Raw genomic sequence first — 94,933 nt, forward strand, 5'->3', positions numbered from 1 at the left:
TCGGCTCATGAGATTTTCAAGGTGCGTTTCCCGTAAAAGAAAAATACCGCCCATGCAGCATAGCGATGGATTTTGTCGGGTGAAACAGCGGCAAAATGAATCGGGTGTGTTGCGGGGCGGTGAATTTTTCAGGGATAATCCACGGCGAGGCAGTGTTCAAAATGAACACGACCACATCTTGTGGAAAGGTTCAAACCAATCCACAAGAGCAGTGGGATTTACAAGAAAAATACCACTGTGTGTGAAAATCGTCAAGAGGGTTTTGAAAAATTTGTTGAAGTGAAGCAAGAAAAGTATGACACATCTTGTGGCTTTAGGAAAAAATACGCTATGTGAATCAGAACAAATCCCATTTTCTGTCTGCGGTAAATCCTTCTACTGCCAGCTGCAACAGGATGTTGCTTGTGCATTCAAGACGCAGACGGCAATAAAAACGGCAAGATCGCCTGCTGCCAAGTGACCTTGCCGTTTTGTACTGTATTTTGCTAAATCAGGCAGTTGCCCGCGACTTTACAACGCTACGTTGACCGGCAGAACATACACACCGTCGGCGGTGTAGTAGGTGATTTGAGTAACAGTCTTGCCGATGATGGAGGCAAGATAGGTCTCGTCCGTATTGAAGCCCAGCTCGGTGCCGCGCCAGATATTGGTCACATGATGCAGGCCATACTCGCTGCCATCGGCGGTGGTCAGCACTACGCCGTAGACCTTGTTGGCGCTGGTGTCCAGACCAAAACCGGAGAGCTTCATCTCGTAATTCGCGTGGCGGCCATTGGTGGTCAGCTCCACAGTAACACCCTCCACGGTAGTCTCGGTGGCGTGGACTTTGCCAAACTCCCACTTGCCGCTCAACAGGTTGTACCATGCGGTAATGTAGTAGGCAGGAGTCTCGCCGAGCTTATAGTACCGCAAAGCCCTTGACCTTTTTGCCGGAGCCATGCTGTATGTGGTGGTGGAGGAACTGATCCCGGAAATGTCGCAGGGACAGCACTCCAACGTTGGCACGGTACTTTTCGTGGTGGGCTTCAGCGTGATGATGGTGCTGGATGTGGCACTGGGGTAACGGTTGGGGGCTCCCGAAAGCGAAATCTCTTTCGGAATCTCCGAAAATGCCTAAACTTCTTGACAGAGGAGACGGCAGGGCGTATTATTTTGGCAGAAGGACCGTTGAGAAGCGGCTTTTTATAGGGTTGGAAGTTAGCTAAATCTAACTTATCGGTGCACGTGGTGGTTAGATAAATCTAACTATAAAAGGAGAGACAGCAATGCGAGCACGCAAGAATTTCTGGGACAGAAATGCAGGTCTGTATGACTGCTTTATGCGAAAAGACAGGATAGTATACGAAAAAATGTATGAGCTGATCTGTCCGGTCGTGAAAGACAAAACGGTGCTGGAGTTGGCTACCGGAACAGGGCTGATCGCCAAGCACATCGTAAAAGCAACGGCACACATCGAGGCGACGGATGCCTCTCCGGAAATGATTACAGAGGCCAAGCGGGGGAATTACTCTGCGAAACTGCATTTTTCCGTGCAGGATATGTTTTCTCTGCCATACTCGAGCAAATCATTCGATGTGGTAATCGTATCTAACGCACTGCACATCGTGCCGCAGCCAGAAAAATCACTGCGAGAAATCAAACGGGTGTTGAAGGATGACGGTGTGCTGATCGCGCCCACCTTTACTCACGCAGAAAACTCATTTCCCGGCAAGGTCAAAGCCTTTTTCATGAAGCTGGCAGGCTTTCCGCTTCACAGCAAGTGGACGAATGAGGAATACCTGAGTTTCCTGCATCAGAACGGCTGGGCAGTACGAAATAGTGTCGTTCTAAAGGCCTCTTTTCCGCTGACCTATACGGAATGTGTGAAATCGGAGGTGTGATATGTCCTTTTTTGAAAACACCCGAAAGCCCGTAGGCTTTGGCGGGAAGATCATGGTTGCTATGATGAACTTTGGACACAGCGCAATGGCAGAATGGGGGCTGCGCTTTTTAAAGCCTGCCCCGGATGCCATGGTGCTAGACTGCGGCTGCGGCGGTGGAGCGAACATTAAGACACTGCTGAAACTGTGCCCCAACGGCAAGGTGCAGGGCATCGACTACTCAGCTGTCAGCGTGGAAAAAACGCGAAAGGTCAATGCCAGAGCCATTGCGGCAGGACGGTGTACCGTGCAACAGGCAAGTGTGGCAGAACTGCCGTTTGAAGCGGAGCAGTTTGATGTGGTGACCGCCTTTGAAACGGTCTATTTCTGGCCGGAACTTGCGCAGAATTTCAGAGAGGTTTATCGAGTGCTGAAGCCCGGCGGGGTCTTTTTCATCTGCAATGAAGCAAACGGCGAAACAACAAAAGACGACAAATGGACGCAGATCATCGATGGCATGACCATCTATACGGACACTGCACTGAAAGAGTATCTGGAGCAAGCAGGATTTTGTAAGATCCAGAACCACAAAAATAAAAAGGGCTGGCTGTGCATCACAGCACAGAAATGAGGTGCGATCATGTCGAAAAAAGCAACGGAATTTCAAAGAAAAGCAATGAGCTGGATGTACCGGGGCAAGGAAATCTTCAAGCCTTTGAACACCGGCTGGATCGACGAGAATGTTGCCTGCGTGCGCGAATGGGTGGCGAACATCTTCTTCTACCGCAAAGGCGATACGACCATTATGGTCGATGCGGGATATAACTACGACCGCCTTGCCGAAAAAATGGGCTGGCTTGGGATTGATCCGAAGTCGATGCACCATATCCTTATCACCCATCAGGACACCGACCATGTGGGTGCGGTGGAAGCAGACAGTCCGGGGCTGTTCCGGAATGCGAAGCTGTACATCGGCGAGATCGAGAACCGGTATCTCACCGGCGAGGTGCGGCGAAAAGTCATCTATCATCTCTATAAATTGCCGCAGGTCACGATCAACAACGAAAAGGTACTGCTGCACGATGGACAGGTACTTGACATTGACGGCGTCAGGATCGAGTGTTTTCTGGTTCCCGGTCATACATGGGGACATATGGTCTACCTCATTGACGATAAGTACATTTTTATCGGCGACACGCTGTGGTTTGGCGCGGACGGCGGCTACAGTTTTATTTCTGCGCTGGCAGAGGATAACAAGCTGGCAGTGAAGTCTCTGACACTGCTGGAGAAAAAGCTGAAAAAACGCGGACTGCATCCGCTGTTCATTACCGGTCACACCGGCTGGACGGACAACATGGAGTTTGCCTTTGCGCACAAAAATGAGCTGTGCTCGCCCTTCAAGAAAAAAGTCCACGACCCATCGGCACCCTATGATGCCTACGACGAATCGGACGACACCGAAGAAAATGCAAAGAGTGGTTTTCTGAAAGGCGTGGGAAGATGAAGGACAGTGAATTACAAATTGACCGTAGCTGCCATGTGCTATATTCCAAACCCTGCAAAAAGGAAATTCTGGCGAAAATCACTCTGCACTATCCGGAGGTGGAGCGCGAGGCGGTCTGGGAGCAGGTGCAGCTGAGATACGCAGAGCTTCTTTCCAAGTGGCGCACCGACCTCGGCGGTAAAAAGAATTTTCACAACGGCGTAGGCGGCACCTACGACTGCATCGCCATCATGTGCTTTTACGATGTGTGCCGGGATGTGGTCACATTCCGCGAAATGGAAGAGATAGAAGAAAATCTGATCCTGCCGTCCTTCTGGAAGCTGCGATTCGTTGACATCAACAAGCCATTCTGGAAAAAGCTGATGTATCGGGCATTCAGCACCGCCCAAAAGCACTGTGACACATGGCATGATTACGAGATGGATGTTGCGCCTTACGAAAACAGCAAGCCCATCTATTATGAATTTACGGCGTGTCCGGCGGCGGAATTTGCCAAGCGGTTCGGATTTGCGGACATTATGCCCGCCCTGTGCAATGTGGACTATGCGTCCATGGAACTGCTCCATGCCAAGCTCGTGCGGACGACCACCTGCGTGGACGGCTGCCGATGCGACTATACCATCTGCGGCGATAAGGATCCATACGTAAAGGAACATCCCGAATACCGGGATGAAAACGGATATAGGAGGAATAAGTAATGCTTTTACAGGTGATTCTGGAAGGTCTTGGGCTGGGGGCACTGCTGGTTCTGGTCTGCGCTGCGGGCATCCGCAAAGGGGCTGTTGGGATGGTGCATCTTTACCCCATGGGACAACCGTTTGCGAGTATCCAGTCGGGGCTATATGTTAGGTTACAGCGACCTGAAAGACCCTTCCGTCAGCGGTTTTTTCCGGTTTCTCGCCAAGGTCGGTGACAACGGAATGAAAATGCAGATCGTGAAGATCGGATTTGGAGGCAAGCTATGAAAATTCTGGTATATGGTGCAGGCGTTCTGGGGTGCAATCTGGCAAGAAATCTGCTGCGCGCCGGAAAGGATGTCACTCTGCTTGCGCGGGGAAACTGGGCTGCGGAGATCAAGCAGAACGGCCTGCGGATCAAGGACAAATTTTCGCTCCGCACCTCGGTCAGCCGCATTCCGGTGGTGACTGAACTTGCACCGGATGCAATGTACGATGTGATCTTTGTGGTCCTGCGCTATACACAGCTGGATTCCGTTCTGGACACGCTGCGGGCGAACCGGACGAAGAACATCGTTTTTGTGGGCAACAACGTACAGACAAAAGCATTGGCGGCGGCACTTCCGGAAAAGAACGTCCTGTTTGCCTTTGCGCTTTCTGCGGGGCATCGGGAGGTTGACCGGGTTGTCTCCATCGACCTGAAAAAGATCACCATCGGACAGCTGCCGGGTGCAATCTCCAATAAACAGCTGATCGGGCGCATCTTCCACGGCACAAAATATAAGGTCGTTTACGAGCCGAACATGGAGGACTATCTGCTCTGCCATGCCGCGTTTGTGACGCCTGCGGCCTTCGCCTGCTATAAGACAGACGGCGACCTGAAAAAGCTCAGGGGCGATACCGCGTACCTGAACCGTGTGCTGGATGCCAACATCGAGGGATACCGCGCCATCCGAGATGCCGGGCACACCATTCTGCCCAAGGAGGATGCAGACTTTGAAGGGGAGAAATACCGCAAGACCTGCCTGCGCTTTTTCAAGCTGATGTGCGCCACCTCGCTGGGAAAACTCTGCGCCTCCGACCATGCCATGAACGCCATCGACGAAATGAGTGCGCTGAACCGGGATCTTAAGAAATTTTTCGATGAACATGGCGCAGCCTACCCGGTATGGCAGGCACTGGAAACGGAAGCCGGGAGGTGTCTGCAATGAAATACGCCGGGATGCCTATGGGAATGTGGGTGCTGTTTTCAGGCTCCTTTCAAAAGCAGCTGACCGCTGTGCTGGGCTATGATGCAGCCACCGCAAGAGCCATCACGAAAAAGGCAAAGCCGCAATACCGGCAGATCATCCGCAGGCTACCGGAGTTTGAAAAAGCGGACCGCTTCAAGATGAACATCGTCAACTGCGCAATGCTCGGCGCGTTCATCCTCTCCATGCCGCAACGTCCGGAGGTGGACAGGCTGACGGATTACTACGCAAAGTCCATGATGACAAAGCCCATGCAGTGGTTCTGCCGCAAGAGCGGAAAAAGCAAGTTTACCCCAAAGGATATTGCCGCCATGAAGGCCACCGCTGCTCTGAAAGCCGCCGACCGCAACCCCTACTCGTGGAACATGGAATTTTACGAATACCCTGACGGCAGCGGCTATGAAGGACGCTTTACCAAGTGCGGCATCTGTGTGCTGATGAAGGAACTGGGTCTGTACGATCTGACCCCTGCCCTGTGCCATCTGGACTACACCATGAGCGAAGCGGGCGCTGCGACGAACTTTGTGCGGCAGTACACTCTCGCCTCCGGCGGCCCATACTGCGACTGCGGGTATAAAAAGAAGGGCTTCGTGAAAGCTGGAACGGAGGCAGGACGATGAAGGAAACCTATCTCTCCCGTGATTTCCGGGAGACTGTGGCACTGCGCTTTCCCGCGCGGGCAAAGGAACTGAACACCGCTTTCGATATACGCCTGAGTGCGTTGCTGGCTGAAAATGCGGGTGCAAGCAAGGAAAAGCAATATCACCTCAAGCGGCAGATATTGCCGGGCATTTCGGCCTACGAGACCTTGCAGCGGGTCATGCCGAAAGAGGAGGCACTGCAAACCGTTCACGGCTATGTGGAGCACTTGGCGAGAACGAGCCACAAACAGCTTGCCGCCCTGCTGCACATACCGGGGCTTTACCGCCTTGTTCCCGGCGTTTTCGTCAAATCCACCCGGAGCGTTTTCGGCCCGGCGGCGGGCTTTGCCCCAAAAGAACTGCAGACCGGTAACGGCGTCTGGCGTGTGGATATGATGAAGTGTCCCTATCACGACACCTGCGCAGAATACGGCTGCCCGGAGCTGTGCCGCTGCTTTTGTGACAGTGATGACATCAGCTATACCGGGCTGCATCCGAAGCTGATCTGGGAGAGAAGCATGACGCTAGGGCGCGGAAATGACCACTGCGATTTTTGCATGAAAACCATAAAATAGATGCACAGGAAGCGAAGAAAATGAAGAAAGAAGAAACAAAGCGTTTTATCTGCTGGTGCATCGCGGCTGCGGTGTATGAGAAAAAGCACTCTGCGCACCTCGCAGGCTGACAGCGATTGCTGAATTGTCTGTGTTTTTTGCAGAAAGTGCATCCATAGCTTCCGGTGTGTATATATGCTGAAGGATTACCCGCCTTTCCAAGCAAATGATTTTGAATATCTGCGGGGGAGGATACTGATCCTCCTCCCGGAAAATGACATTTTCAAAAAGGAAGATCAGAAACGGTTCGCAGATCTGTTCCGGAAACTGGATGCGGAGATCCGCACAGTTCCGGGCGGTCATGTGGGCTTTATCGTTCAGGCGGAACGGTATCTTGATTTGATGGAAACATTTTTGCAGAGAAATGGAATTTGACAGTTCACGTCTGCGAATCAGTAAGAAAAAGCGAATCTTCAGGAAAAGAGAATGGCTATGCATAAATCACTTTTTGATCTTTCCATAGAAGAAACGACCTCGACTGAAATGCCTCACACCGTGAAATTTTCCAATGAGACAGGAACTGGGAGTATGATTATCTGTCCACTGTTTTTGGGTGCAGAGCTGTATTATAACGATATGCACCTTGCATTCTTTGAGGAAGCCACGGCACCAATGCGGAATGTCATTGAGATCAACCACTGCCGCGTGGGGCGTTACGAGTGCAGTTTTGGGGCAAATAGCTGCTGCTATCTGGCAGCAGGGGATTTTGCGGTGTGTGCAGCGGCGCGCAAAAAGTCGTCCTCCTGCTTTCCGCTGCGGCACTACCACGGCATCACCATCCTACTGGATCTGGATGCGATTTCGCCGGAAATGCGGAAACAAATGGAATGGTACGGCGTAGACCTTGATGTCATACGGCGGTACATCTGCACGGAAAACCGCTGCTGTATCCTGCGGTCAGAACCGACCATTGCCCATATTTTTTCAGAGCTTTATACAGCGCATTCTGTGCCGGACACTGGCTATCTTCGGCTGAAAGTGCTGGAGTTGCTGCATATTCTGACCCGGCTGAAAAACAGGGAAGATGTGCAGCAGACAGAGTATTTCAATCAGCATCAGGTGGAGTGTGTGAAGCAGGCTGCGGCTCTTCTCACGCAGGAACTGACAGTTCGCCGTACAATCGAACAGCTTGCACAGGAGGTCGGCCTTTCGCCTACGGCATTAAAAAGCTGTTTCAAAGGCATTTACGGAAGCTCGGTCTATGCGTATCAGAAAGAGTACCGGCTGCAGCTGGCACAGAAGCTACTACTCGAAACCGATTGCACGGTTGCTGAAATCGCCCATCGGGTCGGGTACGAAAATCCGAATAAGTTTTCTTCTGCATTTCGGGAAGCAGCCGGCATGACGCCTACGGAGTATCGGAAGATGCGTCCGATTGGATAGATTCTGTCGATTTGGTTCTTGCGCAGAAAGTCCGGTTCCAGTAAAATCAGTATCGCGATTAGTTGAAACTAACGCCGATATTCTGATTTTGTGGAGGAAATTGATAATGCGTTTGATGAAAAGAATTCTGAGTGCAGCTGCTGTGCTAGCTCTGTCTGCTTCTCTTCTGGTTGGCTGCAGCAGCGGCACGGCGAGCTCTGTTCCCGTTTCTGCAAGTTCTGCCGCAGAAAGCACTGTTTCTTCCGTAGAAGAGACCGCCTCTTCTGCTGTGGATGAAAACGAAGCTGCCGCTGCACAGTTGCTGAACGACCTAACGGGCAGCTATCAGGAACTGTGGCCGGTGATTCTGGCGGACGAATATAAGCAGACATGGCTGGATGATTGTACCGCTCTCGTGGGCGAGGACAATGCCGAAGCTGCTTTTGAGAAGCTGTCCTCTATGGTGACAGGTGATGTTTACGGCGAAGATGCAGTCAAAGCGTATGCCAACGGCGGCGGAGCCTATTTCTGCGGCTTTACCAATAGCCTTGCGATCTTGACCTTCGATGGTGAAACTTCTACCATTTCCGGCACCGATAAGGACGGCAATGTGCTGTTCTCCCATACCTATCACTATATTGGCATGGAGCCTGTGCGTGGGCTGTATGAGTTTCAAAGCGATGATGCCGATTCCGGCGAGTTCACCTACTTCTTCCTTGCGCCGGACACCAGTGCGGAAACTTACCATATTGAGTTTCGCTATGGTTCGGATGCAGAAGCTCTGAGCCAGTACGATACAGGCGAATATGCTTACTGGCTGGCCTCCGGCATTTCCACCGACTGTGACCAGACGATGATCGACAACTGCATTGAGCTGTTCTGCACCGAAAATCTGGCGGGTTAAAACGCAGAATGTGCTGTGGAGTTGAAATACCACAGCACATTTTTGCCGCAATCTGATTTGAAGGAGGTCTTTCCGTGAAAAAACAGTCCGATCTTTCCCGGCTGATGGGCTACGCCGGGAACTACCGATATTTCACCTACGCTTCGTGGGTGCTGTCTGCGGTCAGTGCGCTGGTGGCGCTGGTGCCTTTTGTGTACATCTGGAAGATCCTGCGGGATGTGTTGAACGCCGCGCCGGACTATGCGCAGGCGGTGAACATCCCCCATTACGGCTGGATGGCAGTGCTGTTTGCGGTGCTGGCTTACCTCATTTACATTGCGGCACTGATGTGCTCCCATCTGTCGGCGTTCCGGGTGGCGACCAATCTGCGGCTGGAGGTTTCCGAACACCTTGCCACACTGCCGCTGGGCTTTACGGAGACGTTTGGCAGCGGTAAGCTGCGCAAGATCATCCACGAGAGTACTGGCGCAGCGGAGACATTTCTCGCCCATCAGCTGCCGGACAAATATAATGCAATGGCAACACCCATAGGTCTGTTGGTTCTTTTGCTTGTGTTCGACTGGCGGCTGGGTCTGCTGAGTCTCGTTCCGGTGGCACTGGGCTTCGTCATCATGTCCGCCATGACAGGAAGGCGGATGGCAGACAAAATGCGGCAATACGGTAATGCGTTGGAATCAATGTCTAACGAGGCCGTGGAGTATGTCCGCGGCATCCCGGTAGTCAAGACCTTCGGGCAATCCGTCTTTTCGTTCAAAAAATTCAAAGCGACCATTGATGAGTACGAAAAGTGGGTCATTGCCTACACCAAAGAGCTGCGGATGCCGATGATGCTCTATACTGCCGCAATCAACGGTGTGTTTGCTTTCTTGATTGTAGGTGGGCTTCTGTTCACCCGGAACGGTGTGACTTCGGAATTTCTGCTGAACCTGCTGTTCTACATCATCATTACCCCGGTAATCTCCCTGACCCTGACCCGCATCATGTACATGAGCGAAAATGAACTCGTTGTGGCAGATGCGTTGGCTCGTGTGGATTCGGTTCTGGATGCGGAACCTGTGCCAGAAAACGATCATCCGCGGCATCCGAAAGATGCCTCTGTGTCCCTGAAGGATGTGCATTTCAGCTATGATGGCAAAACGGATGTTATCAAGGGCGTTTCGCTGAAAATTCAGCCGGGTCAGATGGTGGCTTTCGTTGGCCCCTCCGGCGGCGGCAAATCCACACTGGCAAACCTGATTTGCCGGTTCTTTGATGTGCAGAGCGGCAGCGTCCGGGTGGGCGGAGCGGATGTGCGGGACATCCCCAAGGAAGAGTTGATGGACACCATCTCCTTTGTGTTCCAGAACAGCCGCCTGCTCAAGGGCAGCATTCTGGACAACGTCCGGCTGGGCAGAGCGCAGGCCACCGAAGCCGAGGTGCTGGCGGCGCTGAAAGCTGCACAGTGCATGGATATCGTGGAAAAGTTCCCGGAGGGCATCCATACCGTCATTGGCACAAAAGGCGTGTATCTGTCCGGCGGCGAGCAGCAGCGCATTGCCATTGCCCGCGCCATGCTGAAAAATGCGCCCATCCTGCTGCTTGACGAGGCCACCGCTTTTGCCGACCCGGACAATGAAGCAAAGGTGCAGGCAGCCTTTGCTCAGCTTGCCAAGGGCAAAACCGTGCTGATGATCGCACACCGTCTGTCCACCGTAGCCAACGCCGACTGCATCTATGTGGTGCAGGATGGGCAGATTGTGGAATCCGGCACAAAGGACGAACTGTGCGCGCAGAACGGCCTGTTTGCCCGGATGTGGCAGGACTATCAGGCCTCGGTGCAGTGGAAGGTCGCAAAGGAGGGGTAAGGAATGATCGAAAAAATTCAACACGCCACAGCCAGCTCCCCGGAGGGCGCAAAGGGGCTTGTAAAGGGCGTTCTGGCCTGTGCGTTCCAGAACATGGCGTTCATGCTGCCCACCGGGCTGCTGTATCTTCTGGTAAAAGACCTGCTGGCAGGCTCTACGAGTGAGAGAAGTACCTTTTATCTGCTGGGATGCGTTGCCTGCTTTGCACTGATTTTACTGACCACATGGTTCCAGTACAACGGCACCTATTTTACCACCTATAAAGAGAGCGGCACCCGCCGCCTGACCCTTGCAGAGCGGCTGCGGAAGCTGCCTCTGTCATTTTTCGGCAAGCGAGACCTTGCCGACCTGACAAGCACCATCATGGCGGACTGCGAGGTACTGGAAAAGGACTGCTCCCACTTCATCCCCGGTCTGTTCGGCTCCCTCATTTCCACGGTGCTCATTGCCCTGAGCCTGTTCGCCTTTGAGTGGCGGATGGCACTGGCGGCTCTGTGGGTCATTCCGGTATCCGCTGCCATCGTGGTGGGCAGCTATCGGGTACAGGATAAGGTGCAGGCCAGGACCATGGCGGCGAAAATGGCCTGTGCGGACGGTATTCAGGAGTACATCGAGACTCTCCGGGACCTGAAAGCCAGCAATGCGGAGCAGCAGTATCTGTCCGGCCTTTCCGGCAAAATTCGGGCAGTGGAAAAGCAGTCTATTGTGGCAGAGCTGGAAACAGCGCTGTTTGTGTCCTCCGCCGGCATGGTGCTCAAGCTGGGCATTGCATCGGTGGCGCTCACCGGTTCGGTGCTGCTGGTGCAGGGCAGCATCGACGTACTGACCCTGTTTCTGTTCCTGATGGCGGCATCCCGGATGTACGACCCCATGCAGGGGGCTTTGCAGAATCTGGCGGCGGTCATCGCCATGCGTACCAATGTGGGGCGGATGAATGAGATTCTGGACGCTCCCCTGCAGACCGGCAGCGAGCAGCTGACCAATCAGGGCTGCGATATCGTGTTCGACCATGTGGGCTTTGCCTATGACTCCGGTGAAGCGGTGCTGCGGGATGTCTCCTTTACCGCAAAGCAGGGGGAGGTTACGGCGCTGGTGGGCCCCTCCGGCAGCGGCAAGACCACTGTTTCCCGGCTGGCAGCACGGTTCTGGGATTACCAGAAGGGCAGTATCACCGTGGGCGGCATGGATGTCTCCCGAATCGACCCGGAAAAACTCATGAGCCTGTATTCCATCGTCTTTCAGGATGTGACCCTGTTTGACAACACAATCCTCGAAAACATCCGTCTGGGGCGCAAAGGTGCCACCGACGAGGAGGTCCTTACGGCGGCAAAGCTGGCAAACTGCGAGGAATTTGCCGAGAAGCTGCCGGACAAGTGGAACACCAATATCGGCGAGAATGGCTGCGCTCTTTCCGGCGGTGAGCGTCAGCGCATTTCCATCGCCCGTGCTTTTCTGAAGGATGCGCCCATCATTCTGCTGGACGAGGCCACCGCAAGTCTGGATGTTGAGAACGAAACGGCGATTCAGGAGGCTCTGTCCCGCCTCATCAAAAACAAGACCGTTCTCATCATCGCTCACCGGATGCGTACCGTGGCAGGTGCAGACAAGGTTGTTGTGCTGAAGGATGGCATCGTAGCGGAGCAAGGCAGACCGGATGAGCTTTATGCTCGGAACGGATTGTATGCGCACATGGTTGATTTGCAATCAGCAAGTCAGAATTGGACGATTTAAAGCTATAATAAGAGAAAGCTGTTTCAAAAGGATGCTCTGTCATGGGATAGAACATCCTTTTTGAATACCGTTCAGCCGAAATTTGTACAGGAGTCCATCATAAAAATGACATTCAGGAAAAATGACATTCTATAAACCTATTGCAATAGGATGAAAAGTATGGTATATACATTATACGAAACATTGCTTTGAAATGAACACTCTACCGTCCATTGATGCATAAAAGAGAGGTGCTTGCCATGACCGCCGTGATCTATGCCCGCTATTCATCGGATAACCAGCGCGAAGAATCCATTGAAGGCCAGATTCGTGAATGCACTGCCTATGCGGAAAAGAATGGCATCACCATCGTCAAGCACTACATTGACCGTGCCATCTCTGCCAAAACGGACAACCGCCCGGAGTTTCAGCAGATGATAAAAGACAGCGACAAAAAGCTGTTTGACATTGTGCTGGTCTGGAAGCTTGACCGTTTTGCCCGGAACCGCTACGACAGTGCCCGGTACAAGACCCAGCTGAAGAAGAATGGTGTCAAGCTCATGTCTGCCACCGAGATCATCTCCGAGGGGCCGGAGGGCATCATTCTGGAATCGGTGCTGGAAGGTTATGCCGAGTATTATTCCGCTGACCTTGCCGAGAAGGTCGTGCGTGGACAGACCGAGAACATCCTGAAAGGACGCTGCAACGGTGGTCGTGGAACCTTTGGTTACACGCTGGATTCGGAACGGAAGTTCCATATTGACCCTCTCACCTCGCCTTTTGTGCTGGAATCGTTCAAGAAGTACAATGAAGGCTCCACCATGAAGGAGATCCGGGACTGGCTGAACGAAAACGGCATCAAGAACCCGGTGGGCGGTGCGTTTACCTATAACAGCGTCGAACATATGCTCAAAAACCGGCGGTACATCGGAGAACTGAAATTCCGGGATGTGGTCGTACCGGATGCTATCCCGCCCATCATTCCGCTGGAACTGTTTGAGGATGTGCAGGAGAAAATCGCCAAAAACAAGAAAGCCCCTGCCCGTAGAAAGGCAGAGGATGACTACCTGCTCACCACCAAGCTGTTCTGCGGCTACTGTGGGGCGTTGATGTTTGGCGAAAGCGGCACGAGCCGGACGGGTGAAGTCCACCGCTACTATAAATGTGCCACTGCCAAAAAGCACAAGGGCTGCAAGAAAAAGACCGTCCGTAAACAGTGGCTGGAAGATCTGGTGGTCAACCAGACGATGCAGCTTGTCAAAGACGATGCCGCCATGGAATCTATCATCGCCAAGGTGATGGAACTGCAAAACAAGGAGAACACCAACATTCCCCTCTATGAGAAACAGCTTCGGGATGCTGAATCTGGTATCCAGAATATGCTCAATGCGATTCAGGCCGGTATCCTGACCAGCTCCACCAAGGAGCGGCTGGAGCAGCTGGAAGAAACCAAGCGTGAGCTTGAAGCCCGCATTGCAGAAGAGAAGCTGGCAAAGCCCAAGGTCACGGAGGAGTTCATCCGGTTCTGGCTGCTGCGGTTCCGTAAACTGGACATGAGCCTGAAAGACCAGCGGCAGGCGCTGGTGGATACCTTCATCAATGCGATTTATCTGTACGATGATAAGGTTTTGATAACCTTCAACTATAAAGAAGGAACACAGACCGTGACTTTTGGAGAAGCGGCAGAAGCCGCATCAAAGGGAAATGGTTCGGATTTGGATTGCTTTACTGCACCAAGAAAAACCAGTACACGTTGTGTACTGGTTTTTCTTTTTGTCTGCACGATGGAAGGGGCTCGAACAGGGCGGCGGCGTGCAGCGCCGCAAGCAATCAGCCCAGTGGGCTGTTGCTTAGCCCGCGGGTCCCATCCCATAGGAATGTCTAACGTGGAAGCTGTGCGTGAATGCCGTGAAATCGAAAGATTTCATGGCTTTTTTGCTTTTTCGGCATGGCACGCCGGATCGTTTGCGCCACGCCCCAAAACCGCGCCGTTTCCTGAAAAATTGCACAACCCCCGGGAGCATTTCCGCACCAAAACGGCGAAGAAACGCTCCCGGGGGTTGCTTTTATTCTGCGCTTTTACGCCTTCACATCCCGCTTTTGCAGCAGGAGGTACGCCAGCGCAAACATCGCAGCCAGCCAGAGCACACAGCTGAAAAAGAACAGCGCGTACTGGCCCGCCAGCATGTCGGTGCTACGGTTGGCGTTCATGCCGGCCTGCATCAGGGCGTAGGGCCACAGCAGGCCGAAGCCCTTGGCAGCGGCAAAAATGCCGGTGATGCCGCCAAGCAATCCCAGAAAGATGGGCACCGCAAAGCTGCGGATGACCATGGCCAGCACCAGCTGCGCCGCAATGACCGCCAGTGCGCCCAGCGCCCCGCGCAGCAGAAACAGCGCCAGCACCAGGGGCGGGGTGCCGGGCAGGCGGGCGAACACCTTGCCGCAGAAGGCGTACAGCACGAACACGAAGGCGTGGGTCAGCAATGCCAGCTTGCCCACCACCACGAACTTTGCCGCGAACAGCGCCAGCGGGTGCACGGGCGCGGCCATGATGAAGTTCCAGTTGTGGCCCAGATGCTCCAGCCGCCACAGGTAGGCGGCGTAGGCGGCCACCATGGCCGGGAAGAAGAACATGGAGTAAAACAGGGTGTGCTGAGTCCACAGGCTGTACCAGCCGTCCGTTAAAATCTCCAGATTCTGCAGGTAGTTGAAGGTGCCGTACCCCGCCGAGATGACCGGCAGCAGAAAGAACATGATCCAGATGGGCGAAGCGTGGAGCTTGCGGTTCTCCGCACGGATGCAGTTTTGCAGCATGGGTTATACCTCCTCCGTCTGCACCTTGCGCCAGGCGGCGGCAAACAGCCCGATGCCCAGCAGGATGGTAAAGGCCAGCAGTCCCCAGTTGTGGGCCCGGGTGCCGTAGGTGACCAGATGGCTGGCCTGGTCCCAGTTTGCCACTTCATAAGCGCTCAGCGGGATGTAGTAGCCGAAGGGCACAAAATAGCTGACCAGCGGCGGCAGAAAGGCCGAGAACAGGCCCACCAGCGCCCCCACGATGCCCACGCACAGCGCCGGGAGCGGATTGCCGCACCAGAGCATGAGCAGCAGCTCGCCGAAAAATAGCATCAGGTCCACCGCCAGCGTGCAGACGAACAGGTACACGAACTGCCCTTTCGGGAAGGCTTCGGTGTAGTCGTGCACCCGGCCCAGCACCGGCACGCAGGCAAGCTCCAGCACAGCGGTCAGCAGCACTTCCAGCGTGCCGAACACCGCCTTGCCCGCGAACAGGCTGCGGCGGGTCTGCAGGGTGTAGAGCAGCTTTGCGGTATTGCCCTTCACCTCCATATCCCACAGGCGGGAGGCCAGCACCGCCATCATCACCGGCAGCAGAATGGCCTCGATGACCGGGATGCTGTAGAGCAGGGCGCTGTAGCCGTTGGCCAGCTCCTCGGGGCTGGACGGGGAAAGTCCGCCCACCCACAGCACCACGATGCCCGGCAGCAGCAGGCACAAAAGCAGGTCGTGCCGACGGCGGGCTTTTTGCAGTTCTGCGCGGAAGGCTGCCATCTCACGCCACCTCCCCGTCGCCTTTGGTCAGGCTGAGGAAGATCTCCTCCAGATTCTTCGTCTGGCTGGTCAGGCCCACCACCCCGGCCCCGCTCCCGGCAAGGGCACCGACGAGGGCTGCCAGCGCTTCGTCCGGCATCGGCGGCAGTTCCAGCGTGTCCGGCTGGACGGGCCGGGTCACGGCCCGGATGCCCTGCGCCTGCAGCACGGCGGCGGCCCGCTGTGCGTCCAGCACCCGCAGCAGCACGCCGCCCCGGGCGTGGCGCTGCAGCGCGGCAAGCGGGCCTTCGAACAGCAATTTGCCGTGGTTCAGGATGCCCACCTGCGACACCATCTGCTCCATCTCGCCCAGCAGGTGGCTGGAGATGAGCACGGTGGCACCGGTGCTCTCCGGCATGGCGGCGATGAGACTGCGCATCTCCTGAATGCCCGCCGGGTCCAGCCCGTTGGTGGGCTCGTCCAGAATGAGCAGCTTCGGGCTGCCCAGCAATGCCGTGGCGATGCCCAGCCGCTGCTTCATGCCGAGGGAGTACTGCCCCACTTTCCGGTTCGCGGCGCTGGTCAGGTGCACCACGTCCAGCACCCGATCGATGTCCCTGCGCTCCACGCCTTTCAGGTCGGCGGCAATGGCAAGATTCTCCCGGGCGGTCAGGTGCAGGTAGCCCGAGGGCGACTCGATCAGGCTGCCGGTCTGCCGCAGCAGGCCGATGCGGTTTTCTTCGTTCAGGGTGTGGCCCAGCAGCTCCACGCTGCCGCCGGTGGGGTGCACAAGGCCCAGCAGCATCTTCATGGTGGTGGATTTGCCTGCGCCGTTGGGGCCGAGAAAGCCGTAGACGCAGCCCTGCGGCACGGTCAGGTCCAGATGGTCCACGACGGTGCGCCCGCCGTAGCTCTTGCACAGGCCATGGGTCTCGATGACAGGTTTCATAGCAGTTCGCTCCTTTTCGTTTGTGGTCTACGCTGTCATCTTACACCCGCCGCCTTAATTGGACCGGAAGCCCAGCTTAATCTGCGCTTAAATTTGCGGGCATTCGCCCTTGCGGGGGACAAAGTGTGTTATAGTAAGAGCGAAAGAAAGGGCGCGGCCCGGCAGGCTGCCTGCCAAAGGCTCTCCCCTCGGGAGAGCTGGCGCGAAGCGCCTGAGAGGGTTTACACTATGACCACCATCTATGACGCCAGACTTCTCCTCGTGGACGACAACGCCGACCTTTTGCGGCTGCTGTGCGAGCAATTGCAGGACGCCGGGTACCGCCATATCCGCACGGCGCAAAGCTGCTCGGCGGCAAGAGCCTGCTTTGCCGCCGAGCAGCCGGAGCTGATGATTTTGGACATCAACCTGCCGGACGGGGACGGCTTTTCGCTGTTCCGGGCCCTGCGGGCCAAAGCGGATGTGCCCGCGCTGTTCCTCTCGGCCCGGGACGCCGACGCCGACCGGCTGTTCGGGCTGGGCCTTGGCGCGGACGACTACCTGACAAAGCCCTTCCTGATGCAGGAGCTTTTGCTGCGGGTGCAGCACATTTTGCAGCGGGCCTACCGGGCCGAGCTGTCCCGCACAAAGCGCGATGCTTTGCGGCTGGGCGGGCGCAGCGTCGATCTGAACGACGCCCTCGTCACCCTGCCGGACGGCAGCACCCTTGCCCTCACGGCCACCGAGCTGGCTTTGCTGCGCAAGCTGGCCGAGAACCGGGGCCACATCGTCACCTACGACGCGCTGTGCACCGCCGTGTGGGGCGCGGATTACTACGGTTACGAAAACAGCCTGAACGTCCACATCCGCCACCTGCGGGAAAAGCTGGAAGAACAGCCCAGCCGCCCGCAGCACCTGCTCACGGTGCGCAGCATCGGCTACAAGCTGGCAAAGGAGGAAACGGCATGAAGACCTTCGGGCGGCTCATCCGGCGGTATGTGCTGGCAGCAGTGGGCATGGTGTTGGTGCTGGCGGTGCTGTGTGTCGGGTTCATCGTCTGGCTGGGCTGGCGGGAGAGCACCCACACTCCGCAAGCAGAATATTCCTCCGGCGTCATCGCGGACGCCATGGTGCAGACGGCGCAGGGCCTTGCCTTCGGGCCGGAGCACACCCCGGAAGAATGGATGGACGGCTACGCCTGGGCCATGGTGCTGGACGATGACGGCGATGTGGTGTGGAGCTATGCCCTGCCGGAGCATCTCGCCCGCCGCTACACCCCCGCCGACGTGGCCCGCTTTGCCCGGTGGTACCTCGATGACTACCCGGTGTTCTGCTGGACCGAGGACTACGGCCTGTTCGTCATCGCAATGCCGCAGGGCAGCATCTGGAAGTATAACCTCTACAATTCGCCCCAGCTGCTCACCGACGTGGTGAACAGCATCCTGCCGGCGGCGCTGTGCCTGCTGGCGCTGGGGCTGGCGGTCTGTCTGCTGGTGAGCGGGCGCGGCGCAAAGCAGCTGCGGACGGTGGCCGCCGGGCTGGATGCGCTGGCCGAGGGCCAGCCCGTGCAGCTGCCCACCGACGGCTTTGCCGGGGAGGTGGCCGAAAAGCTCAACCAGACCAGCGCCCACCTGCAAAAGCAGGGCGAGATGCTCGCCCGGCGGGACACCGCCCGCACCCAGTGGATCGCGGGGGTCAGCCACGATGTGCGCACCCCGTTGGCCCTCATTCTGGGCTGGGCCGAACAGCTGGAACGGGACCCTTCCCTGCCCGACAGTGCTCGGCAGAAGGCAGGCGGCATCCGCACTCAGAGCGAAAAGCTGCGGTCGCTCATTGATGACCTGAACCTCACCAGCAAGCTGCAGTACGGCGCACAGCCCTTGCGGCGGCAGACTCTTGCCGCCGGGCCGCTGGTGCGGCAGCTGGCGGCGCAGTTCTGCGAGAGCCCGCTGGCCGACCGGTGCGAGCTTTCCCTCACCCAGACCGAAGCCGCCGAGCGCGCCCTGCTGGACGCCGACCCGGCGCTGCTGGGCCGTTTGTTGGAAAACCTGCTGAACAATTCGGTGCGGCACAACGCCGGGCCGGTGAAAGTGAGCCTTTGCACCGAGGTGGTGAGCGGGCGGCTCTGCCTGACCGTCACCGATGACGGCACGGGTTACCCGTCGCAGGTGTTGGCGGCCCTGCACGAGCCGGAACCCGGCGAGAATGCCCCGCACATTTTGGGCCTGCATGTGGTGGAGCAGATCGCCGCCGCCCACGGTGGGCAGGCGGTGTTTGGGCAGGCCGTGCCCCACGGGGCCAAGACCACGGTGTGGCTGCCGCTGCACCCAGAAAAATAAGAATAAGAAAAAGATAAAACGAAAGCAGCCGCTTCCCCTTTTTGCGAGGAAGCGGCTGCTTGTGCTTTTATAATAAGGAATCTCTCAGAAGAAGCGGCAGAAGCCAAGGCACACGCCCATAATGAAGAACAGCACGGCCTTTGCCAGCATGGGCAGCCAGAAGTTCTTGCCAAGGGCAAGGTCCCAGCGGCTGATGTTGCCCTTGGGGCAGGTGCCCACACAGGCTTCGCAGGCGATGCACTCGCCGCTGCGCAGGCTCTGCTCGTCCAGCTTCAGGTCCACCGGGCAGCGGTGGGCGCAGGCCGAACAGCCCGGGATGCAGTTCTCGCCGTCCCGGTGCAGCTGTGCAAAGGGCAGCACCGGCAGCAGGGCGAACACCGCGCCCATCGGGCACAAAAACTGGCAGAAGAACCGGGGCTGCACCGCCATGCCGATCAAAATGAGCACGAACAGCGCGATGCCAAGGCCAAAACCGGCCGGAGGGGTGCGCAGGGCGGTCAGGCGGGAGAACACTTCCCACGGGCTCCAGCCGGTGAGACGGCTGTACACCCCGGCAGTGCACAGGCCCACGATGACGGCCAGCACCACGAACTTGACCTTCTGGCCCCGGCGCACAGCCTTTTCCGGCAGCTGGAACTGCTTTTTGCGGTGGAGCAGCTTCTTCTGCACAAGGCCCGACAGCCACCACACACCGTCGCCCAGGCTGCCGAAGGCGCACACATAGCCGCAGAAGAAGCGGCCAAACAGGATAGTGAACCCGCACAGGCCGAGAAGCGAGAGGGTGAAGCTGTCCAGCTGCAGCACCTCGCCATGGCCGATGCGCAGAAACAGCTGCTTCACCCCGTTAAAGCCCGCCACAAAGGCACCGGGCATCGCGATAAAGAACATCAGCTGCACCGCAGCCCGCAGCCAGGCCCGGTGCTTCAGGGTGCGCTGTTTTTTCTGGGCCGCCGTCAGCGGCTTTTTTTCTGTCGTCTGCATCATGCCGCCGCCTTTCCCAGTGCGTCCTGCACTGCATCCCGCAGGCCCTCACAGGTGAGGGTCGCGCCCGAAACGAGGTCCACATCGCCGGTCTGGGCGGTGAGCATCTTGTCCAGCATGGTCAGCGCCTGCGTGTAATAGGGCTTGTCTTCGCCGTCGTGCTTCAGCACCGTGATGTCGGTCATCTGCCCGCCGGAGATGGTGATCTGCACCGTGATGTCGTCGCCGAAGCCGAGGGCGGTGCCCTCATAGGTGCCGTCCTTCAGACCAGACTCGGCTTCGGCTTCCTCGGCCGCCTGCTGGGCCTGCAGCACCGAGGTGTTCCATGCGTTCGCCTCGTCGATCTCCTTCTGCCGCGCGGTGACGGCGTCGGCCCGCACCAGTGCCACCTGCTGGTATTGCCACAGTACGGCCAGGATCAGCAGCAGGTTCACCGCCCGGACGATAAAGTTCCAATGCTTTTTCATGCGTTCTCCTCCCCTGTCGGCTGGTCCTGTTCCGGCGGCTCTGCTGCCGGGCTGCTTTCTGCAGCGGGCTCAGCAGCCGGTTCGCTTTCAGCCGGTGCTTCCGGTTCCGGAGCCGCAGGCACTTCGGGCGTGGTCAGGGCCTTCTGCAGGGCATCCTGCACGGCGGCATCCAGCTCGTCGGCGGTGTACACCCGGCCGGAGGAAGCGCTCTGCTCTTTGCCGGAGAAGAAGGCCTCCAGCGCGGCCCGCACCTTCTCGGTAAAGGTGGGTTCTTCGGTCTCGGTGGGCAGCACCTGCACATCGGTGACGCTGCCGTCCTTCACGGTAATGACCACGTTCACCGGGCCGTCGGCGGTGGAACCGGTGCCGGAGTAGGTGCCGTCGGCGTACTGCGGTGCGGCGGGCTCGGCAGGCGTTTCGTCAGCCGGAGCGGTGTCCGGCGTCTCGGCGGGAACCGCGTCGTTGGCGGCCTTGGCCAGTGCCTGCTTCACGGCGTTCAGGATGCCGGTGGAGGAATAGGTCGCGCCGGAAACGGCGTCCACGCCCTCGGGTGTGCCGGTCTCCAGAATGGTGGCGATGACCTGACGGCCCTTGTAGAAGTAAGAGGTCGTCTCGCCGTCATGGCTCACCACCGTGATGTCGGCAAGGACACCGTCGGCAATGGTCACCTGCAGGGTGATGGGGCCGCCAAAGCCCTCGGCCGAGGCGGTGTACACGCCGTCGCGGTAGGCGGAAGGCGTGGTGAATTCTTCTTCCACCGGCGGTGCGGCGGGCGTCGTCTGCGGCGGCAGCGGGTTATTGACCACCTCGCCGGTCAGCGCGTTTTTGATGGCACCCAGAATGCCCCGGGAAGTATAAGTGGCTTCCGACACCGCGTCCACCTCCCAGGTCTGGGCGTCCAGCACGGTGTTCAGCAGCCGCTTTGCTCGGCGCAGGAAGGCGCTGGTCTCGTGGGCGGCGCTCAGCACCTGCACATCGGTGATGTGCCCGCCCTCCATGGTCACCTGCACCTGCACGGTGCCGCCGAAGCCCCGGGAGGAGCCGGTGTAGACGCCGTCGGCATAGGGCAGCACGGCGGTCAGGCCCTCGGCTTCTTCTTCCGAGGATGCGGCGGGCTCTGCGGCAGGCGCGGACGCGGCTTCGGCCAGACGTTCCGGCACGGCGGCCAGCACCGGCGCGGTGCGCGGCACGGTGACCAGCACAAGGCCTGCCACGGCCACGGCGGGGAGCAGCTGCACCAGCGGCAGCAGCCGTTTCCCGGATTTTGTTTCCCTCATGAAATACCCCTCTCAGACACGGAAACAAGGCCCCTCCCGTTTCCGGGAGCGACCTTGTTTCGATGATTTTTAGTTCAGGAAAGCCTTACTTTGCCTGCAGGCCCTGAATAGCCTGCGTCAGGTGCGGGACCTGCTCCTGCGCATCTGCCTTGTACAGGGTGCTCTTTGCCAGCAGCTCAACGCTCTCGTCCAGCTCGGTCTCGAGGTTTGCCCAGCTTGCGGCGGTGTAGTTGGTCTTGTTCAAAGCCTTGGCCTGGTCCACCACAGCCTGCAGCGCGGCGCGGTCAGCGTCGTCAGCCAGCTCGTGCTTTGCCAGGTTGTCAGCAGTGGTCTGGATCTTGATGACGGTGTCAGCATAGCCCAGAGCATGGAGAGTGAGGGTCCAGTAACCGGTGCCGTCGGTGCCTTCGGGCAGCTGGAAGCGTGCAGACTGGGTCAGGCCCAGCTGGATACCCATGACCTTGTGCATCCAGTTGTCGGCTGCGAACTTGGTGCCGTAAGTAGCCTTGGCTTTGGTGTAGGTGCTGTCATTGCCGTAGTAGGTCCAGGTGACGGACTGCAGACGGGAGCCCAGCTCGCCGTAGTTGCCGGTCAGGTCCACACGAATGAACTCGCCGTAGCTGCCCACATCGTCGCCGCTCTTGACGGTGACGATCAGGCCGTCAGCGGTCTTCTGACCTTCTTCAGCCACGCCGGAACCGGTGCCCTTGTGGGCAGCGGAGAAGGTGTAGCCGTCGCCGGACTTGGTGGCGTACTTCAGGCCGTTGGTCTTGTAATCCACAGCAGCGGTCAGAGCGTAGGTAGGCAGCTTGTTCTCAGCATAGCCGCCCACCAGCTGGCCGCCGTTGCGTACGGTAGCGTACTTGGAGCAGAAGTCGGCGAGGTCAGCGTTTGCCACGCGGACAGGCACATACTTGACGCCGGAGACTTCATAGTGGTCCATCTTGACGGTGGAGCCATCGGGCTTGGTGACGGTGCCGCGGTTCCAGCCGTAGGCGGTGCCGTCCGGAGTGTAGAAGGTCTTGCCGTCATCGGACCAGTGAGACACGGTGTAGGTGCTGCCGTCCTGTGCATAGATGGTAGCTACCTGCTGGAAGCTGCCGCGGTGCAGGCCGTGGTTAGCGGTAGCACGGGACACGGCATCAAAAGCGCCCAGATCGTGTTCGCCATGGCTGTCCTCCTGTGCGGAAGAAGCAGTGCTGCCAGCGGCATATACGTTCTCGTTTGCCCAGTACTCGTTCCAGTCCAGAGCGGCGTACAGATAGGTGTAGTTGGAGCTGGTCATCTTGTCGAAGAACTCCTGCACTGCAGCAATGCAGTTCTCGGAATCATCGGGGGCAGCTGCCAGTGCAGCGGGGGCCATGACGCTCAGAGCCATGGCTGCGGAAAGCGCCAGAGCGGCGATCTTTTTCAGTCTCATCGGAAAAGACACTCCTTTCAAATTTCAACCGTCCCTTTGCAAAAACAGCTTGTTAGCATATACTAACTTCCGGTGCAAAAGAAAATCGGTTGTATTAGTACGAACTAACCGACAGTGTTATTATAAAAACCCGCCCTTTGCTTGTCAAGAGGAAATGTGAATTTTTTGTGCACAGCGCGATTCACGCCGGTTTCGGGGTCGTTCGCGCCGGGTCGCTTCCCATTTGCGGCAAAGTGTGCGACAATAAGCTTGCAGATAAAATTTGCACAAACATCCTTCTTCTTTTTGTCCTATTCCGCAAGCGCAGCAGGGCCGCACCCTTCCGGTGCGGCCCTGCTGCATTTCCTCTTTCTTTAAAGTCTGCCGGTTTCCAGCATCTGCTTCACTTCGTGCAGGTCTTTGCACTCGGCGGTGTACAGGCGGCGCATCTCGTCGTCGGCGGGCGAAAGGTCCGGCACCATCACAGTGACAAAACCGCCCCGGGCCCCGGCCCGCACGCCGTTGTAGCTGTCCTCCAGTACAAGGGTGCGGCCGGGCTGGGTACCCAGTGCTTCCGCTGCCCGCTTAAAGATCTCCGGGTTGGGCTTGGAAGCCGAGAACTGCTCGCCGGAGACGATCACCTTGAAGTAGTGGGTCAAGCCCCAGCCGTCCAAATGATGCCGGATAGACGCCATCCGGCTGGAGGATGCCACTGCCATGGGAATGTGCTGCGCTTCCAGCCAGGCGATCAGTTCATCCAGGCCCGGCTTTTTGGGCGGCGGGGCCTGGAACGCGATCTCGGCCTGTGCGTGCAGCGCTTCCATGATGGCGTCGGTGTCGCACCCCGGCCCGTAGAACTGCCGCAGCACCGCCCGCATGGAGTCGCCCGCCGTGCCGCGGGCGGCAACGTCCAGCCCTTCCTTATAAGAAAGCCCAAGGGTGGCAAGTGCAGGCTCCCACAGGGTAGCCCACACCCGCTCGGTGTCAAACATCAGGCCGTCCATATCAAAAATAACGCTGTCGGTCATGGCAGTATGCTCCTTCCATAGAAAAGCGGGGCTGTGCCCCGCAAAGTGCTCTGTGCCCCCTATTGTACCATAGATTTGGCAGTTTGCACACCATTGTGCTCACAATCTGGTGCAACTTTACCGGTGGAAAGATGAAACATTTTGCGATTCCTTGCAAAACCGCTCCGGAATATTATAATAGAAACCAACATTTGTGTCATAAAGCGCCGGAAATCGTGCGCACGCGCATAAAAGGAAAGAGGGAAACTCACTATGTTGGATATCAAGATCACCCGCACGGCTACGCCCAAGGCAAAGCCCACCGATGAGACGAAGCTCGGCTTCGGCAAGAAGTTCACCGACCATATGTTCGTCATGGACTACACCGAGGGCGAAGGCTGGCACGACGCCCGCATCGTCCCCTACGGCCCCTTTGAGCTGGACCCGGCTACCGTCGTGTTCCACTACGCTCAGGAGATCTTTGAGGGCATGAAGGCTTACCGCACTGCTGACGACACCGTGCAGCTGTTCCGCCCGGACTGCAACGCAAAGCGCTTCCAGGATTCTGCCGACCGTCTGTGCATCCCCAAGATCCCCGTGGAGGACTACATCCAGGCTGTTGAGACCCTGGTGGACGTGGACCGTGACTGGGTGCCCCACACCGACGGCGCTTCCCTGTACATCCGTCCCTTCGTGTTTGCAAACGACGTGGGCCTGGGTGTCCACGCTTCCAAGCACTACATCTTCTGCATCATCTGCGCTCCCTCGGGTGCTTACTATGCTGAGGGCATCAACCCCGTCCGTATTTATGTTGAAGACGAGTACATCCGTGCCGCTCCCGGCCTGACCGGCTTCACCAAGTGCGGCGGCAACTACGCTGCTTCCATCAAGGCCGGTGAGCTGGCCGAGGAGCAGGGCTACGCACAGGTGCTGTGGCTGGACGGCGTTGAGAAGAAGTACGTCGAGGAAGTCGGCAGCATGAACATCATGTTCAAGATCGACGGCAAGGTCTACACCGCTGCAACCGTCGGCACCGTTCTGCCCGGCGTCACCCGCCGCAGCTGCATCGAGCTGCTGAAGGACTGGGGCTATGAGGTCATCGAGGGCAAGCTGGCCATCGCCGATATCATGGCCGCTGCCCGCGAAGGCAAGCTGGAAGAAGTCTTCGGCACCGGTACCGCCGCTGTCGTCTCCCCCGTCAAGGAGCTGGTTTGGAAGGGCGAGCATGCTTACATCGGCGACGGCAAGATCGGCCCTGTCACCCAGAAGCTGTACGATACCATGACCGGTATGCAGTGGGGCAAGATCCCCGATACCAAGGGCTGGATCGTCCCGGTGGAGAAGAAGAACTAACCACAAAGTTCCCGGAGAGAACTTTTTTATTCAGAATTCGGAGAAACGCCGCCGGAGCCCGACTGCTCGGCGGCGTTTGCCGTATCTGGGAAAAGCCTTCCCCCGAGGGGGAAGCCTATAAAACATTGCTTTCTTTCTCCTGCAGTGCTAAACTGGATTCAGAACTGCGGCCTGCATTGCGGCAGGCCCTGAGCAGGAAAGATTGAGAGGGATGAACCCATGGTCAAAAAATGGAGCGTGAGCTACCCTGCCGTCAATGGCACCGAGCAGCGCAGAGTGTATGTTTATCTGCCCACCATGTATGAATCGGAGCCGGACCGCCGGTATCCGGTGCTGTACATGTTCGACGGCCAGAACGTCTTTTTTGATGAGGACGCTACTTACGGCAAGAGCTGGGGCGTGGCCGATTATCTGGACTACACCGACACCCCGCTGATCGTGGCGGCGGTGGAATGCAACGCCGGAGCCAACAATGAGCGGCTGGTGGAGTATTCGCCCTACCGGTTCGATGACCCGCAGTTCGGCCACTTTGACGGCAAGGGGCAGGCCACCATGAGCTGGTACATCCACCGGTTCAAGCCCTTCATCGACCGCAACTTCCGCACCCTGCCGGACCGGGAGCACACCTTTATCGGCGGCAGCAGCATGGGCGGCCTGATGAGTCTGTATGCCCTGCTGCAGTACAACGACACCTTCAGCCGTGCAGCGGCCCTGTCGCCGTCCATCTGGGTGTCGCCGGAAAAGCTCTCCGGCCTTGTGGGCCGCGCCAAACTGGAGCCCGGCACCGTGCTCTACATGGACTACGGCTCCCGCGAGATGGGCAACCACGAGGGCATCCGCAAGGACTTTGCGCAGCTGACCGAAAAGCTCATGGTCCGGGGCATCCACCTGACCGCCCGCCTTGTGCCCGGCGGCACCCACAGCGAAGCCAGCTGGGAAAAGCAGCTGCCCTTCGTGTTCCATACGCTGATGTATGAGGTGGAAGAATAACGGGTAGCGGCCTCGCCCTCTCAGTCACCTTCGGTGACAGCTGTTCCCCTTCTGGCACTTCGTGCCACCTCCCCCGGCCGGGGGAGTCTTTCCCAAAGGGGGAGCCAAGAACTTGACCGTTACGCTCTTGCCTCTCCCTTTGGGAGAGGTGGCAAGACGCAAAGCGGCTTGACGGAGAGGGCGAGCACGCTAAAAATGATCAGTACAACCAAAGGAGGAATCACCATGGAAATGCAGTATTTCAAGGATTACAGCCCGGCGCTGGGCCGCGACATGGAGTGCAAAATTTACGGCCACGCAGGCCGCCCGATGCTCTACATCCCCTGCCAGGACGGCCGCTTCTTCGATTTTGAGGACTTCCATATGGCCGACACCCTCGCCCCGTGGATCGACGCGGGCAAGATCATGGTGATCTCCATCGACACCATGGACAAGGAGACTTGGTCGGATACCCAGGGCGACCCCTACTGGCGCATCCGCCGCTATGAGCAGTGGCTGCGCTACATCGTGGACGAGGCTGTGCCCAAAATTCAGTATATGGCCAAAGAGCGCAACGGCTGGGACGGCCTGCCCGGCGTCATCGCCTTCGGCTGCAGTCTGGGTGCCACCCACGCCGTCAACCTGTATCTGCGCCGCCCGGACGTGTTCTGCGGCTGCTTGGCCCTCAGCGGCATTTATACCGCCCACTACGGTTTCGGCGATTACATGGACGAGCTGGTGTACATGAACTCCCCGGTGGACTACATGAAGAACTTCCCGGAAGATCACCCCTACATGCAGCTGTTCCGCAGCCAGAAAGCGGTCATCTGCTGCGGCCAGGGCGACTGGGAGCAGCCGGACACCACCTGGTTCTTGAAGCGCATCTTCGAGGCCAAGAACATCCCCGTCTGGGTGGACCTGTGGGGCCACGACGTGAACCACGACTGGAACTGGTGGTATAAGCAGACTGCATATTACATGCCGTATATTCTGGGGTGAACAGGCTCGCCCTCTCAGCCGCCTTCGGCGTCAGCTCCCCCAAAGGGGGAGCCTTTGGCAAAACCGTGAACTTTGCGGGGACTGCCAAGGCCTCTCCCTTTGGGAGAGGTGGCAAGACGCGGAGCGGCTTGACGGAGAGGGCGAGGACGCTATAGAGGAAAGAGGAATCAAAAACCATGCAGAATTTCATTTTCATTTCGCCCAACTTCCCCACCAACTACTGGCAGTTCTGCCGTGAGCTGAAGAACAACGGCATGAACGTGCTGGGCATCGGCGACCAGCCCTACGACGAGCTGAAGCCGGAGCTGAAGGACAGCCTGAACGAGTACTACAAGGTGGGCAGTCTGGAAAACTACGACGAAGTCTACCGCGCCGTGGCCTTCTTTGCCTTCAAGTATGGCCGCATCGACTGGCTGGAGTCCAACAACGAATACTGGCTGGAACGCGACGCCGCCCTGCGCACCGACTTCCACATTACCAGCGGTTTCCAGACTTCCGATATGCCCCGCATCAAGTACAAGAGCAAGATGAAGGAGTATTACCAGAAGGCCGGCATCGCCACCGCCCGCTACCACATGGTGGACGACTACGCAGGCTGCAAGGCCTTTGTGGATGAGGTGGGCTACCCGGTGGTGGTCAAGCCCGACAACGGCGTGGGAGCCTCGGACACCCATCGCCTTTCCAGCGATGCCCAGCTGAAGGAGTTTCTGGTCTACAAGACCGCCCATCACCCGGATGTGGAGTACATCATGGAGGAGTTCGTCCGCGCCGAGGTGAACAGCTACGACGCCATCATCGACGCCAACGGCAACCCCATCTTTGAGGCCGGCAATGTCAGCCCCATGTCCATCATGGATATCGTCAATGACAACGATAACTCCATCTACTACATCATCAAGGACCTGCCCGAGGATACCCGCGCCGCAGGCCGCGCCGCCGTCAAGAGCTTTGGCGTCAAGAGCCGCTTCATCCACTTCGAGTTCTTCCGCATGACCGAAGATCAGGCCAGCATGGGCAAGAAGGGCCAGATCGTGGCGCTGGAAGTCAACATGCGCCCCTGCGGCGGCTTCACCCCGGATATGATCAACTTTGCCCGCTCCACCAATGTGTATAAAATCTGGGCCGACATGATCGCCTTCGGCGGCACCGATATGCCGGTGGGCGAGCACTTCTACTGCCCGTTCGCAGGCCGCCGCGACGGCAAGCACTTCGTCTACAGCCACGAGCAGATCATGCAGAAGTATCAGCAGAACATGCGCATGGTGGACCGCATCCCGGACGCCCTGAGCGGCGCCATGGGCAACCAGATGTACGTTGCCACCTTCTCCACCCGCGAGGAGATGGAGCAGTTCTATTCCGACGTGCTGGCGACCACCGATGCCGCCAACGCCGAGGCACAGAAGGAGCTGAGCAGCATTCTGGCCCTGGGTGAGCCGGAGACCGCCCCGGCTCCGGTGGAAAAAACCGCCGCCCCGGCGGCAAAGCCTGCGGCCCAGCCGAAGCCCCGCAAGACCACCCGCACCGCAAAGAAAAAGTAAAAACCTCGAAAACGGAGGAACGAACCATGAAATGTCTGAAACAGGCTGCAAAACGCATCGTGACGGCAGGGCTGACGCTGTGCCTGCTGCTGCCCTGCAGTGTCCCGGCGTCGGCTGCGCTGCAGACCCCGGCCTGGATGCAGGCGTGGGCCAACACCCGCACGGCCGGTGTCATCGCGCAGCTGGAAAAGGACCAGTTCACCGCAAAGATCAAGGTGGACGGCGTGGAAGGCATTCTGGACATGGTGCGCAGCAGCGGGAACATGTACCTGAAGGCCGAGGAGCAGGACGGCACCGAGAAGCTCACCCTTCTGGTGCTGGACGGCAAGGCGTATCAGCTGGACTCCGCCCGCAAGCTGGCCATCTGCCTGGGGGATGAAGCCGCCGCCTACAAGGCCATGGGCCTGAGCGAGACGGTGGTGGCAAAGTCTCTTTCCACCGGCAGCGCCACCGGCTTTGCCGAGGCGAAGAAGACCGTCCACGGCAAGACCTACGACGCGGAAGTGTTTAACATGACGCTGGACGGCAAGCCCGTGGAGATGACCTACTGCTACGACGGCGGCGCGCTGCGCTACCTCATCACCCGGGTGGGCGGCAAGCAGGCATCGCTGGAATACCTCTCGGTGTCGGATAAGGTGGACGAAAGCCTGCTGAAGCTGCCGGAGGGCTACACCGTCTGCACCAAGGGCACCGACGGCAAACTCTACGACGCTTCCGGCAAGGCCGTGGACTGAAAAACAGAAGATAAGGACCGTTGTGCAACAGCGGCGGTCAGGCCCTTGGCGCTCCCTCTGGGGGACTGAGAGGGCGGGGGCTGCCAGATGGCGGCCCCTTTTCGTTGTCCCCTTCTTCAAAATGTGGTATACTGGGGCCAGAGAATCTATTGAGAACGAGGTATCATCCATGAAAATTCCCGCAAACGGCTTCACCCACGCCGGCAAGTTCCACGCCGACGATGTGTTTGCCACGGCGCTGCTGCAGATCTTGCGCCCGGATATCGAGATCACCCGCGGCTTCACCGTGCCGGACGACTTTGACGGCATCGTGTATGACGTGGGCTTCGGCATGTTCGACCACCATCAGGAGCCCCGCGAGACCCGCCCCAACGGCGTGCCCTACGCGGCCTTCGGCCTGCTGTGGCGGGTGCTGGGGCCGGGCCTTGTGGGCGAGCGGCAGGCCCGGCTCATCGACGAAAACTTCATCCAGCCACTGGATTTGAACGACAACACCGGTGAGCAGAACAGCCTGTGCGACGCCATCGGCTTCTTTAATCCAGTGTGGGACTCGAAGGAAGATCAGGACGCCTGCTTTTTCAAGGCGGTGGCCGTGGCAAAGCAGATCTTGGAAAACCAGATCGCCAGCGCCAACGCCGTGAACCGCGCCGACGAGAAGGTGCAGCAGGCCTATAAGAACTCCCGGGACGGCATCGTGGTGCTGCCCTGCTACCTGCCGTGGAAAAACGGCCTGTACAAGACGGACGCGCTGTTCGTGGTCTACCCCAGCCAGCGCGGCGGCTGGAGTGCCCAGTGCGTCACCGACCACAAGACCAAGCGCCCGAAGCTGCCTTTCCCCCAGAGCTGGGCAGGCCAGCCGCAGGAGGTCATCGAGCAGAAAAGCGGCATCCCGGGCATCAGCTTCTGCCACGCCAGCCGCTTCCTCATCACGGCCAAGGACAAGGAGACGGCCCTTGCCGCCTGCCGTCAGGTGCTGAAGAACAATGGCCGCATCTGATGCCGCACGGCCGAAGGCGGCCTTCGTGTATATGGTGCGCTGCACCGACGGCACCCTCTACACCGGCTGGTCCACCGACCCCGCCGCCCGCCTGCGGGCCCACCAGAGCGGCAAAGGCGCCCGCTACACCCGGGCAAAGGGCGCGGCGGCCCTTGCCTATGTGGAGCGCTGCGCAGACAAGCCCGCCGCCATGCGCCGGGAGTATGCCCTCAAACAGCTGCCCAAGGCCCAGAAGGAACGCCTTTGCGCGGCGTGGGCGGCAGCGGGGAGACCCTTTGCCGGAGAAACGGAATAAGAACACCGGAAAGCGTCTGCCTGCAGGCAGGCGCTTTTGCTGCACAGAGCGGACGACAGCAGACCGACGCTTGTCCGAAAATGAGGGAAAATGAGGTTTTCGTGTGCAAAACAATTGATTTTTGACACGGAATATGATACTTATAGAATGGTAGATTATCCCTGCCCCGAAAGACGCGGGCAGATGTGATACAGCGAGGAAAAAGGAGGAAGGACTATGAAGCGTTTCAAAGCGGCGGCACAGCGCGCAACGGCCTTTGTGCTGGCGGCAAGCATGATGTCCTCGGCGGTGCTCCCTACCGTATTCGCGGCACAGCCGTTGAATGCGGAAAACAGCGTGGATGAACTGGGCAATGTGGATGTCGCGGACGAAGACGGCACGCTGGTGTACCCGGAGTGGGACGACGATACGGCGGCAGATTTCCAGGACGAGGGGGATACCATTGACCTGAGTGACGCAGAATTCGATTCGGATGGTGACATTGCAACGCTGGCAGCAAGAAAAGGCACACAGGATTATATAGACGAGCTCAAAAATGCATATAATGAACTGAAAAAAAAGTATGATGCAGCTGTTACGAAAGCAAAACAGGATGCACAAAATGCCATTGACAATAATAAGGATTTTAAAGATGATCACGATCCGAAAAAATCGACTGTTTTGCAGGAACTCGAAACCCATGCTGCAACCTGCCGGTATAATGGGTATGCAGTATATAAATGCACCCGAGTATGGAAAGATTATCCTGTAGAGGCAACTGTGAAAAACCCGATCGCAAGCGAATATAAAAAACTTAACAGGGGAGTACAGGCTGCAATAAAGTTTGGATTGAAAAAAATAGGACTTAGCTCGATAGTGAATCAGCTGGACAAAGACCAGTTTACGCTTTCGGGTAAAATTGATCTGAAGTGCCAGCATGACGAGAATGACCCCATCGTTGTAAAGACTGACGATGCACTGGGTCATAAATTCCCAGACGAAAGTGACTCGGCAAACTGGGTCGAGACAGACCCTGCCACCTGTGATAAGGACGGCGTAGAGACGCTCTACTGTATTCGCTGCCATGGTACAGAAGAAGGCGGCACTAAGACTCGTGCAATCCTGAGTGCAAATGTTCCGCACACACTGGGCGATTTGATTACTGAAGAACCGACCTGTGAAAAAACAGGTAGAACATATCGCGTTTGCAGTGTTTGCGGTGCAGAAGTGGAAGAAAGCACGATTCCGAAGCTTAATCATGACTTCCAGAACTATGTGAAAGACGACAACCCCGCCTGCCAGGATCAGACCGAGACCGGCACCTGTACCCGTATCGGCTGTGGAAAAACGGATACAAGAACCATCAGCGGCCCGCTGAGCCCCCACAAGTTTACAACGTGGACGGGCACCGGCATATCGGTCAGCGGCCAGTATCTGTATTACGAGTCTACCTGCGATACCTGCCATACAGAGACAAAGAAGATCAATATTGCGGATAAGAAGCTGGATGAACTGGACGAAGCCCTGAACGGAGACCCGCTGACGGCCACGGATAAAGAGCTGGAAAATATAGAGATTCTTTATAACGGCGCAAAAGCGGCAATTGAGGTGCTGGGGTATGCCAACAAATATTTGGGCACCAGCTTTGATACCGAAAAGTACACCGAACGCCTGAACGGCATGACCGATCGGTACAATAAGTTTGAGCATGAATCGCTTCAGCGCGGTTATGAGGCTGCGGCCAGCGAAGCGATCAAGACCGCTCACGAGACCATTGACAACAAAAGCCCGTCCGAGATGACCGATGACGAAATGAAAAAGGTCATCGGTGCTTATGTGGCTGCGGATACGGCGGTGGGCAAGCTGGACGACGGCCGCGCAAAGAAAACAGAGCTGCAGGCAAAACTTGCAGAGCTGAAAAAGACCGTTGAGGAGATCGAATCCAAGTATGCCCAGAAGGTCATTGAAAGCATTTGGGACGATCTGAAGAACGGCACACTGGATAAGACCAAGCTGGAAGCGCTGAAAAAGACGCTGGACGACCTGAAGGATTATATTCCCGACAGCCTGAAAGAAAGCTACGATCAGGTCGTGGATGCCGTGCAGGCCGCCATTGATGCCATTGACCTTGTGAATGAAGCCAGCGCCCTGATCAAGCGGCTGCAGGAGGAGATCAAAAACGGCAACGTCAGCGAGGACACCCTCAAGGAAGTGCAGGATGTGATCGACCGGGCCGGTAAGCTGGTGGATAAGATCAAGGAAAACCCCATCCTGAAGAACGCGGTGGATACCATTATCAAGAACGCAGAGGAAGCCATCAAGGAAGCCGCCGCCACCAAGGCACTGGAAGCGCTGAAGAAGGCCATTGAAAGCGGCGACCTGAGCAAGATCGAGGAAGCGTTTGAGAAAGCACAGGAAGCCATCGACCAGCTGGAGCCCTATGCCCCGGATGTGGCGAAAAAGCTGCGCGACGCGCTGGAGGAGATCAAGAAGACCTATGTCAACGGCCTGCGCGACGCGCTGGAAAAGGCGCTGGAAGACGGTACCTATCAGGAAAAGCTGGAGAAGCTGAAGGATGTCATCAAGAAGTACGAAGACCTTATCAAGGACATCGACGCTTCCGGTGCGCTGAAAGACCTGTGGGAGACCATCAAGAACGAACAGCTGACGAAGCTTGTGGCGGATGCGGTCAACGAGATCAACCGCATCGTCAACGATGACAGCCTGTCTGCGCTGCAAAAGATCGCCGCGCTGGACAAGCTCTACGACGACCTGCACACCAAGCTGGCCGAGATCGTGGGCCCGGATAAGGCGGCTGAGATGCTTGAGCCGTTCGATAAGCTGATCGAGCAGGCCAAGAACGATGTAGCCAAGGCGGCCGCAGCGGCGGCGGATACCCTCATCAAGGAAGCACTGAAGGCGGTCAAAGCGGCTGTGGACAGCGCCGAGAGCAAGGAAGACGCCATCAACAAGATGGAAGCCATCTACTCGCAGGCGCATGATCTGCTGACCCGCGCCGGTATGTCGGACGAGGACGCTACCGCAAAGCTTGCGCCGGTGCGCTCGGCTCTCGACAGCCTGAAAAAGGTGCTGGAGGATTCCTTCGTCTCCATGGACACCATCAAGGCGGCTGTGGACGTCATCGTGGACGCAGCAGTGGCCAGTGACAGCATTGAGGACGGCCTTTACAAGCTGGTGCGCACGCTGCTGGACGGCGACGATATGGACCCGGCGGTGAAAAAGGTCATCCTTGTGGTGGCGCGCGACATTCTGGCAACGGCAGACTGGACCCAACTGACCCCCAGTCTGCTGGACGATGTGGTGGACCTTGTGGTCAAAAAGCTGGACAAGAAGTACGGCAAGTACCCCTTCGTCAGCCAGCTGCTGAACGAGCTCAAGCCTTCGCTGAATGAGCTGGTGCACCGCGAGGTGGGCCAGGAGACCATCGACAAGGTGCGGGAAGTGTTCTTCACCACCATCGACAACGCCATTGAGGGCATTGACGCAGGCCAGGATAACCGCCAGCTGCTGGCAAAGGCCCGCGAAGACCTGATGGGGCTCAAGCCGGTGGTCTCGGCAGAGATGAAGCGCATCGGCACCAAAGCCGGTGAGATGCTCAACCGCGAGATGAAGGACCGCATTTCGAAGGCCCTGCCCGGCGTGGTGATCCCGGAGTTCATCGGCACCCTTGTGGGCAAAGCCACCGAAGACCTTGTGAACGAAAAGCTGGGCGAATACGATGAGAAAGTCGGCGCGATCATTGAGAAGTACGTCAAGTACCTCACCTGCCCCGGCCATGAGTACGAATATGTGACCATCCGCGAAGCCACCTGCACCCAAGACGGCGTGGAAGTGAAGCAGTGCAAGAACTGTGACTGGCAGCTGACCGATGACGATAACAAGATCGTCCACGAAAAGCTGGGCCATGTGGTGGTGGAAGACCCCGCTGTGGACCCCACCGAAACGGAAGAAGGCCTGACGGCAGGCAGCCACTGCAGCCGCTGCGGCGCGGTGCTGGAGCCCCAGCAGGTCGTCCCGGCCCTGCAGCCCCGCACCGACAAGTGGCTGGTCACCAGCGCTGTCACGACGGAGAACATCCGTGCGGCAGGCTATGAGAACCAGCAGAAGCTGGATGCGGCCATCAACGCAGTCCTGACCAAGGCGGGCTTCGATGCGGCCAGCAGCACCCGCTTCTTCGCACAGGTGAACAGCACCATCGGCATCCTGCCCAACGACCGCTACCCCGAGGAGGGCGTGGCCGGTATGGTGAAGCAGCCGGAAGCCACCCGCAACAAGAACTGCACCTTCTATGCGGTGCAGGTGCTGACGGCGGATTCCCACGGCCACAACGCCGGTGATGTGGTGGTCACCCCGCTCACCGTCACGAAGGAAGGCATCAGCCTGACCCTCTGCACCGAAGCAGTGGTGGCGATCGCCTGGAAAGTGAACGAGTAACTTCAAACCGCAAAAGGAGCGGCTCCCGTCCGGGGGCCGCTCCTTTTTGCGTGTGCGCCATTGTACGCCGTGTGCCGCTGCTTCCTCCGCTTTGCGCCGCCGCGCACCCCCTCTTGGCTCTCCCTTTGAAAGATTCTCCCCGTGCCGGGGAGAAATGTCACCGAAGGTGACAAAAAGGGGACAAGCTGTCACCGCAGGTGACTGAGAGGGCGAATCCCCCGCAAACGGCAAAGCCTGCTTTGACATCCGGGTGGACCAGACCGAACGGCTGCTGGCCGGATTGAAAGCCGGGCTCTATGATATGGTGTTCTGCAGCTACCAGCCCGGCGAGAACGGCCTGCGGTTCACCCCGGTGGTGGAGCTGCCCTTCGTGGTGGCCATGCTCAAAGACGACCCGCTGGCAAAGTGCCCGAGCATCACGCCGGACCAGCTGGCCGGGCGGCCCATGGTCTTCACGGATTCGCCCGCCTACTCCGACCTTCTGCGCCGGATGCTGGGGGAATACGGCATCCGGCCCGAGATCCGCGGCTACTCCAACGAGGACTCGGTGCTGCTGAGCATGGTGCAGGCGGGGCTGGGAGTGTTCATCAGCACCGACCACCCCCAGATGTACAGCCCGGACACGGTGCTGGTGCCCCTGCGACAGGACCGCTACCGCCGCTATGTCTACATGGTCACCCGGCCGGGCCTTGCGGCCAGCACGGCTGCCGCCCAGCTCATCCGCTACAACCAGCAGCGCGCCGTGCCGGAGCAGGGCCGCCAGCCCCGCGCCGATGGCGGGGATAAACAATAAATCAAAACGAAACGCCGCCCGGCCTGTGCAGACAGACCGGGCGGCGTTTTGCAGCAAAAAAGAGCGTGAGAGACCGCTGCAAAAATACATTCTAATTGCATAAAAACTGAATATATTTAAAATAAACTGCATAAAGATGCAAATTAAACCAAAAGAACGGTCAAATCCCTGTAAGGTTTGTCGGTTTTCAGCATTGACGCAAAAGCCGCACGGCGTATAATAAAAGCATCAACCGCAAACGAAAGACAGAGGATGCGAAGGGAAATGCGCATCAGAGAACAAAAGTGTATTTTTATTAAAGGAGCGCGTTTATCATGAAAAAGGAAAACATCAAAAAAGTTGTGCTGGCTTACTCCGGCGGTCTGGATACCTCCATCATCATTCCCTGGCTGAAGGAAAACTACAACAACTGCGAGGTCATCGCTGTTTCCGGTGACGTGGGTCAGGGCACCGAGTTGGACGGTCTGGAAGAAAAGGCCAAGGCTACCGGCGCATCCAAGCTGTACGTGCTGGACCTGAAGAAGGACTTCGTCGAGAACTACATCTTCCCCACCCTGAAGTTCGGCGCTAAGTACGAGGATTACCTGCTGGGCACCAGCTTTGCCCGTCCCTGCATCGCAAAGGCTCTGGCCGATATCGCCATCAAGGAAGGCGCCGACGCCATCTGCCACGGCTGCACCGGCAAGGGCAACGACCAGGTGCGTTTCGAGCTGACCCTGAAGGCTTTCTGCCCGGATATGGCCATCATTGCTCCGTGGCGTGAGTGGGACATCAAGAGCCGTGACGAGGAGATCGACTATGCCGAGGCTCACCACATCCCCCTGAAGATCAACCGTGAGACCAACTACTCCAAGGATAAGAACCTGTGGCACCTGAGCCACGAGGGCCTGGATCTGGAGAGCCCCGCCAACGAGCCCCAGTACAACAAGAAGGGCTTCCTGGAGCTGGGCGTCAGCCCCGAGCAGGCTCCCGACGAGCCCACCTACATCACCATCCACTTTGAAAAGGGCATCCCCACCGCCATCGACGGCAAGGAGATGGGCGCAGTCGAGCTGGTGGAGTACCTGAACAAGGTCGGCGGCGAGAATGGCATCGGCCTGCTGGATATCGTCGAGAACCGTCTGGTTGGCATGAAGAGCCGCGGCGTGTATGAGACCCCCGGCGGTGCCATCCTGTACAAGGCCATCAATGTGCTGGAGACCATCACCCTGGACAAGGAGAGCGCACACTTCAAGGCTCAGCTGGCCCAGAAGTACGCCGACATCGTCTACAACGGCCAGTGGTTCACCCCGCTGCGTGAGGCTCTGGACGCCTTTGCTGACAGTCTGGAAAAGACCGTGACCGGCGATGTGAAGCTGAAGCTTTACAAGGGCAATATGATCAACGCCGGCGTCACCTCTCCCTACACCCTGTACGATGAGCAGACCGCTTCCTTCGGTGAGGACGAGGACTACAATCAGGCCGATGCCGCAGGCTTCATCAACCTGTTCGGCCTGTCCATCAAGGAGCGCGCAAAGCTGAGCAAGAACTGGCCCGAGGTCAAGTGAGATCTAAGCTTTAACATCTTCCCTTTCGTGTGTTTTCACACTTTCACACGAAAGTTTCATCCAACCGGCATCGTTGCCGGCGGCACCGCCGCAGGAGCGTTTTCCCCTGCGGCGGCTTTGCCGTTTTTATAAGGAGTTTATATTATGGCAGAACAACTCTGGAAGGGTCGGTTTTCCAAGGCGGTGGACAGCCGCGTCAACGACTTCAACTCCTCCATCCGCTTCGACCAGCGCATGATCGCGCAGGATATGCGCGGCAGCGGCGTCCACGCCACCATGCTGGCCAAGCAGGGCATCATCTCCGAAAAGGACTGTGAGGATATCCTCAACGGTCTGGCGTCCATCGCCGACGATTTGGCCAGCGGCAAGCTGGAGATCGACCCCAACGCCGAGGACGTGCACACCTTCGTCGAGCAGACCCTCACCGCCCGCATCGGCGACGCGGGCAAGCGCCTGCACACCGGCCGCAGCCGCAACGATCAGGTGGCACTGGACATCCGCCTGACCCTGCGCGACTACAGCCACATGCTGCAGGGCTACATCGTGGAGCTCATCAAGGTGATCTGCAAAAAGGCCAGTGAGAACACCACCGCCGTCATGCCCGGCTACACTCACCTGCAGCGCGCCCAGCCCATCACCTTCGGCCATGCGCTGATGGCCTACGCCTCCATGCTGCTGCGCGATCTTGCCCGCTTTGAGGATGCTACCGCCCGCATGGACGCCCAGTGCCCGCTGGGCAGTGGTGCTCTGGCCGGTACCACCTACCCGCTGGACCGCGCCTTCACCGCCGAAAAGCTGGGCTTTGCCGCACCCTGCGCCAACAGCCTGGACGGCGTATCCGACCGCGATTTCTGCATCGAGCTGGCAAACGCCATCTCCATCTGCATGATGCACCTGTCCCGCCTGAGCGAGGAGATCATCCTGTGGTGCAGCTGGGAGTTCAAGTTCATTGAGCTGGACGACGCCTTCACCACCGGCTCGTCCATCATGCCGCAGAAGAAGAACCCCGATGTCACCGAGCTGATCCGCGGCAAGACCGGCCGCGTCTACGGCGATTTGAACACCCTGCTCGTGATGATGAAGGGCATTCCCCTCGCCTACAACAAGGACATGCAGGAAGATAAAGAGGCCATCTTCGACGCCGTGGATACCCTCGAGCTGTGCCTGAAGACGGTCACCCCGATGCTGGACACCATGAAGACCATCCCGGCCAACATGCGCCGCGCCGCTGCCAAGGGCTTTATCAACGCCACCGACTGCGCCGACTACCTGACCAAGAAGGGCATGCCCTTCCGCGATGCCTACAAGCTGACCGGCTGCATGGTGTCGGACTGCATCGCCAAGGACAAGACCCTCGAAGAACTGACCCTCGACGAGTTCAAGGGCTACAGCGCCCTGTTTGAAAACGACATTTACGAAGCCATTGATCTGGTCAAGTGCTGCGAGGGCCGCACCAGCTACGGCGGCCCCAGCGAAGCCAGCGTGCTGAACCAGATCGCTCTGGCCAACGAACAGCTGAAAGCCTGGGAGGCGAACAACGCATGAGCGTGAAAGTTTTTATTGATGGTTCCTCCGGCACCACCGGCCTGCGCATCGCCGACCGTCTGGCCCAGCGCCCGGAGATCGAACTGCTGTCCATCTCCGCCGAGGGCCGCAAGGATGTGAACGAGCGCGCCAAGGTCATCAACTCGGCGGACCTTGCCTTCCTCTGCCTGCCGGATGCCGCTTCCAAAGAGGTCATGCCCCTGCTGCGCCCGGACGTGAAGGTGCTGGACACTTCCACCGCCTTCCGCACCGACGCCGCGTGGGACTATGGCTTCCCGGAACTCGCAGGCCAGAAGGAAAAAATCAAAAACTCCTACCGTGTGGCGGTGCCCGGCTGCTATGCCAGCGGCTTTATCAGCATCGCCCGCCCGCTGGTGGAGCTGGGCCTTGCCCCGGCAAGCTACCCCTTCAGCTGCACCGGCATTTCCGGTTACTCCGGCGGCGGCAAAAAGATGATCGCTGATTACGAGAGCACTGACCGCCCGGCCCACAGCAAGCTGGACGCCCCCAAGAGCTACGGCCTTGGCCTTGCTCACAAGCATCTGCCCGAGATGCAGAAGATCAGCGGTCTGGCCCATACCCCCATGTTCGTGCCGGTGGTGTGTGATTACTACTGCGGGATGCAGGTGCTGGTGCCGCTGGATCTTACCCTTGCGGGCACTACCGCCGAGGCCGTGGCTGCCGCCCTTGCGGATTACTACAAGGACGCCGCCACCGTCAAGGTGCACGCCCTGAACGAGGCCCTGCCGGAAAACGGCCTGTACTCCAACACCATGGCCGGTACCGACCGCATGGAACTGTACATGACTGTGAACGCAGCAGGCGACCAGATGATGCTGGTGTCCCTGTTCGACAATCTGGGCAAGGGTTCCTCCGGCGCAGCCGTCCAGTGCATGAACCTGATGCTGGGGATGGACGAGACGGCAGGATTGGAATAAATAAAAACCCTCGCAGTCGCCTGACGGCGACAGCTGTTCCCCTTCTGGCACTTCGTGCCAGCTCCCCCGGCCGGGGGAGTCTTTCCCGAAGGGGGAGCCAAGAACGTGACCGTCAGGGACTTGCCTCACCCTTCGGGGGAGCTGGCAATGCCGCAAGGCATTGACTGAGAGGGTTCTTCCTGTGGGAAAGGAGAATCTTTATGCAGTATAAAGAAGTTGCGGGCGGCATCTGCGCGCCCAAGGGGTTTGCGGCGGCTGGCGTGCACTGCGGCATCCGCGCAAACCATAGCGAAAAATATGATCTGGCGCTCATCAAGGCGGACGTCCGCTGTGCCGCCGCCGGTGTGTACACCACCAATAAAGTGTGCGGCGCACCCATCAAGGTGGACCGCGCCCACCTGAAGGACGGCTATGCACAGGCTATCATCGTGAACAGCGGCAACGCCAACACCTGCGCCGCCAACGGCGTGGCGCTGGCCGAAGAATGCTGTGAACTGGTGGGCAAGGCCCTGAACATCGACGCAAAGGACGTTCTGCCCGCGTCCACCGGTGTCATTGGTCAGCCTATGGTCATCGACCCCTTTGCCCGTGGCATCCCGGCCGCCGCCGCCAAATTGGCCGCTACCGAGCAGGGCAGCACCGATGCCGCCACCGCCATTATGACCACCGACACCCACAAAAAGGAATACGCCATCCAGTTCGAGCTGGGCGGCAAGATGTGCACTGTGGGTGCCATTGGCAAGGGCAGCGGCATGATCGCCCCCAACATGGCCACCATGCTGGCCTTCTACACCACCGACGCCGCCGTCTCGCCCGTCCTGCTGGAAAAGGCCCTCAAGACGGTCGTGCCCGGCACCTACAATCAGATGAGCGTGGATCTGGACACCTCCACCAACGATACCCTCATCATCATGGCATCCGGCGCGGCCGGCAACCCGGAGATCACCGAGGAGAACGCCGATTACGATGCCTTTGTGGCAGCGCTGACCGCCATTGCAGAGCACATGTGCGCCGAGCACGCCGGAGACGGCGAGGGCGCTACCCACCTCATTACCTGCGAAGTGACCCATGCCCCCGACCTGAAAACCGCGCGTGCCGTCTCCCGCAGCGTGGTGTGCTCCAACCTGTTCAAGGCGGCGGTGTTCGGCCGCGACGCCAACTGGGGACGCATCCTGTGCGCCATCGGCTACACCCCCGGCGATTTCTCCATTGATAAGGTCTGCGTGTGGCTGTCCAGCAAAGCCGGTGAGGTGTATGTGTGCGAGAACGCTGCCTACCACCCCTACAGCGAGGACGAAGCCGCCAAGGTGCTGGCTGAGCACGACGTGCTGGTCAAGGTGGACATGGGCACTGGCGAGGCCAGCGCCAAGGCATGGGGCTGTGACCTGACCTACGACTATGTGAAGATCAACGGCGATTATAGAACATGATGTGCCCTGCGGGCATGATGCATTCCGCAGTAGCGGAACATGATGATGTGCGCTTTGCGCACAAATGATGAAATGCTGACGGTGAAACTCCATATGCGCCGCAGCGTGCATCATTCCGGCGCAGCCGGAACATCATTGCGAAGCGCATCATTTGCCGGGAAGCGGCAAACATCATTTTGGTATGGCAAGAGGGACGTATATGAAAAACGAAGAAATGGCGCGCCTGTTCTCTGAGGCGACACCCTACATCCAGAAGTATCACGGAAAGACCATGGTCGTGAAATACGGCGGCAACGCCATGATCAACGAAGAACTCAAAAATGCCGTCATGAACGATCTGGTCACCCTCACGCTGCTGGGCGTGCGCGTTGTGCTGGTGCACGGCGGCGGCCCGGCCATCAACGAGATGCTCAAGAAGGTGGGCGTGGAGAGCCGCTTTGCCAACGGTCTGCGGGTGACGGACGACGCCACCATGGAGATCGTGCAGCAGGTGCTGGCCGGTAAGGTGAACAAAGACCTCGTGGCCAAGCTGCGCGGCCGCGGCGTGGGCCTGTGCGGTATGGACGGCCAGATGCTGCGCTGCACCGAGCTGGACCCCCAGCTGGGCCATGTGGGCGAGATCGTCCACGTGGACGCCACCCTGATCTCCAGCCTGCTGGACGGCGGCTTCATCCCTGTTATCGCCACCGTGGGCATGGACGACCTGGGTCAGGCCTATAACGTCAATGCAGACACTGCCGCCGCCCAGATCGCCATTGCGCTCAAGGCCGAAAAGCTGGTGTCCATGACCGATATCGCGGGCCTGCTGCGGGATAAGGACGACGAGACCACCCTCATCCCCGAGGTGGAAGTCTCCGAGATCGAGGGCTACAAGTCCGCCGGTATCATCGCGGGCGGCATGATCCCGAAGATCGGCGGCATGGCCGATGCCATCTATCAGGGCGTGCACGAAGCCGTCATCATCGACGGCCGTGTGCCGCACTCCATCCTGCTGGAGCTGTTCTCCAACCGCGGCTCCGGCACCCGCTTCTACCGTAGAAGTCACCGGGAATAAGCATTGCGGAAATGGCGTCCGAACGGTATAATAAGAAGAAATAGACGGCAGACGGGCTCGCCCTCTCCGTCACGGCTTGCGCCGTGCCACCTCTCCCAAGGGGAGAGGCAAGAGCGGTTCGGATGCGTCCTTGGCTCTCCCTCTGGGAGAGCTGCCGCCGTCAGGCGGCTGAGAGGGCGAGGATGCTGCCGTGATGCAAGCAACTGCCTGTAATAGCATCAATAGGAGGTACCACCTATGGATTCTGAAAAAGTCATCAAGCGGGACAACGAATACGTCCTGCATACCTATGGCCGCAACCCCATCGTGCTGGAAAAGGGCCACGGCCTCCACGCTGAAGGCCCCGAGGGCCAGCAGTATCTGGACTTCACCAGCGGCATCGGCGTCAACAGTCTGGGCTACTGTGATCTGGACTGGGCCGAGGCTGTGTCCCAGCAGGCCCACAAGCTGCAGCACACCTCCAACCTCTACTACACTGCACCCTGCGGCAAGCTGGCCAAAAAGCTGTGCAAGCGCACCGGCATGAGCAAGGTCTTCTTCGGCAACTCCGGTGCCGAGGCCAACGAGGGCGCCATCAAGGCGGCCCGCAAGTACAGCGTGGACCACTACGGCAAGGACCGCACCACCGTCATCACGCTGGTGAACAGCTTCCACGGCCGCACCATCGCCACCCTGACCGCCACCGGTCAGGAGGTATTCCACAACTACTTCGGACCCTTCAACGAGGGCTTCCTCTATGCGCCCGCGGGCGACATCGAAGCGCTGAAGGACCTGATCGACCGCCACACCTGCGCCGTGATGCTGGAGCTCATTCAGGGCGAGGGCGGCGTCATGGCGCTGGACCCGGATTATGTGCAGGCTGTGCGCGCCCTGTGCGACGAAAAGGACCTTGTGCTCATCGTGGACGAGGTGCAGACCGGCGTGGGCCGCACCGGCACCTTCCTGTGCTGTGAGCACTATAACCTCAAGCCCGACGTGGTCACACTGGCCAAGGGTCTGGGAGGCGGCCTGCCCATCGGTGCCGTGCTGATGAACGAAAAGGTGGCCGAGGGCATGGGCCCCGGCACCCACGGCTCCACCTTCGGCGGCAACCCGGTGGTCTGCGCCGGCGCCAACGTGGTGGTGGACCGCATGGACCAGAGCTTCCTCGCCAACGTCAACGAGCGCGCCGTGCAGCTGCGTGCGGGCATTGCAAAGCTGCCCCACGTCAAGAGCATCTCCGGCATCGGCCTGATGGTGGGCATCGAGTTCTACGATGTCAAGGCCGCCGACGTGCTGGCTGCCTGCCGCGAAGCGGGCCTGCTGGTGCTGACGGCCAAGACCCGCCTGCGCCTGCTGCCGCCGCTGACCCTCAGCGAGCACGATGTGGACATGGCGCTGGATATCCTGCGCGATGTGCTGACCAAGATGGAGCCGACGGCTCCGAAGGAGCAGGCATGAAAAATCTGCTGAAAATGAGCGACCTCTCCCCTGCCGAGCTGACCCACATTCTGGATGTGGCCGATCAGCTCAAGGCACAGCAGAAGCTGGGCGGCACGGCCCCGCTGCTGGCGGGCAAAACGGTGGCTCTGATGTTCTCCAAGGCGTCCACCCGCACCCGCACCAGCTTTGAGGTGGGTGTGTACCAGCTGGGCGGTCTGGGCAACTACATGAACACCGCCGAGCTGCAGGCCGGGCGCGGCGAGCCGCTCAAGGACACCGCCCGGGTGCTGGGCCGCTATTACGACTGCGTGGTGTGGCGCACCTACCGCCAGAGCGATCTGGAAGAGTTTGCCGAGCTGGCCGGTGTGCCGGTGATCAACGGCCTCACCGACTACGCCCACCCCTGCCAGGTGCTGGCCGACCTGATGACCATCCGCGAGCGCCGGGGCACCCTTGCGGGCCGGAAGCTCTGCTTCATCGGCGACGGCAGCAGCATGGCCAACAGCCTGATCGTGGGCGGCCTGCTTGCCGGGATGCAGGTGACCTGCGTCTGCCCGGAGAGCTACCGTCCGGCGGCAGACGTGCTGATGTTTGCCCACAAGTACGGCAGCGCGTTCCACCTGCTCAGTGACCCCGCCGAGGGCATCAAAGATGCCGACGTGGTGGCCACTTCGGTCTGGAACACCGCCAAGCCCGGCACCGCCGAGAGCGAGCAGCGCCTGCGGGATTTTGTGGGCTTCCAGCTCACGGGCAAGCTGCTGGAGGCCGCCAAGCCTGACGCGCTGGTGCTGCACTGCCTGCCCGCCCACCGCGGCGAAGAAATTTCGTCTGCCGTGTTTGAGCAGCACGCGCCGGAGATCTTCGACGAAGCCGAGAACCGCCTGCATGTGCAGAAGGCTGTGCTGGCCATCCTGCTGGCAAACAAATAAAAGCAAACAACAAAGGCGTCTGCCGGACAAAACCGGCAGACGCCTTTCTTTGTGCAGAAGTTCACACCCGCGCCGCACCCTTTTCCAGAATCTTATCGAACCGGGCAAAGAAGGTGATGGTGGTGATGGTGGCGGCCAGAATGTCGCTGACCGGCTCGGCCAGGAACACGCCGAACACGGCGTCCGGCAGAAGGTGCGGCAGAATGAAGATGAGCGGGATGAGCAGGATGATTTTGCGCAGGCAGGCCAGCAGCAGGCTGACTTTTGCCTGCCCCAGCGCCATAAAGCTCTGCTGGCAGCCGATCTGGAAGCCCATGGCGAAAATGCCCGCCATGTAGATGCGCATGGCCCATGTGGTGTAGGCGATCAGCGCGGCGTCCGAGGTGAAGATGCCTGCCACCGCCCCCGGCAGCAGCATCATTGCCAGCCAGAACAGGCAGGTGTAGGCCCCGCACAACGTCAGCTGGAAGCGGAAGGCCTCTTTCACGCGCTCCTTTTTGCCCGCGCCGAAGTTGAAGCTCATCACCGGCTGGCCGCCCTGGCAGACGCCCTGAATGGGCAGGGTGCACAGCTGGGATGCACTGGTGATGACCGTCATGGCACCCACGGCAACGTCGCCGCCGTACCGCGCCAGACTGGAGCTGAAACTGATGGAAAGCAGGCTCTCGGTGGAGAGCATCACGAAGGACGAGATGCCCAGCGCCATCACCGGCAGGATGATCTGCCGTTCCGGCTTGAGAAAGTCCTTGCGCAGGTGCAGGATGGTCTTTTTGCCGGTGAGGAATTTCAGGATCCACACCGCGCCCACGGCCTGGCTGAGCACCGTGGCAATGGCCGCGCCCCGCACGCCCAGCCCGAACCCAAAGATCAGGATGGGGTCCAGAATGATGTTGATGACCGCACCAATGACCGTGGTGAGCATGCTGGTCCGGGCGAAGCCCTGGGTCGTGATGAAGGGGTTCATGCCCAGCACCACCAGCACGAACACCGAGCCCAGAATGTAGATGCGGCTGTAGGAAAGCGCATAAGGCAGGGTGGCGTCGCTGGCGCCGAACAGCCGCAGCAGCGCCGGGGCCCCCGCGTAAAAGCCGATGGTGAGCACCACCGCAAAGAACAACAGCACGGTGAAGCTGTTGGAGATGATCTTCTCCGCCTGCTCCTTCTCGCCCTGCCCCAGCGCAATGGCGGTGCGCGGCGCGCCGCCCGCGCCCACCAGCATGGCGAAAGCGTTCAGCAGCATCAGGATGGGAGTGAACAGCCCCACGCCGGTCAGCGCCGCTGCGCCGATGCCCGCGATGTGCCCGATGTAAATGCGGTCCACGATGTTGTACAGCAGGTTCACCACCTGCGCCACCACGGCCGGGATCATCAGCTGCAGCATCAGCTTTTTCACGTTCCCGGTGCCCATATCCTGTTTTGTCTGTGCCATGGAATGTGTCTCCTTCTGCGTCATAGAATAAAAGAAAGGGCATCTGCCCTGTTTTGCCCATATACTTTATTATAAACGGACCCGGCGCAAAATGGTAGCACAAAATTGCAGTGGAAAAGGTTTTTTGCCCGCAGGGGCCAAAATTTCACAAAAAAGCTGTTCTCTGGCCGAAGAATATGGTATAATCATGAAAAATAGCCAAGGAGGGCGAATCATATGAATCGTGCGGATTTGAAACAGCGTGCAAAGGCACAGCTGGGCGGAAGTATTTTTGGGTCGGTGTGGCTGTATGCCGTGCTGGTCTTCTTCATCAATGCTCTGATCCAGTTGGTCGGCGGCCAGATCCCGCTGCTGGGCCGAGTGGTGGGCCTGCTGCTCACCGGCCCGCTGAGCTACGGCATCGCCAAGATGCTGCTCAAGCAGAGCCGGGACGGCCAGGCCATGAACGTTGCGGAGATGTTCGATGGCTTCAAGGATGACTTCGGAGGCAACTTCCTGCTGCACCTGCTGATGTCCATCTTCATCGCGCTGTGGTCTCTGCTGCTGGTAGTGCCCGGCATCATCAAGGCTCTGGGCTGGTCCATGGCCTACTACATCAAGGTCGAGCACCCGGAGTACACCTGGAAGCAGTGCCTGGATGCCAGCACTGCCCTGACCAACGGCCACAAGGGCGATCTGTTCGTGCTGCACCTGAGCTTCATCGGCTGGTACTTTGTGGGCTCGCTGTGCCTGGGCGTCGGCACCCTGTGGGTGATGCCCTATCATCAGGCGACCCTGACCCAGTGCTACCACTGGCTGAAGTCCCAGCAGTACAGCACCTACCGTCCCGGCGGCGCTGTCTGAGCGAAGACCTGAGAACAAAAAAGCAAAGTGAAATGCCGCTGCAGCCCACACGCCGCAGCGGCATTTTTGCGCCCCGGCCCACCCGGCGCGCAGCAAAAAACGGTTGACGGGACCTGCCTTTTTTGCTATACTGTAAAAGCTACAATATGGAGATGTATCGAAGTGGTCGTAACGAGAACGACTCGAAATCGTTTTGTCCTTAATCGGGCACGTGGGTTCGAATCCCACCATCTCCGCCAGAGCCGTCAGCGTGAAGAAAAGCGCTGGCGGTTTTCTTTTTGCACAGTGTAGTGAAGTTGCTGGTGGGATGAGAACAGCCCGTGCCCGGCGCTTTGCGTCCCGCCGGGCAAAAACAGCCCAGTGGGCTGTTTTTAGGGCGCGGGAGAACCCACCATCTCCGCCAGAAGTCGCAGATTCAAACGAATCTGCGACTTTTTCTTTTGCGTCAAGCAGAGAAAGGCCGCTTTTGCCTCATCACAGTATGCTTTATACACGAACGATAAATCCATAATTATTTGGGGAACTTGGATTCTCCCAAAAGGTTCGCAATGACCCCAGCAGACCCCTGTTTGCTCTTGTAATCGAGATGTGCGTAGATGTCAGCGGTGGTAGAAAAGGTGCTGTGCCCCAGCCATTCCTGAACCTGCTTCATAGATACGCCGTTCATCACCATCAGGCTGGCGCAGCTGTGGCGCAGATCGTGGAAACGGATGTGCTTCAGCCCGTACTTGGTCAGCAACCAGTCGAAGTGCTCCGTCACGAAGTTCGGGCGGATCAGCTTGCCTTCCTGATCGGTGCAGACGAAATCCAGATACTCAGTGCTGTAGCTCTTCTTGAACAGCTTGCGGTAAAGCTGCTGCTTTTCCTTCTGCTTCAGAAGTTCTTCTTCCACAGCCGGGATCAGCGGCAGGGTGCGGCAGCTGGTCTTGTTCTTCATCACATCGCTGACCACAGGAACGTACTTGCCGTTCACCAACTGTTCCGTCACCTTGTGATTGATGGTGATGGACTTGCGCTCAAAGTCGATAGACGACCACTTCAACCCCAGCACCTCGCTGCGGCGCAGACCGTAGTAGGCCGTGATGAGGATGCACAGATGCAGGGGGTCATCCTGCGATACTTCAAGCAGCTGCTGGACTTCATCCTTGGAGTAGAAGTTGGGACGGAAGCTGTTCTTCTTCGGGCGGTCAACTTTCAGCATCGGGTTGGTTTCCAGATAATCCTTGCGGACGGCATCCTTGAACGCTTTGCCGAAGATGGCGTGGTAGTGAATGACCGTGTTGGTAGTGTAGCCCTCCAGCAAGATCTTCTCCTGAAACTCATCCAGCACCTGCGGTGTGACCTCGCACAGCTTCAAGCCCAGCGGTTCAAAATACTGCGTGATACGCCCGGTGATCATCCGATTGTAGCTGATAAAGGTTGCAGGCTGAATGGATGCCTTATGGACTTGCACCCACTCGTTGAGATAGTCCAGAAACAGCATCTCCGACTTGTTGACGGGTTGGAGGGGCAGCGGCAGGGGCTTGGCGGTTTTAGCATCTACTTTTTCGTAGGCTCCGCCCCGCCCTGTGGGCAGCTCCCCAGTCTCATCATAGTGGAGCAATACTTCCCGGAGCATGGATTCCGCCTTGCGCTTGTTGCCCTGGACGGTCAGACCTGTGGAGATCCACTTGATCTTCCGCTTACCGTTGGCATCATAAAGATTGACCACGAAATAGAAACGTCCATTTTTCTCTTGGACAGACCCTGTAGTTTTCATCATAAACCTCCTTTGGGTCAACAGGCGTGCTGTCCGTTGCTGCACCCACAGCATACCACATCCAGCGGCGGATTTCCAGCCGGGAAGGTGCTCTGTCCGGTGAGCAGGAACTCAATCACGCTCAGCTTCGGGATACGGTAGGTACGGCCGATTTTAAGCGCAAACAGGCGGCGGGAACGGATCAGTTCCCCGACCGTGTGGCGGTTCAGACCAAGCATCTCCGCAGCCTGCTGAAGGCTGACGGCATCGGGGTAGCCGGGAAACATCTGGGAATAGGCATTGTTAAACTTCATAGGCACTCCTTCAGCATAAGTAGTCTAAGGTCAAAAAGTGTGTTACCTGCGGTTATATCCTTTGCAGCAAAGCTGCGGTCAGGTGGCAATGTAAAGAGAGCTGGCAGTAGTTCCAACTCCCCCATCGCAGATAAGTTCAAACCCGTCTGCGTTAATAAGTTAAGGTCTCCCATATTGGTCCTCGACTTCCCTAGGAGTGGGGAATCGTCCGGCGGCGGGCTTGCACCGCACCATTGGCATTTCAGCCACCCCGTCTTCGTTATGACCGGGCTGCGAGTTACAGAAGTACCTTTTGTGAAGTACCGGACGATTGAACTATTCTGTTTTCAAAGGACGGAGTTTTATAGAAAATCTTCGGAATTTGAGGCTTCCGAAAAATTGTCCCTCTACTTACGAGCCATCGAAAACGGCCAAAAAGTAGCCCGAAAAAGAAATTTGTTGAAAAGTTTTTGGAAAATATAGTTGAAGTGGCTGCTTGATTAAAATAACATTGATCCATGGGCGACCGATGGAGGACGGAACTTTGCAACATTGGCAGTGTCTGAAGTTGAAAGTGGTCTTGAAAAAGATGCCCTACACTTGGTAGGCGTCGAGAACGCCTGTTTCATAGCATCGAAGGGGAAATTATAATTGAATTGTAATTCTTGAAGCCGAATCTCCACTTTTGAAAAAGTCCTCTCACTTGGTAGCCGACGAAAAAGGGCAAAAGACAACCATGTTTTTGAGAATTAACAAAAAGGTCACAAACGACTGACCTTCAAAGAAGCGTTTCTACTATTAACAGAAAAAGCGGCCTAAAATGGGGGGTGTTGACGTTGATTTTTTTGCCTTCATTGAAGGTTGAGAGCGTTCCCTCACTTGGTAGGCATCGAGAAAGGCTCGTTGACAACCTTTATTTTGAAAATTAACAGAAAGTTAACAAAACAAGATGCGCTGAACAAGAAACAACCGCCGCTCACTCCGGGAAAGAGTGAGTGGCGGTTGCAATATCAAATTTTTGATTCAGAAAATCAGACGCTCGCTAAAATATCTGTCAGTGTGGCGACAAATGCTTCATCCTGCTCCTTCGTCCGCTTTGGGCTCCCCTTGGGGTGCTTTCCGGCACGGAGGAGCTTTTTGTTTTCATAACGCCGCAACAGGAGAGCGTCTATATTATCAGCGGTGTATTCCAGACCATTCTGGTTCAGCACCCGGGCGCACTTGGCAAGGCACATACTCGCCAGCCCGTAGTCCTGCGTCACAACCACATCTCCCGGTTTTACCCGGTTGACGAGAGCAAAATCCACGCTGTCCGCTCCTTTGTCGAACACCAGCGTCTGCGCACCTTCCCGCTCAATCTGGTGAGCGGTGTCGCACAGGATGATGACCGGAACGACAAACCGCTTTGCAATCTGCAAAGTCAGATCGACGACCGGACAACCGTCTGCATCAATCAAAATGGTCATGTGTGTTCCTCCATCGTCCACCGAAAGGCTTTCGCGGTACGCAAATCAGCGTCCTTAAAGTGCCCGCCGCTGTTCCATTCAAGCGTGCAGTCTGTGCCACGCTCTGCAAGTCGGCTGTGCAGGGTGCGGATATTATCCCCCACCGCAGCCATGACGGCGTTTTTCGTGTGTTCCTCCTTGTCGCCAAGGCTCAGATAAATGTGCTGTGTTTGCATCGGGTGCTGCTGTTCAAACTCCATCCAGCCCGGAAACCATACAGAGGGCGAGGCGGCGGCGACACCGTAGAACAGATCAGTCTGGGTGGATGCCCACAAAGCAAACAGTCCAGCCAGTGAGTAGCCACCCAGAATGATTTTGACGTTTTCCGGGAGAGGATACTGCTGCTTCAGTGTGAGAATGACCTGTTCCGTCAGAAAGCGCAGGGTGTCCCCAGCTTTGCCGCCAAATCCTTACTTTCCCCATACGGCAGGGGCTTCCCACGGGGAAAGTGCATCGTTCCAGCTTTCCACGGGCACGGCCACAAACAAAAAATTCCAGCTGCTCTGCGCAATAGCAGCCACTTTATGGTCTATGCTTTGCAGTTCATGTTCGCCTGTCATTTTGAGCAGCAGGTATTCTGCATGGGGTTCGCCGTAAATGCGGCAAGATCGGTTCCCGATTAGCATTGTCTGTGCGGTCACTGCGGCATCCTCCCGAAAAAACTTTGATAAGCCCAGTATAGCAACTGAAAAATCATTTTGCAATTCAAAAGGCGTTCATAGCCGTAGCAAGCAGGGTCTTCGTATATACAAAGACCATTTTGCGTTGCAAAATGCTTGTTGGGAAATCCCAAACCCTTTCAGATCTGCACCGTACCGATGCAGGCTGCGCGTTTTTTGCAAAACGCTTTTTTGATGCGTCGTAGGAGTGCGCAGCTATCACGGAATCGTGATGGTCGCAGGGCTTGGGATTGCATCCCAACAAGCAAATGAACACGGCAGAATTTTAATTCTGCGTGTGAATTTGGCCTTTGTGCACACAGAGGCCCTGCTTGCTGAGGTTATGCTGATTCTGAAATTGAAGGCCAGTAAATTATACAAAAATCCAAATCCACGATACAAAGATAAAGATGAGATATGTTTTTAAACTTAGCAGCCATTTCGATGATATAGGTCGAATTACTGGAAACTTTTATTATTATACGTTTGTGCCACAAAACAAGTTGAGTTGGCAGTCGTTACCATAGATGCGCCCAATATTATATGTCTTAATAATCGTGTGCATCTATCATTTTCTTGCTTTTTCTAACCAAATATGCTATTATTATAAACAACGCTGTCGAGTGTTGGAATATGCCTTGGCAGTATGGCTATAACAGACCGAATGCTCTGCCGGAAGGCAGAGCATTTTTTGTATATCGATAAGGAGAAGGTATTTTATGGCAATCAGTTATAAAAGACTCTGGAAACTGCTCATCGACAAGGACATGAAAAAGAAGGACTTATGTGTAAGAGCTGGCATTAGCCCGGCTTCAGTTACTAAGATGGGAAGAAACGGTCACGTTACCACGGAGATTCTTCTAAAGATTTGCATAGCACTGAATTGCCAAATCGAGGACATCATGGAAATTGTGCCAGATGAAAAATAAACGCATTATTGTAAATAGATAAAATTCGAAAATAGAACAATCCTGTGTGGATTGAGGTAAGGCGAGTGGAAAATATGTTTCTGACAACAAAAGAGATTGCTCTAAAATGGGGTGTCTCTGCTACTTGGGTTACAGTGCTTTGTAAGAAAGGAAGAATTGAAGGGGTTATACGTAAAGGCAATAGATGGTATATTCCAGAAGATGCAAAGAAGCCCAATGATAGAAGATCTTGTAAAAGTACACAGATTAAAGCCCGATTTAGATTTATCGACCTGTTTGCTGGAATTGGTGGTTTTCATCAAGCTATGAGATACCTCGGCGGCGAGTGTGTAATGGCAGCTGAGATTAACGAAGAATGTAAAAAAACATATCGACTTAATTACCATACCGAGGAGAAAGAACTACGTGGCGATGTGACAAACATCCAACCCGAGACAATTGCGCCTTTTGATGTTTTGTGTGCGGGATTTCCTTGTCAACCTTTCAGCAAGGCTGGTGCACAAAAAGGTTTTAAAGATAAGACTAGAGGAAACCTGTTCTATACGATTATGGATATCCTTGATGGACATCCTGAAGCAAAGTTTATTATTCTTGAAAATGTTCGTAATTTAGCTGACAAAACTGAAAACTGGGATATCATCACCTCAGAATTAATGCGGCGCAATTTTTATATCACGGAAGAACCTATTATACTCTCTCCCTCTGATTTTGGGATTCCTCAGATTCGAGAACGAGTATATATTCTTGGAATCCGAAAAGACATTAGAAATGAGAAGATTCTAAGCAATGGCTTCATTCATAAAAATGATCTTCAATTAGAAAAGCATTTCAAAAAATGTAAAATGGGGGATGCGTGGACAATTCTTGAAGATAATGTGGAGGATACGTATGTGATTCCTGAGGAACAGGAGCATATGATTTTAGCTTGGGATGAGTTCCGAATTGAAACTGGAATAAAGGTGATTGGTTTTCCAATTTGGATTGATAGCTTTGGTGTTGGGATAGACGATGACAATGAAGTGTTTCGTGCACAAGGATATGATGATATGCCATCATGGAAGCAAAAATTTTTGAGGCATAACAGAAAGCTTTATCTTGATAATAGAGTTTTTATCGATAAATGGATACGCAAATATGATATGCTCAACAAAATTAAACTCTACAAGAAATTTGAATGGAATTGTGGGACAGATGTTACAGATATTCGTGATTGCTTAATCCAGATTCGGCAATCTGGTATTCGTGCAAAACGGCCAACATTTTATCCTTCGCTTGTCGCAATAGTCAACACTCCGATAATTTGGGATAAAAATAAAGGACATTTTAGAAGGATTACTCCAAGAGAAGCTGCGAATCTGCAAAGTTTTCATGGTGGCTTTAAATTCCAAGGAACAGATGCAATCCAATATAAGCAACTTGGAAACTCTGTAAATGTACGAGTTTTAAAAATTTTGGGTGAAAGTTTATTTGCATTGGCTAATAATGGATGGGATGGTGAATTGGATGGCGAAACGCATTAATATTCGACCAACAACCAGTGTGTATGCTACCTACAAAAATATAAGATATGATCCATGGACTGCCATAGCGGAATTTGTAGACAATTCAACGCAAAGCTATTATGACAATACTGAAAAACTTAATTCAACTAAATATTGGAACGGCCTTGCCGTTGACATTGAATACAAGAGAGACAAAGTAAGCGGCGATCACCTTATCATAAAAGATAATGCGTATGGTATGGATTTTCGAGATTTTCAGCGGGCAATTATGTTGGATAGTCCGCCGAGAAAAAAATCTCGCAGTGAGTTTGGAATGGGACTAAAAACCGCCGCATGTTGGTTTGGAAAATGTTGGAGTGTTGAGTCTGTTGCACTGGGCTCTGGCGTGAAATATAAAACTACTGTAGATGTCGAAGCCTTGAGCAAATACAAAAACGAAGAAATCACCGTGGAAGAAATTCCGTGCAGCACAAAAGATCATGGCACAACTATCACTATTTGGAATTTGAATCGCACACTTTCTGGAACACAAATCGGAAAAACTAAAGACCAGTTGAGGGGAATGTATCGAACAGATTTGCGTTCCGGAAAAATCAAAATTCTATATAATGGTGTTGGACTGGTTTATGAGATGCCTAAAATACTCACCGAGATTTTACCCGACGGAAAAGAGAAAGTATGGGAAAAAGATATAGATATTTCTTTTGATTTTAATGGTGAAACCAAGCGTGTTTATGGGTTCATTGGTCTTTTGGATGAAGGTAGTACATCAGGTGCAGGTTTTACACTTATTCGATATGGTCGTGTTATCGTAGGTGGTTACGAAAATGGATATCGGCCTGAAGAAATATTTGAAAAGTCCAACTCCTATGTCTATCAAAGACTCTTTGGAGAACTAAATCTTGATGGATGGAGAGTGACGCAAACAAAGGATGCGTTTGATTTATATGGTGGTTTGGAAGATGTATTAATTGAAAAATTAAAAGCCGAATGTGAAGATTATAGAAAAAAGGCTAAGGAATATCGTAAACGCCCTAAGGCTTCGATTAACACAGGAATTGAAACCTTAGTAAATACTTTCTCCAATGCTGGTATTATTGATGATGTGGTGGTTACACCGATCCCTGAGGATGTTAATGTAGAGAGTTCGAAGACGGCTATTAGTCAGTCAAACATAAAGCCGACTACTAAAGTTGAACTTGTACCAGATCCTACAGACATTGAAGTTGAGGGCGATAGAGGAAAACGTATTGTCTTTTCCTGTAACGGTAAACAGTATATCTTTAATTTTATTTTGAAAAAAGATGATCCTGATAGTCGATGGCTCAATATTGCAATGAGTGGAGATGAGTATATTGTTGAATGGAATATTCGCCATATGTTTTTCAAGCCATATATTAACGATGAACATTTTTTAACCATCATGGAGCAATTTACATTTGCGCTTGCTTTATCTGAAATTGAGGCTATGCGTCTAAGTGTGGATGGAAAAATTGATCCTAGTAGCATCAGAATGAGGATGAATGAAACACTTAAAGCTGTAATTAAGGAGGGACACTAATGAGCGATAGTATTGAAATGAATTACTATGAGCCGGAAACAACTACATGGACCGTTAATCTTGATGGACGATATATGTCTGCTGTACAGAACTATTTATTGGCGGACGGAATCCCTCTAGAAGGTGTTACGAGGATTGTTTCAAATGCAGCTCAAACCCTTTCGTATTGTCCTTATCCGGAAGGAAACGGCACATGTCAAAAAACTGGCATTGTAATTGGAAAAGTTCAGAGTGGTAAAACTTCGAACTTCATTTCAATCACAGCACTAGCTTTTGATAATAATTATGATATTGTTATCGTCTTTGGCGGAACAAAGAAACCTCTTGTTAAGCAAAATCGAGACCGGATAAAAGAGTATTTTGAAGCAACCAAAGATGTCCTCGTTTTGGACACAACAGATTTTAAAGACCAGTTGACCGCACAAAAAATGCACCAATTCAATAAGATGAATAAGAAAGTTGTAGTGGTTGCACTCAAAAGTCCAACTCAGATTAACTACATTGCGGACAATATTTTTTCTGATCCTACTCTGGCAGAAAAACCGGTTCTAATTATTGACGACGAAGGTGATGAAGCGTCTTTAAATACACTTGTGAAGAAAGGAAAAAAGAGTTCAACATATAAAGCAATCGAGAATTTAAAAGCTCGACTGAATCGGCATTGCTTTTTGTCTATTACGGCAACGCCGCAAGCAAATTTGCTGATTGATACATTGGATGTCCTCTCGCCAGATTTTGGTGTACTTGTTGATCCGGGTAATGGATATTGTGGCCTCGATGTGTACCATAGTGATAATAAGTATACAAAGAAAATACCGGATAATGAAACCTCCCTGCTGGATGACGGCATTCCACAATCGTTTATTGAAGCTATTTCGATGTTTTTTGTTGCCTGTGCAATATACAAAAATCGTGGTATGAAGCCAGGAGACAAATTATCTATGCTGGTTCATCCAAGCCAGTTGAAAGCAGATCACGAAAAAGTTTTTAATAAGGTTGAGGGTTTAATTAATGACTGGTGCCAAAAATCCGAAAATAAACGAGATATCGCTTATGGTTCTTTGAAAAGAATACTAGTTGCGGCATACTGTGAATACGAAAAAGCGGGAGTTCAAGGTCTACCTTCTTTTGATTCGTTGGAAGATGATATTATTCAAGCGATGAATGTGTGTGGTAGGCATAAAGTAAACGGTGACAGTGTTCCCAAAGGTGCAGATGAGATATATGACTATAATATTTATGTTGGTGGTACCATGTTGGGACGTGGCCTTACGCTCAAGGGACTCGCAATTACGTATATTATTCGAACTGCAAAAGGTGTATCCACAGTGGATACTGTTCAGCAGAGAGCCCGTTGGTTTGGATATAAGATGAAGTATCTGGACCTGTGTAGAATATTTGCTGTAGGAAAAATTATTAGAGAATTCCAAGAAATCCGAGACCATGAAGAAGATCTCTGGGAAACGGTACGAGCAGCCAAATGTCAAGGAACAAATTTTAAAAATATGGCTCGAATTTTTGCGCTCAGTGATGACTTGAAAATGACTCGTAGTTCGGTAGCCAAAACGGAAAATTATACCTTCAAGTTTTGGAATAAACAAAGAGAATTTCAAGACGTTCAAGAATATATTGATAGTAATAAGGCGATTTTGGCAACAGTACGCGCGGAACAGAAAGACCAAATTAAAGTCGAACGATTTGGTGATGGCGCACCGTTTGTGATTGTTCCTAATATGGACTTTGACTATGTGAAAGAACGCATTTTTGATAAATTCTGCTTTGCTGCAGGAGAAAAATTCAATCAGTCTGTTATTAGCAAACTTGACATACTACTCAAACGTAAAAATTTGCAACCGAAAGTTGATATTATTTGGATGAGAGATGGAACTTTCTCAGAGCATTCTATTGACTGTGGACATATTCCTAATTATAGTGTTGGCCGCCGCCCAAAGAGTCTTGAAAAACCTCCAGTATATCTTGGTGATGATTACCAGTTTGTATCAGAAGATACTATGCAACTTCAAATTCACGAAATTCGAGATACGATTACGAATATTGATAGTCCAACATTAGCATTTTATATTCCTAAAAGTGTAATTGAAAAATTGACAAATCTGGTAATTCAAGCATAACGAGGTGCTAATGTGGATATAGTTGAAACTTTCCAAAATCACTTTGGAAGCGGGAATGCAAGTACCCATGACTTTACACTTGTAGAGTACAGGCCGAACTTTTTTATTGGGATAGATAAGTTTGACCACGTTTGTGTTGTTGTTAAGTCTTCAGGTCTTCACAGATTTCCAATCAAATACAAAACTCAAAAAATAAGTATCGAGTGCAATATGAAAGTTTGTTATGAACTGAATGGAAAACCGTATGATGACACGGTTCACATTATTCGGTGCTTATCTGAAGTTAAACGAGAAAAATATATATTTCTGGAACTTTCGATGGTTTTAATACAGGAGGGCGATAAATCTGAAGAAGCTATAATAGAAACGTTTAATATTTTGCGTACATTTTTCAATGATAAAAAAGAACTTTCGGATAATGAATTGATTGGGCTATATGCCGAATTGTATACAATTTGCAGTTTTCATGAATCATTGGAAATTGAAAAATACTGGCAGTCGAGAGACCGTATGAAATTTGATTTCTCAATTTCAGAGAAAGTGAAACTTGAAGTTAAAGCAACAGTAAAGAACATACGGACACATCACTTCCGGCATGAGCAGTTAATGACAGAAGTATATGATATATTTGTTTTGTCATATCTGTTGCGTTATGACGATGAGGGACTTTCATTGTTTGAACTACTCATGTCTTGTAAAAAAATCATGGCGAACGATTCAAGAAAATTGCTGCGTATTAACTATGTGTTGAAAAACGTAGAAGAAAGCCGCCTTAAGCACCTGCGATTCAACCGTGCTTATACAGAGGCAAATCGGCATATCTATCGTGCAGCGGATATTCCCAAGTTCAGAGAGAACACGCCTCGTGGTGTGGCGAATGCCGAATATGATTGTGTCTTGGACAATGTGGAATTCATAGAGGACGATTTATTTATCGATATTGCCAAATCAAATTCTGTGGGGGCTCAAAATGTTTAAGACATATGATTTGTTTGACCATCGGAACATAAATGACCTTGTCCCAGAGATTATTTATTATTATTTGTTTCAAGGGCTTAGTCTTGCAGCTATTGAGTACAAACTATTTAGGACAAATGATTATCATGGCTGGCTAAGTAAAACCTTTCTGAATTATTACGGAATAGATACCGAAAAAGATAATAAAGGAATTTTTGCCGATAGAAGTGTCCCGGAAGTGGTAGAAGAACTTTATAAAAGTTCTAATATTGCGCATGTGCGAGTTGCAAAATTACTGAAAGAAAAGTATTTGTAATTACGACATTAAATTCACGGTTCTACGTCACATTTTAAGGTCCAAACGAAACGTCCAAGATATTGGAAAGTCCACAGGTCGGATATAAAATCCAACCTGTGGACTTTATTGTTTTGTTCTTAAATTTTAGAGTTCAAATGCTCTACAAGTTTCCAAACCGTTGTCAACGGATTGCTCTGCCGTGAAATCGGTTCGAGAACCTGCTTCTGAACTTGGTCTGCACGAGCTTTCGCTCTCTGAATCGCAGTTGCCTGCAAAGGCTTCAAAACGTCAAAGTAATCCTTGTTTTTCTCATACTCAGGAAGTCTGCCCGGCTGTTTCAGCAATCGAATTAATGCTTGGCAATCTTCAACCTCTGTCTGCTGATTTACAAAATGTAGTAGGAACCACAGCTCAAAGGATGGATTGGAGTAGGCCAAATGATAGCCTTCCTTTTGAGCGGACTGTTTGGCGCGCAGAAGTACCTCGTTAGAATTATCGTCACGGTCAAAGACGCACCAGATGGAATCGCCTTCATCGGGATAGTAGGGATTGTTGCCCATAGTGGCTTTGGCTTTCTGCACAAGCCTGTCGGCAGATTTATACTGAGAAGAAATCGGGATGATGTCGATGTTACAGCCCCGACTTCGGAAATGCTTGAAATACCGAATCTCGGTTTCACTGCCTTCGCAGATGAGGTATACGACAGGATTTCGCTTTCTGGTTCGGGCGGGTTTGCGGCTGAGTTCTTTTATTCTGCCCATACTGCATTCCCTCCAATGAATGGGATCGCCCCATACCGGCCTTGCAGATAGCCTTTGGCGATGTTCTCACCTTTCCGGGGAGAAAACTCGGTCAGGGCATAAATATCGGTCTGCATGGTCTTTTCGTTCTTCTCTGCAAACCAGATCTGATCGCGCCGCAGCAACGTCAGGTCGAGAAGTCCGGTATCGTGTGTTGTAAAGATGAGTTGTGCATGGTTTGTATTGATAGCGTCATCCTGCACCATCTCGATCAGATGCCTTGTCAGCAGCGGGTGCATACTGGATTCTATCTCGTCTACTACCAAAACAGAGCCGGATTCCAAAGCCGCAAGCCACATACCGATGCGAGAGAAGAAACGCTGTGTCCCAACAGATTCCTGACCCAACGGGAGCCAGAACCCCTCAGAAGCGCCATCTTCGGCATCGAGAATGTGCAGTGCGGAGATGATAGGCTCTTCCTTGGAGCCTGTAATGCGGATGTCCTTGATACCGAGGTCTGCATACAGCATTTCATGCAGGATACGGCTCTTTTCAGAGCCGCCCTGCCGGATGGCAGACAATGTAGCATCCAGCCGCATTTCGGTTCCCATAAAGCCTGTCAGTTTTTCAAAGAACCACAGATACGCCTTTTCAGTCTGGGGGCAGTTCCACTCGTTGGAGCTGGACAGGTAAAGCCGGTTTTCTGCGGTGCGTCCGGCAAGGGTAAGCTGTTCCTGAACATTCTCGCGGAACTGATAACCATTGCCTTCTCTGGAAAAAACCAGAGCCTCCCGGCCGTTGGGCCAGTGATAGAGATATTCGGTCAGGACTTTGGACTTGTCAAACGAGAACCCATAGGCATACTTGATGCCGCCATAAAAATAGATGGCTTCAAAGCTGGTCGGCTGTGTAGGCTGGTCGGTGAAAGCAAACGGTTCTTGCGGAAGGAACTCACCTTTCAGCAACTTGGCATACCGCCCGCAGACCATCTCGCGCATGAGCAGGAGGGCATGGAGAACATTGCTCTTTCCAGCTGCATTTGCGCCGTACAGTGCAAGCACTGGCACAAGCTGTTTCTTCTCGTCCGGCGAAATCAGGCAGTCGGACAGACTTTTATCTGTGGATGCCTTCATGCTAATGACGGCGGTATCCCTGATGGAACGGTGGTTCGTGACAGAAAATTGAAGCAGCATCGCAAAACCTCCCAAGTGTTTTCTGGGTTCAGTATACTCCATTCTTGGCAGAAAATCAAATTTTAATATTGATATTTGCGGAAAATATTCAAAATCAAGACATAAAATCGTGTCTAGGCGTTTTTGATGCTGAAACAGAAACATGAAAAACAGTTGAAATCACTCTGCATACACGATTTCCCTCACCACCACCTCCTCTGCCTGCGCTTTCAGCCCATTCATGTGCGCCACCCAGAGAAGCTGTGCGCGCTCTTTGTCCGGCGCGGGGTACTTGTCTAACAGAGTGGTCATTGTGCGTTCCAGCCACTTGCAGGCCGTTTTCTGGACATCCTGCAAATGCGGCCAGAGCGTACCGTTCAGCAACATCCGGTTGTACAGCACAGGACGCTGAGTTTTGAGATAGGCCAACCGCATCCGGCCATATTTGCCCAGCGGTTCGGAATCATCGGTCTGCGGCAGGGTGAGCAGGGGCAGCTGATACTCCCCAGCCTGTGCGTAATGGATCTCGGTGCGGACAGTGTTCGTGTTCTTCATGGAAATTCTCCTTTGCATTTTCAACGCGTTTTGCGGCCTTTGTGGAAAACGACGCTCACTTCTTCCGGCTCTGTGCGGTCAGCCAGTTGCCCTGCGCCTGATAGTAGTGCTCCATCGTGGTGGGGGCGTTCAAGATGGTGGTGCGCAGATAGGCCATGATGTTCTTGATGGGCTGGGTGGTGTTGGACATCACATCGAAGATGTACTCAACGTGCTGGCTGGTCAGCTTGTCCAGCCGCAGCCGGATGGCTTTAGTGGTCTGCGGCTGCTTGCCGACGTACTGGGTCTGCCGAGGACAGCAGTACATCTCCACAATGTTGTCCAACAACTCCTCCAACTTGTCGGGGTCGTACCGCTGGGCAAGAGTGTCGATCTCCAGCCGTTCCCGGAACTCCTCCCGTACCTGTGCTTCCATCTGGTCAAAATCCGCAGATTCGTCCGTCTGCCCTGATAGATTAGTACTTTGTCTTTTAGTATTTTGTTTATTAGTATTTTGTTGTGTTGGATTCTCCAACGTTGGAAAACCCGACATTGGATTTTCCGATGATGGTGAATTTGGCACTGGAGCAGGGCGTTTTTCAATCCGTTCTTTCTGCGGCAGTTCAAAGACTTCATAGTTGTAGTCAATAATGCGGCCACGGGCATCACGGACTTTGCTCCGACACAGATACCCGCCATCTTCCAGTTCGTGAACCGCACTTCTCACACTGTCGATGCCATCCCTGCACCCGGTTGTCAGCCCTTTCAGGCTGTAATCCCAATCGTCCGGCAGGGAGAGCATATAGGACAGCAGTCCCTTGGCTTTCAGGGACAGCCTCTTATCCTGCAGGTGGTGGTTGCTCATAACGGTGTAGTTGACGTTTTTATTGACGCGGAATGTTGACATGGCGGCTTCCCTTTCAGCCCAATGCGGGCAAGAGAAAACGCAGCATCTCCCGGCTTTCGGGAAACGCTGCGTTCAGACAGGGAAGCCTGCTGTGAGCTGGCACAGCAACGGCAGCACTGCATAATTCTAACGGACATCTAACACAACTACACCTGACATGCAGCCGCTGACGCCCCGTGTGAAAAAGGATTTTTCTAACGTCATTTCGCAAAAAACGGCTGATTTTCGCCTGCAAATTGTGGTGTGATGTGCCTTTTTGGAGGTTGCAAAAATGCCCTCAGCTGCCAATTACAGCCGCGAGGAACCAGCTTCATCCAACAATTTCAAAGACTCGAAATCGTTTTGTCCTTAACCGGGCACGTGGGTTCGAATCCCACCATCTCCGCCAGAGCCGTCAGCGTGAAGAAAAGCGCTGGCGGTTTTCTTTTTGCACAGTGTAGTGAAGTTGCTGGTGGGATGAGAACAGCCCGTGCCCGGCGCTTTGCGTCCCGCCGGGCAAAAACAGCCCAGTGGGCTGTTTTTAGGGCGCGGGAGAACCCACCATCTCCGCCAGAGCCGTCAGCGTGAAGAAAAGCGCTGGCGGTTTTCTTTTTGCACAGTGTAGTGAAGTTGCTGGTGGGATGAGAACAGCCCGTGCCCGGCGCTTTGCGTCCCGCCGGGCAAAAACAGCCCAGTGGGCTGTTTTTAGGGCGCGGGAGAACCCACCATCTCCGCCAGAGCCGTCAGCGTGAAGAAAAGCGCTGGCGGTTTTCTTTTTGCACAGTGTAGTGAAGTTGCTGGTGGGATGAGAACAGCCCGTGCCCGTGCGCTTTGCGCGGCGGCAAAGCATATACTGGAACAGTACGCCCACAGAGCAGGGGAGCTGCGCTGCGAAACGGGGCGGCGGCCGCGCTGGGATGCAAGTCTTTGGACAAAATAGACATAAAAAGAAAAGAATTTTCAGCACTTAAATCAGAACGCGTGCAGAAAAAACAAAAAATACTGACAGCTGCGCCGTCAAATAAGGACTTTTGACGCATTTTAATAGAAAAAAGAAAAAACCTCTTTCTTTTTTTGCAAAAATATGTTACTATTCTGTTACGGAACTATGGACAGCCTGCAACCAGAGGCGTCTGTAAACACAAACATTCTTTAAGGAGGAATGTGTCTTATGCTGAAGTATCTCCAGAAACTGGGCAAAGCTCTGATGCTTCCCGTCGCTGTGCTGCCGATCTGCGGCATCCTGATGGGCATCGGCTACGCTCTGGCTCCCGCTGTTATGGGTGCCGAGGGCGCAACTTCCGGCGCAGCATACACCGTCGGCTTCCTGCTCATCAAGGCAGGCGGCGCTCTGATCGATAACATGGCATGGCTGTTTGCCATCGGTGCCGCTGTCGGCCTTGCCGACAACGACGGTACCGCAGGTCTGGCCGGTCTGGTCAGCTTCCTGATGATGCAGCAGCTGCTGAACCCCGGTGTGGTCAGCGCTGTGCGCCACATCGAAGAAGGCACCGCTACCTACATTGCATACCAGAAGGTCGCCGGCAACTCCTTTATCGGCATTCTGGCTGCCGTCATCGGCGCTGCCTGCTACAACAAGTTCAAGGATACCCAGCTGCCTGACTGGCTGGCATTCTTCTCCGGCAAGCGCTTCGTTGCGATCGCTACCGGTCTGATCTCCATCGTAGCATCTGTTGTTCTGCTGTTCGTCTGGCCCGTCATCTTCGACGCTCTGGTCGCAATTGGCAACGGCATCGCTGGCATGGACGGCATCGGCGCTGGCATCTACGCTTTCCTGAACCGTCTGCTGATCCCCACCGGTCTGCACCACGCTCTGAACAACGTGTTCTGGTTCGACACCATCGGTCTGGGCGACCTGACCCACTTCTGGGCAGGTGAGACCAGCGCTGATGTGGGCTGGAGCCTTGGCATGTACATGTCCGGCTTCTTCCCCTGCATGATGTTCGGTATTGCCGGTGCTGCTCTGGCTATGGTCAAGACCGCTAAGAACAAGAAGGCTGCTATTGGTCTGGTCGTCTCCGCTGCCATCTGTGCATTCGTCTGCGGCGTTACCGAGCCCTTCGAGTTCGGCTTCATGTTCCTGTGCTTCCCGCTGTACGTTGTGTACTCCGCTCTGTACGGCATCTTCACCATCATCACCTACTACTCCGGTTTCCGTGCTGGCTTCTGCTTCTCCGCAGGCGCTACCGACCTGGTGTTCTCCGCTTCTCTGCCCGCAGCTGCCAAGACCTGGATGATCATTCCTCTGGGCATCGCAGCATTCCTGGTGTTCTACTTCGTGTTCTACTTCGCCATCACCAAGTTCGACCTGAAGACCCCCGGCCGTGAGGATGACGACGAGGAAGCTGAGAAGAAGGTCGTTCTGGCCAACAACAACTACACCGAAGTCGCTTCTGCTGTTCTGGCTGCAATTGGCGGCAAGGAGAACGTGAAGGACGTTGGTTACTGCGCAACCCGTCTGCGTTTTGAGGTGAAGGATAACACCAAGGTCGATGAGAAGGCTGTCAAGGCTGCCGGTGCTGCCGGTATCATCCGTCCCAGCAAGAACGCTTGCCAGGTCATCATCGGCACCAAGGTGCAGTTCGTGTACGACGAGCTGAAGAAGATGCTGTGATCCTGCACTTCTGAAAAGAATGAACTGCAAAAGTCTGGTTGATTTTGCAGTATGAACCGGGCCGCCGGGGGCGGGGTGCACAGCGCCCCCTCCCGGCGGCCCGCTTTTTATGCACAGCGGTACAATGTTCACACAAAAGGACTTTTGTAAAAACACCCGGCGTGCTATACTGGGTGAAAAGAAAAAAGAACGAGGTGTTTTGTATGATCCTTCAGAATGCACTGGTCTATACCCCGCGCCACACCTTTGAGCGCGGCACCATCGTCATCCGCAATGGCCGCATCGTGCCCTTTGCCGCCCCGGAGGAGGGCGAGGAGGTGCTGGACGCCGAGGGTCTGTACGCCCTGCCGGGCCTTGTGGATATCCACTTCCACGGGGCGATGGGCAAGGATTTCTGCGACGGCACCGAGGAAGCCATCCAGACGCTGGCGGATTTTGAAGCCAGCAAGGGCGTGCTTGCCATCTGCCCCGCCACCATGACCTACCCGGAGGAATTCCTGAACCATGTGATGGACGCCGCTGCCGCCCACAAAAACGGCAAGGGCGCCGACCTTGTGGGCATCAACATGGAAGGCCCCTTCATCAGCCCCAAAAAGGTGGGCGCACAGAACCCGGAGTATGTGCAGGGCGCAGACGCCGCCATGTTCCGCCGTTTGCAGAAGCGCGCGGGCGGCCTGATCAAGCTGGTGGATGTTGCCCCCGAGGAGCCGGGCAATCTGGACTTTATCAAGGAGTGCCATAACGAGGTGCGCATTTCCATCGCCCACACCTGCACCGACTACGACACCGCCGTCAAGGCCTTTGAGGCCGGTGCCACCCACATGACCCACCTGTACAACGCCATGCCCGGCATCACCCACCGTGCGCCCGGCCCCATCATTGCTGCCATGGAGCACGATGCCGAGGTGGAACTCATCACCGATAACGTGCACATCCACCCCGCCATGGTGCGGTTCACCTTCAACACCTTCGGCGATGACCGTGTGTGCCTGATCGCCGACAGCGCCATGTCCTGCGGTCTGCCGGACGGTCAGTACAGTCTGGGTGGACAGGCTATCACGGTCAAGGGACCCCGCGCCACCCTGACCGAGCACCCGGACACCATCGCGGGCAGCAACACCTGCCTGTACGACTGCATGAAGCGCGCCGTGCTGGAGATGAATGTGCCGCTGGAAAGCGCCGTGCGTGCCGCCAGCGAGAACCCCGCCAAGAGCATCGGTGTGGACGCCGACTACGGCTCTCTGGCCGCCGGGCGCTACGGCAATGTCATCCTGGCGGACAAGGAACTGAACATTCAGGCCGTCTACCAGAAGGGCACGCGCATCGTCTGATCGCCGGCAGCGCAGCGGGAGCAGCCCGGGCTTTTTCCGGGCTGTTTTGGCGGGCAGACGCCTTCGCGCAAAAACGACATCTTTCTTGACCCGCACCTGGCATTGCGCTATAATAAAGCTGGTTCCCGGTAGCAGCCGCAAGGTGCGCTGCCGGGGATGGGAGGAACGCATCGGCGCTCGTTGTGCATGGTTTTGCGGCCATGGAGCGCCGGTGGCGGCTGTCCGCTTGGATGGCTGAGCTTATTTTATAATAGGGGTATTATAAAATGCGGCAGATTTCGAAAAAAAGTTTTTATGGCAGTGTCAGAAACGGTCTGACCGGTGTTGCACGTTTTGCAGCGGTTCCCCATGGGGAGCGCCGCGGCAGGGCGTGTTCCGGTGCGTTCTGACACTGCTTTTTTCTTCCCGCAACGCCCCCCGTTTTTTCAGTCCGGATCGCATCGCCGGAACGGCGAACGCGTTCAATAAACGAGCAGAGCACCCGGCCCTGCGAGAATATGGAGGAATAGATTATGAATTGTCCAAAGTGTGGAGCGCAGCTCCCGGATGGAGCAAAATTCTGCGGCAGCTGCGGCGCACGCCTGACAGAGCCCACCCAGACCATCGTGGCGCGCAAGCCCACTGCCCCGGTCGTGCAGGCCCCGGAGGAGGTCGCGGTGCAGCCCGATCAGGGTGCCGCTGCGGCCAAAAAGTCCAAGCTGCCGCTGCTGATCGTGGCCATCGTGGCCGTAGTGCTGGCTGTGCTGGCAGTGGTGTTCTTCGTGCTGCCCAACCTGGGCGGCTCCAGCAAGAACGCCTATGTCGCACTGCAGGACGGCAAGTATGAGCTGCTGCCCAGCCTGAGCAAGACCGACACGGTGGAGATCGCTTCGGCCAAGACCGACGAGAGCGATTACGAGAGCCTGAGCACCGCATTCAGCCCGGACGGCAAGTATTTCTACTATATCTCCAAGCTGGACGGCAGCTACGGCACCCTGAACCGTGCCGAGTATGGCAAGCTGAAGGACGGCTCGGACAAGAACGACAAGTACATCACCACCATTGCAACGAACGTGAACCTGGACTTCTCGGTGCTGAACAATGGTGTCGTGTACAAGAACTCCGACGATAAGCTGTACTATTACGACGGCAACCAGCCCACCACCCTGGGCAAGGATGTCTACTCCTTCCGTGTGGACACCGAGAAGAACCGCGTGATGTACTATACCGCCGACGACAACGGCGACTTTACCCTCTACTTCGTGGACCTGAAGAAGCCGGATGAGTCCACCAAGCTGGTGAGCAGCGTGTACTCGCTGGTGTCCACCCAGAACCTGGACCACATCCTGTACTACAAGAAAAACGACGATGATGAGAGCATTCTCTACAGCGTGGATACCGCAGGCAACACCGAAAAGCTGGTGGATGACTACGAGACCGTGACCTACGGCGACGACGCACTGTATTATCTGGGCGCTTCGGGCGAGACCTATTCGCTGGCTTCGGTGCTGTCCGATGCCGACAACTACACCAAGGAGCCCAGCGAGGACGATTACTCTGTCCCCTACTACTGGCACTATTACTTCGGCCAGTACGACAACGAGAGCGACTATGACCAGATCGTTGCTTCCTGCTCGACCTCGGTGCGCTTCTTTGGCGAGTACGCTTCCATCGACGACATGCAGTATTCTTCCGATTCTGCTGTGGCGCTGGCCTGCAAGTCCTTCGTGGACAAGTATTCCTCTCAGGAGGACGGCGACGGCTACTTCCCGCTGACCGACGCCGTCAAGGCAGACCTCGTCACCATTGCGCAGGCTTACGGCGAGTACGGCGACACCGCATGGCATGAGCTGTGCGTGGGCTGCGAACAGGCTGGCAGTACCACCGATTACGATGCCTACTATGCTGCCCAGAGCCGCTATGAGCTGGTCCAGTCCATGAAGGAGGAAACCCCGGTTTATAACCTCTACAGCTTCAACTACAAGGACGGCACCACGACCGTGATCGCAGAGAACCTGCTGGCGGCCGTGAACTACCAGAACACGATCTTCTACTACGGCGCAGACGCCCTCACCGGCACCGTGACCGTGGACGATGTGGTGAACAGCGACGGCAGCGACTATCTGGAAGATATCATGGAACCGGCCAATGTGCATGTGTATAACATGGATACGGGCAAGACCGTGAACATGTCCAAGACCTTCCTTGAGGCCATTGCCGAACTGGACGATGCCGCCATGGTGGGCGATTACGTCCTGGTTGAGGACAGCGACGAGGGTACCCTGTACGCTGCCAAGGTCAGCGGCAATGTCATCGGCAGCCTGGAGATCGTGTCGGATGACGCTTCCATCTGCAGCGTGGAAGACGGTGTGCTGTACTACGTTGCGAACAAGTACGACAGCAACGGCACCTCTTATGCGGACCTGTACACCTACGCGAACGGCAAGTCCACCCGCGCGGCGCAGGACATCGCAGCCGATTACGCAACGGTGTACGAGGACGGCCAGCTGCTGGTGCACACCGGTTATAACAGCTACGACGACAAGGAGATCGCACTGATCGCCAAGGACGGCACCCGCACCGTGATCGCGGACGGCGTGAGCTGGGTCCGCCGCGTGGATAAGAACACCACGCTGTACATTTCGGACAACGATCTGTACAGCTACGACGGCAAGGAGAAGACCCGCCTGCTCACCGATGTGGACCAGATGTGGTGCAGAGATACGCTGGCCGGGACCACCATTGATCTGGGCTGGTACGGCTATTAAGATTCAGCGAAAAGGAGACGCAACCATGGCATTTTTCGATGAAATGAAGAACCGGGTCACCCAGGCGAGCCAGAGCGCGGCCAAGAGTGCCAAAGAGTTTTCGGAGATCACCCGGCTGAACGGCGAGATCTCGGATGCAGAAAGCCGCATCAACCAGCTCTACAATCAGATCGGCTATGAGGTGTACTGCGCCTACAGCGCACACCCCCTGCCCGAGGCAGCCGATCTCATCGAGCAGGTGAATGCCCTGCACGATAAGATCGAGAACTGCCGGATGCAGATCCAGACCATCAACGCAGCCAGCCGCTGCCCCAACTGCGGCGCAAAGATCCGCCCGGGCATGGCCTTCTGTTCCGGCTGCGGTGCACGGCTGGTCCAGGCAGAGCCTGCCCAGCCCGCCGCACAGGCTTTCTGCCAGAACTGCGGCGCGCCGCTGGCCCCGGGTGCAGCCTTCTGCACCAGCTGCGGCACACGGGTGGAGCAGCCCGCGGCTCCCACCCCGGCTCCCGCTCCCGCCCCGGCAGCCCCGGCACAGTCGGCGGCATTTACCCCGGCACCCTCGTTCCAGCAGCCCACCCAGCCCGTGCAGCAGCCGGTCCAGCAGCCTGCCCAGCCGGCAGCCCCGCAGACCTCGGTCTGCCCCAGCTGCGGTGAGCCCATCCCGGCGGATGCGACCTTCTGCATCAACTGCGGCGCAAAGCTGGACTGAGCCAACGACTTATAAAGAGCATACCCCACATCACGGGAGGATGGAATGGATAGACCGAAACCTCTGACCGCAAACGTCGGGCAGGACGCCGCATACCTCGGCATGCGCGTGAACCTCATCGGCGAGAACGGCCACATCGACGCGCTGCTGCTGCCCCGGGTGGCAGAAGGCAAATATCGTTTTTCCCAGGCGGGCAGCGGCTTCCTTTCCATCGAAGCGCTGGGCGGCCAGTGGTATCTGTGCTGCGACGCGGCCACCTGCTTTGTGGGCGCGCAGTCGGTGGACTGCCGCCAGACGCCGCTGGCACTGCGGCAGATGTACTTCCTGCGCAATGCGGGCCGCCAGTATATCCTGTATGCCGAGACCATCACCAAGGCGTCCAGCGTGTTCCGCAACTACCGCGCACGCTACAATGTGCCCATCCGCTTTGGCCGTGACAACACCAACGATATCGTCAGCTCCAACGGCTTCGTCAGCCACCACCATGCCATCTTCCGTCTCACCGAGCGCGGCTGGGAGGTGCAGGACCTGGAGAGCGCCAACGGCGTTTATGTCAACCACTGCCGCGTGAGGGGCACTGCCGCGCTGAAGCTGGGCGATGTGGTCTACCTGATGGGCCCCCGCGTCATCGTCGGCACGGACTTTCTGTCCATCTGCTCCGGTGACACCAAAATGTACGTCAGCCCGTCGGTGCTGCCGGTGCTGGACCCGCCCCGCGGCGACGTGGGCGTTGCCACCGGTGCCCGCCGCGGCGGGCTGTACAACCGCGGCCCCCGCAGCCGTTATTCCATGGAGTGGCCGGCCATCGCAGTGGATGCGCCGCCCATGCCCATGAACTCGGACAAGATGCCGCTGGTGCTGCGCATGGGTTCGTCGGCCGTCATGGGCGGCCGCTCCATCATGATGGGCAGCTACAGCATGGCCCTCACCTCGCTGGTCTTCCCCTTCCTGACCCAGCGCTACACCGAAAAGGAGCGCAAGGAATATGAGGCCCGCCGTCTGGAAAAATACGGCGAATATCTGGAAGCCAAAAAGCAGGAGATCGAAAAGGAGTGCAAGCACGAATACGACGTGCTGAACGCCAACTACCCGAACATGTCCAGCGTGCTGGGCTACTTCGAGAGCATGGTCTCCCGCCTGTGGGAGCGCCGCAACACCGACGACGACTTCCTCACTTTGCGCATCGGCTCCGGCACGGTGCCCATGCGCGCCGCGCTGGAGTACCCGCAGGAGCGCTTTGAGATGGAGCAGGACACGCTGGAAGCGCAGATGTATGCGCTGGTGCAGCAGACCTACGTCATCCCCAAGGCCCCGGTGATGACCTCCCTGCTGGAGGACTACGTCTGCGGCGTGGTGGGCGACCGGCCCTATGTGCTGGCCTTTGTGCGCAGCCTGGCGGCCCAGCTCATGATGACCCACAGCTACGACGAGGTGAAGTGCATCTTCCTGCTGGAAAAGGAAGAACTGCCCGCCCTGAACGAGGTGCGCTACCTGCCCCATGTGTGGAACAACGAGCGCACCATCCGCTTCCTGGCCACCAGCCAGCCCGGCGCCAGCGCCATCGGCGAATACCTGCGCCGGGAGATGGAGGGGGCCTTCGGCGCAAAAGCGGATGTGGCGAAATACCGCCGCACCCACCCGCACTATGTGGTGTTTGCGCTGAGCAAATCCCTTTACGATAACCTGGAAGTGCTGAAAGATGTGCTGGCCGAAGACCACAACGTAGGCCTTTCGGTGGTGGCTGCCTTTGAGCAGCAGCCCAAGGAGTCCACCCGCATCTTCCGCATGAGCTCCACCGGCACCCATCATGCCTACGACCTGCTGCACCCGGACCAGCCGCCCCAGGAGTTCGCGCTGGACCGCTACGGCGAGGACCGCTACCTTGCCAGCATGAAAAAGCTGGCCAACACCAGCCTGATGACCATCGCAGGCAGCTACAGCCTGCCCAAGACCTTCACCTTCCTGGAGATGTTCGGCGTGGGCAAGGTGGAACACCTGAACCTGCTCAAGCGCTGGGCCGACAGCGACCCCACCCGCAGCCTGGCTGCGCCGGTGGGCGTGGGCACCGACGGCGAACTGTTCATGCTGGACCTGCACGAAAAGCGCCAGGGCCCCCACGGCCTGGTGGCCGGCATGACCGGCTCCGGCAAGTCGGAGTTCATCATCACCTACATCCTGTCCATGGCGGTCAACTTCAGCCCCGACGAGGTGGCCTTCCTGCTCATCGACTACAAGGGCGGCGGCCTGGCCGGTGCCTTTGAGGATAAGGCCCGCGGCATCCATCTGCCGCATCTGGTGGGTACCATCACCAACCTGGACGGTGCCGCCATCTCCCGCTCGATGATCTCCATCGAGAGCGAGCTGAAACGCCGCCAGCGCATCTTCAACGAGGCGAAAAGCCGCTGCAACGAAGGCACGCTGGACATCTACGATTATCAGCGCCTGTACCGCGCCCACCGGGTGGAGGAACCCCTGCCGCACCTGTTCATCATCTCGGACGAGTTTGCCGAGCTGAAAAGCCAGCAGCCGGAGTTCATGGACAAGCTGATCAGTACCGCCCGCATCGGCCGAAGCCTGGGCGTCCACCTGATCCTGGCCACCCAGAAGCCCTCCGGCGTGGTCAACGACCAGATCTGGAGCAACACCAAGTTCCGCGTCTGCCTGCGCGTGCAGGACACCGGCGACAGCCAGGACATGCTCAAGCGCCCGGACGCCGCCAGCCTGAAGGACACCGGCCGGTTCTACCTGCAGGTGGGCTACAACGAATACTTCGCCATGGGCCAGTCCGCATGGTGCGGCGCCGAATACATCCCGCAGGACGAAGTGGTCCAGCAGAAGGACGAATCGGTGCAGGTCATCGACGACACGGCCCAGACTCTGCTGGTGGCAAAGCCTATCAAGAAAAAGAAAAAGGCCGAGTCCAAGCAGATCGTGGCGGTGGTGCAGTACCTGTCCGAGATGGCAAAGCGCGAACACATCATCCCGCGCACCCTGCTGCCGCCCCCGCTGCCCACCATGCTGACGCTGGCGCAGCTGCAGGAGCGCTTCCCCGGCAAGACGCCGGAAAAGATCTCGGCCCTCGTGGGCATGATCGACGACCCGGGCAAGCAGGAACAGTACCCGATGGAGCTGGACCTGCAGAGCACCCACAACCTGCTGCTGGTGGGCGAAAGCGGCTGCGGCAAGACGGCCATGCTCCAGACCATGCTGCTGAACCTGGCCCAGCGCTATACGCCCGAGCAGGTCAACTTCTACATTCTGGATTTCTCCAGTAAGCTGCTGACCCAGTTCCGCCGCATCCCGCACTGCGGCATCGTGCTGACCGACGAGGACGAACCGTCCATCGACCGCCTGTTCGAGATGATCACCGACGAGACCAAGCGCCGCCAGAAGCTGTTCGCGCAGGCCGAGGTGAACAGCTATGAGGCTTACTGCCGGGTGGAAAAGCTGCCCCTGTGGGTGGTGGTGATCGACGGCGTGGTCAACTTTACCAGCATCAAGAAGGGCAACTTCTACTACAGCACCATCCACGATTTCATGCGTGACGGCGCGCCCTACGGCATCAAATTCGTGCTGGCAGGCGGCCATTACAACGAGTTCAGTATGCGTGTGCGGCAGGAAGCCAGCGAGCACATCGGCATGAACCAGAAGGACAAGTACGGCTACTTCGACATTCTGGGCTGCAAGACCGAATATCTGCCGCCCTGCCTGCCGGGCCGCGGCCTGTGCATCTGGGAGGAGCAGCCGCTGGAGTTCCAGGGCGCGATCCTTTCGGACAGCGAGGACCAGCAGGCCGCCGCACAGCAGCTGCGCGCCGCGCTGGACGAGATCGCGGCCCGCGATGCAGCATACCCCCCGGCCATGCGTCTGCCGATGGTGGAAGAAGGCCAGAGCTACGCAGAATTCTGCGAAAAGTTTGCGCCGATGCGCATCCCGCTGGGCTACAACCTCTCGGATGCAAAGCCGGTGGCGCTGCCGCTGCGCCAGACCTTCTCGCTGACGGTCTACAACGGCAACCCGGCCGGTGCCGAGCACATCGTGAGCACCCTGCTGCAGGCGTACTGCCGCGAGCACATGGAGCTGTTCATTGTGCGCCGCAACTTCAACAGCATCTATGCGGACGGTTCGGACCTGCTGCAGCAGCTGCAGGCGCAGACCAAGGTCACCCTGTTCGAGCAGGATAAGGAGACCGGCCTGCAGGAGCTGTTCGAGCGCCTGATGGCGATCATGGGCGAGCGCATGCAGCTGCGCAACGAGTTCGTGCAGCAGAACGGCCTGACCCGTGGCGACCCGCAGAACACGGTGCGTGCCTTTGAGTATATCCACGCCCACAGCACGCCGCTGATGGTGATCTTTGAAAACTACTACGAGTTTGCAAAGTCGCTGTACGACGGCCAGGCGGTGATGTTTGCCGAGCTGTTCCGTGCGCAGGACCCGAACACGACCAGCAAGAAGAACAACGGCTATGGCTACAACATCTACTATACGGCCTGCTTCGGACCCGGCGAGTATACGCTGACGGCGGCCCAGACGCCGATGGCAGACTGCTTCAACCCCCAGAAGTTCACCCTGATGTTCGGCGGCCAGCTGGACAAATGCGGCGCCGTTCCGCTGCCGCGGGATTACCTGGCGATCAACGAGCCGGATGAGCACTACAACCACTGCGTGATGTACTATCAGGGCAGGCTGGCCGGGCTCTCGCTGCCCTGCGGCGAGCTGGTGCATGTGGAACCCGACCCGGATGAAGTGCCGATCATTTGAGAAAGCAAGGAGAATTGACCATGGCTGACAGAAAGAGTGTCCAGACCGAAGGCTATCAGCTGGAGCTGGAACACCTGACCCAGGAGAAAAAGCTGATGCAGCAGCTGCTGCAGATGTGCACCGAGCAGTATGCAGAGGTCTGCGAGCGCTTCCCCGAAGAAGATGCGATGAAGATCCACAAGGATTACCTCAAAAAGCAGCTGGGACGGTATCAGCAGTGCGTCCGGATCGCAGAGTGGCGAGCCAAGAAGCTGCGCGGCATCACCTTTGGCCGCGAGGAATATCCCGCGTTCTGCGAGAAGTTCCCGGCTGGCCGCATTCCGCTGGGCTACGACGACCAGAGCGATAACTCCATCGCCCTGCCGCTGCGGCAGATGTTCTCCCTCTCGGTGGTGGTGAAGGAGCCGGAGACCCGGGAAAAGGTCTACGCAAACCTTCTGGAAGCCTATGCCCGCGAGGGGATGCAGGTGATGGTCTTCAAGAAAAAGAAGAACAGCCTGTTCGGGGAGGGCTCGCCCCTGCTGCAGGCCTACCAGAAGCGCACCGACATGATCCTGCTGGAAGCTGCGGCAGAGGATGGCAAGCGTCTGGTCGATAAACTGACAAAAGAAATGCAGAAACGCGCGGACCTGAAGCGTAAATACTGCAAGGAGCATGATCTGGATGCGGCCGATCCGACTTCTGCATTGAAGGCCTTTGACTTCATCCGCAGCAAAACGAAGCCGCTGATGGTCTGGTTCGAAGCTTTTGAGGAGCTGGAGACCATATTCACAGCGGAGGACAAAGCATCGCTGGGTGCATTGTTTGCGGCAGGCGGCAAGCAGGAAGAAATGACGGATCACGCTAACCTGCAGCGAGGCCGCGGCTACAACCTGTATTATACCGGCTGCTTCAAGGAAGGCTTTTCCCAGTGCGGGCAGCAGCAGGATGATTCCCTGCTGGAGCAGTTCAACCCCCAGCAGCACATCCTGCGCTTCAACGAGGAGCCGGAGGAAAAATGTTTCGCCCGCTGGGAGGAGTACCAGTACGGCATCCCCGGCAAGACCCAGTGCAGCTGCATCATGACCTACAACGGCGAAGACTACTGCATCACGATGCCCTGCGGCACCCACGAGGAAGAAAACCCGGACGATCTGAACATTTTCACGCTGGACCTGTAAGGCGGAGAACGGCATGGATAAGCTTTTGCTGACCATCGAAGTCCCTTCGGTGGAACAAATATTCGATTTTACGGCCCCCAAGACCATCACGCCGGGCCTGATGCGCGAACTGCTGTATCAGGTGCTGGCAGAGCTGACGGGCGGGGCCTACATCCCTTCCGGCGCAGAACTGCTGTGCCGGCGCGAAGACCGGAAGGTCTTGCCCACGGAAGTATCGCTGGAAGACAGCGGTGTACAGATGGGCGACCATCTGATCCTGTTCTGAAACAGTGAGGACCCATGGATTATTACATCGACGAGCTCTACGAAGGCTGTGTGAGCGAACTGAATACCCTGTATCAGCTGTTGGAGCAGGACAAAGACGAACTATCAGGCTGTGTGGGTGGAGAACTGCTGGACGCGTACAGAAAAAATACAGATCTCCTTCTGCAGCAGCTTGATGGAATACAAAAAGATCTGCGCATCATTTTTGATGTCTGATCGAAAACACATTTAATTGGAGGTATTGTACTATGGCAGCAACTACAGCAATGAACATTGATAGCCAGCGCGGCGGCCAGTGGTGTGACGCAGTGGAGCAGATCAACAACAAGGTCCAGCAGATCATGAGCGAGGTCGCTCAGATCGTCGAGGATCTGGGCAACTCCGACGAGGGCGGCAGCATCGGCGAAAAGCTTGTGAAGGCAGCAGCCGGCTATGTGCAGAAGTTCGGCCAGATGGTTGAGCAGTTCGTAAATGTTGTAACAACAATTGCTGAACAAATCGGAAAAGCGGTCCAGTTTGCACAAAAGGTCATCGGTGTTATTTCGACTGTGGCGAAGATCGTGGCAGTATTTGTCTGATCCTGATATGGTGTGGCTTAAAAGCGAAAGGAGCACATTATTATGGCAACAAATTTTGAAAGCATCAAACTGAACTTCAAATCCAGTGCATACTCCACCGCTGTCACCCAGCTGGAGTCCAAAATGAAGGAACTGGAATCGGCTCGCAGCGAGTATGACCAGCGCCGCAGCGAGATCCCCCAGTTCTGGGATGGCGATGCACGAGACGAAGCCTATGAGGTCATCGGCCAGAACATTGAGAACGTCAAGACCGCTTACAAGGCCGTGGAAGAAAACATGAAGGCCTTCAAGGAAGCAGACGAGAGCGCAAACAACATTGCAAGCGAGACCAAGCAGAAGCTGGAAGACGCCCGCAAGAAAGTGCAGAGTCTGTTCCAGTCCTGATGGAATTTTATCTAAACCCCGAGCGGCTGGAACAGCGCAATGAAAACGTGCGCGAACAGCTGCGCCATGTCCGGCGCTTTTCCGAGCTTGTCCGGCAGAGCAAAAAGATCGACACCATGCACCAGAAGGAGCTGATCCGGATTCAGCAGCGCCTGGACCGCATGGAGCGGAATCTGTCGCAACTGATCACTGCGACCGACGACGCACTGGCCGAATATGCAAAGCTGCAGCAGGAAATGAAGGATGATATGGCCCAGCTCAGGCACGATGCGACCCAGCTGTTTACATGACGTGAGTGTTGGGCGGCTCGCCGCAATACCATTTGCAGGCGGGCCGCTTTTTTATCAGAACGATTTGAGGATAAGGAAGGTACGCGAAACCATGCGGACACTGAAACGAACGGCGGTATTCCTTTTGACCCTGCTGTGGCTGGCGGGGTGCGGGCTGTGCAGTTTTGCAGCGGGCGATCAGCCGGTGCTGTGGGCGGCGCAGACCGAGCAGAGCGCGGTGCTGTATCTGCCGCAGTCCGGTGATGTGACCGAATGCCTTGTGGGCAGCGTGAAGTGCACCGGCGTCCAGTCCAAGGCCATCTCGGAGCTGGAGCACCCCATCCACACGCTGATCTTACTGGATAACTCCCTCTCCATCCCGAAGGAGAGCCGGGAGACCATCTCCAAAATTCTGGACAACCTGGTGGGCAACCGGATGCAGGGCGAACTGTATACCATTGCCACCATTTCCGATGATATCCGCTATCTCTGCTCTGCCGAAAGCGATTATCTCTCGCTGGGCAGTGCCATTGACGGCATTACATATGAAAACCAGAACACCCAGCTGACCGACCGCGTCTATGAGGCGGTGCAGAAGCTGTATGATGCCGACCCCACCCAGCTGTGCCGGGTGGTCATCATCTCGGACGGCGTGGACGACAAGCAGATCGGCTACACCCGCACTGAGCTGGAAAACCTGCTGCGCAGCTGCGGCTACCCCATCTACACGGTGGGCTGCGGCCCCAACGACACGGCTGAGCGCAAAACAAAGCTGGAAAACCTGTTCGCGCTCTCCCGCGTGAACCGAGGCCAGTCCTGGTATCTGGCCGAGACCAACGACACCTTTGCCATCGCAAAGGGCATCTGTGAGTACAACGGTGCTCAGCGGGTCACCGCGAAGCTGCCGGACGAGGTGTGTGACGGCTCCACCCGGGCCATTCAGGTCACCTGCGGCGGCACCGCCTACAGCACCCAGCTGAAGATGCCCTTCGTGGCGGCCTCGGAACCGGCTTCGTCGGTCAGCAGCGCCCCGGCCTCGTCGGCCGCGGAGCCGGTGCAGGACAACTCCAACCAGACGAGGATGCTCCTCCTGCTGGCCGGTGCGGGCGCTGCGGTGGTGATCGTGCTGGTGGTGGTCTTCGTGGTGCTGGGCCGCAAAAAGAAGGCCGACGCCAAAAAGAAGGACGCCCCCAAGGACCCGCCGCTGCCCGCCCGCCACGGCACCGTGGTGGTCACGGTGGACGATGACACCCCCGGCGTGCAGAAGACCTGGAACGCTGAAAAGCGCCCTGCCCCGGCCCCGGTGCGGCCAAAGCCCCAGCCGGTGCCGCCGCCCCAGCCCGTGGACCCCGGCGACGCCACGGTGCGCATGTTCGGCCGCAGCACTCCCTTCGGCGAGACTGCGGCGGCCGGGGCCCGCACCCCGGTGCTGCGCCTGACCGACCTGAACAACGCGGCCAACACCTACGAAGTGCCGCTGGACGGCATCGTGACCATCGGCCGCAGCGCCGGCTGCCGCCTGGTGCTGAGCCGCCCCTCGGTCTCCCACAGCCAGTGTGACATCTTTGTGCAGAACGGCCGTGTGTGCATCACCAACCGCAGCGCCACCAACCCCACCTGCGTCAACGGCCACCCGGTGGGCACGGCTTCCCCGCTGCCGGACGGCTGCGTGCTGACCATGGGCAACGAGAAAATGAAGGTGGTGATCGTCTGACCATGCTGCAGGGTGGAGTATTGTGCAAGACCGGCCTGAAGCGCAAGGTCAACCAGGACCGCGCCGGGATGCTGGCAGACGGCGACACCTGCCTGTGCTACATCGCGGACGGCATGGGCGGCCACTACGCCGGAGAAAAGGCCAGCGGCCTCATCGCCCAGTCGCTGACCGACTGGTGGGACGGCTGCCACGAGGCCGCGCGCCGGATGCCGCTGCAGGAGCTGGCCGAGCACTTCAAAGAATTGCTGGACGGCTGCGCATCCCAGCTCAACCGCGAGATCCCGGAGGACGAATACTGCGGGTCCACCATCGTGCTGCTGTGGCTGAACGGCGGGCAGTACCTGCTGCTGACGGCGGGCGACAGCCGCTGCTACCGGCTGCGGCGGGGGCTGCTGCGCACCGAGTTCTGCCAGATGAGCACCGACGACGTCTACCACGCCAAAGGCCCCGAGGACGCGGCGCTGGAAGGCAAGCTGACCAACTGCATCGGCTCCCAGTACACGGCGCACTACACCGTGCAGACCGGCACGGCCGAGCGCCGCACCCTGTTCGCGCTGTGCAGCGACGGCGTTTACCGCTGCTGCCCGCCGGTCTCGCTGCAGGCAGAGCTGGCCGAGGCTTTCCGCACCGACGACCTCAAGCCGGTGCTGGACCGCATCAGCGCCATCGTCTGCTCCCACGGCGCACCGGATAACTATTCGCTGGTCGTGGCGCAGATCAAATAACCGAAACATCGGCAGGAGGAATTTCATGGATTATCAGATCTCCTATGCCTGCATGAGCCACATCGGCAGGCGCCGGCGCATGAACCAGGACAACTTCCTGTGCGGCGGCATCTATGCAAAGCCGGATCAGCCCGGCCGGGGCCGCGCGCCCATCACCGGTAGCGTCACCTCGGCGCAGACCTCCCTGTTCGGCGTGTTCGACGGCATGGGCGGCGAGGAACGGGGTGAGATGGCTTCCTACCTTGCGGCAAAGGCAGCCTTCAGCACCCTGCGCAGCGGCACGCCCCGCCAGACGCTGGAGGCGGTGTGCCAGAACGCGAACCTGGACATCTGCCATTTCATCGAGGAGAACGGCCTGGGCACCTGCGGCACCACCGCCGCCATGCTGCTGCTGACGGCAAACGGCGTGAGCGCGTGCAACATCGGCGACAGCAAGATCTTCCGTCTCAGTGCAGGCAGCCTGTACCAGATCTCGGAAGATCACCTTTCCATCGCGCCCTACGGCGAGAAAGCGCCCCTGTCCCAGTATCTGGGCATCCCGCCGGAGGAGCTGACCATCTGCCCGTATTACGCCGAGCTGCCCTATGCGGACCAGGACAAATATCTGCTGTGCTCCGACGGCCTGACCGACATGGTCCCGCCCGAAGACATCGCCCGCATCCTGGCAAAGTTCCCGGCGGAGCAGGCGGCGCAGATCCTGCTGCAGAACGCGCTGGACAACGGCGGAAAAGATAATGTGACCCTGATCGTGCTCGAGATCGGGCGGCCCGCTGCGACCGGGCTGCTGGACCGGATCAGGAATCTGTTTTAATGAAGGAGGAACCAAACATGACCCAGGAAATTGAAAAGATCTGGCCCGAATGGAAGGTCGTGGAGCGGATCGGCAGCGGTGCCTACGGCTCGGTCTACAAGGCCGTGCGCAGTGACCACAACCTGACCAGCAGCGCCGCCATCAAGGTGATCTCCATCCCGAAGGACGCTTCGGAGATGGAATCCCTGCGCTCGGACGGCATGACCCAGGACGGCACCCGCACCTACCTGCAGGGCATCGTGGATGACTTCGTCAACGAGATCCAGCTCATGGAGACCCTGAAGGGCATCCAGAACATCGTCAGCGTCGAGGACTACAAGGTGGTGGAGCGCACCGGCGAGATCGGCTGGGATATCTACATCCGCATGGAGCTGCTCACCCCCTTCAACGACTGGAAGGGCACCCGCACCCTCTCGGAGGCCGAGGTCATCCGTCTGGGCATCGACATCTGCTCGGCGCTGGAGATCTGCGAGAAAAAGCAGATCATCCACCGCGACATCAAGCCCGAGAACATCTTCATCAACGAGTTCGGCTTCTTCAAGCTGGGCGATTTCGGCATCGCGCGCAAGCTGTCCGGCACCCGGGGCGGCCAGTCCATCAAGGGCACCTATAACTACATGGCACCGGAAGTGGCCAGCGGCACCAACTACGACGGCCGGGTGGACATCTACTCGCTGGGCATCGTGCTGTACCGCCTGCTGAACAACGACTGCCTGCCCTTCGTGCCCAGCCAGCAGCTGATGCTGGACCAGAAGGCACGCACCGACGCGCTGAACCGCCGCCTGCGCGGTGATGCGCTGCCGGCCCCGGTGAACGCCTCCCGCGATCTGGCAAACCTGGTGCTGTGCGCCTGCGCGCACAACCCGGACGCCCGCTTCCGCTCGGCGGCGGTCATGAAGCGCGCATTGCAGAACCTGCAGAGCGGTGCCCAGCCCGCGCGCCCGGCCCAGCCTGCTGCGCAGCCCGCAGCCGCCGCTGCACCGCGGGTCCGCGTGAACACCCGTTCTTCGCAGCCGCAGCCGCGCCCGGCGGCCCAGCCTGCGGACGAAAAGACCACCCGCATCGTGCCCGGCCCGGCCCCGGCGGCACAGCCCCAGTCGGAGCCTACCATGCGGGTCCCGCAGCCCCAGCCCCAGCCGGAACCCGCCCCCGAGACCGGCAAGAAGGGCAAAAAGGCCAAGAAGGAAAAGAAGAAAAAGAAGGGCGGCAAGGCCAAGTGGATCCTGCTGCTGATCCTGGTGCTGCTCATCGCGGCAGCGGCCGTGGTGGTACCCTCGCTGCTGACGGACAACGGCGAGAGCATCCCGCTCATCGGCGGTGCCATCAGCGAGGCCAACGCCGAGAACGCACGCAAGCAGGACATTGAGTCCATCCTGGCGGATGCCGCCACCTACGCCGACGCAGGCGACTACACCAACGCCCTGCGCACCCTGTCCGGCGGCCTGAACAAGTACCCCGAGGACGCAGAACTCACCGCAAAGCAGACCGAATACACCGAGGCGCTGGCCGCCAAGAACAAGCAGGACGCCCTGGACCAGGCCGCCCAGTACGCCGCCGCCGGGGACTACAAGTCCGCGCTGGAGACGGTGCAGGAAGCCCAGAAGCTGCTGGGCAGCGACGCCGACTTCCTGCAGAAGACCGCCGAGTACACCGAGAGCTACAAGAGCGCAGCCCTCGAGACGGCAGCACAGTATGAAAAGACCAGCGACTACCTGAACGCCTACAAGACCATCCAGACCGCGATGGATCTGGTGGGCAGCGATTCCTCGCTGAACGTCAAGCTCTCGCTCTATGCCCAGAACTACGCCTCCGCCGTCGCCGCCCAGGCGGATGAGAAGATCGCCGCCAAGGACTTCGCCGGGGCCCGCACCCTGCTGACCAACGCCCTGAAGGAGCTGCCCGGCAACGCCACCCTGACTGCAAAGATGACCCAGGTGTCCTCCTCGCAGCCGGTGTCCCTGTCCACCCTGTCCGTGCTGAACGGCGGCTGGGACTGGAACGCCACCGCCCCGGAAGACCCCTTCGGCAACGATTACTCCGACGCCGTGAACTATGTTGTGCTGGGCGATGATTATTGGAGATCGGAGCAGCTCTACTCGGCAGAGTACCGTGTTTACGGCAATTATTCGTCCATGACCTTCAACCTGGTACCCTATAAGGACACCGCCACGGAAGGCACCGGCTATGTGCAGATCTATGCCGACGATGTGCTGGTGCAGACCTCGCCGGTCATCGGCCAGAAGACCGACCAGCTCACCGTCACCGCTTCCATTGCGGGCGCAGAATATCTGAAGATCGTCGTGCACACGCAGGAGTGCGGCATGATCATCGTCTCGGATGTGCAGCTGTGGCCGTAAACATTGCGTTTTGACCGGAATGAATTGAACACGGAGGAAAACTTGCGATGAAATTCTGTACCGAATGTGGGACCAAAGCGGACTTTGACGAGCAGAAGTTCTGCAAAGTCTGCGGCCATAAATTCCCGGAAGCCGCCCCTGCCCCCCAGCCGGACCTGCCGGAGGACGACCCCAACGACCAGACCATCTCGTCGGCTCCTTTCTGGAGCGCACCGTCGGTGCACTCCGCTGCGCCGGAACCGGCCCCTGCCCCGGCAGAGGCCCCGGCGGAAGTCGAAGCCCCGGCGGCTGCGCCGGAGCCCTATGAAACGCTGGAGGAGGACAACGGCCCCACCATCAGCCCGGCAACGAGCGGTGCAAAGTCCTTCCACCGGGCGGCTTCCCTCAGCCCGGAACCCGCTGCCCCGGTGGAGCCTGCTGCCCCTGCAGAGGACGCGACGGTCTTCACCCCGGTGGAGCCTGCTGCCCCTGCAGAGGACGCAACCGTCTTCACCCCGGTGGAGCCTGCTGCTCCTGCGGATGACGCAACCGTCTTCACTCCGGTGGATCCCGCCGCTCCTGCGGATGACGCAACGGTCTTCACCCCGGTGGAGACTCCCGCCCCGGCAGATGACGCAACGGTCTTCACCCCGGTGGAGCTCGCCGCGCCCGCGGACGACGCGACCGTCTTCACCCCGGTGGAGCCCGCCGCTCCCGCAGAGGACGCAACGACTTTCACCCCGGTGGAGCCCGCCGCTCCTGCGGATGACGCAACGGTCTTCACCCCGGTGGAGCCTGCCGCCCCTGTGTATGATACGGCGGCTTACGCCCCGAACGGCCCCGCCGCGCCCGCAGGCGATGAGACGGTGCGGGCCTTCCTCCCGCCGCAGGACGATGACTACAGCATCGGCGTGAGCGCCCCGGCGGCCCCCGCAGCCGATTTCTTTGCCCCGGAGGCAGGCGGCGGTGTGCCGCCCATGCCGCCGGAGCCCGTGGCAGAGGCCCCGGCCCGCAAAAAGAAGTCCCCTATCCTGCTGATCGTCCTGCTGGTGGTGCTGGCCGCACTGCTGGCCGTTGGCGGCTTCTTCGTCTGGAAGAAGCTGAGCGTCAGCAAGGATGTGAGCATCGGCGGCGTTTCCTACAGCATCGAGGACACCACCGAGCTCGCCGTGCAGGACCCCACAGACGAAGACTGGGCCGCCCTGTGCTCCCTGCCGAACCTCACCAGCCTGACCATCACCGGCAGCGGCAGCACCGCGCTGGACGAGAACAAGCTCACGAAGCTCACCGCCCTGCAAAAGCTGGAACAGCTCTCCGCCGACGGCGTCACCTTCCCGGACGGCGTGTCCGAGCTGGCGAACCTGGATGCGCTGGACACTCTGGCGCTGACCAACTGCCAGCTCACCAGTGAGCAGTGCAACGGCCTGGACGGCCTGCATGGCCTGCGCAAGCTGAACCTTGCAAACAACCAGCTCACCGATCTTTCCTTCCTGCAGGGCCTGACCGGCCTGCAGGAGCTGGATGTTTCCGGCAACCAGATCGTGGATTACAGCCCCCTCACCGCCCTGACGGGCCTGACCACCCTCAGCGTGGACCAGTGCCAGGTGCAGGTGCTGAGCACCCTCCCGGCCCTTGCCACTCTGACAGTGGGCGGCAAGCCCATTGAGGATACCGCCGCCTATCTGAAAGAGCAGAAGGAGACGGTGGACCTCTACAACAGCGTCATCGGCTGGTTTGAAAGCGGCGATTACAACACCCTGAAGGTGGTGCTGCAGCAGTTCACGAATGCCGATTCTCTGGGCGGCGCGGTGCTGTCCTATGTCAACGGCTGGCTGATGGGCAGCGGCACCGAGTGGGATGCCATCAAGTCCAGCCTGCCCGCAGGCGCCAAGGAAGTTCTGGTGGACACCACCGGCCTGTACTACGGCCAGGTGGTGGACGGCAAGCGCTCCGGCGAAGGCATCCAGCTGTTCGCGGGCAATTACAGCGTCTACAACGGCCAGTGGTCCAACGACCTGCCCAACGGCACCGGCACTTACCGCAAGACTGCCGCCGACGGCACCACGCTGGAGTTCACCGGCACCTATGCCGACGGCTATGAGAACGGCACCATGACCTTCAAGGCCACCAACAGCACCGGCAGCCAGTCCGGCACCTACACCGCCGCCAACGGCAGCCGCACCACGGTGCGCCAGATCAGCGACAGCCAGTACGCCTTTGTCCAGTTCGACAACGTCTACTGGTACGACGCTTCCCCGGACGGCCACGGCGTGGCTGTGGGCAAGATCGCCTATCAGGAGGAGCAGGCCATGGAGATCCTGCCGGAGCCGGACCCCGTCCCGGCGGCATCGTCTTCCTCCGGCTCGGGCAGCGGCTCGGGCGGCCGCGGCTCCAGCTCGGGCAGCGGTTCTTCCGGCGGCGGCAGCTCGGCCCCGGCAGCCAGCACGCCCCCGGCCAGCAGCTCTGCGTCGTCCGATTCCGGTGACGACAGCGGCTCCTGGACGGCAGACGATATCTGGAACGTTGTGCAGCTGACGAAGGATATTATTGATATGTTCAGCTGATCCCGCATCGGCCTGAGCGCAAACGGCCTGCTTTTTGTCCGCGTGGGATAAGGCGGGCCGTTTATTTTCAAGACGAGGAGACACCATGGAGAAGGAATATTACCGGCGCTATGAGCCGTTTTTCGGCGAGTGGAGGCTGGGGCGGTTCATCGGCGCGGGCAGCTACGGCAAGGTGTTCGAGATCGAGCGCCGCGACGCCCTGGGCACCGTGAGCACCAGCGCCATGAAGGCGCTGACCATCCCTTCCTCGCAGGATGAGCTGGACGCGATCCTGGCCAGCGGCATGGACGAGGAAGGCGTGTCCGACTACTTCCAGAAATATGTCGATGACATCAAAAAGGAGATCGCCCTGATGCAGCGGCTCAAGGGCCACAGCACCATCGTCAGCTATGAGGACCACCGGGCCTACCCCCACCCAGACGGCCGCGGGTGGGACATCCTCATCCGCATGGAGCTGCTCCGGCCCATCAACGACGACCTGCGCCGGCAGAAGATCTTCACCCGGGCCGAGGTCCTTCGCCTGGGCATCGACCTGTGCAGTGCGCTGGAAGTGTGCCAGAAAAACAACATCATCCACCGGGATATCAAGCCCGGCAACATCTTCCTTTCCCAGGAGGGCAGTTTCAAGCTGGGCGATTTCGGCGTGGCCCGCATCGCCAGCGCGTCCATGGCGGCCTCCACCCGGGCGGGCACCGTGAACTACATGGCCCCGGAGGTGTTCCAGGGCAGGCGCTACACAAGCAGCGTGGACATCTACTCGCTGGGGCTGGTGCTCTACCAGCTGCTGAACATGAACCGGATGCCCTTCTATCCGCCCCCGCCGCAGAACATCACGCCGGACCAGCAGGAGCGCGCCCGCGCCCGGCGGTTTTCCGGCGAGCCCCTGCCGCCCCCGGCTCAGGCAGACCCGGCCCTTGCGGCGGTGGTGCTCAAGGCCTGTGCCTGGGACCCTGCGGCCCGCTATGCGAGCCCTGCCAAGATGCGGCAGGCGCTGGAAGCGCTGACTGCGGCACCCGCCCCGGCCCGGGAGGGACCGCGCCCCGCCGAGACGCCGGCCCCGCAGCCCGTTCCGGCCCCGAAAAAGGCCCACGGCTTCCACGCCCCGGCCAAAACCCTTGCCCCGCTGCCGCCCCGGCCTGCCGAGGCACCCCCGGCGGAAGGACCCGCGCCTGCCCCGGAAAGGGACCCCGGCGAGACGGTCCTTCTGCTGCGCTGGCAGGAAAAGCCGCGCACCCCGGAAGGCGCGCCCCCTGCCGCCGGGCTCAGAACGTCAGCCCCGCTGACCGCGCCCAAAAAGCTGCAGCCCGCCCGGAAGCTGGCCCCCGCCGCCGAAAAGGCGCAGGACGCCCCGGACGAAGAAAAGCGGTGAGCCCCCGGCCCGCCATCAACAGCGGGGAATCGCCCGCGTGAAAGTGAGGAACATCATGGACAACGAATACTATAAGCGCTACGAGCCGTTTTTCGGCGCGTGGTACATCAAACGCTATATCGGTGCAGGCAGCTACGGCAAGGTGTTCGAGATCGAGCGCCGCGACGAGTTCGACACCGTGTTCACCGGCGCGCTGAAGGCCATCACCATCCCATCCTCGCCCGACGAGCTGGAGGAGATCCTTTCGGACGGCATGGACCGGGACGGTGCGTCCACCTACTTCCGGGATTACGTCAAGGACCTCAACCGAGAGATCGCCCTCATGAGCAAGCTCAAGGGCCACAGCAACATCGTCAGCTATGAGGACCACGCCATCCACGCCCACGAGGACGGCATCGGCTGGGATATCCTCATCCGCATGGAGCTGCTCACCCCCATCACCGGCTACCTGAAGCAGAACAAGAGCTTTACCCGGCGCGAGATCATCCGCCTGGGCATCGACCTGTGCCGCGCACTGGAAGTGTGCCAGCGCTACAACATCATCCACCGGGACATCAAGCCCGCGAATATCTTCATCTCGGAGACCGAGGACTTCAAGCTGGGCGATTTCGGCGTAGCCCGCATCGCCAGCGCCTCCACCGGTGCTTCCACCCGCGCAGGCACCGTGAACTACATGGCCCCCGAGGTGTTCAAGGGCGAAAAATACACGAGCAACGTGGATATTTACTCCCTGGGCCTTGTGATGTACCAGCTGCTGAACGCGAACCGGATGCCGCTTTACCCGCCCTACCCGCAGCCCATGTCCCCCGCCCAGCGGGAGCGCGCCCAGGCCCAGCGGCTTTCCGGTGCAGCCCTGCCGCCCCCGGCCAACGCCGACGGCCGCCTGGCCGAGATCGTGCTCAAGGCCTGCGCCCCGGACCCGGCCCAGCGCTACGACAGCCCCGCCGTGATGCGGCAGGCGCTGGAAGCCATCCTCTACACCGAGGGCGAAGCCCGGGTGATCTACCCCGGCGGCGACGCCGTGCCCGTGCCCGGCACCGGCGGGACGGCAGACCTGCAGCCTGCGCCCGCCCCGGCCAAAAATGTTCCGGACGAGGGCACCATCCGCCCGGTTCCGGCCCGCGCGCCGGAAAGCCCCGCGCAGGAGCCGGAGACCGCAGACAGCGGGACCATCGGTGCGCCGGTGCCTTCCGCTCCGCAGGAGCCCGCAGTGGACCAGACCGTGCGGGTGGAAGCAGCCCAGCCCGCCGCCCCGGCCGACGACCGCACCGTGCGGCTGATGCCCGGCGCAGCGCCGGTGCAGACCCCGGCGGAGGACCGCACCGAGCGCGTGGCAGCGCCGGTGCAGCCGGTGCAGAACGTGCAGGAGAGCGACAAGACCACCTTCCTGTTTGAAGCCCAGGCCGAGAAGCGCCGTCAGGAACAGCAGGCCAAGCGGGAAGCGGAGGAAGCTGCCCGCCGCAAGGCCGCTGAAGAAAAGGAAGCGGAGCTGGCCCGCATCCGCGCCGAGAAGCGCGCGGCCGAGCAGGCCGCCGCCGAGGAAGCCGCCCGCAAGGCGGAAGCCGAACAGGCCGCTGCGGCGCAGGCAGCCCAGCAGCAGGAGACCCCTGCAGCCCCTGCGGCACCCCAGAAGAAGGGCAGCAAGCTGCCGCTGGCGATCGGCGGCGTGGCCGTTGCCGCCGTGGTGGCCGTGGGTGGCTTTGCTCTGGCCGGGCGCGGAAACAGCCAGCTCCCGGTGGCGGCAAGCACCGCAAGCGTTTCCAGCAGTTCGGCATCCTCTGCCGCATCGGAGAAGGCCAGCCATAGCGCGGCCAGCGAAGAAAGTGCTTCCGCCAGCGTGGCCGAAAGTGCCGCCGCAAGTTCGGAAAGCGAAAAGCCGGTGAGCAGTTCCAGCTCGGTAAGTTCGTCCAGCAGCTCCGTCAGCTCGTCCAGTGCGGCAAGCAGCTCAAAGGCGGTCAGCTCGTCCAGCAGTGTGGCGGCCAGCAGCAGGGCTCCGGCAGCATCCAGTACAGCCCCTGTGGCCAGCAGTACAGCTCCGGTTGCATCCAGTACGGCACCCGCGTCTAGCAGCACAGCTTCGACAGCGGCTTCGTCTAAACCGCTTCCGTCCAAAAGCAATATTATAAGTGTCATCAATGAAGCTCGCACGAACAATGGTTTGAATGCGTTGACGGAAAGTTCGACACTGACAGCACTCGCGCAAAAAGTGATGGAGAATCACCAGCAATATTACAATGGTGAAATTGATCAAGAAACCAGAAATAAGCTGAACCAGCAAGATATGGGGCCGACGCGTACTGCGCGGGGAAGTCTTGGCTATGTTTCTACAACGGGAAGCATTACGGTATCTGACACACAGCGATGGAAAGAAAGAAACAACACCGCGTCCTCGGACTACTATATTGTATGCGGAAGTGGCACGGAGATTGGCGTGGCGACCGGCTGGTTGGCGGATGGCAGAACAATAACAGTCGTAATAACTGGCTAAAAGTGACTGCAAGCAGAAGAAATCTCTGCACAGCGAGGAGAATGAATCATGGACAACGAATACTATAAGCGCTACGAGCCCTTCTTCGGCTCCTGGCACATCAAGCGTTTCATCGGTGCGGGCAGCTACGGCAAGGTGTTCGAGATCGAGCGCCGGGATTTCGACATGGTGTTCACCGGCGCGCTGAAGGCCATCACCATCCCGGCGGACAAAAGCGAGTATGAGCAGGTGCTGGAAGCCGGCATGGACCGCGAGGGCGCATCCACCTATTTCCGCGACTATGTGCAGGAGTTGAACCGCGAGATCGCCCTCATGAGCCGCCTGAAGGGCCACAGCAACATCGTGAGCTATGAGGACCACCAGATCATCCCCCATGAGGACGGCATCGGGTGGGATATCCTCATCCGCATGGAGCTGCTCAAGCCCATCAACGACGCACTGCGCCAGAACAAGTCCTTCACCCGGGCCGAGGTCATCCGCCTGGGCACCGACCTGTGCCGCGCGCTGGAAGTGTGCGGGCAGTACAACATCATCCACCGGGATATCAAGCCCGCCAACATTTTTATTTCGGACACCGGCGATTACAAGCTGGGCGATTTCGGCGTGGCCCGCATCGCCAGCGCTTCCACCGGCGCGTCCACCCGGGCAGGCACCGTGAACTACATGGCCCCGGAGGTGTTCCGCGGCGAGAAATACACCGCCAACGTGGACATCTATTCCCTCGGCCTTGTGATGTACCAGCTGCTGAACGCGAACCGGATGCCCTTCTACCCGCCCTACCCTCAGCCCATCACCTTCTCGGCGGCAGAGCAGGCCCGGGCCCGGCGGCTTGCGGGCGAGGCCCTGCCCCTGCCCTCCGGCGCACAGGATGCACTGGGGCAGCTGGTGTGCAAGGCCTGCGCGCCGGACCCTGCCCAGCGCTTTGCCGGCCCGCTTGCTTTGCGCAAGGCGCTGGAAGCCCTGCCGCAGAAGCAGCCCGCTCCTCTTGCCATCGACCCGCCCGGCGGCAGGCCGGACCCCCTCAACGACACCATTGGCACGCCGGGGCCGGACTGGCACTGGCGCAATGGCCAGCTGGTGCAGGACCCGCCTGCCGACGGAGCAGACCCGGAGGCCACCTTTGACCCGCACCTTTCGCCTGCCCCGGCCCCTCTTGTGGACGAGACCGTGCGGGTGGAAACGGCACAGCCCGCCGCCCCGGCCGATGACCGTACTGTGCGGCTGATGCCTGCAGACGTCCAGCCGACCCCGGCCCCTGCGCCGGAAAAAGACCGCACCGAGCGGGTGGCCGCGCCCGCCCCGCAGGTGCCGGAAATGCAGGACCCGGACAAGACCACCGTGCTGTTTGCCGCTCAGGCGGAACAGCGCCGCAAGCAGGAGCAGGCCAGACGGGATGCAGAGGAAGCCGCCCGCCGCGCCGCCGAAGCGGAAAAGGAGCAGGCCCGCCGCGCCGCCGAACAGGCCGAAGCCGCCCGCAAGGCTGCGGAAGCCGCTGCCGAGAAGCCCGCGCCCGAAGCGAAGATCTCCCGCCGGAAGATGCTGGGCATCCTCGGCGGCGCGGCCGTGGTGGCCGTGGGTGTCGGTGTGGGCGGTGTGGCCATGCTGAACAAGGACAAAGCCGCCCCGGCGGCCAGCGCCAGCGAAAGCAGCAGTGCAAGCGAAGCCGTGGAAAGCGCGGCGGCAGTGGCTTCCGGCAGCTGCGGTTATAAAGTGCAGTGGTCGCTGGAAAACGGCGTGCTTCGGCTTTCCGGTTCCGGCAGAATGTCGGATTATCCGGATAAATCTTCGGTGCCTTGGGTAGACGTGCAGGACCAGATCGAGCAGATCAAGTTTGATGATGAAATTATAAGCGTTGGAAGATATGCCTTTGCGGATTGCCCCAATCTGACGAAAGTGACCCTGCCCAGCGCACTGCAGACGATTGGAACAAGCGCGTTCAATCGCTGCCCGAAGCTGATCTCCATCACGATCCCGGACGGAATAGGTGTGATTGGGGAATATGCATTTACCAACTGTTATGCGCTGGAAAGCGTTACGATCCCAGAAAGTGTGCGAAAAATCAAGGACCAGGCGTTCCGCTCCTGTGATGAGCTGAAAAGTGTAAAAATCAACAAGAGCTGTACCCTGGGTAAACAGGTTTTCCCCGACACAACAGAAATCACTTACTATTAAATAAAACAAAAAAATCATCTGCAGTGATTTCTCGGGCAAAAGCCTGAGGAAGTTTGCTGCAGATGATTTTTGTTTTTATGGGAACGAACCCTCTCAGGCGCTGCCGCGCCAGCTCTCCCGAAGGGAGAGCCTTTTCAGCGGGCGTCCACGGCGGGCGTCTGGTTTACTGCTCGTTCTTCTTCGCCAGGTCCTTGGTGTAGAGGGCGCGGGTGGCGTTGAGCACAGCCAGCACCATCACGCCCACGTCGGCGAAGATGGCCGTCCACATGCTGGCCATACCAATGGCACCCAGCACCAGGCAGGCGAACTTGATGGCTAGCGCAAACACGATGTTCTGGTACACGATGCGCAACGTGCGGCGGGCAATGCGCATGGCCAGCGCGATCTTAGCCGGGTCGTCGTCCATCAGCACCACGTCGGCGGCCTCAATGGCGGCGTCGGAGCCCAGCGCACCCATGGCGATGCCTACATCGGCGCGGGACAGCACCGGCGCGTCGTTGATGCCGTCACCCACAAAGGCGAGGTTCTCTTTAGGCCGCTTTGCGGCGAGCAGCGTTTCGATCTGGTCTACCTTGTCGCCCGGCAGCAGGCCCGCATGGTACTCATCCAGACCCAGCTCTGCGGAAACAGTCTTTGCAACCGGCTCTGCGTCGCCGGTCAGCATCACGGTCTTGCGCACACCGGCATTCTTCAGGCCCCGGATGGCCTGTGCGCTGTGGGGCTTCACCACGTCGGCGATGAGCAGATAACCGGCATACATGCCCTCAATGGCCACGTGCACGATGGTGCCGGTCTCGCTCACAGCGGGAGCCTTCAGGCCCAGCTTTTCCATCAGGCGGGCGTTGCCGGCGGCGACGGTCTTGCCGTCCACCTTCGCGGTGACGCCGTGGCCGCCCAGCTCCTGCACGTCGGTGACGCGGCTGGGGTCGATTTCCTTGCCGTAAGCGGCCTTGATGCTCAGGGAGATGGGGTGCTTGGACCAGCTCTCGGCCAGCGCGGCGGCTTCCACCAGCTGTTCCTCGCTGGTGCCGTTTGCGGGGTGGACGCCGGTCACTTTAAAGGTGCCCTGGGTCAGGGTGCCGGTCTTGTCGAACACCACGATGCCGGTGCGGGCCAGTTCTTCCAGATAGGTGGAACCCTTGACGAGGATGCCGCAGGCGGAAGCGCCGCCGATGCCGCCGAAGAAGCTCAGAGGAATGCTGATGACCAGTGCGCAGGGGCAGCTGATGACCAGGAAGGTCAGGGCACGGTAGACCCAGTCACCAAAGCGGGCGGGCTGACCCAGGACCAGCAGCACGATGGGCGGGATGAAGGCCAGCGCCAGAGCACCGTAGCACACAGCGGGGGTGTAGATGCGGGCAAAGCGGGTGATGAAGTTCTCGGCGCGGGCCTTCTTCATGCTGGAATTTTCCACCAGGTCCAGAATTTTGGAAACGGTGGATTCGCCGAACTCCTTGGTGGTCTTCACCTTCAGCAGGCCGGTCATGTTCACACAGCCGCTGATGACCTCGTCGCCGGTCTGCACGTCGCGGGGCAGGCTCTCGCCGGTGAGGGCGGCGGTGTTCAGGGCGGAAGTGCCTTCCACGATCACGCCGTCGATGGGCACCCGCTCGCCGGGCTGCACCACGATGACCGTGCCGATCTCCACATCGTCCGGGTCCACCTGCTCCAGCTTGCCGTCCTCGCCCTCAATGTTGGCGTAGTCCGGGCGGATATCCATCAGGCTGGAAATGCTCTGGCGGCTCTTGCCCACGGCCACGCTCTGGAACAGCTCGCCGATCTGGTAGAAGATGATAACGGCGCAGCCTTCCACATAGTCGCCCAGCGCGAAGGCACCCACGGTGGCAACGGCCATCAGGAAGCACTCATCGAAGGGCTGGCGGTTCTTGATGCCCAGCAGTGCCTTGCGCAGCACGTCCCAGCCCACCACCAGATACGGAATGCAGTACAGCGCCAGCTCCACCGGCGTGGGGAACTGGGGCAGCAGCTTGAGGATGAGCACCAGCACCACCGCAGCGATGATGCGGTACAGGGTCTTTTTCTGCTTTTTGTTCATACAAAACTCTCCTTTTTGCGGGATCCTGGGCCGCATCCGCTGCGGCGGGCGGGGGATTTCAACAATTTTTCCCCATAAAAATGGATATTCCACGGTTTTACCCGGGTTTTCCACGCAGTTTTTCCGGCGAAAAAGCGCTTTTAGCCGTCTGTTTTGTGGATTTTCCGCAAACAGTGTTGAAAACCGGGTGGAAAGTGTTGAAAACTGCGGATTTTTTCAACACGAAACAGCTGCGGATAATAAAAGCTCTCCCTCTCGGGAGAGCTGGCATCGCGCAGCGATGACGGAGAGGGTTTGCTCCCTTGTTCTCAGATGTCAAAGATCTCGCAGTCGTCCTCTACCTTCTTGCAGGCGGCCAGAACGTTCACCATGGTGTCGTGGGGGTCTGCGCCCTCCGCGAACTCCACCTTCATCTTCTGGGTCATAAAGCTGACGGTTGCACCGGCCACGCCTGCCACGGTGTTGGCGGCATCTTCCATCTTCTGGGCGCAGTTTGCGCAGTCCACTTCGATCTTGTAGGTCTTTTTCATAATGAGTACCAGCCTTTCGTTATTCTTCGATATGATCCATCCCCATGGAGAGGATGCTGCGCACATGGTCATCGTCCAGTGCGTAGAAAACGGTTTTGCCCTCGCGCCGGAACCGCACGAGCTTGGAATCCTTCAGCACCCGCAGCTGGTGGCTCACGGCCGACTGGCTCAGCTGCACGGCGCTGGCAATGTCCTGCACGCACAGCTCGTTGTCGTGCAGTGCATACAGAATTTTGATGCGGGTGGAATCGCCGAACACCCGGAACAGATCGGCCAGCTCGTAGAGCACCTCATCGTCCGGCATCTCCACCGGCTGGTGTTCATTTTCCGGCACCGCAGGGGCGGCCTGTTCTAACCCGGTCATTGGCTCATCTCCTTCACATCGATATATGAATATCTGTTCATGTGTTCAGAATAGCATGCGGAAAGGCCGTTGTCAAGGCTTTTTGCAAAGTTTCCGGGCAAAAAATAAAAATGCAGTTTTTCTGCGCTGAAACGCAAAAAGCCTGCATTTTTGATTTGCAAAAAGGGTGCATTTTGGGTGGTGCTTCGCAGGGCGGAGATGTTCTCTTTTGACGGACAAAAGAGAACCAGAAAGGACGGCGGTGCCCGGAGGGCATGAAAGCCCCAGTGGGGCTTTTAAGCCGCAGACCGGTTTGCAAAGCAAATGCCGCGTGTTTAGCGCGGCAAGGTCGCAGCGATTTCGACGCGCTGGAGCCGGGCGGGGATTGTTCTCTTTTGGCACCAAAAGAGAACCAGAAAGGACGGCGGTGCCCGGAGGGCATGAAAGCCCCAGTGGGGCTTTTAAGCCGCAGACCGGTTTGCGAAGCAAATGCCGCGTGTTTAGCGCGGCAAGGGCACGGCGA

General features: G+C 57.5%; 82 protein-coding genes, 1 tRNA gene and 2 pseudogenes. 61 read left to right on the forward strand and 24 right to left on the reverse strand.

Features of this window, described 5'->3' with window-relative positions; all coding sequences use genetic code 11:
- Positions 1-283 (forward strand): hypothetical protein (locus CGS49_RS14300; RefSeq protein WP_207653399.1); only part of this gene is annotated, 283 nt, incomplete at its 5' end.
- 227 nt (positions 284-510) lie between these two features.
- Here CGS49_RS14300 and CGS49_RS06995 read toward each other — a convergent pair.
- The gene (locus tag CGS49_RS06995; RefSeq protein WP_242700301.1) at positions 511-912 is read right to left on the reverse strand and encodes a hypothetical protein; all 402 of its coding nucleotides are present in this window, start codon (positions 910-912) and stop codon (positions 511-513) included.
- A 25-nt stretch (positions 913-937) separates the two neighbouring features.
- Between CGS49_RS06995 and CGS49_RS14545 the strand changes: the two genes are divergently transcribed.
- From CGS49_RS14545 to CGS49_RS07070, 15 genes and pseudogenes are all read left to right on the forward strand, one after another.
- Positions 938-1,063 carry a hypothetical protein gene (locus CGS49_RS14545; RefSeq protein WP_005927484.1) on the forward strand — a complete coding sequence of 42 codons (126 nt, stop codon included), beginning with the start codon at positions 938-940 and terminating at the stop codon, positions 1,061-1,063.
- A gap of 202 nt (positions 1,064-1,265) precedes the next feature.
- Complete coding sequence (locus CGS49_RS07005) at positions 1,266-1,880, forward strand: class I SAM-dependent methyltransferase (protein ID WP_005927487.1); 615 nt, start codon at positions 1,266-1,268, stop codon at positions 1,878-1,880.
- Between the two features lies 1 nt (position 1,881).
- Positions 1,882-2,490, forward strand: coding sequence for a class I SAM-dependent methyltransferase (locus tag CGS49_RS07010; protein WP_097784008.1), 609 nt, complete (start codon positions 1,882-1,884; stop codon positions 2,488-2,490).
- 9 nt (positions 2,491-2,499) lie between these two features.
- A complete protein-coding gene (locus CGS49_RS07015; RefSeq protein WP_005927492.1) occupies positions 2,500-3,363 on the forward strand; it encodes an MBL fold metallo-hydrolase in 864 nt (287 codons plus the stop codon).
- Positions 3,360-4,061: an L-2-amino-thiazoline-4-carboxylic acid hydrolase gene (locus CGS49_RS07020; protein WP_097801163.1), complete on the forward strand. Its 702-nt coding sequence runs from the start codon at positions 3,360-3,362 to the stop codon at positions 4,059-4,061. Before CGS49_RS07015 ends, CGS49_RS07020 begins: the two co-directional genes overlap by 4 nt.
- Positions 4,062-4,163: 102 nt before the next feature.
- Positions 4,164-4,328: pseudogene (locus CGS49_RS14450) on the forward strand (class I SAM-dependent methyltransferase); the annotation flags it as partial.
- The gene (locus tag CGS49_RS07030; protein WP_097801164.1) at positions 4,325-5,251 is read left to right on the forward strand and encodes a ketopantoate reductase family protein; all 927 of its coding nucleotides are present in this window, start codon (positions 4,325-4,327) and stop codon (positions 5,249-5,251) included. The pseudogene CGS49_RS14450 and the gene CGS49_RS07030, both read left to right, overlap by 4 nt.
- On the forward strand, positions 5,248-5,910 hold the full coding sequence (locus CGS49_RS07035) for an L-2-amino-thiazoline-4-carboxylic acid hydrolase (RefSeq protein ID WP_005927508.1): 663 nt from the start codon (positions 5,248-5,250) through the stop codon (positions 5,908-5,910). Before CGS49_RS07030 ends, CGS49_RS07035 begins: the two co-directional genes overlap by 4 nt.
- A complete protein-coding gene (locus CGS49_RS07040; protein WP_005927511.1) occupies positions 5,907-6,506 on the forward strand; it encodes an L-2-amino-thiazoline-4-carboxylic acid hydrolase in 600 nt (199 codons plus the stop codon). Before CGS49_RS07035 ends, CGS49_RS07040 begins: the two co-directional genes overlap by 4 nt.
- 174 nt (positions 6,507-6,680) lie before the next feature.
- Entirely contained in the window at positions 6,681-6,920 is a 240-nt protein-coding gene (locus tag CGS49_RS07045) for an alpha/beta fold hydrolase (protein ID WP_005927518.1), read from the forward strand.
- A gap of 51 nt (positions 6,921-6,971) precedes the next feature.
- Positions 6,972-7,928 (forward strand): helix-turn-helix domain-containing protein, encoded by a 957-nt coding sequence (locus tag CGS49_RS07050; RefSeq protein WP_005927522.1) that lies wholly within the window; start codon positions 6,972-6,974, stop codon positions 7,926-7,928.
- A gap of 268 nt (positions 7,929-8,196) precedes the next feature.
- Positions 8,197-8,811 carry a hypothetical protein gene (locus CGS49_RS07055; RefSeq protein WP_005927524.1) on the forward strand — a complete coding sequence of 205 codons (615 nt, stop codon included), beginning with the start codon at positions 8,197-8,199 and terminating at the stop codon, positions 8,809-8,811.
- A gap of 74 nt (positions 8,812-8,885) precedes the next feature.
- A complete protein-coding gene (locus tag CGS49_RS07060) occupies positions 8,886-10,655 on the forward strand; it encodes an ABC transporter ATP-binding protein (RefSeq protein ID WP_179859046.1) in 1,770 nt (589 codons plus the stop codon).
- Between the two features lie 3 nt (positions 10,656-10,658).
- Entirely contained in the window at positions 10,659-12,386 is a 1,728-nt protein-coding gene (locus CGS49_RS07065; RefSeq protein ID WP_005927528.1) for an ABC transporter ATP-binding protein, read from the forward strand.
- Positions 12,387-12,625: 239 nt separating this feature from the next.
- A complete protein-coding gene (locus CGS49_RS07070) occupies positions 12,626-14,521 on the forward strand; it encodes a recombinase family protein (RefSeq protein ID WP_242975405.1) in 1,896 nt (631 codons plus the stop codon).
- Here CGS49_RS07070 and CGS49_RS07075 read toward each other — a convergent pair.
- From CGS49_RS07075 to CGS49_RS07085, 3 genes are read right to left on the reverse strand one after another with little or no spacing between them, the layout of a single operon-like run.
- Entirely contained in the window at positions 14,445-15,179 is a 735-nt protein-coding gene (locus CGS49_RS07075) for an ABC transporter permease (RefSeq protein ID WP_097801165.1), read from the reverse strand. The genes CGS49_RS07070 and CGS49_RS07075 overlap by 77 nt on opposite strands.
- Positions 15,180-15,182: 3 nt before the next feature.
- Positions 15,183-15,932 (reverse strand): ABC transporter permease, encoded by a 750-nt coding sequence (locus tag CGS49_RS07080; RefSeq protein ID WP_097801166.1) that lies wholly within the window; start codon positions 15,930-15,932, stop codon positions 15,183-15,185.
- A gap of 1 nt (position 15,933) precedes the next feature.
- Positions 15,934-16,860 (reverse strand): ABC transporter ATP-binding protein, encoded by a 927-nt coding sequence (locus tag CGS49_RS07085; protein WP_097801167.1) that lies wholly within the window; start codon positions 16,858-16,860, stop codon positions 15,934-15,936.
- A 228-nt stretch (positions 16,861-17,088) separates the two neighbouring features.
- Between CGS49_RS07085 and CGS49_RS07090 the strand changes: the two genes are divergently transcribed.
- Positions 17,089-17,808 (forward strand): response regulator transcription factor, encoded by a 720-nt coding sequence (locus tag CGS49_RS07090; RefSeq protein ID WP_097801168.1) that lies wholly within the window; start codon positions 17,089-17,091, stop codon positions 17,806-17,808.
- On the forward strand, positions 17,805-19,178 hold the full coding sequence (locus CGS49_RS07095) for a sensor histidine kinase (protein ID WP_097801169.1): 1,374 nt from the start codon (positions 17,805-17,807) through the stop codon (positions 19,176-19,178). The genes CGS49_RS07090 and CGS49_RS07095 overlap by 4 nt, the downstream gene beginning before the upstream one ends.
- 84 nt (positions 19,179-19,262) lie before the next feature.
- On the opposite strand, the gene CGS49_RS07100 is transcribed toward CGS49_RS07095, so the two are convergent.
- The 5 genes from CGS49_RS07100 to CGS49_RS07120 form a co-directional block, all read right to left on the reverse strand.
- Positions 19,263-20,162: a 4Fe-4S binding protein gene (locus tag CGS49_RS07100; RefSeq protein ID WP_097801170.1), complete on the reverse strand. Its 900-nt coding sequence runs from the start codon at positions 20,160-20,162 to the stop codon at positions 19,263-19,265.
- Positions 20,159-20,626 (reverse strand): FMN-binding protein, encoded by a 468-nt coding sequence (locus CGS49_RS07105; RefSeq protein WP_097801171.1) that lies wholly within the window; start codon positions 20,624-20,626, stop codon positions 20,159-20,161. Before CGS49_RS07105 ends, CGS49_RS07100 begins: the two co-directional genes overlap by 4 nt.
- Positions 20,623-21,903 (reverse strand): FMN-binding protein, encoded by a 1,281-nt coding sequence (locus tag CGS49_RS14210; RefSeq protein WP_097801172.1) that lies wholly within the window; start codon positions 21,901-21,903, stop codon positions 20,623-20,625. The genes CGS49_RS07105 and CGS49_RS14210 overlap by 4 nt, the downstream gene beginning before the upstream one ends.
- 85 nt (positions 21,904-21,988) lie before the next feature.
- Entirely contained in the window at positions 21,989-23,323 is a 1,335-nt protein-coding gene (locus tag CGS49_RS07115; protein ID WP_097801173.1) for a penicillin-binding Tp47 domain A-containing protein, read from the reverse strand.
- Between the two features lie 353 nt (positions 23,324-23,676).
- Positions 23,677-24,330 carry an HAD family hydrolase gene (locus tag CGS49_RS07120; RefSeq protein ID WP_097801174.1) on the reverse strand — a complete coding sequence of 218 codons (654 nt, stop codon included), beginning with the start codon at positions 24,328-24,330 and terminating at the stop codon, positions 23,677-23,679.
- A 252-nt stretch (positions 24,331-24,582) separates the two neighbouring features.
- Here CGS49_RS07120 and CGS49_RS07125 point away from each other — a divergent pair, with 252 nt between their 5' ends.
- From CGS49_RS07125 to argF, 16 genes are all read left to right on the forward strand, one after another.
- Complete coding sequence (locus CGS49_RS07125; protein WP_097801175.1) at positions 24,583-25,662, forward strand: branched-chain amino acid aminotransferase; 1,080 nt, start codon at positions 24,583-24,585, stop codon at positions 25,660-25,662.
- 219 nt (positions 25,663-25,881) lie between these two features.
- Positions 25,882-26,652, forward strand: coding sequence for an alpha/beta hydrolase (locus CGS49_RS07130; protein WP_097801176.1), 771 nt, complete (start codon positions 25,882-25,884; stop codon positions 26,650-26,652).
- Between the two features lie 225 nt (positions 26,653-26,877).
- Entirely contained in the window at positions 26,878-27,630 is a 753-nt protein-coding gene (locus CGS49_RS07135; RefSeq protein ID WP_097801177.1) for an esterase family protein, read from the forward strand.
- A gap of 176 nt (positions 27,631-27,806) precedes the next feature.
- Positions 27,807-29,168: an ATP-grasp domain-containing protein gene (locus tag CGS49_RS07140; protein ID WP_097801178.1), complete on the forward strand. Its 1,362-nt coding sequence runs from the start codon at positions 27,807-27,809 to the stop codon at positions 29,166-29,168.
- Between the two features lie 26 nt (positions 29,169-29,194).
- Positions 29,195-29,902, forward strand: a complete 708-nt coding sequence (locus tag CGS49_RS07145; protein ID WP_097801179.1) for a hypothetical protein — start codon at positions 29,195-29,197, stop codon at positions 29,900-29,902.
- Positions 29,903-30,071: 169 nt separating this feature from the next.
- The gene (locus tag CGS49_RS07150) at positions 30,072-30,899 is read left to right on the forward strand and encodes an MYG1 family protein (protein WP_097801180.1); all 828 of its coding nucleotides are present in this window, start codon (positions 30,072-30,074) and stop codon (positions 30,897-30,899) included.
- A complete protein-coding gene (locus CGS49_RS07155; protein WP_097801181.1) occupies positions 30,886-31,194 on the forward strand; it encodes a GIY-YIG nuclease family protein in 309 nt (102 codons plus the stop codon). Before CGS49_RS07150 ends, CGS49_RS07155 begins: the two co-directional genes overlap by 14 nt.
- Positions 31,195-31,410: 216 nt before the next feature.
- Positions 31,411-35,628 (forward strand): AAA family ATPase, encoded by a 4,218-nt coding sequence (locus tag CGS49_RS07165; protein WP_143405826.1) that lies wholly within the window; start codon positions 31,411-31,413, stop codon positions 35,626-35,628.
- 250 nt (positions 35,629-35,878) lie between these two features.
- Positions 35,879-36,421 carry a LysR substrate-binding domain-containing protein gene (locus CGS49_RS07170; protein WP_179859047.1) on the forward strand — a complete coding sequence of 181 codons (543 nt, stop codon included), beginning with the start codon at positions 35,879-35,881 and terminating at the stop codon, positions 36,419-36,421.
- A gap of 314 nt (positions 36,422-36,735) precedes the next feature.
- Positions 36,736-37,968, forward strand: a complete 1,233-nt coding sequence (locus tag CGS49_RS07175) for an argininosuccinate synthase (protein ID WP_097801185.1) — start codon at positions 36,736-36,738, stop codon at positions 37,966-37,968.
- A 144-nt stretch (positions 37,969-38,112) separates the two neighbouring features.
- Positions 38,113-39,513: an argininosuccinate lyase gene (gene argH, locus CGS49_RS07180; RefSeq protein WP_097801186.1), complete on the forward strand. Its 1,401-nt coding sequence runs from the start codon at positions 38,113-38,115 to the stop codon at positions 39,511-39,513.
- Positions 39,510-40,451, forward strand: coding sequence for an N-acetyl-gamma-glutamyl-phosphate reductase (gene argC / locus CGS49_RS07185; RefSeq protein ID WP_097801187.1), 942 nt, complete (start codon positions 39,510-39,512; stop codon positions 40,449-40,451). Before argH ends, argC begins: the two co-directional genes overlap by 4 nt.
- Before the next feature lie 200 nt (positions 40,452-40,651).
- Positions 40,652-41,881, forward strand: coding sequence for a bifunctional glutamate N-acetyltransferase/amino-acid acetyltransferase ArgJ (gene argJ, locus CGS49_RS07190; RefSeq protein ID WP_097801188.1), 1,230 nt, complete (start codon positions 40,652-40,654; stop codon positions 41,879-41,881).
- A gap of 199 nt (positions 41,882-42,080) precedes the next feature.
- A complete protein-coding gene (gene argB, locus CGS49_RS07195) occupies positions 42,081-42,935 on the forward strand; it encodes an acetylglutamate kinase (protein ID WP_097801189.1) in 855 nt (284 codons plus the stop codon).
- Positions 42,936-43,172: 237 nt separating this feature from the next.
- Complete coding sequence (locus tag CGS49_RS07200) at positions 43,173-44,375, forward strand: aspartate aminotransferase family protein (RefSeq protein WP_097801190.1); 1,203 nt, start codon at positions 43,173-43,175, stop codon at positions 44,373-44,375.
- On the forward strand, positions 44,372-45,286 hold the full coding sequence (argF, locus tag CGS49_RS07205) for an ornithine carbamoyltransferase (RefSeq protein WP_097801191.1): 915 nt from the start codon (positions 44,372-44,374) through the stop codon (positions 45,284-45,286). The genes CGS49_RS07200 and argF overlap by 4 nt, the downstream gene beginning before the upstream one ends.
- Positions 45,287-45,347: 61 nt before the next feature.
- Here argF and CGS49_RS07210 read toward each other — a convergent pair whose 3' ends face one another.
- On the reverse strand, positions 45,348-46,715 hold the full coding sequence (locus CGS49_RS07210; RefSeq protein ID WP_097801192.1) for an MATE family efflux transporter: 1,368 nt from the start codon (positions 46,713-46,715) through the stop codon (positions 45,348-45,350).
- Between the two features lie 216 nt (positions 46,716-46,931).
- On the opposite strand from CGS49_RS07210, the gene CGS49_RS07215 reads away from it, so the two are divergent.
- The gene (locus CGS49_RS07215) at positions 46,932-47,558 is read left to right on the forward strand and encodes a DUF975 family protein (protein WP_097801193.1); all 627 of its coding nucleotides are present in this window, start codon (positions 46,932-46,934) and stop codon (positions 47,556-47,558) included.
- A gap of 148 nt (positions 47,559-47,706) precedes the next feature.
- A tRNA-Ser gene (locus CGS49_RS07220) sits at positions 47,707-47,797 on the forward strand.
- A gap of 272 nt (positions 47,798-48,069) precedes the next feature.
- Here the strand turns inward: CGS49_RS07220 and CGS49_RS07225 are convergent.
- The 5 genes and pseudogenes from CGS49_RS07225 to CGS49_RS14615 all read right to left on the reverse strand — a co-directional run bounded on the left by CGS49_RS07225 (position 48,070) and on the right by CGS49_RS14615 (position 51,735).
- Entirely contained in the window at positions 48,070-49,320 is a 1,251-nt protein-coding gene (locus CGS49_RS07225) for a tyrosine-type recombinase/integrase (protein ID WP_097801194.1), read from the reverse strand.
- Between the two features lie 14 nt (positions 49,321-49,334).
- Positions 49,335-49,610 carry a helix-turn-helix domain-containing protein gene (locus CGS49_RS07230; protein ID WP_097773038.1) on the reverse strand — a complete coding sequence of 92 codons (276 nt, stop codon included), beginning with the start codon at positions 49,608-49,610 and terminating at the stop codon, positions 49,335-49,337.
- A 1,010-nt stretch (positions 49,611-50,620) separates the two neighbouring features.
- Positions 50,621-51,055, reverse strand: coding sequence for a YaiI/YqxD family protein (locus CGS49_RS07240; RefSeq protein WP_097801195.1), 435 nt, complete (start codon positions 51,053-51,055; stop codon positions 50,621-50,623).
- A pseudogene (locus CGS49_RS14610) lies at positions 51,052-51,480 on the reverse strand (alpha/beta hydrolase-fold protein); the annotation flags it as partial. The pseudogene CGS49_RS14610 and the gene CGS49_RS07240, both read right to left, overlap by 4 nt.
- Positions 51,481-51,504: 24 nt before the next feature.
- A complete protein-coding gene (locus CGS49_RS14615) occupies positions 51,505-51,735 on the reverse strand; it encodes a hypothetical protein (RefSeq protein ID WP_343215858.1) in 231 nt (76 codons plus the stop codon).
- 737 nt (positions 51,736-52,472) lie between these two features.
- Here CGS49_RS14615 and CGS49_RS07255 point away from each other — a divergent pair.
- The 6 genes from CGS49_RS07255 (at position 52,473) to CGS49_RS13995 (ending at position 59,150) form a co-directional block, all read left to right on the forward strand.
- Positions 52,473-52,682, forward strand: a complete 210-nt coding sequence (locus tag CGS49_RS07255) for a helix-turn-helix domain-containing protein (protein ID WP_097801197.1) — start codon at positions 52,473-52,475, stop codon at positions 52,680-52,682.
- A 74-nt stretch (positions 52,683-52,756) separates the two neighbouring features.
- Positions 52,757-54,202 carry a helix-turn-helix domain-containing protein gene (locus tag CGS49_RS07260; protein ID WP_097801198.1) on the forward strand — a complete coding sequence of 482 codons (1,446 nt, stop codon included), beginning with the start codon at positions 52,757-52,759 and terminating at the stop codon, positions 54,200-54,202.
- Positions 54,186-55,745, forward strand: a complete 1,560-nt coding sequence (locus tag CGS49_RS07265) for an ATP-binding protein (RefSeq protein ID WP_179859048.1) — start codon at positions 54,186-54,188, stop codon at positions 55,743-55,745. The genes CGS49_RS07260 and CGS49_RS07265 overlap by 17 nt, the downstream gene beginning before the upstream one ends.
- Complete coding sequence (locus tag CGS49_RS07270) at positions 55,745-57,877, forward strand: Z1 domain-containing protein (RefSeq protein ID WP_097801200.1); 2,133 nt, start codon at positions 55,745-55,747, stop codon at positions 57,875-57,877. Before CGS49_RS07265 ends, CGS49_RS07270 begins: the two co-directional genes overlap by 1 nt.
- Positions 57,878-57,889: 12 nt before the next feature.
- Positions 57,890-58,855, forward strand: coding sequence for a PD-(D/E)XK motif protein (locus tag CGS49_RS07275; RefSeq protein WP_097801201.1), 966 nt, complete (start codon positions 57,890-57,892; stop codon positions 58,853-58,855).
- A complete protein-coding gene (locus tag CGS49_RS13995) occupies positions 58,848-59,150 on the forward strand; it encodes a hypothetical protein (protein WP_143405830.1) in 303 nt (100 codons plus the stop codon). Before CGS49_RS07275 ends, CGS49_RS13995 begins: the two co-directional genes overlap by 8 nt.
- Before the next feature lie 119 nt (positions 59,151-59,269).
- On the opposite strand, the gene CGS49_RS07280 is transcribed toward CGS49_RS13995, so the two are convergent.
- The 5 genes from CGS49_RS07280 to CGS49_RS14000 form a co-directional block, all read right to left on the reverse strand.
- Positions 59,270-59,893: an RloB family protein gene (locus tag CGS49_RS07280; RefSeq protein ID WP_097801202.1), complete on the reverse strand. Its 624-nt coding sequence runs from the start codon at positions 59,891-59,893 to the stop codon at positions 59,270-59,272.
- Positions 59,881-61,107, reverse strand: a complete 1,227-nt coding sequence (locus CGS49_RS07285; protein WP_242975406.1) for an AAA family ATPase — start codon at positions 61,105-61,107, stop codon at positions 59,881-59,883. Before CGS49_RS07285 ends, CGS49_RS07280 begins: the two co-directional genes overlap by 13 nt.
- A gap of 117 nt (positions 61,108-61,224) precedes the next feature.
- Entirely contained in the window at positions 61,225-61,599 is a 375-nt protein-coding gene (locus CGS49_RS07290; protein ID WP_242975407.1) for a TnpV protein, read from the reverse strand.
- A gap of 55 nt (positions 61,600-61,654) precedes the next feature.
- Complete coding sequence (locus CGS49_RS07295; RefSeq protein ID WP_097801203.1) at positions 61,655-62,014, reverse strand: DUF6017 domain-containing protein; 360 nt, start codon at positions 62,012-62,014, stop codon at positions 61,655-61,657.
- A 1,193-nt stretch (positions 62,015-63,207) separates the two neighbouring features.
- On the reverse strand, positions 63,208-63,504 hold the full coding sequence (locus tag CGS49_RS14000; RefSeq protein WP_143405831.1) for a hypothetical protein: 297 nt from the start codon (positions 63,502-63,504) through the stop codon (positions 63,208-63,210).
- A 131-nt stretch (positions 63,505-63,635) separates the two neighbouring features.
- Here CGS49_RS14000 and CGS49_RS07300 point away from each other — a divergent pair, with 131 nt between their 5' ends.
- From CGS49_RS07300 to CGS49_RS07390, 19 genes are all read left to right on the forward strand, one after another.
- The gene (locus CGS49_RS07300) at positions 63,636-65,099 is read left to right on the forward strand and encodes a PTS transporter subunit EIIC (protein WP_097801204.1); all 1,464 of its coding nucleotides are present in this window, start codon (positions 63,636-63,638) and stop codon (positions 65,097-65,099) included.
- Between the two features lie 203 nt (positions 65,100-65,302).
- Positions 65,303-66,430 carry an N-acetylglucosamine-6-phosphate deacetylase gene (gene nagA, locus CGS49_RS07305; RefSeq protein ID WP_097801205.1) on the forward strand — a complete coding sequence of 376 codons (1,128 nt, stop codon included), beginning with the start codon at positions 65,303-65,305 and terminating at the stop codon, positions 66,428-66,430.
- 512 nt (positions 66,431-66,942) lie between these two features.
- Positions 66,943-69,177, forward strand: coding sequence for a zinc ribbon domain-containing protein (locus CGS49_RS07310; protein ID WP_097801206.1), 2,235 nt, complete (start codon positions 66,943-66,945; stop codon positions 69,175-69,177).
- A 25-nt stretch (positions 69,178-69,202) separates the two neighbouring features.
- Positions 69,203-69,886, forward strand: coding sequence for a zinc ribbon domain-containing protein (locus CGS49_RS07315; RefSeq protein WP_179859049.1), 684 nt, complete (start codon positions 69,203-69,205; stop codon positions 69,884-69,886).
- 45 nt (positions 69,887-69,931) lie between these two features.
- The gene (essC, locus tag CGS49_RS07320) at positions 69,932-74,647 is read left to right on the forward strand and encodes a type VII secretion protein EssC (RefSeq protein WP_097801208.1); all 4,716 of its coding nucleotides are present in this window, start codon (positions 69,932-69,934) and stop codon (positions 74,645-74,647) included.
- A 20-nt stretch (positions 74,648-74,667) separates the two neighbouring features.
- Positions 74,668-75,807, forward strand: a complete 1,140-nt coding sequence (locus CGS49_RS07325) for a hypothetical protein (RefSeq protein WP_097801209.1) — start codon at positions 74,668-74,670, stop codon at positions 75,805-75,807.
- 13 nt (positions 75,808-75,820) lie between these two features.
- Positions 75,821-76,072, forward strand: coding sequence for a hypothetical protein (locus CGS49_RS07330; RefSeq protein WP_097801210.1), 252 nt, complete (start codon positions 75,821-75,823; stop codon positions 76,070-76,072).
- Between the two features lie 14 nt (positions 76,073-76,086).
- Positions 76,087-76,287 carry a hypothetical protein gene (locus CGS49_RS07335; RefSeq protein ID WP_097801211.1) on the forward strand — a complete coding sequence of 67 codons (201 nt, stop codon included), beginning with the start codon at positions 76,087-76,089 and terminating at the stop codon, positions 76,285-76,287.
- A 32-nt stretch (positions 76,288-76,319) separates the two neighbouring features.
- A complete protein-coding gene (locus tag CGS49_RS07340) occupies positions 76,320-76,649 on the forward strand; it encodes a hypothetical protein (protein ID WP_143405832.1) in 330 nt (109 codons plus the stop codon).
- A gap of 42 nt (positions 76,650-76,691) precedes the next feature.
- Positions 76,692-77,033: a hypothetical protein gene (locus CGS49_RS07345; protein ID WP_097801213.1), complete on the forward strand. Its 342-nt coding sequence runs from the start codon at positions 76,692-76,694 to the stop codon at positions 77,031-77,033.
- Positions 77,033-77,323, forward strand: a complete 291-nt coding sequence (locus CGS49_RS07350; RefSeq protein ID WP_097801214.1) for a hypothetical protein — start codon at positions 77,033-77,035, stop codon at positions 77,321-77,323. The genes CGS49_RS07345 and CGS49_RS07350 overlap by 1 nt, the downstream gene beginning before the upstream one ends.
- Before the next feature lie 91 nt (positions 77,324-77,414).
- Positions 77,415-79,016, forward strand: coding sequence for an FHA domain-containing protein (locus tag CGS49_RS07355; protein WP_179859050.1), 1,602 nt, complete (start codon positions 77,415-77,417; stop codon positions 79,014-79,016).
- A gap of 2 nt (positions 79,017-79,018) precedes the next feature.
- Positions 79,019-79,741, forward strand: coding sequence for a PP2C family protein-serine/threonine phosphatase (locus tag CGS49_RS07360; RefSeq protein ID WP_097801216.1), 723 nt, complete (start codon positions 79,019-79,021; stop codon positions 79,739-79,741).
- Between the two features lie 25 nt (positions 79,742-79,766).
- Positions 79,767-80,552, forward strand: a complete 786-nt coding sequence (locus CGS49_RS07365; RefSeq protein ID WP_097801217.1) for a PP2C family protein-serine/threonine phosphatase — start codon at positions 79,767-79,769, stop codon at positions 80,550-80,552.
- A gap of 17 nt (positions 80,553-80,569) precedes the next feature.
- Positions 80,570-82,909, forward strand: a complete 2,340-nt coding sequence (locus CGS49_RS07370; protein ID WP_179859051.1) for a serine/threonine-protein kinase — start codon at positions 80,570-80,572, stop codon at positions 82,907-82,909.
- Positions 82,910-82,956: 47 nt separating this feature from the next.
- Positions 82,957-85,452, forward strand: coding sequence for a leucine-rich repeat domain-containing protein (locus CGS49_RS07375; RefSeq protein WP_097801219.1), 2,496 nt, complete (start codon positions 82,957-82,959; stop codon positions 85,450-85,452).
- 85 nt (positions 85,453-85,537) lie between these two features.
- Positions 85,538-86,821, forward strand: a complete 1,284-nt coding sequence (locus tag CGS49_RS07380) for a serine/threonine-protein kinase (protein WP_097801220.1) — start codon at positions 85,538-85,540, stop codon at positions 86,819-86,821.
- 55 nt (positions 86,822-86,876) lie between these two features.
- Positions 86,877-89,309 (forward strand): serine/threonine protein kinase, encoded by a 2,433-nt coding sequence (locus tag CGS49_RS07385; protein ID WP_097801221.1) that lies wholly within the window; start codon positions 86,877-86,879, stop codon positions 89,307-89,309.
- 48 nt (positions 89,310-89,357) lie between these two features.
- Entirely contained in the window at positions 89,358-91,481 is a 2,124-nt protein-coding gene (locus CGS49_RS07390; protein WP_097801222.1) for a protein kinase domain-containing protein, read from the forward strand.
- A 163-nt stretch (positions 91,482-91,644) separates the two neighbouring features.
- Here the strand turns inward: CGS49_RS07390 and CGS49_RS07395 are convergent, their stop codons facing one another.
- From CGS49_RS07395 to CGS49_RS14305, 4 genes are all read right to left on the reverse strand, one after another.
- Positions 91,645-93,537, reverse strand: a complete 1,893-nt coding sequence (locus tag CGS49_RS07395; protein WP_097801223.1) for a heavy metal translocating P-type ATPase — start codon at positions 93,535-93,537, stop codon at positions 91,645-91,647.
- 308 nt (positions 93,538-93,845) lie between these two features.
- A complete protein-coding gene (locus tag CGS49_RS07400; protein ID WP_097801224.1) occupies positions 93,846-94,067 on the reverse strand; it encodes a cation transporter in 222 nt (73 codons plus the stop codon).
- A 19-nt stretch (positions 94,068-94,086) separates the two neighbouring features.
- The gene (locus tag CGS49_RS07405; RefSeq protein WP_097801225.1) at positions 94,087-94,431 is read right to left on the reverse strand and encodes an ArsR/SmtB family transcription factor; all 345 of its coding nucleotides are present in this window, start codon (positions 94,429-94,431) and stop codon (positions 94,087-94,089) included.
- A gap of 37 nt (positions 94,432-94,468) precedes the next feature.
- Positions 94,469-94,933 (reverse strand): hypothetical protein (locus tag CGS49_RS14305; protein ID WP_207653400.1); only part of this gene is annotated, 465 nt, incomplete at its 5' end.

It is taken from the genome of Faecalibacterium langellae, assembly GCF_002549775.1.
Lineage (GTDB): Bacteria > Bacillota > Clostridia > Oscillospirales > Ruminococcaceae > Faecalibacterium > Faecalibacterium langellae.

Bases quoted from the DNA above. Each gene is read 5' to 3' on its own strand.
- CGS49_RS07260 (WP_097801198.1), top strand. From the start codon at position 52,757: ATGTTTCTGACAACAAAAGAGATTGCTCTAAAATGGGGTGTCTCTGCT.
- CGS49_RS07100 (WP_097801170.1), bottom strand. From the start codon at position 20,162: ATGATGCAGACGACAGAAAAAAAGCCGCTGACGGCGGCCCAGAAAAAA.
- CGS49_RS07300 (WP_097801204.1), top strand. From the start codon at position 63,636: ATGCTGAAGTATCTCCAGAAACTGGGCAAAGCTCTGATGCTTCCCGTC.
- CGS49_RS07155 (WP_097801181.1), top strand. From the start codon at position 30,886: ATGGCCGCATCTGATGCCGCACGGCCGAAGGCGGCCTTCGTGTATATG.
- CGS49_RS07125 (WP_097801175.1), top strand. From the start codon at position 24,583: ATGTTGGATATCAAGATCACCCGCACGGCTACGCCCAAGGCAAAGCCC.
- CGS49_RS07345 (WP_097801213.1), top strand. From the start codon at position 76,692: ATGGCAACAAATTTTGAAAGCATCAAACTGAACTTCAAATCCAGTGCA.
- nagA (WP_097801205.1), top strand. From the start codon at position 65,303: ATGATCCTTCAGAATGCACTGGTCTATACCCCGCGCCACACCTTTGAG.
- CGS49_RS07095 (WP_097801169.1), top strand. From the start codon at position 17,805: ATGAAGACCTTCGGGCGGCTCATCCGGCGGTATGTGCTGGCAGCAGTG.
- CGS49_RS07400 (WP_097801224.1), bottom strand. From the start codon at position 94,067: ATGAAAAAGACCTACAAGATCGAAGTGGACTGCGCAAACTGCGCCCAG.
- CGS49_RS07065 (WP_005927528.1), top strand. From the start codon at position 10,659: ATGATCGAAAAAATTCAACACGCCACAGCCAGCTCCCCGGAGGGCGCA.
- CGS49_RS07290 (WP_242975407.1), bottom strand. From the start codon at position 61,599: ATGAAGAACACGAACACTGTCCGCACCGAGATCCATTACGCACAGGCT.
- CGS49_RS07295 (WP_097801203.1), bottom strand. From the start codon at position 62,014: ATGGAAGCACAGGTACGGGAGGAGTTCCGGGAACGGCTGGAGATCGAC.
- CGS49_RS07215 (WP_097801193.1), top strand. From the start codon at position 46,932: ATGAATCGTGCGGATTTGAAACAGCGTGCAAAGGCACAGCTGGGCGGA.
- CGS49_RS07115 (WP_097801173.1), bottom strand. From the start codon at position 23,323: ATGAGACTGAAAAAGATCGCCGCTCTGGCGCTTTCCGCAGCCATGGCT.
- CGS49_RS07375 (WP_097801219.1), top strand. From the start codon at position 82,957: ATGAAATTCTGTACCGAATGTGGGACCAAAGCGGACTTTGACGAGCAG.
- CGS49_RS07225 (WP_097801194.1), bottom strand. From the start codon at position 49,320: ATGATGAAAACTACAGGGTCTGTCCAAGAGAAAAATGGACGTTTCTAT.
- argF (WP_097801191.1), top strand. From the start codon at position 44,372: ATGAAAAATCTGCTGAAAATGAGCGACCTCTCCCCTGCCGAGCTGACC.
- CGS49_RS07310 (WP_097801206.1), top strand. From the start codon at position 66,943: ATGAATTGTCCAAAGTGTGGAGCGCAGCTCCCGGATGGAGCAAAATTC.
- CGS49_RS07165 (WP_143405826.1), top strand. From the start codon at position 31,411: ATGAAGCGTTTCAAAGCGGCGGCACAGCGCGCAACGGCCTTTGTGCTG.
- CGS49_RS07240 (WP_097801195.1), bottom strand. From the start codon at position 51,055: ATGACCATTTTGATTGATGCAGACGGTTGTCCGGTCGTCGATCTGACT.
- essC (WP_097801208.1), top strand. From the start codon at position 69,932: ATGGATAGACCGAAACCTCTGACCGCAAACGTCGGGCAGGACGCCGCA.
- CGS49_RS07265 (WP_179859048.1), top strand. From the start codon at position 54,186: ATGGCGAAACGCATTAATATTCGACCAACAACCAGTGTGTATGCTACC.
- CGS49_RS07035 (WP_005927508.1), top strand. From the start codon at position 5,248: ATGAAATACGCCGGGATGCCTATGGGAATGTGGGTGCTGTTTTCAGGC.
- CGS49_RS07050 (WP_005927522.1), top strand. From the start codon at position 6,972: ATGGCTATGCATAAATCACTTTTTGATCTTTCCATAGAAGAAACGACC.
- CGS49_RS07105 (WP_097801171.1), bottom strand. From the start codon at position 20,626: ATGAAAAAGCATTGGAACTTTATCGTCCGGGCGGTGAACCTGCTGCTG.
- CGS49_RS07255 (WP_097801197.1), top strand. From the start codon at position 52,473: ATGGCAATCAGTTATAAAAGACTCTGGAAACTGCTCATCGACAAGGAC.
- CGS49_RS07175 (WP_097801185.1), top strand. From the start codon at position 36,736: ATGAAAAAGGAAAACATCAAAAAAGTTGTGCTGGCTTACTCCGGCGGT.
- CGS49_RS07285 (WP_242975406.1), bottom strand. From the start codon at position 61,107: ATGGAGTATACTGAACCCAGAAAACACTTGGGAGGTTTTGCGATGCTG.
- CGS49_RS07350 (WP_097801214.1), top strand. From the start codon at position 77,033: ATGGAATTTTATCTAAACCCCGAGCGGCTGGAACAGCGCAATGAAAAC.
- CGS49_RS07030 (WP_097801164.1), top strand. From the start codon at position 4,325: ATGAAAATTCTGGTATATGGTGCAGGCGTTCTGGGGTGCAATCTGGCA.
- CGS49_RS07130 (WP_097801176.1), top strand. From the start codon at position 25,882: ATGGTCAAAAAATGGAGCGTGAGCTACCCTGCCGTCAATGGCACCGAG.
- CGS49_RS13995 (WP_143405830.1), top strand. From the start codon at position 58,848: ATGTTTAAGACATATGATTTGTTTGACCATCGGAACATAAATGACCTT.
- CGS49_RS07150 (WP_097801180.1), top strand. From the start codon at position 30,072: ATGAAAATTCCCGCAAACGGCTTCACCCACGCCGGCAAGTTCCACGCC.
- CGS49_RS07405 (WP_097801225.1), bottom strand. From the start codon at position 94,431: ATGACCGGGTTAGAACAGGCCGCCCCTGCGGTGCCGGAAAATGAACAC.
- CGS49_RS07390 (WP_097801222.1), top strand. From the start codon at position 89,358: ATGGACAACGAATACTATAAGCGCTACGAGCCCTTCTTCGGCTCCTGG.
- CGS49_RS07360 (WP_097801216.1), top strand. From the start codon at position 79,019: ATGCTGCAGGGTGGAGTATTGTGCAAGACCGGCCTGAAGCGCAAGGTC.
- CGS49_RS07325 (WP_097801209.1), top strand. From the start codon at position 74,668: ATGGCTGACAGAAAGAGTGTCCAGACCGAAGGCTATCAGCTGGAGCTG.
- CGS49_RS07200 (WP_097801190.1), top strand. From the start codon at position 43,173: ATGGATTCTGAAAAAGTCATCAAGCGGGACAACGAATACGTCCTGCAT.
- CGS49_RS07140 (WP_097801178.1), top strand. From the start codon at position 27,807: ATGCAGAATTTCATTTTCATTTCGCCCAACTTCCCCACCAACTACTGG.
- CGS49_RS07075 (WP_097801165.1), bottom strand. From the start codon at position 15,179: ATGCTGCAAAACTGCATCCGTGCGGAGAACCGCAAGCTCCACGCTTCG.
- argH (WP_097801186.1), top strand. From the start codon at position 38,113: ATGGCAGAACAACTCTGGAAGGGTCGGTTTTCCAAGGCGGTGGACAGC.
- CGS49_RS07280 (WP_097801202.1), bottom strand. From the start codon at position 59,893: ATGGGCAGAATAAAAGAACTCAGCCGCAAACCCGCCCGAACCAGAAAG.
- CGS49_RS07335 (WP_097801211.1), top strand. From the start codon at position 76,087: ATGGATTATTACATCGACGAGCTCTACGAAGGCTGTGTGAGCGAACTG.
- CGS49_RS07120 (WP_097801174.1), bottom strand. From the start codon at position 24,330: ATGACCGACAGCGTTATTTTTGATATGGACGGCCTGATGTTTGACACC.
- argB (WP_097801189.1), top strand. From the start codon at position 42,081: ATGAAAAACGAAGAAATGGCGCGCCTGTTCTCTGAGGCGACACCCTAC.
- CGS49_RS07395 (WP_097801223.1), bottom strand. From the start codon at position 93,537: ATGAACAAAAAGCAGAAAAAGACCCTGTACCGCATCATCGCTGCGGTG.
- CGS49_RS07365 (WP_097801217.1), top strand. From the start codon at position 79,767: ATGGATTATCAGATCTCCTATGCCTGCATGAGCCACATCGGCAGGCGC.
- CGS49_RS14210 (WP_097801172.1), bottom strand. From the start codon at position 21,903: ATGAGGGAAACAAAATCCGGGAAACGGCTGCTGCCGCTGGTGCAGCTG.
- CGS49_RS07315 (WP_179859049.1), top strand. From the start codon at position 69,203: ATGGCATTTTTCGATGAAATGAAGAACCGGGTCACCCAGGCGAGCCAG.
- CGS49_RS07230 (WP_097773038.1), bottom strand. From the start codon at position 49,610: ATGAAGTTTAACAATGCCTATTCCCAGATGTTTCCCGGCTACCCCGAT.
- CGS49_RS07045 (WP_005927518.1), top strand. From the start codon at position 6,681: ATGCTGAAGGATTACCCGCCTTTCCAAGCAAATGATTTTGAATATCTG.
- CGS49_RS07380 (WP_097801220.1), top strand. From the start codon at position 85,538: ATGGAGAAGGAATATTACCGGCGCTATGAGCCGTTTTTCGGCGAGTGG.
- CGS49_RS07015 (WP_005927492.1), top strand. From the start codon at position 2,500: ATGTCGAAAAAAGCAACGGAATTTCAAAGAAAAGCAATGAGCTGGATG.
- CGS49_RS07005 (WP_005927487.1), top strand. From the start codon at position 1,266: ATGCGAGCACGCAAGAATTTCTGGGACAGAAATGCAGGTCTGTATGAC.
- CGS49_RS07090 (WP_097801168.1), top strand. From the start codon at position 17,089: ATGACCACCATCTATGACGCCAGACTTCTCCTCGTGGACGACAACGCC.
- CGS49_RS07340 (WP_143405832.1), top strand. From the start codon at position 76,320: ATGGCAGCAACTACAGCAATGAACATTGATAGCCAGCGCGGCGGCCAG.
- CGS49_RS07270 (WP_097801200.1), top strand. From the start codon at position 55,745: ATGAGCGATAGTATTGAAATGAATTACTATGAGCCGGAAACAACTACA.
- CGS49_RS07080 (WP_097801166.1), bottom strand. From the start codon at position 15,932: ATGGCAGCCTTCCGCGCAGAACTGCAAAAAGCCCGCCGTCGGCACGAC.
- CGS49_RS07370 (WP_179859051.1), top strand. From the start codon at position 80,570: ATGACCCAGGAAATTGAAAAGATCTGGCCCGAATGGAAGGTCGTGGAG.
- CGS49_RS07040 (WP_005927511.1), top strand. From the start codon at position 5,907: ATGAAGGAAACCTATCTCTCCCGTGATTTCCGGGAGACTGTGGCACTG.
- CGS49_RS14000 (WP_143405831.1), bottom strand. From the start codon at position 63,504: ATGCGTCAAAAGTCCTTATTTGACGGCGCAGCTGTCAGTATTTTTTGT.
- CGS49_RS07085 (WP_097801167.1), bottom strand. From the start codon at position 16,860: ATGAAACCTGTCATCGAGACCCATGGCCTGTGCAAGAGCTACGGCGGG.
- CGS49_RS07355 (WP_179859050.1), top strand. From the start codon at position 77,415: ATGCGGACACTGAAACGAACGGCGGTATTCCTTTTGACCCTGCTGTGG.
- CGS49_RS07070 (WP_242975405.1), top strand. From the start codon at position 12,626: ATGACCGCCGTGATCTATGCCCGCTATTCATCGGATAACCAGCGCGAA.
- CGS49_RS07330 (WP_097801210.1), top strand. From the start codon at position 75,821: ATGGATAAGCTTTTGCTGACCATCGAAGTCCCTTCGGTGGAACAAATA.
- CGS49_RS07210 (WP_097801192.1), bottom strand. From the start codon at position 46,715: ATGGCACAGACAAAACAGGATATGGGCACCGGGAACGTGAAAAAGCTG.
- CGS49_RS07135 (WP_097801177.1), top strand. From the start codon at position 26,878: ATGGAAATGCAGTATTTCAAGGATTACAGCCCGGCGCTGGGCCGCGAC.
- CGS49_RS07385 (WP_097801221.1), top strand. From the start codon at position 86,877: ATGGACAACGAATACTATAAGCGCTACGAGCCGTTTTTCGGCGCGTGG.
- CGS49_RS07145 (WP_097801179.1), top strand. From the start codon at position 29,195: ATGAAATGTCTGAAACAGGCTGCAAAACGCATCGTGACGGCAGGGCTG.
- argJ (WP_097801188.1), top strand. From the start codon at position 40,652: ATGCAGTATAAAGAAGTTGCGGGCGGCATCTGCGCGCCCAAGGGGTTT.
- CGS49_RS14545 (WP_005927484.1), top strand. From the start codon at position 938: ATGCTGTATGTGGTGGTGGAGGAACTGATCCCGGAAATGTCGCAGGGA.
- argC (WP_097801187.1), top strand. From the start codon at position 39,510: ATGAGCGTGAAAGTTTTTATTGATGGTTCCTCCGGCACCACCGGCCTG.
- CGS49_RS07010 (WP_097784008.1), top strand. From the start codon at position 1,882: ATGTCCTTTTTTGAAAACACCCGAAAGCCCGTAGGCTTTGGCGGGAAG.
- CGS49_RS07020 (WP_097801163.1), top strand. From the start codon at position 3,360: ATGAAGGACAGTGAATTACAAATTGACCGTAGCTGCCATGTGCTATAT.